The organism is Dactylosporangium sp. NPDC006015, assembly GCF_040614215.1.
GTDB classification, from domain to species: Bacteria; Actinomycetota; Actinomycetes; order Mycobacteriales; family Micromonosporaceae; genus Dactylosporangium; species Dactylosporangium maewongense.
In genome coordinates, this window is sequence record NZ_JBEXUD010000023.1 from 57672 (window position 1) to 165513 (window position 107842).

The window sequence follows — 107842 nt, forward strand, 5'->3', positions numbered from 1 at the left end:
TGCAGCTCAACAAGGCGCAGGTGTACCTCTTCGACGACAACCAGGGCATCGACCTGCCGTCGAGCTGGAAGCTGCAGTACTGGACCGGCAGCGCCTACACCGACGTGCCGGGCGCGTCCGCCTACACCGTGACCGCGAACGCGTACAACACGGTCACGTTCACCGCGGTGAGCACCACCCGGCTGCGCGTGGTGCTGCAGTCCAACGGCACCAGCTCGGTCGGGCTGCTGGAGGTGAAGGCCTTCACCGCCTGATGCTTTAGTCGAGGCCGGTGCGGCCGGCTGCCCAGTACGCTTTGCCGGTCACTTTGGCGGGCGGCGCGGACCACGTGCGGATCTCCCGCCGGACGGCGTGGACCGTGGCCGCGTTGCCCGTCGCGACCAGCCGGTACGGGCCTGCCATGCCTGCCCCGGCGGCCCGCAGCCGGTCGAGCAGCGCGGTCGGCTCGCAGACCTCGGCGCCCGGCCGCAGGCCCTCCAGCGCCTGCGGCCGCTCCGCCTCGAACAGGCACGTGAGCGCCGCACCCGTGGTCTCGAACGCCTGGGCCAGCGCCACGCTGGTGGCGTCACCGACGAACAGCACCCGCTCACCGGCGGCCGGCGGCTCGATCGACCGGCGCGGCCCCATCAGTTTGACCCGGTCGCCGGCCTGGACCCGCCGGAACCAGGCGCTCGCCGGCCCGTCGCCGTGCAGGTACGCGAGCAGGCTGGTCCGCCCCTCGGCCATGTCCCAGCTCGTGGGCGTGAACGTGCGCAGCCCCCGGCCGGCCCCCGGCGGGCGGATCTGCACCTTGGCCCCGGCCGCCCACTTGGCGGCCCGGAACGCCGGCGCCACGAGGTCGACCCGGACGAAGTCGTCGCCGACCCCGTCGACGGCCGCGACCTCGGCCTCCGTCAGCAGGGCGGCCTCGGCCATGTCGATCAGACGACCCGCGATCCCCACAGGGGCTCCTCCCACTCCGGTGCTTGCCCGTATCTTGCAGCACCCGCCCGACGGAGTGTTCAGCGACGGCCTTGACTTTTGTGTCGTGCCGATTAACGTTATATATCAAGTCAGATCTGAATAGATATTCATGTCGCGCGCGTGGCACTGAAGACCGATGACCGTCCCAGGCGGGCATTCCCCCTGGGGTTCGAGGAGGATCTGTTGCGAAAACTTCCTGGTCCGACCGCAGGGCGCCGCATGCGCCGGCCCGCGCTGCGCACCATGACGGCAGCCGTGCTCGCGGGAGTCATGATCGCGGCCAGCGGCGCATCCGCGTTCGCCGGCGACGCTGACAGCCAGTCCGGCGGTGAGAACGCCAAGCCCCGCGTCATCCTCATGCACGACCCGGAGCTCGACGACCAGAACACGCTCGTGCGCTATCTGATGTACAGCAACGAGTTCGACACCGAGGGCCTCGTCTACTCCAGCAGCGGTGTGCACTGGGCCGGCGACGGCAAGGGCACGTCGTGGTACGTGGCGGGGCGTGAGTACACCCGGTTCGGGCTGAACCTCTGCCCGTGCACATCGTGGCGCTGGAAGCCGGGCGAGCGGTTCATCGACGACGCGGTCGACATCTACGCGCAGGTCTACCCCAACCTGCGCAAGCACGCCGGCGGCTACCCCTCACCCAAGGAACTGCAGTCGAAGATCTACACCGGGAACATCGAGTTCGACGGTGACATCTCCAAGGACTCGCCGGGCTCGGACCTGATCAGGAAGAGCCTGCTCGACAACCGTCCCGGCCCCGTCTACCTGCTCACCGGCGCCGGCCAGAGCACGATCGCCAGGGCACTGAAGTCCATCAAGGACGAGTACGAGAACACGCCGCAGTGGGCGCAGATCGCCAAGAAGGTGTCGCAGAAGGCGATCATCCAGTCGTTCGGCGACCAGGACGGCACCTACGCCAGCTACATCGGTAAGAACTGGCCCGGCATCGAGTTCCGTCAGATGTCGACCAGCATCTGGGGCTACGGTGCCCGCAACGCCGTGCTTCCCCAGGACGCGAAGTACCTGTCCGCCGAATGGACCAAGGCGAACGTGTCCGACGTAGGCCCGTTCGGCGCCTACTACCGGGTCTGGGGCGACGCCAAGCAGATGGTCCCCGGCGACATCTTCGACCACTTCGGCTTCTCCGGGCTCACCACCGCACAGCTCAAGGCGATGGGGTACGTCGTCTGGACACCCCCGCAGGCGAAGGGCTCCTGGATCTCCGAAGGCGACACGTCGATCTTCATGAACCTCATCGACAACGGTCTGCGCGGAAACGTCGATGCCGGCTACGGCGGCTGGGGCGGGCGCAAGGGAAGCGACACCGATCCGAACGGCGTCCCGTCGAGCAACTACGCCGCCAGCCGCTGGTTCGGCACGGCTCAGCAGGACTTCGCCGCCAGGCTGCAGTGGACCGTGGCCTCGCGCTACTCGGAGGCCAACCACGAGCCGACGGCCAAGGTCGCCGGCCAGGTGGACCGCACCGTCTCGCCCGGTCAGACGGTCACGCTCACCGGCCTCACCGGCGACCCGGACCGAGACCAGGTCACCAGCAGCTGGTGGCAGTACACGGACGCCGACACCTACCCGGGAACCGTCACGATCAACCAGGTCCCCGGCGGACAGCAACAGCACGTCGTGAAGGTCCGTGTCCCGGACGATGCCGCACCCGGCCAGACGATCCACCTCATCCTCCAGGTGACGGACAACGGATCGCCGGCGCTGACCTCGTACCAGCGCGTCGTGCTCACCGTCAGCGGCTGAACCACAAGCCGTCCCACTGCCTGTAAGGCCTGAACCGACGGCCGGTCGCGCATCAGCCGCGACCGGCCGTCGCGGTTCCGGCTGTGGTTCCGGTGGTATTGGATACGGGGCATGGGACTTGCCAAGGCCCGGCGGATCGCGGCGCGGGCGCACCGGGGACAGCTGTTCGCCGGTGGTGGGCTGCTGACCGGCCATCTCGAACGCGTGGACCGGATCCTTGCCGGGTCCGGTACAGCGGCGGACGCGACCGTGCGCCAGGCAGCGTGGCTGCACCTCGTGTCCGGACGCGGCGTGTCCGCCGTGGACCTAGCCCGGGCGGGGGTGCCGCCGCACGTCGTCCACCTCGTCGAGGCGATGTCGTGGCGCCCGTGGGACGACCGGGCGCGCTTCACGGAGCGGCTCGTGCGGACGCCCGGGGCGGCGGCGATCCGGTACGCGGTGCTCACGGACCTGCACGACCACCTCGCCGGGCAGCACGCCTACGAGTGGTGGCGGGAGCAGCACGTCCGGCTCGCCGATGCGCTCGGCCTTGCCCACCCGCCGGATCCCGCGGGCAAGACGGTGCTGCCGGAGCCGCCGGGCAAGGACGGGCACCTCGGCGGCTACGCGCGGCGGCTCGGCGCGCTCGGCACCGACGAGGCACTGACGACGCTGCTCGCGGCGTACGAGGCGGAGAAGGCCGGACCGGCGCGGTCATGCTGCCTCAGTGCGTTGCGCCCCGGCGTGTACGCCATCGCCACCCGGCCGGAGACGGCGTCGCGCCGGCTCGCCGTCGCGTGGTGGGACTCCGCCGACTCGTGGGAGCGCATGGTCGCCGTGATGACCCAGGTGGCGAGCGGCGAACCGGTGGACAGTGACCGGCTGCTGGACATCGTCGAGCGGGAGACGGGATGGCTGGCCGTGGCCGCGATCCGGGGGCTGACCGGGCCGGCCGGCGACCGGGAGCTCCGCCTGCTCTCCGCGGCAGCCGCCACCGCCAGGCCGGAGAACCGGTGGGTCCGCCGCGCGGCGGTGGCCCGGCTGCGGGCGGTCGGCGGGCCGGCGGCCGGGGCCGCGCTGCACGGCCGGTTCCTCGATCCGTACGAACCACCGTGGCGGGACGATCCGGGCTGGCTCACCGAGTACGGGGCCGGACATGTCGCGTTCTTCATCGAGAAGACCACGGATCCGGCGTGGGCGGAGTCGGCGCCCCACGCGCTCGGCGAGCTCCGCGCAGTCGAGGCGGTGCCCGCGCTGTGCCGGATGGCGCGGGAGGCGCGGTGGGTGCCGACCGCCCTCATTACGGCGCTCGGGAAGATCGGTGCACCCGATGCCGTGCCGGCGCTGACCGACCTGGCCGGGCACGCGCGCGCTGACGTCCGCGATCACAGCCTCCGGGCGCTGGCACACATCGACGACCCCCGGGTGCCCGACGTCGCCCTCGCGGCCTGCGACGATCCGGACCCCGCGGTCCGTGACCGGGCGGCCCGGTTGCTCACCCGCACCGGCGACCGGCGGCACGTCGGCGGGCTGATCAGGCTGTGCGACACCGCGCACGCCGGCCGGGCGGCGGCGGTACTGGGCCGCATCGGTGATCCCGCGGCGGTGCCGACGCTGCGGCACGTGTTCCTGACGTCGCCGGACGCCGCGGTCTGGCGCGCCGCCGGCCGCGCGCTCGCCACCATCCCCGACGCCGCGAGGCACTGGTACGGGGTGCCCGGCGGCGACATCTTCCGGCAACGTGCGTACATCTGGATCCTGGGTCACCAGCAGGGCTCGGAGGTGCGTCACCAGCTCGCCGGCGCGCTCACCCACGAGGACCCGGGCATGCGGGCGAACGCAGCAGCCGCGGTGGCCCGCCGAGCCGACCGGGACCACCTGCCCGCCGTCCGCGCCCTGCTCGACGACCCGGCACCGCAGGTGCGGGCCAAGGCGGCCGCGGCGCTGCGGGCGCTGGCCGACCCCGCCGCCCGCGACCGCCTTGAAGCGCTCCGGTCCTCGGATCCGGACCCGCGGGTCCGCTCCGCCGCGTCCGCCGCGGGACGAGCGGACCCGGACCGCTGACCTGCTGCTCGGCGGCGGCGCCGTGGACAAGACCCGGCTGCGGACCAGGGCCGTGGTGCTACTGCAGCGCGCTGAGGATCGCCGCGGAGGCACCCATCGCCTGCGCCGCCTGCAGGGCGCTGTGTCCGTGGCCGTCCGGCACGGCGGGGTCGACGCCGGCCGCCCGCAGCCGCCGGATCAGGGCGACGTCGTCGATGAGGTGGGCCATGTGCAGCAGTGATCGGCGCTGCACGCCGCGGACACCGCGAGGGTCGACCCCGGCGTCCAGCAGCCGGTGCACCTCGGCGACGTCGCCGTGGCCGGCCGCGAGCAGCATGTGGCGGGCGACCGTCCGGATCTGCCGCGGCAACGGTCCGGTCCGGGCCGACCAGTTGTCCAGCACGGCGAAGCAGCCGGTCGACCTGCCGCCCAGGGCCTGCAGGGCGCGTTCGCGGCGCACGTCGTCCGGGGTGTGGCTCAACGCCTCCAACCTGCCGTCGTGCCACCCCACGTAGTGCCGCCGGTGGCCGCACTGGACGTGGATGCGTTCGGGCACCCGTACACCGGCCGCCGGGGCGTACGCAGTGTCCGGGGCGTCCGGGAACATCGCGGCGCGTACCAGCGGATGCACGGCGCTGATGGGCAGCCACCCGCGGCGCAGCGCCTCGACGAACCACGGCAGGTTCAAGGCGGTCTCCGGCACCGCCGGCAGGCGCTGCGCCCGGCGCCACCTGTCCACCCGCAGCACCGCCCCCGCGCCTCGGCGCAGCGTGAGCGTCAGCGCCTGGTCCGGCAGCTGCGGCAGCCAGGTCACCAGGACCGTGCCCGACCTCGCGCCGGCGCCGAGCAGGTCCCAGGCGGCCGGCACGACCAGGCTCATCCGGAAGAACGGCAGCAGCGCCCCGGCGGCGTTGAACGCCGCCGTGACCGTCGGGTCGATCTCGACCCCGGCCGCCCGCCATCCGGCGAGGCGGTCGTCGAGGAGCAGCCGTTGCTCCCACTCCGCGCTCGCCGCACGGTCGTGCCTCGGCGGCGGCGTCTGCGGCAGGTCCGCGTGGTCCAGGCGGCGGCCGTCGCGGTGGAAGCCCGGTGTACGGTCACCGCCGCCCAGCCGGTGCGGCAGCCGCGTGGCATGGCGCGCGTCCCAGAGATGCCGGCTGCTGTCCCACCGGCTGCGCACCCAGGCGGTGTTCGTCGACAGCCGCAGCCGGTGCGGGCCGTACGTTTCGAAGTGGGAATGCACGACGAGCGCCAGTCCCCTGGGGTACTGCGCCAGCAGCAGTGGCAACTGGACGCCGCGCGCGAACTTCAGGCCACCGTCGAGCAGATGCCAGCGGAGTAGGTCCGGCGCCAGGTGCCGCAGGTCGTCCAGCATCCGGGGCTCCGCCGCGAGCACCGACGCGTCGACCTCGACGCCGGCCGCCGCGCACGCGCCCTGCCAGTCGCCCGCGAGCCGGCGTCGGGTGGCGGCCCGCACGGCGGCGGCCGGAAGGTCGTACCTGCGCAGCACCGGCTCGGTCAGCGCCATCGGCGTCCCCCGAACACGCGACGACAGGACGATGACGGGCGGCCGGATTCGAACCGGCGTCCTCAGGAATTGCAGTCCCGCCGCGACGACCTCTGCGCTACACCCGTCGCGGCGCATGCTACCGGCCGGCGAGCACCGGTCGGGACACCGTGCTCAACGGAGCCGATGCGCTACGGACGGTGCACCCTTGGCCGCGCACCCAGTAGCATCGGCGCACCGATCGATGCGCGGCGACAGGGAGACGACATGTCCACTGCCAACCAGCTCGCTGAAGACCTGCTCGACGTGATGCTCGACGTGTTCCCCATCGGCGCCTCCCTGCTCGGCATCCCCGGCCGCGACGACCAGATGCGCGACTACAGCGAGGCCGGCGACGCCGCGATCAGGGACCGCGCGCTCGCGATCGCCGCCCGTGCCCGGGCGCTGGACCCCGCCGGTCTCAGCGACGACGACCAGCTCACCCTCGGCGTCGTCCTGCAGCAGGCGCAGTCCATCGTGGACACCGTGGACCTGCGCTCCACCGAGTATGCGATCACCGACACCTGGACCGCACCGGCCGCGGCGCTGCTGGTCCAGCTGCCGATGGTCGGGCTGACCGACGCCACCCGCGCCGACGGCTATCTCGCCCGGCTCAGGAAGCTGCCGGAGGCGTTCGCGCAGATCGCCCAGCGCCACCGCGACGGCATCGCCGCGGGCCGACGGCCGGTCCGGCACCTTGTCGAAGGTGCCGTCGCGCACCTCGACCGCTACCTGGCCAACGCCGACGGTGACCCGCTGCGCAAGCCCGCGCCGGCCGACGACAACGGGTTCGCCGCCGAACGTGACCGGCTGATCGACGAGGTCGTCCGGCCCGCCGTCGCCGCCTACCGCGACACGCTCGCCACCGAGATCGCCCCCGCCTCCCGCGGCCTGGAGGAGGCCGGCCTGTGTTTCCTGCCCGGCGGCGACGAGCTGTACCTGCGCCAGGTGCGCCTGCACACCACCACCGACCGCACACCCGACGAGCTGCACCGCATCGGCCTCGACCTGATCGCCGGGCTCGCCAGGGAGTTCGCGGAGATCGGCGCGGAGGCCTTCGGCACCTCCGACACCGCAGACGTGCTGCACCGTCTGCGCACCGACCCGGCGCTGCGCTGGCGCGACGGTGACGAGATCCTCGACGCGGCACGCGACGCGATCGAGCGCGCTGAGAAGGCCGCACCCGAGTGGTTCGGCACGCTGCCGGCGCAGCGGTGCACGGTCGCGCCGGTCCCCGCCGACGAGGCTCCCGGCGCTCCCGCCGCCTACTACCTGGCGCCGGCGATCGACGGCAGCCGCCCCGGCATCTACTTCGCCAACACCTTCCAGCCCGGCGGCCGCGACCGCACGGTCGCCGAGGCGACCGCCTTCCACGAGGCCGTCCCCGGCCACCACCTGCAGATCAGCCTCGCGCAGGAGCTGACCGGTCTGCCGCTGCTGCGGCGTATCGCGCAGTTCACCGCGTATGGCGAGGGCTGGGGGCTGTACGCGGAGCGCCTCGCCGACGAGATGGGCCTCTACTCCAGCCCGCTCACCCGGCTCGGCATGCTCGCCACCGACTCGATGCGCGCCGCCCGTCTCGTCGTGGACACCGGTATCCACGCGAAGGGCTGGAGCCGCCAGCAGGTCGTGGACTACCTGCGGGCCAACACCGCGATGGCGGAGGTCGAGATCCAGTCCGAGACCGACCGGTACATCGCCGACCCCGGCCAGGCCCTCGCATACATGGTGGGCCGCCTGGAGATCCAGCGGCTCCGTGAGCAGGCCCGCGCCGCGATGGGGGACCGGTTCGACATCCGCGCCTTCCACGACACCGTCCTCACCTCCGGCCCGCTGCCCCTCGGCACTCTCGCCGAGCGCGTCCGACGCTGGGCGGCGTGAGCGGCCGCGGCGTGAGCGGGCGCGCGGCTATTCGCGGGTGGCTCCGATCGGCACGGGCAGTGCCGCGGCGACGCGTCGCGCCAGCTTGACCGGGTCGGCCCAGCCGGGGACCAGGGCCTGCAGGAGCTCGACGGTGGTCTGGCCGTTGGAGGCCGCGGCCGGGGAGTACTTGAGCAGTTGCCAGCCGGCGCGGCGGGGCGGGTCGTCGCGGGGTTCGGTGGGGTACTGCCAGCCCTGGTTGGTGCCGAAGAACAGGTGCTCGTCGCCGACCGGGAGGACGCCGCGGATGCCCCAGTTGCAGGCGTTGTTGAACCCGGTGGTGGTGAGCGGCCAGGCGGGGCTGTCGGCGTCGTCGAACACCCAGACCTGCCCGGCGGTGCGGTTGTCCCGCAACACCAGCCGGGCCGCCAGCTGCCGCCACATCGTAGTCTCCACCGCGGTGACGGGCCGGCCGAGGAGCTGCGCGAGTATCCCGGTGGCGGGGTTGAGGGTGATGTCGCGGAACACCCGTTCGGCGTTGAAGGTGCTCGGCATCGAGGTCGACGAACAAGCGGTACTTCGCGCCGACGAGGTCGGCCACCGCTGGCGCAACCCGATCTGGCGCCACGCCGACGGCTCCCTCGCCGAGTGGTGACAACGTGAGCGTCCTCCTTTGGCACCGATCCGCGCGGTTCGGTGTCGTAGGTCGGGTCGGTGCACAGATCCATCGTCTGAGGCCAGACGAGTGGACAGGCCGGCGGGTGACCACCGCCTGGCTGATCGTCGGTGGTTTGTGCGAGTGGGTGTGGTTGGCCGGTCATGGTGGCGAGTGCGGTGGCGACGGCTTGGAGGTCGGCGTGGATGCAGGTGGTGGTTGCTGGTCCGGTGTTGTCGGTGCGGCAGGCGTAGGGCCGGGGCTGGGAACAAACGCGCGATCGGCACGCGGGAACCCGGGCTGCGTCTCGCGCAAGGTCGGTGCGTGTGAGCGGTTGAGCTAAGGGGTTGGTGTGACGGTGGTCCGGCGGGGGGCCAGGGTCGGGGTGAGCTTCATGTGGGTGGCGGGGCGGGTGCGGTCGGCGATGCGCTCCAGGATGAGCCGGGCCGAGTTGCGGCCCATCTGGCGTCCGCCCTGATCGACGCTGGTGAGCGAGATCGGTGCGAACGCGGCGAACATCGTGTTGTCGTAGCCGGCGACGGCGACGTCGTCGGGCACGGCGAGGCCGGCCTCCGCGATGGCCTGCAGTGCCCCCATGGCGACGATGTCGGCGCCCGCGAAGATGGCGGTCGGGCGGTGCAGCCGCGACAGCAGCTGTTGGGCGCCGAGGTATCCGCCCTCCTGGGTGTAGCTGGTGGACGCGATGTCGATGTACTCGTCCAGCCGGTGGGCCCGCATCGCCTGCCGGTAGCCGTCGGCGCGCACGGCGTTGGGCATCTCGGCGAGGCGGTCCGGGTCGTTCTCGAGGTGATCAATGTGGGCGATGCGGCGGTGGCCGAGCTCGACGAGGTGGTCGACGACGAGTCTTGCTCCGGTGATGTCGTCGTCGGCCACGGAGTCGTAGCTTGCCGAGCGTCCGTGCCGTCCGACGGTGACGGTCGGGACCAGGCCGGCGACGCGGTCGAGGTGCTGGCGCGAGGAGACCGGGGCGACGAGGATGAGGCCGTCCATGCTGTGATCGATCATTGTCTCGGTCACCCGCGCCTCTTCGGCCTGGCCGTTGCAACCGGGGCCGATGAGCACCTGATAGCCGGCGTCCCGGAGGAGCTCGGTGATGCCGTCGAGGACGTCGGCGAAGAACGGGTTGCGGATCGTCGGCAGCATCACGCCGATGCTGTAAGTCTGGCCGCGCATGCCTCGGGCGGCGGCGTGCGGCCGATAGCCGAGGTCGGCCATCGCTTGGCGGACCTTCGCCTGCATCTCCGGACTGGCGCCGTAGGCGTTGCGGAGCACCTTCGACACCGCGGTCGTGGACACGTTGGCGTGGCGTGCGACGTCGACGATGGTGACGCGCCGGGCGGGTGCCGCCGTCTTGCGCATCCAGGCTCCTCCGGCTGGTCCAGTGTGGGCAACGTTACCCGCGAGTATACGGCCGGCCAGGTGGGCCCGGCCAGTATGTGCTGCGCCCGCAGCGGTGCTGCCGAGGGCAGCCGGTCACGGCAAGCAGCTTGCTGTGCGTGCTGGGCACGTCCACGATCGTGACCCTTCGAGCTGGGGCGTCAGGACTCATCCGGTGGACCTCCCATAGGTTGGGCAACGTTACCCTCGCAGAGGTAGGGATGATCTCCCTCGGAGGCGCAGTCCCTTGAGGACGCGGTGCTGGGTAATGCTGGTGAAGCACTGCCGACCCCTTGACGTAACAGCGCGAATGATCCTATGGTCGGCGTCACACATTCGGAAAACGTTGCCCATTCCCTGCGAAACTTCCCACCGCTTTGGTCGGGTGGTCTCGGATCTGCGACAGCCCCGGCACCAATCCCGTGGCGGCCGGCCGTACGACGCTGGCCAGCACCTGTTCGGCCCTAGGATGAAACGTTTCATAAGGTGGTCATTGCCCATGACACTTGCCGTGAAGCCGCAGGCCCCCTCACGCTATGCGGGAACACCGCGAGGGCGCCGAACCGGCCCCCCATGGTGGTTCGTCCTGCCGGCGATGCTGCTGTTCGCATTCGTTGTGCTGCTGCCGAGTTCCCGCGGCGTGTACTACGCCTTCACCGACTGGGACGGGCTGTCGCCGGACTGGTCGTTCGTCGGCCTCGACAACTTCACCGCGATGGTCGACGACCCGGACGCGATGCAGGCGGTCTGGCACACGCTGGTCATCGCCGTCGCGATCACGGTCATTCAGAACGGTGTCGGGTTGCTGCTCGCACTCGGCGTCAACGCGATGATCAAGTCGCGGAACGTACTGCGGGTCTTCCTGTTCGCGCCGGCCGTGGTGACGCCGATCGTGACCGCCTACCTGTGGCGCAACCTGCTCGGCCCGGACGGGGCGGTCAACAGCCTGCTCGCCGCGCTGGGGCTCGGGTCCTGGCGGCAGGACTGGCTCGGCGACCCGCAGCTGGCGCTCTGGTCGGTGGTCGCCGTCATCGTGTGGCAGTTCGCCGGCTACTCCATGGTGATCTTCCTGGCCGGGCTCCAGTCGATCCCGAAGGAGATCTTCGAGGCCGCCGCGGTGGACGGCACCGGCCCGGTACGCCGGTTCTGGTCGATCATCCGGCCGCTGCTCGCACCGGCGATCACCATCAACCTGATGCTGTCGATCATCGGCGGGATCAAGCTCTTCGACCAGGTGTACGCGCTCACCGGCGGCGGCCCCGGGCACGCCACCGACACCATCTCCACGCTGATCTACAAGGACGCGTTCACCCTCGGCGAGTTCGGCTACAGCATCGCCCTCGCCGTCGTCCTCACGATCATCGTCGCGGTCGCCTCCACCGGCCAGTACCTGGTGCTCGCCCGCAACGAGCGGGCGGCGTCATGAACCGCTACCGCTGGCGGACGTTCGCCCTCGAACTGGTCATGGTCGCGGTCGCCGCTGTCATCGGCTTCCCGGTGTACGTGCTCGTCAACCTGGCGTTGCGGGCCCCGTCGGACACCCGCTCGCCGATCGAGCCGACCACGTCACCGACGCTGTCGAACTTCACCGAGGCATGGCAGCAGGCTGGCCTGGGCGGTGCGCTCGTCAACAGCGCCCTCGTCACCGCCGTCAGCGTTGTGGTCGTGCTCGCGGTCTCCTCACTCGCCGCGTACCCCCTCGCACGGATCACGGCGCCCTGGTCCCGCGGCACGTTCCTGCTCGTCATGCTCGGCCTCGTCCTGCCATTCCAGCTCGCCGCGCTGCCGCTCTACCAGACGATGCGCGACCTCGGCCTGCTCGGATCGGTGTGGGCGCTGGTGCTGTTCTACTCCGGCCTGCAGGTGCCGTTCACGACGTTCCTCTACGTCGGGTTCCTGCGCTCGCTGCCCCGGGAGTTCGAGGACGCCGCCGCCATCGACGGCTGCGCTCCCGTCCAGGTGTTTCGCTACGTGGTGTTCCCCATGCTCAAACCCGTCACCCTGACCGCGCTCGTGCTCAACGCCGTCGCGGTCTGGAACGACTTCTTCACCCCGCTGCTGTACCTGTCCGGCGGCACCCAGCAGACCGTGCCCGTCGCGCTCGCCGGGTTCTTCGGCCAGTACGTCTCGGACTGGAACCTCGTCTTCGCTGCGCTGCTCATCAGCATCATCCCGGTGCTGGCCGTCTACTTCGCGCTGCAGCGCAGCATCATCAACGGCTTCGCCGGAGGGCTCAAAGGATGACCATCCGCGTCTACGGCCTGCAGACCGAGCAGCGGGCGGAGCCGCTCGGCATCGACCACCCCCGGCCGCGGCTGTCCTGGAAGCTCGACAGCGACCGGCGCGGCGCCGCGCAGACGGCCTACCGCATCACGGCGGCGCTGCAACCGGCGGACCGTCCGTTGTGGGACACCGGTCGCCGTGAGTCCAGCGAAGGACTGCTGGTTTCGTGGGACGGCCCGGTCCTGCAGTCGGCCACCCGCTACCACTGGCGGGTCGAGATCTGGGACGAGACCGGCACGCCGGCCGGGTCTGCGGCGAGCTGGTTCGAGACCGGGCTGCTGCACCGGACGGACTGGACAGCGGTCTGGGTCGGCCGTGACCTGCTGGCCCTGCCACCGGTCGACCCGCCGGGCGCGCACGACGTTGCCGGCGGCGAGCTGTTCCAGCCGCCGCTGCACCTGCGGCGGACGTTCGATCTCGACCGGCGGCCGGTCCGCGCCCGGTTGTACGCCACCGCGCGGGGCGTCTACGAGCCCTGGCTCAACGGCGTGCGGATCGGCGACCACGAGCTGGCGCCGGGTTGGACGGAGTACCACCGGCGCCTGCAGTACCAGACATATGACGTGACCGGCCTCGTCGACGACGGGCCGAACGTGCTCGGCGCGGTGGTGGCCGACGGCTGGTGGAGCGGCTACATCGGGTTCGACCCGCGCCGCGCGGCGCAGCACTACGGCGACTGCCCGGCCTACCTCGCGCAGCTCGTGCTCGACTTCGCCGACGGCTCCCGCCGGATGATCGCCACCGACGCCGGGTGGACCGAGCAGCCGGGCGCCGTTCTGTCCGCGGACCTGCTCATGGGCCAGGTCGTCGACGCCCGCCGGGGCACCGGGACTGGCGGGTTCGCGCCGGTCGCGATTCTCGACGCCGAGCCTGGCCCGTTGGTCGCGCAGCCCGACGAGCCGGTCCGCGTCACCGCCGAACTGCCAGCCGTGACGGTCGAGCTGCGGGCGCCCGGCCAGTACGTCGTCGACTTCGGGCAGAATCTCGTCGGACGCGTCCGGCTCACGCTGCGCTCGGCACCACGCGGCCACCTCGTCTCCATCCGGCACGCCGAGACGCTCGCCGGAGGCGAGCTGTACGTGGCGAACCTGCGCCGCGCCGCCGCCGCCGACCGCTACATCGCCGCCGGCGAACCGCAGGAAGTGTTCGAGCCGCAGTTCACCATCCACGGCTTCCGCTACATCGAGATCGACGGCCACCCCGGCGAGCTGGCCGCCGCCGACGTCGTCGCCCGCGTGCTGCACAGCGACACCGCCTGGACCGGCCGGTTCGAGTGCTCCGACCCGGTCACGAACCAGCTGTACGCCAACATCGGCTGGGGCCAGCGCGGCAACTTCGTCGCCGTGCCGACCGACTGCCCACAACGCGACGAACGCCTCGGCTGGCTCGCCGACGCGCAGATCTTCGCCCCGACGGCGAGCCGCAACGCCGACGTCGCCGCGTTCTTCGCCCGCTGGATGCGTGACGTCGTCGACGGCCAGGACACCGGCGGGGCATTCCGGGACGTCGCCCCAGTCATCACCATGCACCGCGAGGCCGCCCCGGCCTGGGGCGACGCCGGCGTGATCATCCCCTGGCACCTGTGGCGCACCTACGGCGACCGGCAGGCGCTGGCGGACTCCTTCGACGCGATGACCGCATGGATCGCCCACGTCCGCCGGCACAACCCGGACCTGCGGTGGCGACACCGCACCGGCAACCACTACGGCGACTGGCTGCAGATCGACGCGACCACACCCCGCGAGGTCCTGGCGACGGCGTACTTCGCCCGCAGCACCGCGATCGTCGCCGACGCCGCCGACGTCCTCGGCCGGCAGCGCGCCGCGGCCGAGCACCGCGCGCTGCATACGGCGATCCGGGATGCGTTCATCACCTCGTACGTGCGCGCCGACGGCACCGTCGAAGGGGAGACCCAGACCGCCTACCTCCTCGCCCTCGCCTTCGGGCTACTGCCCGACGAGCTGATCCCGGTCGCGGTCAAGCACCTGGCCGCGGACATCGAGCGGCGCGGCAACCGACTCACCACCGGGTTTGTCGGCGTGCCGCTGCTGTGCCCGGTGCTGGCCCAGCACGGCCGGGCCGACCTCGCCTACGCGCTGCTGCACCAGGACGAGTTCCCGTCCTGGGGGTACTCGATCCGCCACGGCGCGACCACGATCTGGGAGCGCTGGGACGGCTGGACCGAGCACGGCGGGTTCCAGGCCGATGCGATGAACTCCTTCAACCACTACAGCCTCGGCAGCGTCGGCGAATGGCTGTTCAGCCGGGTCGCCGGCATCGACCAGACGCCCGGCTCGGTGGCCTACCGGGAGCTGCTGCTGCGCCCGCTGCCGGGCGGGCGGCTCACCTGGGCCCGCGCCGAGCAGGACACCGCCCGCGGCCTGGTCGCCTGCGGCTGGGCCGTCACCGGCGACCGGATCACCGTGACCGCCACGGTGCCGCCGGGATGCACCGCCCTGCTGGAAGTCCCCACCGCCGAGCCGGCCAGCGTGCGCGAGCACGACGAGCCGGCACGTGCGCGGCCCGGGGTCCTCGGGGCCGAACCGTCTGCCACCGGGCTCACCGTGCGGCTGACGTCCGGCCGTTACACCTTCACCGCATCCCACACCCCCGATCACACCCCCGTCCAGGAGATGTCATGAGACCGTCCCGAATACCAGCGCTCGCCGCCGCGCTGACCGTCGCGCTCGTGCTCGGCGCGTGCAGCAGCGGCACGAACGCCGGCTCCGGCAGTGACAGCAACACCCTGACCCTCGCGTCCGTCGACCAAGGCTCCATCGAGGAGGTCGTGAAGGCGTTCGAGGCCGCCAACCCCGGCGTCAAGGTCCGCTACACCACCAGCGGTGCCGACCAGTACCAGCAGCAGATCCGCACCCAGCTGGCCTCCGGCACCGCGCCCGACGTGATGACGGTCTGGCCCGGCAACGGCAACCCCGGCGCCACGTTCGTGCTGGCCAAGCCCGGCTACCTCATGGACCTGTCCGACCAGCCGTGGGCGTCGAAGCTGCCGGCCGGGCTCAAGAGCGTGGCGCAGTACCAGGGCAAGACCTACAACGCCGTGTTCGGCCTCAACGGCATCGGTGCCGTCTACAACGAGCAGGCGCTCGCCCAGGCCGGCCTCAAGGCACCGGGCACCTGGACGGAGCTGCTGGCCTTCTGCAAGGCCGCGGCAGGCAAGGGCAGCCCGGCGTTCGCCCTCGGGATCCAGGACAACTGGGTCAACCAGCTCGCCCTCTACGCCCTCGCGGCCACCGTGGTCTTCGGCGCCGAGCGGGACTTCGACACCAAGCTGCAGAGCGGTGCCACCTCGTTCGCCCAGTCGCCGTGGACGACCGCGATGGCCAAGTACCAGGAGATGGACAAGACCGGCTGCTTCCAGAAGAACCCGCTCGGTACCAGCTACGAGGCCAGCCAGGACCTCGCCGCGACCGGCAAAACCCTCGGCATCATCCAGGGCAACTGGGTCGTCGCGCTCCTCAAGGGCAAGAACCCCAGCGGCACGTTCACCCTCAAGGCGTTGCCCGCGACCGACACCCCAGCCGAGTTCATGATGCCCGCCGCCGCGGGCGCCGGCTACGGCGTCAACGCCAAGGCCAAGAACAAGGACTTGGCGCTGAAGTTCGTCAACTTCGTCATGTCGCCGGAGGGCATGAAGGTGTTCAACGCCAAGCAGGGCAGTCTGCCGTCGCTGGCAGACAGCGGCTCCGCGGTCGACCCGGCGTTCACCGAGCTGACCACATACCTCAAGGACAACCGGACCGTGCCGTTCATGGACCAGCTCTGGCCCAACGCGAAGGTCCAGCAGGCCATGCTGTCCGGCCTGCAGGAAATCTTCAGCGGACAGTCCACCCCGGACAAGGTGCTCGCCGCCATGGACGCCGACTACAAGGCCGGCGCCTGACTACCCCACACTGCGCCGGTCGGCAACGGCCGGCGGGGCCACATGTGAAGGAGTACCAGTGTCAACCACCAGACATCGGGTGCGCGCACTCGTGGGACTTTGGGCGACCCTCGCCCTGGTCATGTCCCAGGCATTGAACGCCACGCCGGCCGCAGCAGCCGGCGAGCGGGCCAACGTCGAAGTCATCAACCTCAACGTCGACGGCCGGTCCGGCCAGTCCCTGGGCATCGACAACGCCGCCCCGGTCCTCGGCTGGCAGATTGCCGAAACCCGCCGCGCGGCCACACACCCCTGCTACCGCCCGAACTCCCGTGCCGCGTGCCCCGCCGACCGGCAGACCGCGTATCAGATCCGGGCCGCCACCAGCGAGGCGAACCTCGAACACGGCAGGCTCATCTGGGACACCGGCAAGGTGCAGTCCGCGACCCAGACCGGCATCTCGTACGCGGGGCGCAAGCTCGGTTCCCGCGACCGGGTCGTGTGGCAGGTCCGGGCCTGGGACGCCGACCGGCGCCCGTCCGAGTGGAGCACGCCGTCGTCGTGGGAGATGGGCCTGCTGCAGCCGTCCGACTGGGGCACGGCCCGCTGGATCGAGTACCCCGGCCGGGTCGAGAACCAGCCGATGCCGATGTTCGCTCGGCAGTTCACCGTCGACCATCGCAGACGCGTGAGCTCCGCCCGGCTGTACCTGTCGGGCGTCGGCCTGCACCTGCCGACCCTCAACGGGCGCACGCTCACCGACGAGGTCCTCGCCCCCGGCAACAGCAACTACCAGCTCTCCAGCGAGTACCGCACCTACGACATCACCCGCGACCTGCGCGACGGCGGCAACACCCTCGGCGTCCAGCTTGGCAACGGCCCGGCGTACGTCCGCCGCAGTGTCACCAACCCGGCGGTCGGCCGGATCTCGCCGTACTCCTGGTGGCAGAGCCAGCTCAAGGGCGCCGGAACCCTGGTCGCTGACTCCGCGTCCGGCGCGACGACCGTCAAACTCGACAGCGTCGCCAACTATCACGTCGGCGGCACGATCAACATCGACACCGGCAACGGCGGTGACGGCCTCGAATCCCGCACGATCACCGCGATCGGCACCGCCGGCGTGGATGGCACCGGCATCACGTTCACGCCGGGCCTGGCGAAGCCGCACATCACCGGCACGGCGGTCACCGGCTCCGGCAACAATGTCGCCGCCAGCGACGCCTCGGCCGGCGCCGCAGTAACGCCCCGGCTGATCGCGCGACTGGAGATCGCCTACACCAACGGCTCGACCGACGTGGTCGTATCCGACCGGTCCTGGCACACCGCGCTCGGTCCGCTCGTCACCGACGCCTGGTACTCCGGCGCCGACTACGACGCCCGCCGCGAGCAGGCCGGCTGGGACCGGCCCGGCGCCGATCTGTCGACCACCGCGAAGCGCCGCGACGGAACATCCACCGGCTGGATCGACGCGGGCATCGCGCCGCCGCCGAACCTGGCCACGAAGCTCGTCGCCCGCACCGCCGAACCCGTCGGCGTGGTTGAAACGTTTACACCGGTGTCGGTGACGAACCCCGTCCCCGGCACGTGGGTGTTCGACTTCGGTCAGAACATCGTCGGCTGGCCCGAACTGCACCTGCCCGGCGGCCTCCCGGCCGGCACGGTCGTCAAAATGGCCCCGGCCGAGTCGCTCGCCGCGGACGGCACCGTCGACCAGGCGTCTCTCATGGGCGGCGGCGGTAGCCGCGGCCGCGACCTGTTCAACACCTACACCACCGCCGGCCTGAGCGGCGGGGAGACCTGGCATCCGAACTTCAACTATTTCGGCATGCAGTGGGTGCAGGTCACCGGCCTGCCGGCCGGCTATGTCCCGACCAGGCAGCTCGTCAAGGGCCTGCGGCTACAGGCGGCCGTCCCGGTCGCCGGTGAGGTGACCACGTCCAACGCGCGGATCAACCGCATCCACACGATGTCGCGGTACTCGTTCGCATCCAACGTCATGTCGGTGTTCACCGACTGCCCCGGCCGGGAGAAGCTGTCCTACCCGGCCGACTACACCATGCCGATGGCGTCCATCCACCGCAACTTCGAGCTCGACGCCTACCTGCGCACCACCATGCACCACCTCGTCGAAGGCCAGTCGATGGCCGACACGCCGATGTACGGCAACGTCGCGCTGAAGACACCTGTCTACGACTGGGGCTACACCGGCCGGTTCGGCGACGAGATCAACTGGGGCAACGCGATCATCCTGGTCCCGTCGATGCTCTACGAGCTGTACGGCGACACCCAGACGATGGCCCGCTACTACGAGCCGATGGTCCGCTTCGCCGACTACATCCAGCGGCAGAAGGTCGGCACCGGCGACAGTGCGCACATCGTCGACGCCGCGCTCGCCGACTGGGTCGCCGCCGACCAGACCTCGGGCCGGATCACCGGCACCTGGGGCTACTACACCATGATCAGCAAGCTCGCTGTGATGGCGGAGCTGACCGGGCACCAGGCCGACGCGGCGAAATACCGGACGCTCGCCGCCGACATCAAGGCCGCGTTCAACGCCCACTTCTACAACACGACCCTGCGCCGGTACACCACCGCCGGCAACGCCGGCACCACCGGCGCGACCCAGACCGCGCAGGCGCTCGCCCTCGACGCCGGGCTCGTCCCGGACAGCGAGCGCGGCGCCGTCCTCGACGCGCTTGTCGAGCTCGTCTCCGCGTTCCACCCCAACGGCGAGGGACCGCACTTCAGCGGCGGCACCATCGGCATGGCCCCGACCGTGCGAGCCCTCGCCGACGGCGGCCGCGACGACGTGCTGTGGGACCTGCTGCAGCGCGACGAACAGCCCAGTTACGGCTACTTCATGGCGTCGACCACCGCCAACCCGGGCGGCATGACGACGATGGGGGAGCGGTGGACCCGCGGTGACTCGAAGAACCACATGATTCTCGCCCAGATCGAGGAGTGGTTCCACTCGGACCTGGCCGGCATCCGCTCGACCGGCGGCGCCTACCGGTCGCTGGTCATCCGGCCGAAGCTCGTCGGGGACCTTACCTTCGTCGAGGGCAGCTACCAGACGCCGCAGGGCCCCGCGCGCTCGGCGTGGAAGCTCGACGGCCAGCGGTTCCGGCTCGACGTGACGATCCCGGCGAACACCACCGCCGAGATCTGGGTGCCACTGCGCGGCGGTCACGTGGTGGGCCAGCCCGGCCGGACCCAGTTCCTGCGCCTCGACGGCGGCTACGCCGTCTACCGCGCCGGATCCGGCTCCTACACCTTCACCTCCGTTCAGCGATAGCCCAGCCCGGAGCGGCCCGGCCCGATGGTCGGGCCGCTCCGGCAGATTGGAACTGCGTGCACCGCGACTTCCCGGCCGGATTCCTGTGGGGAGCCGCCACCTCCGCGCACCAGGTAGAGGGTGGCAATGTCAACAACGACTGGTGGGACTTCGAACACGCCCCTGCCTCGGCCGCCCGGGCGTCGTCCGGTGACGGCATCGACCACTTCCACCACTACGCCGAGGACTTCGCACTGCTGCGGCAGCTCGGGCACAACGCCCACCGGCTGTCGCTGGAGTGGTCTCGGATCGAACCGGCACCCGGCGAGTTCAGCCGGGCCGCCGTCGCGCACTACCGCCGGGTTCTCACCGCCCTCGCCGCTACCGGCATGACGGCCTTCGTCACCCTGCACCACTTCACGCTGCCCCGCTGGTTCGCGGCCCGCGGCGGCTGGCTCAGCCCGGACGCCGTGCACCTGTTCGCCCGGTACTGCCGGCATGTCGCGACCGAACTCGGCGAACTTATGCCACTCGTGTGCACCATCAACGAACCGCAGATGGTCGCGCTGCACGGCTACCTCGAGGGCTACCACCCGCCCGGCATCACCAATCCGGTGCTGTGGAAACGGGTGGGCAGGATCCTGCTCGACGCCCACCACGCCGCGGTCGCCGCTGTCCGGGCCGCATCGCCCACGTCGCAGGCGGGCCTGGCCGTGCAGCTGCCGCTGCTCGCGCCGATCCGCGACGACCCGGCCTGCGATGCGTTCCACCGCAGCATGCGCCACGAGATCGTCGACCTGTACCTCGACGGGCTCACCGGACCCGACCGCGGCGACTGGCTCGGCGTCCAGTACTACCGCAAGCAGTGGGTCGACCCGGCGTCCCCGACGTTGTTCGCCGAGCCACCAGCCGGCAGTCGCCTGACCCAGATGGGCTGGGCGGTCTACCCGGACGGCCTGCGGCAGATGCTGCACCGCGCCGAGGCCACCGGCATGCCGCTCTACGTCACCGAGAACGGCATCGCCACCGAAGATGACGACGAACGCCTCGACTACCTGCACACCCACCTCGAAGCCACCGCACAGGCCATCAAGGAAGGCGTCGACGTATGCGGCTACCTGCACTGGTCGGCGTTCGACAACTTCGAGTGGAGCGAAGGCTACCGGCCGAAGTTCGGGCTGATCGGCGTCGACGAGCACTTCAACCGCGTCGCGAAGCCGAGTGCCCACGCGTTCGCCCGCATCGCCCGCACCGGCCGGCTCGACGCTCTCCGTTGATGACGCGGAACGACCCACGAATTGGGCGTGACATCCCCAACGACGCCGACCGCGCTGCTCGCCGCGCTCACCCTTGAGAAGGCGTCACTGTGCTTCGGTGCCGGATTCGGGTGGGAGCTTCGTTGCGCGGCACCGACGGCAGCGTCGTGTCTGTGCAGGCGTTTGGCCGCGGCCTCGGACGTACGCCCGGGGCCGCGGCCGCCCGCCGCTATCGGAGTGCGTTCGCGACCGTGATGAGGACCTTCGCCTCGTCCGGAGTGAGGGCCTTACCCGTCTGAGCGTTCACCTGGTTGGTGAACGCGTCGAGCGCGTTGCCGCGGGTCGTCGCGGACTTTGCCGCCGACGCCCGATCGAGCTTGTCGGCCAGGCCCTGAGCGACGTCCGCATTGACGCTGAAGTGCGCAACGAGCGCCTTGAGGAGTTCGAACGACACTGGGGCCGATCCGAACTCGAAGGTCCCGGCACCGACGCTGTACACGTCGTAGCTGCCGCTGCGCCGCAGGAACGTCGCGCCCGGCGTCAGCGGCCCGCTGATGCTCTGTGTAGCGGAGGACAGGGGGACCCAGACCTCACCGCTCGTTCCCTGCGGGGCGACGACCTCCATGTGGAACGTGCCCTTCCCGGCGTCCTGCGCCCACTTCACCGAGAGCGCACCCCGGGGAGTCGGAACCTGGCCCTGAGCCCACGCGAGGTCGGTCGGCTGCGGTTTCAGGGCCCACTTCGCATATCCCGGGTCGACGGGTGTCGCGCCGAGCACCGATTCGGTGAGGATCTGCGTCGGCCCGGCGCCCCAGGCGTGTGCGAGGCTGTCGAAGCCACGGTCGGGGAAGCCGTCGCTCATGACGAACTCCCAGAACGTCCCCGTGTAGAAGGGGCTGTTGGGATCGACCTGCAGGCCCCACAGGCGACGCAGCAGCTCGATCGCGCCGGCTGCGTCGTTGCTCTGGATCCTGGCCATCATCTCCCAGGTGTTGTTCAGCGGCTCGATCGTGTGGCCGTACGGATCCTTCATGCTCGGCGCAGGTTGCGAGATCTCGCTGCCGTGCGGCTGCCACCGATCTTTGAAGTAGGTCAGGATGTGCTGCACCTTGTCTGCCGGCGCCACCCCCAGCCGGATCGCGTTCATGTTCGCGTCCAGGGGGAAGACGCTGGGCCGGGTGTCGGTGTGCTGGTAGAGCCCGGCGTCCTGGTTGAAGAGTCGTCCGTTGATCGCGGCCTTGAGATTGGCCGCCTTCTGCGTGTACTCCGCGACCTTGTCCGCGCTGCCGATGTGGCTCTCGAGCCAGATCATGTCTTGAAGCAGCTCGTAGTAGGCGAGACTGTACTCGGTGACCTCGCCGTTCTGCCGTGTCTGCCAGTAGTCGTTGTCATTGGTCACGACCAGGCCGTTCCCGTTGACCCGGGTCGCGTGGTAGGCGGTCGCGGCCTCCAGCTTGGGCAGGAGTCCCTTGACGTATTCAGTGTCGCCGGAATACCGGAGGTACTGCACCGCGATGATCGCCGAGTAGGCGGAGTAGGTGACTGCATAGTCGAACGCGCCGCAGCCTCGGAAGCCGACTGCGCTCGTCAGCCGGCCGCTCGCGGCTTGAAGGTTAAGGATGCTGTCGATAGATCCTCTGACGTACGGGTGGCTGTTGGACCCGATCGAGAGCATGGCCACCGGGTCGGTGATCATCAAGTCGCCGGACCAGATCGCCCGGTCGCGCTTGGCGCCGTCGAAGATGACAGGCACGTTGAAGCAGGACGCGACCCCAACGGGGACCATGTCCATCTGCGCCGTGTACGCGCCGGCGTACCACATCCGGTTCAGCTGGTCGTCGCTGGAGTAGAACCAGCCCTCGTACTTGTCCGGAGCGGCCCGGTAGGCCTTGAAGTTCAGGCCGGCGCGAGTCAGCGTGACGGTTCCTGGCGTTCTGAGCTCGATCGCCTCGAACCGGAAGCCACCACGAAGACCACCCGTGTAGGTCTGTGGATTGGTGATCGTCAGATTGATCTGGGCGCCATTGTCGTTCACGTACGTGCCGATGCCTGTTGCCGTCGTGCCCGTGGGATGGGCTGCCGTCAGCGCCGGGCTGAACGTGATTCCGGAGCCGGCGGCGCCAGCGGTGCCGACCGCGGTGATGGTCCTCGTTTCAGCGCCGTCTCCGATGCCGACGGTGATCTGCGTCCCGGCATAGAACGGGGCAACCGAAGCCACCTTGACGTTCGTGTCGCCGGCGTTCGCAGCGCCGGACAACGTGGTCGTCGTGCTCGCGTTGAGGAACTTCAGCGCCTCGCTTGTCGACACCCGCAGCGTGTTCGATGTCGCCGGAGCGGTCACGGTCGACCGTGAGACATTGACGTAGGGGGTACCACCAACCTCATGCCCATAGTCGAGCACGACGACCGCCGGCGGGCCGCCGGGCTCGACCGTCAGGACGGTTTCGCCACCCTTGCCGAGCAGGGCGTCTGCGTTGGTCACCGAGCCAAGCGTCCGAGTAATGCCGACGGGAAGGACGTCGTCACTGGATGGCCCCGGGACGAGCGCCTGCCAGTTCACGTTCTCGGGCCAGGTCGGCACCTCGCTCGGGAGGTCGGGCTTGCACGCTGCCGTCGCGATGGTCACGGCGACAGCCAATCCTGTGCTGATCACGAGCCTTGTCACTCTTCGCTGGCGCAGTCTCCGCGCCGAATGGATTCCTAGGACACCGCGAACCTGCATGCGGACTCCTCCTTGTTGGAGCCGGACTCACCTGGGGCTGTGGCTGGGCGTGCGAGGTCAAGCCCCGGTCGCGTCCGACTGGAGTCAGACTTCTCGGTGCTTGCTCGTGTGGGTGTCCACAGCAACGGTGGTCATTGCGAGTGGGGTGTGGTGCGGTTGGGCCCGGCCGATCCTCGAGGATTTGAAACGTTTTAATTGCAACCGGTATCAAGAGTCTGTGGGAAGGAGCTGTGTCGGTCAAGAGTTACGGTCCAACTACTGGCGCGTTTCTGCGTGGCGACGCGCCACTGCTGATGTTTGGTGGGTGACGCGCGCCGAGCGGTGAGATCGTCTGCTGGATCAACAAGGTGAGCCGCCGCACCGACCGGGCTGAGGGGGTGACTATCTCACTCCTGACCTGCAGTTTCCGCCACGTGCAACCGAGTTGCCTGGTCGAACGGGCACGTGTCCAGATCCGGATCCAGAGTCCTCGAGTTGGACAACGTTGCCCGCGCGTCGTCGGCGAGCGCGACCCATGTGGCGAGTCCGGCTGCGAGCGCGACATCATGCACGGCACTCAGCGAGCTCCGGCTGGAAGAGCCGCTTCCTGATCCGCTGCGGCGTGCCGCCCAAGTCACGCCAACACGATCCCGAGGTGGCCGCCGCGGACTATGGCGAACGAGTCGGCGTGATGGAAGTAGGTAGGGGCCGCGAGGGGAGTTGCTTCCTCGCGGCCCCTACCTACCTGTTGCCCGGCTCAGCGATCCGCCGGGATTCCTCCGGCTTCTCTCAGCACGCCTTGCGCCGTGGTGGCGAGGGCGACCAGGTCGGCCTTTGCCTCGGCCGAGGCGCGCTTGGAGCTGGCGTTGCCGATGTGGTTGAGGAACGCCCGCAGCGCGCTGTCTGCCGGCTGGATGTTGCGCGCGGCGGTCTGCTCGCGCGCCTTGTCCACGAAGGCGAGCAGGTTCTCAGCGAACTCCGTCGACAGCTGACCGTCGTGCGTCCACTTCTGCACGGCGGCGGATAGTTCGTCGTATGAGACAACCGTCAGCACCACGCGCTTGTAGGTCTTCAGGCTCGTGTACGTCGGGTTGCTCGGAGAATCCGAGACCTCGAAGATCAGGTGGATGGTGTCACCGGTCCTGGCGTCTGCCGGAACTGTGAATGTGGCGTTCTTCGTGTTGGCCACGTCGATCGTGCCGGTGCCGGTGAGGGTGTCCACATCGGCGTACCGCCACCACTTGTACGCGAGGTTGTCCCCGTCCGGGTCATAGGCGACGCCGCTCAGGTTGACCGTCCGGCCGGCCACGACCGGAACATCGAGCCCGCTCGTGACACCCGACTTCGGGTAGTGGTTCGCGTCCGCGTACTTGTCCGTCACGGACCACTGTGCATGGACGGAGTATTCGGCCTGGATGTCCGGCACCCACCGGGAGAACGTCCAGTTCTTCGGAAGCACTGTCGATCCGGCAGGAGGAACGTCTCCCACCACCGGGGTGTAGCCGCTGCCGCCCGCGTTCGGGCTGCCTGTCCGCTCCTTGACGTCCCGGTACTCGTTCGGCCGGTTCGGGTCGCTCGGTCCGAACCTGCCGGCGAAGCTGCCCCAGGACGGGTGGTCATAGCTCCGCAGACCGTTGTCGATCAGGTACAGATACGACCCGGTGTCACCCTCTGCGTCGAACCTCCCGTCGGTCGCCCGCTGGCAGCTTCCCGAGTCGCCCCACGTGGCGAACGGGAAATTGTCCGCTGACGTGAAGGGAGGGGTATAGGCAGGCGGGGTGTAGAACTTGTGGGCGGGGTTCTGCAGAGCTGCCTTGTCGTAGCAGTACGGAGTCCTGATGCTGGACTCGCTGGTCAGCGGGCTTCCGATCTGTGTGATCGTGTCAGTCCACGCCTTGCTGAACCACGTGGCTTGTGTCTGCGCGTCATGACGCTGGGGCTGCGTCCACGTCTTGTAGAGGCCGAAGAACAGGTCCTGGCTCATGATGGTCCGGATGCCCGGCCAGTTCGGCGCGATGTAGTAGTCGTACGTGGGAGCCTGGTCGCCCCAGATCAGGTAGAGCGTGACCTCATTGTTGATCTTTTTGAGAATCCTCGGCCACTCCGGCGTGCTGCCGTACTCCTCCTTGATGCTCCGAAGGGCTCGGGCGGTGGTGTTCGTCCCGCCCCAGTGCTGGATGTACAGCGGCTCGCCGTCCGGGTTCTCAAGAATGGCCTTCTTGATCCACTCTGAGCCTTCAGTGACCTCGTCCATCTCGCCGACAACCTTGATGTTGCCGTACTTATAGATGCTGCGAAGGTACTCGGGCGTTGGGTAACCAGCGTCGTGCTTGACCAGGTTGGGATAGACCTCCGCGTACTTGTCGATGTAGTACGGGATCCACGTGAACCCAGTCCACCTGTTCTGGCTGTAGGTCCTCGATTTCACCGCACCGTCGTCGTAGTGCGTCTCGTCGATCTGAAAGTTCTTGGTCCATTTGCTCGGGTTCGAGCCCTGCTGCTGAGGCGTCATGATCTGTGCGCCGCGCGGGTAGTAGACGGTTCCACCGGAGTGGTGGCCCGCCGCGGAGGCTCCCAGGATGATGCCTTTGGTGTTGAACTCATCGGCCATGGCGAGATAACGGACCATCGAGGCCATGTCGTCGTGCTCGCCGTCAGTCGTGAGGATCGTGTTGATCTTCTTCTTCTGCGACTGCGCTTCAATGGTTCGCAGGTCCGACTCAGTCAGGCCCGACTTGTTCGGACCCGCGCCGGCCGCGGCGTGCGCTACGGCTCCGCCCCCGCCGATGAGGAGCCCGCTGACGAGTGCGAGTCCGGCAAGGCGCCGGTATAGCCTTCGTCGGCTACTGAACGTAGTCATGTGGCGTTCAACCTCCTGAATATCCATTCAGTGACCGATATTCATGCACGAGGTATCTTGAGGCGACGAGTTCCGTGTTGTCAACAGGTTGGAAATGTTCTCGTTGCAGGACAGCAACATGCCTTTGAGTCCTCCCGCCGCCGCACGGCGCGTCCGAGTTGATCCACTCGACCTCGGCGCCGCAACGGCTGCTGGCGGCGCGCCGAAGCTCATGCCCTGGATGGTGGGTGCTTCCGCGGCAGGTCCGGGCAGCCCCGTGCGGAGTCGCTTGCCGCAGCCAGTGCATGGTGATGCCGTGGGCGGCGACCCAGGGCGGTGTTGGCCGATGCGGTGCCAGGGCTGGTCGTAGCGGCGGCTGGTCAGGACGGAGCCGTTGCGGTACCGCAGCAAAGGATCGATGAGCAGGACTGAACGGCGGTATCGCCTCGACCGGACGGTTGTTACGCATGGTGGCGTCGACGAACGGCATCCGCAACGTTCCCACGCTCACCGACCCCTTCGCCGCAGACCTCAACCGGGCGAGGTCGGTGCGCACGATCGGCGGCAGAACCCGGAACCAAGATCGCCAGATCGGGTGCTGTCTGCGAAACGGATGAAGAAATAAGACACAAGGTGTCAGGTTTTGGGTTAAGTATCGGTTGGCTGCTCGGCGTCGATGGCGGGGCGTAAGCCGGGAATTCCGACAAAATACCAACAGATAAGGACGTTCGTGCGCGAAACTTCAGAAGAACTCAAAGAGCTTCAGGCGCTGCTTGATGCCTCCCTCTCCCGTTCCACCGCGCATCTCCGCTCGATCATCAGTACTGAGCGCACCCTGACCGCGCAGCAGCTCACCCACGTCCTCGCCGGCATGTGCACCCTCGCCCTGTCCACCGTGACGGCGAAGGGCGAGCCGCGGATCAGTGGTGTGGATGGGCATTTCCTGCACGGCAAGTGGCTTTTTGGCACGGCGCGCGGCTCGGCCAAGGCGCGTCATCTCTCGGCGCGGTCCGCCGTGAGCGTCGCGCACATGCGCGGTGAGGACCTGGGCGTGTTCACGCACGGGAGGGTGGAGATCCTCAACCCCCAGGACGGCGAGCCGGCCGAGGACTGGCCGGACCTGCTCGCATACCTCAAGGACTTCTACGGCGAGGACCTCTTCGACTGGGACAACGCGGTTGTCTACTACCGGCTGCGTCCGCACTGGATGGCCGCCTACGCGCCCGACATCGCCAAGCTCACTGCGCTGTCCCAGTCCTGATCCCGCAGCAGTGGCCGGATCGGGACCCGCCACGTCATGAGAGATCTGTGAAGGGTCCGCTCAGATCCCCTGGACGGCGCCCTGCGGTGAAGCGCGTGTTCGGTTTGTTCGGCAGGGCAGGGGCTGTACGCCCATGCCCTGCCTCGTTTGCGAGAGGGCGGACGAAGGTTGACTGAATTCGGATCGGGCGTCGCGAAGGGACGCGACACGATCGACGTGGTGGGGGCTCGTACCAACAATCTGCGGGACGTGTCCGTGAGCATTCCCAAAGGACGGCTCGTCGCCTTCACCGGAGTCAGCGGCAGCGGCAAGACCTCGCTGGCCATCGACACCCTGCACAGCGAAGCCCAGCTGCGGTATCTGGAGGGGCTTTCGCCGTTCGTACGGCAGTACATAACGCAGCGCAATCGGCCGAAGGTCGACCGTATCCTGGGACTCGGCGCGACGCTCGCGGTCGACCAGCGCCGTCTGAACCGTAACCCCCGTTCCACCGTCGCAACGATCACCGGCATTGATGGGCACCTGGGGCTGCTTTACTCGCGTCTCCCTGGGATCGGCGCAGACCCGGCGGCGGAGAGTGGTAACGAGTATCTGACGACCGCTCACTTCGACCGCAATACGCCGGAAGGGAGCTGCGCGGACTGCCACGGGGTGGGCGGGCGCTGGCAGGCGCAGGAAGACCTGGTCATCACCCATCCGGAGCTTCCGCTCTTCGAGGGGGCCTCGCCCTGGTACGCCAAGTGGCGATCGGGGGAACACGCGTTCATACCGGCGCTTGCCGAGAAGCGGGGCGTGGACCTCGGCCGGTCGTGGCAGTCGCTGCCTGAGGAGTTCCGTCACTGCGTGCTCCACGGCACGGGTGACGAGAAGATCGAGGCGACCATCGACATGACGAACAGGAATGAGAGGGCCATGGTGACCTACACCTCGAGTGAGCCGCTGCGGGGCGCGCTCGCCGAGGTGGAGCGGGTGTTTGTGAACGCCCAGACGTCCAGCGCCAAGCAGCGCTACCTGCCGTACATGCGCAAGCAGCCCTGCGGCACCTGCGGCGGCAGCGGATACGACCAGGTGGCCCGGTCCGTGCGGCTCGGTGGACTGACCTACCCCAACCTGCTCGAGGCGGAGGTGCGGGAGGTACGAGGCTGGGCGAAACGCGTGGCGGACGAGCTGGACGCCCGGCAGCGTGAGGTGGGCGACCCGCTGCTGCAGGACCTCGGCCGCAGGCTCGGAATCCTTGACCGGCTCGGCCTGGCCCACCTCCAACTGTCCCGGAGCGCAGCGACACTGTCCGGGGGTGAGTTGCAGCGGACCCGACTCGCCGCGCAGCTCAGCACCGAGCTGAGCGGCATAATCTTCGTCCTGGACGAGCCCGGCACCGGGCTGCATCCGGCGGACAAGGCACACCTGCTCGACATCGCCCTGGAGCTGCGCGAGGCCGGCAACACCGTACTCCTCGTCGAGCACGACCCTGAGCTGATCGCCCGAGTCGACTGGGTGATCGACATGGGGCCCGGCTCGGGCCGATTTGGCGGTGAGATCCTCGTGTCCGGGCCTCCCGCCGACGTGGCCGCTCATTCCAAGTCGCTGACCGGGCGCTATCTGGCCGGCGAGGGGCCGCGGCTGCACCGGGCCCGCCGCCCGGCCGGGGATGAGACCGGCTGGGTGGAGCTGCACGGGCTGCGTACGCACAACGTCACCGCGAGCCTGGTGAGGTTCCCCGCCGGTCGGCTCACCTGCCTGACCGGCGTGAGCGGCAGCGGCAAGAGCAGCCTCCTCGCCGCGCTCGGGGCGAGCGTGGAGGCCGCCCTGGACGGGACGGCGACCGACACGGTGCGGGAGGTGACCGGCATCGAGGGGTTCAGCTGGGTCGCCGTCGTCGATCAAGAACCGCTCGGGCGGACGCCGCGATCCAACCCGGCTACGTACAGCAAGGCGTTCGACATCGTCCGCAAGCTGTTCGCCGAGACCGAGGTGGCGCGCGGGCGAGGGGTCAACGCCTCCTGGTTCAGCTTCAACACCGCGGATGGCGGCCGCTGCGAGACCTGCACCGGTTATGGCCGCAAACTGGTCGACATGCACTTCCTACCGGACGTGTGGGTGGTTTGCGACGTGTGCGAGGGCCGGCGCTACAAGCCGGAGGCGTTGGAGACCACGTACCGGGGACTGGCCATCGATCAGGTGCTGGAGCTCACCGTCGCCGAGGCCGTGGAGCACTTCTCCGAGCCCCGCCAGCTCGTAGAGACCCTGGAAGCTCTGAACCAGGTCGGGCTCGGCTATCTCCAACTCGGCCAGAGCGCCACAGAGTTGTCCGGCGGCGAGGCGCAGCGGCTGAAGCTGGCCTCCGCCATCCAACGCGGTGCTGCGAGCCGCAAAGCCGGGCTCGTCGTTCTCGACGAGCCCGTCTCGGGCCTGCACCCGTCTGACATCCAGCGCGTGGTGGACGCGCTCGATGTGTTGCTGGACTCGGGCAACACCGTCGTCGTGGCCGAACACGACATCCCCGTCGCCGCGTCCGCGGACTGGGTGATCGACCTGGGGCCGGGAGCCGGTCCGGATGGGGGCGCGGTGGTCGCGGAGGGCACCCCGGAGGCCGTCGCGACAGCCGACACCCCGACCGCCAGCTTCTTCCGGCGGTACGCGGCGGGCCTACCGCTCCTGGAGATACGAGAAGGCCTGCGCTGACCAGGGGTCGGGGCGGGTCCTGCGTCACGTCCTGCACCCCGTCCGTGCCCCAGCCGAGGAGGAGCGCCCCCGGCTTGACATCGGCGGAAGCGTGCGCGCCTCGGCCACCGCCGAACAGCAGGTCCAGGTGTTCGCCGTCATGCGTTCGCCACTGGCCGTGCCGCCGCCGGCCAAAGTCGGCCGCGTGGTCGACGGGCCATGGTGCGACGGTATGCGGCGGCCGGCCGGCTGCCGTCGGCGTTCGTCGCCGCCGCGGAGGCGCTGCTCGTCGCATACGGCGGAAGCCGCGGCTTTCCCGCCAACACCGGCGCCGTCCTGATGGGCGCGCCGGCCGTCGGCATGCTGCTGGGCAACTTCGCCGCCGGCCGGTTCCTGCGGCCGTCGCTGCCGGGAACGGTCCTCGCCGGCTTCCTCGTCGTGCTCGGCACAGTCCCGCCGTTCCCGCACCGGGTGCCCGGGACGGCCGTGCGGCTCACCTGCCGGTGGCCAGCCGGGCGGCGGCGACAGCGCTGTGGAACGACACCTCGCTGAGCAGCCCGGGCGCGGCGACCATGTCACCGGCGAGGTACACGCCGTCGCCGCGGTCGATCGCCGGCCGGTCGCGCCACGTCTGCCCCGGCAGGTCCAGCGCGCCGGACCGGCCGTTGGCGACGCCGTGCCGACGCCACGTGGTCCGCTCGCGCCAGCCGGGCAGGGCCAGGTCGACCAGTGCCTCCAGGCGGGCCAGGCCGTCGGCGCGGCCCTCGGCGGTGCGCAGCGGCAGCTGCGCCTGGATCAGCGACTCGCCGGGCGGCGCGAGGGTCGGGTCGGGCAGCGTGTACCGCTCCACCCAGCCGGCCGCGTCGAGGTCGGACACGACGAAGGCGTCCCGGCGGTCGTCGCGCACGGCGAGGTCCAGCAGCACCGTCCGGCCGCTCGCCACGCTCGGTAGCGTCGTGCCGAGCAGGCGGCCCGCCGCGTCGAGGGTCGTGGCCACGATCACCGGCGGCTCGGGCAGGTCGGTGACGCGGGCCCCGGTCTCCACGGCGACGCCGAGGGTACGGGCGTGGGCGGTGAGCCGGGCCAAGAGCCCGTTCCAGCCGCCGGTGAGGTACCGGGCCGGCGAGCGGGGCGCGAAGACCCGCAGCAGCCGCGGCCAGACGAACGCCGCCGACAGCCGTCCCGGGTCGGCGTCGAAGGTCGCCACGCCCATGAGGTTCGATGCGGCGACCGCCGCCACCTCCCCGTGCCGGTCGCGGATCCAGGTGTGGAAGTCGGCGTCGACCGGCGCGACCCGGCGCCGCCGGGCGAGGACCGGCAGCAACTCGGCCGGTGGGGTACGGCGCAGCCGGTCCCCGTGACGGAACCGGAATCCGGTCAGGCCGGATAGCGGTACCCCGGACGACGCGCCGATCAGGGCCCGGTCGGCGAGCCAGCGCCACCACGGACCGTCCCGGTAGAGCACGTGCGGGCCGTCGTGGGCGACGTACGGGGGTGCGGTGGCGCGGGCCCGGCCGCCGAGCGTGCGATGCGCCTCCAGCAACTGGACGCGGGCGCCGGCCTCGGCGCAGGTGATGGCGGCGACAAGGCCGGCGAACCCGCCGCCGACCACGGTGATCCTCTGCATGGCCGACTGACGACGTAGACCACAATCGTGTGACATGGACGATGGCGAGCAGCACCGCCGGTACCTGTTCGCGGTCGCCTACCGGCTGCTGGGCAGCGCCGCGGACGCCGAGGACGCGGTGCAGGAGGCGTTGCTGCGCTGGCACACCGCCGCGCCCGCCGGCGTGCAGCACCCGCGGGCGTGGCTCACCACCGTGACGTCGCGGATCTGCCTGGACCTGCTCGGCTCGGCCCGCGCCCGCCGTGAGACGTACCCCGGGACCTGGCTGCCCGAGCCGCTGCTCGGATACGACGACTCGGACCTCGGCGAGGCCACCGTCCTGCGGGAGTCGGTGCGCACCGCCGTCCTGCTGGTCCTGGAGAGCCTCTCGCCCGCCGAACGGGTCGCGTTCGTGCTGCACGATGTGTTCGGCATGGACTTCGACCGGCTCGCGACCGTGGTCGGCCGCACCCCGGCGGCGTGCCGGCAGCTCGCGTCGCGGGCGCGCCGCCGGGTCCGCGCCGAGGCCCCAGCTCGCGCGCCAGTCTCCGCAGAGGAGCACCGGCGGGTCACCGCGGCGTTCCTCAAGGCCACCGCCGACGGCGACCTCGCCGACCTGGTGAGCCTCCTCGATCCGCGGGTCGTGCTGCGCTCCGACGGCGGCGGCGAGGTGCTCGCTGCGCGGGTGCCGGTCCATGGCCCCGAGCGGGTGCTGACGCTGTTGTCCGGGCTCGGCCGCCGGTACGCCGGGGTGCGGGCCCGCCCGGTGCCCCTGGCCGGCGGCGCGGGCCTCACCCTGGAGCTGGGCGCGACGCTGATCGGCGTGATCGGCATCGAGGTTGCCGGCGGCCGGGTCACCGAGCTGAACCTCGTGGTCAACCCGGCCAAGCTGCGCCGATCGACGTAGCCTCAGCTGCCGCGCGTCGCGATCCAGCGGAACCGGTCCTGCGTGTTCGGCCCGGCGTGGAGACCGGGTTCGAGCAGCTCGCGCTGAGCGGCGCTGTTGCGTTTGCCGATCGGAGGGCACGGTTCGAGCATGGCCTGGCTCAGTCTTCAGATGACGGTGGCGAGCTCGTTCAACGCGGCGGCGCCGGGGAGTCCGCGTGGGGCGTCGAGCCCGAGTTCGTAGTGGCCTCGGCGGAGGTTCTGTATGAACGCGTGTCCGGCGATGATTGTCTGTGCGGTCCGGTCGGTGCGTAGCCCGCGCATCGGTCTGAGCCGGTGCTTGAGCTGGCTGTGGTCGGCCTCGATCCGGTTGTTGGCGTGCCGTTCGACGTGGTGCCACGTTGAGGGAACCAGTTCATCGAGGAACGCTGGATACATTGGCGCCGCGTCAGTGACCACCTCTGTGGGTCGCACCGTCAACGTGGTCATCGCCCGCCGGAAGAACCGACGTGCCGCAGCAGCGTCGCGGCGGGCGGAGACGAGCACGTCGATGACCTGGCCGTCCTGGTCGACGGCCCGATACACGTATCGCCAGACACCGCTGACCTTGACGTAGGTCTCGTCAATGAACCACCTGTCACCACCCGGACACGACCCAGGACACGACCCCGGACACGGCGATGGTCGACCTGCTGTGGCAGGCGTTCCTACGCCGGTTCGACATCGAGCACACGTTCCGGCTGTTCAAGCAGACGCTCGGCTGGACCGTGCCGAAACTGCGCGACCCAGCCGCCGCCGACCGGTGGACCTGGCTGATCATCGCCGCCCACACCCAGCTGCGACTGGCCCGCCCGATCGCCGCGGACCTGCGCCGCCCATGGGACAGCCGGCGCCACCGGAACGGCTCACCCCGGCCCGCGTCCGGCGCGGATTTCGGCACCTCCGCGCGACAAGCACCTGTCCCGCGAACGCACCAAACCCACCCGGGCAGGACCCGGACGCCACCCGGCCAACCAAACCGCCACCCCGCCCACCGCTACGACGTCCACACCGTCACCAGCAACGAACCCGGCAAACCGAAACCTGGAAAGAAGAAGTCGACCAGCCCTCGGCCACGCCGCACAGGTTAAAGATCAAGTTAGGTCTGCGTCCCGCCGCCGTGTTGGTCGCGTTGCTGTTGAGTGGCGTGGCGGACGTCGTTCGTGGCGGTCGTGACCTGGTCGATCTGGCTGGCCAGGTGGAGATGGTGGTCGGTGAGGTGCTGCCGTACGGCAGCAAGTCGGTCGGGCAGCATGGCGGCGTCAGGGGCACCGAGAGCGGCGTGCAGGTCGTCGAGGTCGCCAGCGGCTTCGACGGGCAGGTCGGTGAGCGCGGTGACCTGGCCCGCGATGCGCCGGAGATCGGCGGTGCGGTCGTTGGCCCATCGGGTCACGGCCCGGGTGCCGGCGCGTTGATCGCGTTCGGCGCGGACGCGGTCCTCCCGGGTGCCGCCGGTGCCATCGCCGGTGCCGGTGGTGGCGATGCGGAGGTAGCGCCGCTCGGCGGCTTGGCGGCTCGTCACGCCCATCGCGGGAGCCAGACGCTGCCAGCTGACGCCAGCCCGGCGGGCGGCGGCAACCAGTTCGGGTTCAAACCGCGCGAGCCGCTGCTGCAACGCGTGGAGCAGGGACAGGGCGCTGAGGAGCTCGTCCGGGTCAGCTCGCTTGCCGGCTGTTGTGCCAGCGACGGCGGCGAGGATCCTGGCGAGCGTGTCGGCGGCATCGGTTTCGTCCTGGCCCGAGACGGTCGGCTGCGCCATGAGAAACCCTCCAGCAGAAGTCGTCATTCCGGTGACAACAGGGTTGTCGTCGTAGTGACGACGTGATAGAAACACGGTATCGCGCATTGACTGTTCCGTCGAGTGCAGGAGGTGTCGTCATGTTGATGCGCAGCGAACCGTTCACCGAGGTCCACCGCCTCGCCCAGCAGTTGCTGGGAGGGTCGTCCGCAGGAACCTGGTCGCATCCGGCAGCGATGCCGGTCGACGCGTACCGCAGTGGCGATGAGTTCGTGATCGCCTTCGACCTGCCGGGCGTGGATCAGGACGCGATCGACGTGGACGTCGAGCGCAACATGCTGACCGTGCGATGCGAGCGCCGTCCGGTCGACCTCGGCGACGAGGCCCAAGCGGTCCTGTCGGAACGACCGCTCGGAGTGTTCTCCCGCCAGCTGTTCCTCGGCGATGCCTTGGACACCGAAAAGATCCAGGCCACCTACCGCAACGGCGTCCTGGTGCTGCGGATCCCGGTCCGGGAGAAGGCGAAGCCCCGCAAGATCACCGTCTCGGCGCACACCGGATCGGACCAGAAGGTCCTCGGCAGCTGACTTCCACCCGTGACGCTCCCGGACGATCGAGAGCAACGGCACGCTGGACGAGAGGAGGTGATCGGTGATGCCAGGTGCGCACACTGGACTGTCGCCAGAGTGGGACCGCGGATTCGACGTCGCATTCGCTGAGCTCATCGGCCACGACCACGACTTCGTCGACACCGAGTTCACGGCGCTTACCATCGCGAACTGGCCGGCACCGCCCGACAGCCCGCCACCGGCATCGACGCGGCGAAACCAGACGCTCAGCGACAACACCTGACCGAAACCACCCGCTGGCCGGTGGCGTCCGATGACGCCACCGGCCAGCGACCATCTGCGTCCCCGGCGGCATCGCACCATGGTCGATGCCGCTGGCGGGATGAGAGACATCTGGTGGCCGAGTCGTGCCGGGTGCGACGAACAACAGCCTGACAGGCCGCCGCACGCGGTGCCGCCACGGTCCGCGAAGCGCAGCAAGCGTCGACACCATTCCTCTTGTCTAGGGAAGAAGATCCGATCAAAGGCTGCGGAGGATCAGTGTGCCTGACGATGGCCGTGGTGGTTTGGGTGGGGATCTCGGCCGGTTCCGCAGGGAGTTGTACCGCTGTTTGACGGCTCGTGCTGATGCGTTGTTTGAGTTGACGGACGCGGTGTTGTGTGCGGACGGGCCGGCGTTGTCACTGGTCGCGGAGCACCGGCGTGGTCACGGCGCGTTGTATGACGCGCTTGCGGCCGGGCGGGTGGACGTGCAGCGGCTGCGGACCGCGGTGGCGTCGGTGTCGTTGCCGCGCGCGGCTGACGGCCGGATCGTGCTCGCGGTGGACGTCACCTGCTGGTTGCGTCCGGAGGCGAACACCGTGCCGGAACGGATCCTGTGTCACATGTACGGGCGGGCCAAGGACAGCACATCGGAGTTCCGGGTTGGCCGTACTCGTTCGTGGTGGCGTTGGAGACCGGCCGCGTCACCAGCAACGAACCCGGCAAACCGAAACCTGAAAGAAGAAGTCGACCAGCCCTCGGCCACGCCGCACAGGTTAAAGATCAAGTTAGCCGTGCGCACGCGTGCAGCGCTGTCCGGAGAAGCCAACGGCGTGCCGAAGTCGCGCAGCGGACCAGTGGAGGCGATCCGGGCGCTACGAGTCGCGCGCCGCGGAGCGATCAAAGCCCGCACCGCGGCGTTCAGCCAGATGCACGGCTTGGTCGCAGCACTGTTCGGATTGCCTTGCTCCTGTCGCGGCCCCGGCCGTCGGCCAGTCAGATCCCATCCGACTTTGTGGCTGATGGTGCTGATGTGGTTGCACCACTCACTATGGGTGCCATGGCGGAGGGTCGGCAGCAGTGGCGGTGGCGCGGCCGTGCGGTGGGTGCGCTCGTCGGGGTGGCCGTTGCAGGGGGTGCGGGAGCGGGCGCGGGCCTGCGCAACCCCTGGGTGGGAGTGCCCCTTGCCGCGGTTGGAGCGCTCAGCGACGGGGCCGTCGACCCAGCCGGCACCATCGCCGCCTACGCGGACGGATCCGTCGACCCGCGGCCCCCGGTCGCCGCCACCGTCGGCCTCGACGAGGTCACCGAGGTGTTCGCCGGGCACCGGCCGGCCGACACCGGACCGGGCCCGAAAATCCACGTCGACCCACGGCGGTAACCCATGAGCGACTCCTCCCTGCTTGCACCGCTGGAACAGCTGGCGCCAGGGTCCGTGCGGACCCGGGCGTCCGACCGGCTCGGCATGGCTCACGACGCCTCCCACTACCTGCTCACCCCACAGGCCGTCGTCGTCGCGAACGATGCCGCCCACGTCGGCGCGCTGATGCGTGCCAGCGCCCAACTCGGTCTCGGAGTCACGTTCCGGTCCGGCGGCACCAGCCTCAGCGGGCAGGCGGGCACCGACCACCTGCTGGTCGACGTGCGCCGCAACTTCCGCAACATCGAGATTCTCGACAACGGCGACCGTGTCCGGGTCCAGCCCGGTGCGGTGCTGCGGCAGGTCAACGCGCGGCTCAGCCGCTACGGCCGCAAACTCGGCCCGGACCCGGCCAGCGAGGCCGCGTGCACCGTCGGTGGAGTCGTGGCCAACAACTCCAGCGGCATGACCTGCGGCACCCATGCCAACGCTTACCGCACGTGCGAATCGATGACCCTGGTACTGCCCTCCGGCACGGTCATCGACACCGCGGCCGGCGACGCCGACGCACGGCTGCGGCATCTCGAGCCGGGCCTCACCACCACCCTGGAACAGCTGCGTGATCGCATCCGCGGCAACCCCGACTCCGTCCGGCGGATCGCCGAACAGTACGCCATGAAGAACACCATGGGGTACGGCCTCAACAGCTTCCTGGACCACGACACCCCGGTCCAGATCCTCGCTCACCTGATCATCGGCAGTGAAGGCACGCTCGGGTTCGTCGCCGAAGCCGTGTTCCGCACCGTGCCGGTGCACCATGCGGCCAGCACCGGCCTGATCGTCTTCAACACCCTGCACACCGCCATGGCCGCCATGCCGGAACTCGTCGACGCCGGCCCGGCCGCGATCGAACTGCTCGACGCCGAGTCGTTGCGCGTCGCCCAACTCGACACACAAGCCGACGCCGCACTCCGCGGGTTCACCGTCGACCAGCACGCCGCGCTGCTGGTGGAATGGCAGGAAGCCGACGACGAGCAGCTCACCGCCCGCGAAGAACAGGCCCGGCGACTGAGCACACCGCCGAAACTCAGCCGGGACCCGGCCGGGCGGGCGGCGCTGTGGCACATCCGCAAAGGCCTCTACGCCACCGTCGCCGGCAACCGCCCCACCGGAAGCGTCGCCCTGCTCGAGGACGTCGCCGTTCCGGTGCCGGCCCTCGCCGGGCTGTGCGACGACCTCAACCAGCTGTTCGACCGGCACCGCTACGAGCGCAGCGTCATCTTCGGCCACGCCAAGGACGGCAATCTGCACTTCATGCTCAACGAGCAGTTCGGCGCCGGTGACCAGACCAGCCGGTACGCCGCCTTCACCGAGGAGATGGTCGACGCGGTCCTGGCTCGCGGCGGCACCCTCAAGGCCGAACACGGCACCGGCCGGGTCATGGCCCCGTTCGTGCGGCGCCAGTTCGGCGACGAGCTGTTCGAGGTCATGCAGCAGGTCAAACGCGCCTGCGACCCGGCCGGCCTGCTCAACCCCGGAGTGCTGCTCACCGACGACCCGCAGGCTCATCTGCGCCATCTCAAACCCGTGGTCACCGTCGAGGCCGAGGTCGACCGGTGCGTCGAATGCGGCTACTGCGAACCGGTGTGCCCCAGCCGGGACCTCACCACCACACCGCGGCAGCGCATCGTGCTGCGCCGTGAACTCGCCATGGCACGCAGCGCAGGTGATGCCACGTTGGCCGGTCAGCTCGAACGGGAATATCAGTACGAGGCCGTCGATACCTGCGCCGTCGACGGAATGTGCGCCACCGCGTGTCCCGTCGGCATCAATACCGGCGACCTGACCAGACGGCTCCGCGCGGACGCCAACGGCCGCATCGCCGAACGGGTATGGACAGGCGCCGCGCGGCACTGGGACGCGGCCACCCGAGCCATGAACATCGCGCTCGACGCCGCCGCGGTCGCACCGCCGGGTCTGGTGGAAGCAGTCACCCGCGTGCCGGGCCTGCCGAGCTGGAGCCGGGATCTACCGGTCGGCGGCGGCCGCCGTCGTGCCGCACCGCAGCACGACGCGGACGCCGTCTACCTACCGTCCTGTCTCAACACGATGTTTGCACCAGCCGCCGGCGGCGCTGGCGTCATGACCGCGATCCGACGTCTCGCGCAGCGCGCCGGCCTGCGGCTGCACATTCCTGAGGGCATCGGCGACCTGTGCTGCGGCACCCCGTGGTCGTCCAAAGGCCTGCCCGCCGGCTACGCCGTCATGCGCGACCGGGTCCGGGCCGCCGTGGCCGGCACGACGCTGCCGGTGATCATCGACGCGGCGTCGTGCACGGAGGGTTTCCACAAGCTCCTCGACGACTCGGCGGTGATCGACGCGGTCGCATTCACCGCCGAGCACATCCTGCCTCGCCTCACCATCACCCACCGGCTGCCATCGCTGGCGTTGCATCCCACCTGCTCCTCTACCCGGCTTGGTCTCGATGCCGCGATCACCCGCATCGCCGAAGCAATCGCCGAACGCGTCGAGGTGCCCCACGACTGGCAATGCTGCGCGTTCGCCGGCGACCGCGGTCTGCTGCACCCGGAACTGACGGCCTCCGCAACCCGCGCCGAGGCCGACGCCGTCAACCGCGGCGACTACGCCACGCATGCCTCGGTCAACCGAACCTGCGAGATCGGGTTGACCCGCGCGACCGGGCACCCCTACCACCACCTGCTCGAACTGCTCGACACCGCCACGGGGAGCCCGACGTGAGCGGCTGCACCCAGTCGCGCTACGGATCAGAAGGTGCGACTGGCGTCGGGCAACGCTCAACGCATCAGGCCCCGCCCGTGTCCAGTGGCACCTGCGTGCCGGCATCCACCAGCACCGACTCAGCTGGCAGCTGTGATGAGCTCCGGGCCGAGCAGCGCGGCACCGGCACCGTTGGGCACAAACGCCCACGAAGTGATGTTCCCCCTCGCGCCCTCGGCGGGAAGTCGCCGACGCGTGGATACGCCATGCACGCAGTCTCACGGTTCGACGTCAGCGACCGCATTGCCAAACCCTTCGCGCCACTCCGCACTGCTGCGACGCGGCGGTGCCAGAGCTGGTCGTAGCGGCGGCCAGTCCGGCCGGCGGTGACCGCGGCGTGCGGTGACGCCTTGGCCGGGTTGCGGCAGCGGCACGGCACGCCGATCCTGATCCGCTCGGACTCCGCCGGCTGCACCCACGGCCTCCTCGCCCACATCCGCGGCCTGCGCGAGCACGGCCTGGACACCCGGTTCTCCGTCGGCGTCGCGATCACCGAACCGATCCGTCAGGCGATCCTGGCCGCCAAGCAGCACCTGCTATGGGTGCCGGCACTCGACAGCGACGGCGAACCCCGCGACGGCGCGGAGGTCTGAGAACTGACCGGTCTCGTCCCCGACGACGGCTACCCACCCGGGACCCGGTTCATCGTCCGCCGCGAACGACCGCACCCCGGCGCCCAACTGAGCTTGCTCGACACCATCGAGGGCATGCGCCACCAGGGTCGATGCCCCGGTCGTACCCGCCGGCGGCGGTCGTCGCACCTGTCGGAGGCGATCGGAGTCGAGTCGGGGTCACAAGGCGATGACCCGGCCCCGCAGGCTCGCCGGTTACCGAAAACGTGTCCTTGACGTTGGAGGTTCGGCGTGGGACTTTGTATCGCAACTTAATGAAGTGGGTGGACGAAGTGCCGTTGGCGAAGCATGGGGCAGGCAGGGATCTCTCCCGGTCGGCAGTGCTCGCGCTCCTGGGGAGCCGCGGGCCGACGTCGCGCGCGGACATCGCGCGTGAGCTCGGGCTCAGCCCCACGGCCGTGTCGCAGATCATGCGGCGGCTGCTGGAGCAGCGGATGGTCGAGGAGGTCGCGCAGGCGCCGTCCAGCGGCGGGCGGCCCGGATCGCTCATCGGCCTCGTCGGCGGGGCCGGCCGGGCGCTCGGGGTCAAGGTCGCGGCCGACCACCTCGCGATCGTCAACGTCCGCCTCGACGGGCAGATGCTCAGCAGCACCACGCTGGCGTTCGACGCGATGGCCCCCGACGCGCTGCCCAGGCTGGCCGCCGAGCTGGCAACCCACACGCACAGTGACCCCGGCCTGCCGAAGCTGCTGGGCGTCGGGGTGGCGGTGCCCGGCGTCGTGGCCCGCCCGGACAAGGGCACCGTCGACGCTGACGTCCTGCAGTGGCGCCGGCTGCCGGTCGGCCGGCACCTGCGCGGCGTGCTCGGGTTGCCCGTCGTGGTCGAGAACGACGTCAACGCCCTCGCCGTCGCCGAGGTGCTCTACGGTCACGGCCGCGAGGCCGACGACTTCCTCGTGCTGACCATCGGTCGCGGCATCGGCATGGGCATCGTCGCCGACCGCTCGGTGTACCGGGGCGGCAGAGGCGGCGCGGGCGAGTTCGGGCACGTGCCGATGGACGAGCAGGGCCCGCCGTGTCAGTGCGGGCGGCACGGCTGCCTGGAGGCGTGGCTCGGCGAGCCGGCACTGGAGCGCATCGCCCGCGAGCGCGGCGTGATCGGTCCGCGGCAAGGGTTCGCCGCGCTCGTCACGGCCGCCGATCGCGGCGACCGGCTCGCGGCCGAGATCTTCGCCGACGCCGGGCGGCTGCTCGGCCGGGCGGTCGCCGGCGCCGCGAACATGTTCGACCCGGACCGGATCGTCATCTCCGGCGAGGGCGTGGCGCACTGGATCCACTGGGACGTCGCGTTCCGCGCCGAGTTCGCCCGCCGCCAGGTCCGCGGCGGTGACGGCATCGCCGTGGTCCTGCACACCTGGGACGACAGCAGCTGGGCGCAGGGCGCGGCGGCGCTGGTGCTCGCCGCGCCGTTCGACCTCGACGGGTTCGGTGGCGACCAGGCGAACCTCGTTGTCGCCCGCCTGCATGGCAGCGTCGAGGGCGCCGACGGGACGGTGGACTGATGGTCGGCCCGCGCGGTGTGCGCAAGTTCGGCATCGTTGCGCTCTTCCTGCTGCCGAGTGCCGTGCCGCTGCTGCTGTTCACGATCGCGCCGATGCTCGGCGCGGCGTGGATCAGCCTGCACAGCTGGAACCTGCAGTCGCCGATGCGGTGGACGGGCCTGGACAACTTCACCCGCCTGCTCGGCGACGCGGAGACCCGCGACGCGCTGCTGCACACGCTGTACTTCCTGGCGCTGTACCTGCCGCTGGTCTACCTGCTGGGACTGGCGCTCGCCGTCGGACTCAACCGGCGGTTCCCCGGGCGGAGCCTGCTGCGCTCGATGTACTTCCTGCCGGTCGTCACCAGCTGGGTGGTCGTCGCCCTGACCTGGAAGTGGCTGCTCAACCCCGCCAACGGTCTGGTCAACCACGCCCTGGAGTCGGTCGGCATCGCGGGCCCGGGGTGGTGGGCGTCGTCAGGATGGGCCATCCCGTCCGCGGTCGTCGCGTCGGTCTGGAAGGACGCCGGGTTCGTCATGGTGATCCTGCTGGCCGGTCTGCAGAGCATCCCAGAGGAGTACCTCGAGGCCGCCCGCCTCGACGGCGCGTCGGCATGGCAGAGCTTCTGGCGGGTCACGTTCCCGCTGCTGACCCCGTCCAGCTACTTCGTGGTGGTGATCTCGCTGATCAGCGGATTCCAGGTCTTCGACCAGATCTACGTCATGACCGGCGGCGGGCCCGCCGGCGCGTCCCGGCCGCTGGTCCAGGAGATCTACGACCTGACGTTCCGCTACGGCGACGCCGGTGGCGCGTCGGCCCTGAGCCTGCTGCTGTTCGCGCTGATCCTGCTGGTCACCGTGGTCCAGCAGCGCCTGCAGCGCAGGTGGGTGACCTATGTCTAGGCGGCTGCTCATCGCGGTGCTCGCCGTCGGCGCGCTGCTCATGATCTTCCCGTTCGTCTGGACCTTCGTCACCTCGATCACCGCCGGCGGTGACGTGCTCACCACGCCCCGCCTGATCCCCGAGAAGGCCGGTCTCGACGGGTACCGCACCCTCTTCGAGGTCCTGCCGTTCTGGCGGATCACGGTGAACAGCCTCGTGCTGGCCCTGGTCTCCACCGCGCTGCTGCTCATCACCAGCTCCACGGCGGCCTACGCCTTCGCACGGCTCGACTTCCCCGGCAAGAACGCCGTCTTCGTCGCGTACCTCGCGACGCTGATGATCCCCATGCAGGTGCTCGTCGTGCCGCTGTTCATCGAGATGCGCGCGTTCGACCTGATCGACACCTACGCCTCGCTCATCGTGCCGACGATCGCCTCCGCGTTCGGCGTCTTCCTGCTGCGCCAGTCCGTCGCCGTGCTGCCGAAGGAACTCGACGAGGCCGCGTTCGTCGACGGCGCCGGGCACATCCGCATCTTCCTGCGGATCACGCTCCCGCTGATCCGCCCCGCCCTGGTGACCTACGGCCTGTTCGCGTTCATGTCCAGCTGGAACGCGTTCCTGTGGCCGCTCGTGGTCATCCGCTCCCGCGAGTTCATGACCCTGCCGCTGGGCCTGGCCAGCCTCAGCGGCGAATACACCGTCCAGTGGAACGCCATCATGGCCGGTTCGGTGGTCAGCATCGTTCCCATCCTCGCCCTGTACGCCGTGGCGCAGAAGCACATCGTGCAAAGCGTCGCCCAGGCCGGTCTCAAGTAACCAGACACCCCCGATTGTGAGGCCCACCATGTCCGCTCGTCCCCGGCTCCGGTTACACCGGGCCGCCGCCGCTCTGATCACCGTCGCCGCTCTCGTCCTGGCCGGATGCTCCAAGGGCTCCGCCACCAAGGACACCTCCGAGGGGGGCGTCACCACAGTGCGCTACCTGACGTTCTCCGCCGCGCCCGACCACCTGGACGACCTCAACGGCATCGTCGCCGCGTTCGAGAAGGCCAACCCGGACGTCAAGATCTCCGTGCAGACCGCGCCGTACAAGGACTACTTCACCCAGTTGCAGACCTCGATCGCCGGCGGCACCGTCGCCGACGCCTTCGAGCTGGACTACCAGAACTTCGTCACCTACGCCCAGGCCGGCTCCCTCGCCGATCTTGCCGGCCCGGCGGCCAACGACAAGGCGTGGCAGCCGTCGGTGCTCTCGCCGGCCGCGCTCGACGCCTTCAAGCACGGCGGCAAGCAGTACGCACTCCCCGAGTCCTTCTCGACCGTCGTGCTCATCTACAACAAGGCGCTGTTCGACGCCGCCGGCGTGGCCTACCCCACGTCCGACTGGAAGTGGTCGGACGAGGCAGCCGCCGCGCAGAAGCTCACCAACAAGGCCAAGGGCGTCTACGGCGACTTCCAGCCGGTCAGCTTCTACGAGTTCTACAAGGCGGTGAACCAGGCCGGCGGCACGTTCCTCAGCCCCGACGGCAAGTCCGCCACGTTCAACAGCCCGCAGGGTGTCGCCGCGGCGAAATGGCTTATCGGCAAGCCCGGCACCACGATGCCGACGCTGACCGAGATCGGCAACACCCCCGACTTCGACACCAACCTGTTCAAGTCCGGCAAGCTCGCGATGTGGCACAACGGCAACTGGCAGTTCGACACACTCAAGGACGTACCGTTCGGCTGGGACGTCGTCGTCGAGCCCGGCGATGCGCAGAAGGCCAGCGCCGTGTTCCAGAACGCCGTGGCGGTGTCGGCGGCCAGCAGCCACAAGGACGCGGCGTTCCGCTGGCTGAACTACCTCACCACCTCCGAGCAGACGGTGACCGCGCGGATCAACTCGTCGTGGGAGCTGCCGCCGCTCGCGGACGCTTCGAAGCTGTCCGGCTACCTGAGCAAGACACCGCCGGCGAACCGCAAGGCCGTCATGGACGCGCTGGGCAAGCAGTCCCTGCTGCCGGTCATCGCCAAGGAACAGCAGATGCAGGACATCGTCAACAACGCCCTGACCAAGGCGGCCGGCGGCGAGGACCCGCAGAAGATCCTCGACGACGCGGCCAAGCAGGTCACCGCACTGCTGTAGCCCGGCGTCACGACGAACCCAGCAACGTAAGGAACAGCAGATGCGCGACCTGATCGAGCACAGCATCAAGGTGATCACCCGCGAGCAGGCGCCGAGCGGCGCCTACCCGGCCTGTTCGAGCTTCGCGGTGTACGGCTACGCGTGGCTGCGCGACGGCGCGTTCGTCGCCGAGAGCATGCGGGCACACGGCATCGCCGACGGGGCACGGGCCTTCCACGAGTGGACGGCCCGGGTGCTGACCGACCGCGCGGAGCGGATCGAGGCCGTCGTCGCGGCCCTCACCGCCGGCGAGGAGATCGACCAGGCGCGTTTCCTGCCCACCCGCTACACGCTCGACGGCGCCGACGGGTCCGAGTCCTGGTGGGACTTCCAGCTCGACGGCTACGGCACCTGGCTGTGGGCGTTGCAGCGACACCTCGACGGCAGCACCGACCACGCGTTCGCAGGGGCGGTCACGCTCACCGTGCGCTACCTCTGCGCCGCGTGGCGGCTGCCCTGCTACGACTGGTGGGAGGAGCACGCCGAGCAGGTCCACGTCGCTACGCTCGCATCGGTCGAGGCAGGGCTGCGCGCGGCGCTGCGCACCGGCCTGCTCGCCGACGGTGACGCCGGTACCGCATCGTCCACCGCCGACGCGATCGCCGCGGTCATCGCCGCGGACGGCAGCGTGGACGGGCGGCTGCGCAAGTGGCTCGGCTCCGACGCCGTCGACGGCAGCCTCCTCGCCGCCGTCGCCCCATTCCGCCTCGCGGACGATGCCACGGCGCGGCGCACGGTCGCCGCCGTGGAACGCGACCTCCTCGACGATGGCGGCGTGCACCGGTTCCGGGCCGACGTGTTCTACGGCGGCGGGCGGTGGCCGGTCCTCGCGGGCCTGCTCGGGCAGTCGTACCTCCGGCTCGGCCGCCCCGGCGACGCCCGCCGTCAGCTCGCCTGGATCGCCGGCACCGCCGCGGACAACGGCGACCTGCCGGAACAGGTCAGCGACCGGCTGCTGCACCCGCAGCAGCGCCAGGAGTGGCTGGAACGGTGGGGTCCGGTCGCGACCCCGCTGCTGTGGTCGCACGCCGCCTACCTGTCCCTCGCCGCAGAACTGGGGGTGACGCTGTGATCCGGCACCGGCCCTTCGGCTCCGGCCACGCGTACCAGCCGTCCATCGACCAGCGCCTGCCGGTGCGTCCCCTCGCGGGCGAGCCGGTGAACCTCGGCGTCGCGGCCGCCGCGTCCGTCACCGCCGTGCGCTGCGAGTGGGACGGCGGCGCCTTCGACCTGCGCCGCGAGGGCGCCGCGACCGGGCCGACGGCTGGGGCAGAGGGGCACCTCGCCACGGCAGCGGCCGGGCAGCGGGGCCGCAGCGTCCGCTGGGCCGCCGACAGCCCGCCGCTGCCCGCCGGCCGCCCGGTCCGGTACCGGTTCGTCGCCACCGACGGCACCCGCACCCGCCGCACCCGCTGGTTCGACGTCCAGGCGGTGGCCTGGTCGCCGACCGGCGGCACCCTCACCACCCACGGAACGAGCCGCCTGGAGCCCGGCACCACGTCCTGGCTCGTGGACCCCGACCAGGTCCACCGGGTACGGTTCGCGCTGCGCCTCGCCGCCGACGAGCACGTCGTGGGGTTCGGGGAACGCTTCGACCGGCTCGACCAGCGCGGGCACACCCTCGACGCGACCGTGTTCGAGCAGTACAAGGGCCAGGGCTCGGCCGGGCGCACGTACCTGCCGATGCCGTTCGCGCACGTTCTCGGCGGCGACGGCTGGGCGTTTTACGTCGACACGGCCGAGCGGACCTGGTACGACGTCGACGACCTGCTGTGGATTGAGGCGGACGTCACCGGGGGACACCTCGACGTGCGCTTCTACGACGGCTCTCCCGGCGACGTCCTTGCCGTGTGGCTCGGCGAGGTCGGCCGGCCGGAACCCATGCCGGACTGGGTGTTCCGGCTGTGGGCCAGCGGCAACGAGTGGAACACCCAGGAGCGGGTCACCACCGAGATGGCGCTGCACCGCAAGCACGACATCCCGGTCGGGGTCGTGGTCGTCGAGGCTTGGAGCGACGAGTCGACGTTCGTGGCGTTCCGTGACGCGCAGTACCAGGTCCACGACGACGGCCGCCCGCATCGCCTGGCCGACTTCACCTTCCCGCCGGACGGCGCCTGGCCCGACCCGAAGAGCATGGTCGACGACCTGCACGCCGACGGCGTCAAGGTCGTGCTGTGGCAGATCCCCCTGCAGAAGATGCGCCCCCACCCGACCGGCCAGAGCGCCGCCGACGCCGCCACGATGGTCGCCCGCGGCTACGGGGTGCGCGAGGGCGACGGCAGGCCGTACCGCAACCGCGGCTGGTGGTTCCCCACGGCCCTCATGCCGGATCTCACGAACCCCGAGGCGCGCGACTGGTGGCTGGCGAAGCGGCGCTACCTCGTGGAAGACGTCGGGGTCGACGGGTTCAAGACCGACGGCGGCGAACACGCATGGGGCCACGACCTGCGCTACGCCGACGGCTCGGTCGGCGCCACCGGCAACAACCGCTTCCCCGTGCACTACGCCGCGGCGTACGGTTCCGTGCTGCGCTCGTGCGGCAAGGCACCGGTCACGTTCAGCCGGGCCGGCTTCACCGGCTCACAGGCGCACGGCTTGTTCTGGGCGGGCGACGAGGACTCCACGTGGGAGGCGATGCGGTCCTCGCTGCGGGCCGGCCTCACCGCGGCGGCGTGCGGGATCGTCTACTGGGGCTGGGATCTGGCCGGATTCTCCGGACCGGCCCCCTCCGCCGAGCTGTACCTGCGGGCCACGGCGATGTCGGCGCTCCTGCCGATCATGCAGTACCACTCGGAGTACAACCACCACCGCACCCCGTCCCGCGACCGCACCCCGTGGAACATCGCCGCACAGACCGGCGACCCCCGGGTGCTGTCGGTGTTCCGCCGGTACGCGCACCTGCGTGAGCGGCTGGTGCCCTACCTCGCGTCCTCGGCGGCCCGGACGATCGAGACCGGCTGGCCGCTGCTGCGGTCGGTGTGCCTGGTCGCGCCGGACGACCCCCGCGCGTGGCAGCACCCGTACGACTACCTGCTCGGCGACGACCTACTGGTAGCCCCGGTGGTCGCGGAGGGCGCGACGACCCGGCCGGCCTACCTGCCGCCGGGACGCTGGCTGGACCTGCGGACCCATCAGGTGCTCGACGGCGCCAGCGAGGTGGAGGTCCCGGCCCCGGTCGACGAGATCCCGGTCTGGTGCCGCCTGGAAACAGCGGAACGCCATCGCGGCCTGTTCACCTCCGGTTGACCCGGCCCCGCCGGCGCTGTTCCTCGGCGACGTACGGACGAACGGGCGACTGGTCAAACCACCTGGCCACTGGTTAGGGTGCGGCGATGCGACTGTCGGAACATGTGCACCTGGTGGGGAGCGGCTGGCTCGGCTATTCGCTCTCTGACCGGCACGACGGCCATGTCTACCTGGTCGAGGGCGGCACGGCGTCCTTCCTCATCGACGCGGGGTCCGGGCTCGACACGGCGAGGATCGCGGCCCGGATCGAGGCCGCGCAGGTGCCACCCGTGACGCACATCCTCGTGACCCACGGCCACGCTGACCATGCCGCCGGCGCGGATGCTCTCGCGCGGCTGCTGGGCGCCGAGATCTGGACTTCGCCCGAGGTGGCCCGGATGCTCATCGATGCCGATGAGGTCGCTACCGGCCTGGCGCTCGCGCGCTCCGCCGGCGTCTACCCGGCCGCGCTGTCGCTGACGCCGACCGAGGTGCACCGGCGACTCGGGGATGAGACGTTCACCATCGGGGCCGCAACCGTACGCTGCATGCCCACACCCGGTCACGCGGTGGGGCATGCCTGCTATCTCGTCGATGTGGACGGTGCCCGCGCTGTCTTCACCGGCGATCTCGTCTTCGCCCGTGGGAGGGTCGCCGTGCTAGGCACCACCGAAACCGACGTCGGCGCGCTGCGCGACAGCATCGCTGCGGTGGCGGCGACCGGACCCGGCGCTCTCTTCCCGGGTCACGGCAGCGTCGCACTGAGCGACGCGGACCGCCACCTGGCGGCGGCCCTCGACGCCTTCGACCGCGGCCAACTGCCGCCGGGGCTGCTGCCATGAACGCCATCCCTGATAAGAGTGGTGCTCCGGAGCGGCTTCGGGTCGGCGTTTGCGGGTTGGGCTCCATCGGGCTGCGCCATGCCCGGCTGCTGGCGGAGTCGCCCGGGGTCCGCGTCGCGGCCTTCGACGCGGCGCCGCACGGTTTGCAGCTGCCACCGGCGGTCGAGGCGACCTTGACGATTGTCTCCTCGTTCGAGGAGCTGCTCGACGCGGCGCCGGACGCACTGGTGGTGGCCACCCCCGACGCCCTGCACGCGCCGCAGGCGATCGAGGCCTGCCGGCGGGGGATCACGGTGCTGGTGGAGAAACCGGTCGCCGATAGCGTCGCCGCAGCCGAGGAACTGGCCCGGGTGGCGGCGCAGAGCGGCGCGCGGGTGCTGGTGGGTTACGTGCTGCGCCACTACGCGGTGCTGCGACGGGTGCGGGAGCTGCTCGCCGACGGAGCCGTGGGCACGCCGGTCTCGGTGCACGTCAACCTCGGCGCGTACGAGACGCTTAGGGTGGCCCGCAACCGGTTCTCCGAAACGGACCGTTACCGGCTGCCGTACGACTACAGCCATGAGTGGGACTACCTGCAGTGGCTGCTGGGCCCAGTGGCCGAGGTCGCTGCGGTCGCCCGCCTCGCCGGTGACCTCCCGCTGCGTCAGGATCCCAACGTCATCAACGGGGTCGTCGCCTTCGACTCCGGTGTGACCGGAACGTTCCATCTGGACTACGTGCAGGAGGGGCAGGGCCGCCGGCTCGACGTGGTCGGAGACCGGGGCACACTGCGGGCCGACCTCGCCCGGGGTCGCGTCACGGTGCGGGCCCACGCTGACGCCCTCACCCGTTCCTACGACTGTTCCGAGGAGCGCGATGTCGCGTTCGGTCGCCAACTCAGCCACTTTCTGGACGTGGCCCGTGGTGTCGCGGTCCCGTTGGTGAGTGTCGAGGACGGGCTCCGGGCGCTGCGGGTCGCCGACGCGGTCGTGGCCGCATGCGACGGAGGGGGTTGGCGGAGCGTGGACGTTCGCATCTAGTGAAACAGAACTTTCGCGGAATGAAATACCGCCGTACCGTGGGGCGATGACGAACGAGTCAGTTGAGCGTGAACGGCGAGTACTCGCGCGGATCCCTGGCGGCGCGCAGCTGCTCTCCAAGCGGCCGGAACAGTTTGCGCCGGGTCAGTGGCCGCGGCACTATTCGCGCGCCAAGGGCGTGTATACCTGGGATCTCGACGGTCACCGGTACGTCGACATGAGTACCAGCGGTATCGGCACTTGTGTGCTCGGCTTCGCCGACGACGAGGTGGACTCCGCCGTCCGCGATGTCATCGCCAACGGATCCATGAGCACACTGAACTGCATCGAGGAGCTGGAGCTCGCCGAACTGCTCTGTGAGCTGCATCCGTGGGCCGACATGGTCCGCTACGCGCGCAGCGGGGGTGAGGCGCTCGCCATCGCGGTCCGGTTGGCCCGGGCCGCCACCGGACGGTCGACGGTGGCGTTCTGCGGCTACCACGGCTGGCACGATTGGTATCTGGCCGCGAACCTCGCCGGCCCGTCGAGCCTCGACGGGCATCTGCTGCCGGGCCTGGATCCCAGCGGCGTCCCGGCCCAGCTCGCCGGCACCGCATTCGGGTTCCGGTACAACAGGTTGGACGAGCTCGAGGCGATCATCGCCGAGCATCAGCTCGCCGCGGTCGTGATGGAGCCCATCCGCGAGCATGATCCCGAGCCGGGGTTTTTGCCGGGCGTGGTGGAGCTGGCCCGCCGTGCGGGTGCCGTCCTCATCTTCGACGAGGTGACCTCTGGCCTGCGCGTCAACACCGGCGGCATTCATCTCGAACTGGGTGTCGAACCCGATGTGGCGGTCTTCGCCAAGGCCATCGGCAACGGCTATCCGATGGCGGCCGTGCTGGGGCGCGCGGCTGTGCTGGAACACGCACAGCGCTCCTTCGTCAGCAGCACCTACTGGACCGAGCGGATCGGGCCGGCGGCGGCGCTCGCCACCCTACGCCGGCACCGGGACAACTCGGTGGGAACGCGCCTGACGGCGGTCGGCGCGGCCGTGCAGGCCGGCTGGCGGGCTGCGGCCGAGGAGGTGGGGCTGGCGGTGCGGATCCACGGCATCGCGCCGCTGAGCCACCTGCGTTTCGTGGAACAGCCGCAGCCCAGCGTTACCCTCTTCACCCAGCTGATGCTCGACCAGGGGTTCCTCGCCGGTGGTTCGTTCTATCCGTCCTTCGCGCACCAGGACGAGCATGTTGAGGAGTATCTGGCCGCGGTGCGCACCGTCTTCGCCGAGATCCGCGCGGCCCAGGACGCCGGATCGGTGCAGGCCGCCTTGCGCGGACCGGTGGCGCACACCGGCTTCACCCGCCTGACCTGACCGTTGGCTCGACCGTGGTCACCGTGGTGCAGGGCTGCTACGCCGATCTTCGCAACACGGTGACCACTGATCGTCAGGGTGCGCTGGACACGGCGTACGCATCGGGCAGGGCGGCGGGCTGGCGGTCCGGGTCGACCGTCTCGGTCCGGCCGGTGAGCATGCTGAGCTCCGCCGCTGCCAAGGTGCCGCACACGACCGCGGCGCTGTCGTAAGAGTACGGCCAGGCGGCCTCGCCACGGACCGCCGCGAGGAAGGCGGAGATCTCCTTGGCGTACATCGGCTCGTACTCCTGCTGCCAGTCACACAGGACCCGGGAGTACCCGTCGCCGAGGTCCGGCAGCGCGCGCTCCAGGGTGCCGGTCAGCAGGTCGAACCGGATGAAGCCGCGGTCGCCGATCGCCCAGCCCTGGCGAGCTGTCTGCGGGCTCGCCATGACCACCGTCAGCTGCCCGGTGGCGCCGGACGCCAACTCCATCTGCAGCGACCAGCTGTCGGCACCTGGTAGGTCGAGGCCGCCGCGCCGGACCACGCGCCCCGAGGCCGCCACCGGCGTGCCGAAGATGTGGTCGAGCGCGATGAGCTCGAACGGCACCATCTCCCGGGCCGGCGCGGTGGCACGGTGACGGGCGTAATATTCGGCGCCCTCGCCCGGATGCCAGCTCGGCGCGTTGACCGAGAGCACGTAGCCGTAGGCGTGCAGGGTGCCCAGTTCCTCCCGGACCACGCGGCGCAGTTCCTGGACGAAGGGGTGGAAGTACAGGGTGCAGGAGGGGGCCGCGACCAGTCCGCCCGCCGGCCGTCGAGCGTTCGCCGCTGCCACCGCCCGGGGATCGAAGGCCCAGATGTCGGCTTCGCAGAAGAAGTGCCGGCCGGTGTCCAGCGCCAGTCGCACATAGTCGGTGTGCTGGTCGGGCGGGGTCGAGATGACCAGTACGTCCGGCTCGGTCGCCATCGCCTCGTCGAGCGAGGCCGTGGAGGCGACGCCGAACCGGCTCGCCGCGGCAGCCCGCCGGTCGGCCCGCTGGTCGAACAGGGTCACCTCGACGCCCTCACACGCGCGTAGGTCACGAAGGCGCCGGGTGCCCATGGAGCCGGCGCCGATCTGCAGGATCCTCATCCCTGTCTCCCTTGTCGTGGACTTGAACTCAACAGTGTCATCAGCCGAAACGATCGCCGGGCCGACGTTACCGACCTGACATCGCGCCGTCTGCCAAACGTTACGGCAGTTGAAATGCACGTTCCATCTGTTGACATGGTGGCGTTCTGCATCGCAGACTTCCCGCACAACGCCGTGACGACAGGCCTGCGGGAGGATCGATGACGACAGAAGCGGTACCGGCACGCGGGAGCGTGTCGCGCCGGATCTCCCGCCGGGTGGACCGGCTCAGCGACCGCCGCTTCGCCCTATTGCTGTTCGTACCGGCAGCCGTGTTCATCGGCGTGATCGTGCTTCCACCGATCGCGGCAGTCTTCGTGATGAGCCTCTACCGGATCGAACTGCTTCAGGACGGACCGACGAGGTTCCTGGGCCTGGACAACATCACCCGGATGTTCAACGACTCATTCTTCGTCGACTCCATTCCGCGCACCCTCTGGTTCGCGGTCGGCACCACCGTGCTCACCATCCCGTTGGCACTCGCCACCGCACTGCTGATGAACAGGCGGTCGCGGTTCGAGACGCCGCTCGCCGTCGCGTTGTTGCTGCCATGGGCGATCGCCCCGATCGTGACAGGGTTCTTCTGGCGCTTCATCTTCCAGCCCAGCTTCGGGCTGGCGACCCAGGTCAGCAACGGACTCGGCCTCACCGAGGGTGCGGTGCCCTGGCTGCAGGAACCGACCACCGCGCTGGTGCTCGCGATGATCGCCACGGCGTGGCGATCGGTGCCCCTGCTGGCCCTCATCATCCTGTCCGCGCTCAAGGCGATTCCCAACCAGCTCTACCGCGCGGCCCGGATGGACGGTGCGACGCCGTGGCAGGCCTTCCGATCGATCACGCTACCCAGCATCGGGCCCACCCTGCTGATCGCCACGATCCTGCAGATCATCGTCTCGCTGCAGGTCTTCGACCTGCTCTTCCAGCTCACCCGTGGTGGCCCCGGCTTCGAGACGACGACCATCACCTACTACATCTTCACCGCCGCCTTCGACAACCTCAGTCTCGGCTACTCGGCGATGCTGGCCCTGTTCCTCATGGCGATCATCGTCGCCGCGAGCGGTGCGACACTCTACCTGCGTTCGGGCGGACTCCTCCGCCGCCGCCGCCAGGCGAAGAACCCCGCCGACGAGCCGGCCGGACGGTTGCGGCTCGACAGCGCGGCGCGGGCAGATCAGTCGCCGCAGGAGTGGCCCGAGGACTCGCGCAAGCGGCGTAGGTGGACCCTGCCACCCGCCGTACGCCGCGTCGGTTCGACGGTGGCGATCGGCGCGCTCCTCGTCTGGTCGATCGGCCCGACCCTGTGGATCGTGCTGGCCAGCTTGCAGCCGGAGTCCGCTGTCACCTCGGTGCCGCTGGACCTGACCGCGCGGCTGGACTTCTCCCAGTACGTCGACATCCTCACCAACGACAAGTGGCTCTCCTCGATCTGGGTGAGCCTGCAGATCACGGTCGGGTCGACGCTGCTGACGCTCCTGGTCGCCGCACTCGCCGCGTACCCGCTGGCCCGGCTCGACCTGCCCGGTAAGGGCGCCGCGATCGCGGTGCTCATGTTCGCCTACACCGTGCCGGCCATCGTCCTGCTCATTCCGCTGCTGTTCATCTTCAACGCGCTCAACCTCAACGACTCGGTGATCGGGTTGATTGTGGCCCACGTCGCCTTCTCGTTGCCACTGACGATCTGGTTGCTGCGCAACATCTTCGCAAGTGTCCCACCGGCGCTGGAGGCCTCGGCGCGGATGGATGGATGCACCAGGTTGGGCACCCTGTTCCGGGTGACCATCCCGTCGGCTTCGGCCGGCCTGGCCGCCACGGCAATTCTGCTGCTCATCAGCGTCTGGAACGAGTTCCTGTTCGCGGTTGTGCTGGGCAACCAGGGCGCGGTGACGGTCACGCGCAGGATCGGCTACATCAACTCGCCGTCGGGGATCAGTGGCGAACCTCCCTACACCTACCAGGCGGCGGCGGGCATCGTCGCCGTGCTACCCGTGATCGTTCTGGTGATCCTCTTCCACCGCCGGATCAGATCCGGCTTGAGTGAGGGCTACCTCAAGGGCTGAAGGGGCACAACTCATGAATCACTTTGCATCCCGCAGTACCTCCCGGCGTACGCTGCTGCGAAGCGCCTTCGCCGTCGCGGCGGCCACACCGATCCTCTCCGCCTGCACCGACGACCCGGCACCCACTCCGACGAGCAAGGGCGACGGAAAGTTCCCCGGGGTCACGATCAACGTCGCCTGCAACCCATCCAGCGTGCAGGCGTGCACGGAGGCCGGCAAGCAATGGGGCCAGGTCACCGGCGCCACGGTCAACGCCCAGGTGATTCCCTTTGCGGAACGGGCCACCAGCTACGCCTCGTGGATCGTCTCCAAGGACGCGAGCTACGACGTGCTCTACGGCGGCGTCGACTTCATCTCCAACTTCGGCGACAAGCTCTACCTTCCGCTCAAGGACATGCTCGGCGACACCAGCGACTACGTTCCGGCCGCGCTCGGTCAGCTCACCAAGGGCGGCGCGCTGCTCGCCGCACCGCTCTTCGCCGACATGCTGCTCTTCTTCTACAACAAGTCCGACTGGTCCGCGGCGGCACTGCCGGAGAAGATCCCGGGAACGTGGGACGACCTGTACGGGTACGCGCCCAAGCTGACGGTCGGCAACCGCGAGCCCTGCGTGATCCCGTGGAACAACAACGGCGTCCCGTTCTGGATCGCGTTCTTCAACTCCACCAAGGGCCAACTGTTCAGCGACGACAAGAGCCAGCTGCTCTTCGACAACGACAAGGGCCTCGCCGCCTGGCAGGCGATCAGCCGCGGCTTCCAGTCGAAGTTCTTCGGGCTGGCCGGCGCCAACGCAGTGGGCGACCAGGACACCTCGTTGCTGTTCAACCAGAACCTGGCCGCCAGCCAGGCCGCCACCACCGGCTTCGGCAGCACAGCCGGCAGCACCGACCCGGCCAAGAAGTCGGTAATCACCAAGGCTGAGGTCGGCGTCAGCGTGATGCCGGGCATCACGGCCGGCACGAGCGGCAGCGTCATCGTGGCCGAGGGCCTGGGCATCAACAAGTTCACCCGAAACCGCGACGCCGCACTGAGCTTCGTCAAATACACCACCGGGACGGAGTTTCAGAAGCAGATGGTGCTCGGTAAGGCCGGTCAGGTGCTGCCGTCGAGCCGCCTGTCGGTCAGCAAGGACCCGGAGGTGGCCGCGGGCTTCCCGCTCGCGGCGACGCTGGCCGAGCAGGCATCGGCGCAGCTGGCCTGGCCAGGCAACGCCCCGTTCAAATGGAACGCGCCGTTCCTGCTGGGCCTGACCAACCTGTCGAAGGGCACGTGGACGCCCGAGCAGGCCCACGAAGAGACGATCAAGGCGGTCAAGAAGCTGATGATCGCCCAACTCGGCTCGTAGGTCGCCTGGCTCATAGCTTCCTGCGTTCGTTGTTTCTCGGAGGAGTTGGACATGGCGGGTATGTCACTACGGCTGGAATCGATCTATCGTCGCTACGGCAAGGTGATGGCGGTGAACGACCTGTCGCTGGAATTGCCGGCGGGCAAGTTCATCACGCTGCTCGGGCCGTCCGGGTGTGGCAAGACCACGACCCTGAACCTGATCGCCGGCCTGGACCAAGCTGACGGCGGCTCGATCCACATGGGCGAGCGTGACATCACCAGGGTGCCCCCGAACGAGCGTGGCATGGCGATCGTGTTCCAGAATTACGCGCTGTACCCGCACATGTCTGTCTTCGACAACATCGCCTTCGGGCTGCGGCTCCAGCGCCGTCCGAAGCCGGAGATCCAGTCCCGGGTCCGGCACACGGCAGAACTGCTCGCCATCGAGCACCTGCTGGACCGCCGGCCCGGGCAGCTCTCCGGTGGCCAGCAGCAGCGGGTGGCGCTGGGGCGGGCGATGGTGAAGAAGCCCGCGGTCTTCCTGCTTGACGAGCCGTTCAGCAATCTCGATGCGGCCCTGCGCGCACGCATGCGGACCGAGGTGAAGCATCTCCACCAGACGCTCGGCACCACCAGCGTCTTCGTCACCCACGACCAGGAGGAGGCGATGACCCTCTCCGACCTGATCGCGGTGATGCGCGATGGCAAGCTGGTCCAGTACGGCACCCAGCACGAGGTTTACGGCAAACCGCGGGACATGTACGTGGCGACCTTCCTCGGCAAGCCGAGGATGAGCCTCATCGAGGGAAGCCTGGAGCGGCACGCCGCCGGGGTCGTGTTCACGGCGCCGGACGTCCGCCTCGAACTCGGCACCGCCGAGTCCATCGGGCTGCGCGACGGCGAGTGGCCGCGGGTCGCGGCCGGCCTGCGGGCCGAGGACGTGTCGCTGGGCGCGCCGGGCGGGTTGTCCTTCGACGCGCAGGTCGCCCTGCTGGAGCCAATCGGGTCGGACACGTTCGTGGAACTCGAGGTCGGCGGAGCGACGGTCGTCGCCCGGGTGCCACCCGAGGATCCGGTCGCAGTGGGCGACCGCGTCACCGCGGTGATCAAGCCCGGCCGCGTCCACCTCTTCGACCTCGACTCCACCGAGCGCATCATCCGTTAGCGCAAGCTACTCGGGCAGGTCAACTTCGGCTCGACCCCTTGTGGACACCACAAGGGGTCCGCGCCACGCTTCCAGACGCGCGGCACACGGGCCTGGTCCCATACCCCGGTCAGTGAGCGGTCCAGCCGCCGTCGACCATGAGGTTCACACCGGTCACATAGCCGGAGGCGTCCGAGGCCAGGAAGACCACCGGGCCCTTGATGTCGTCGGGTCCGGCCAATCGACCCAGCGGCGTGCGTTCGGCGTAGGCGGTGACGAATGCCGCCGGCTGGTCTGGGGTCGCCAACCCGCCCGGCGACAGGCAGTTCACCCGCACGCCGTAGGGCGCGTAGAAGCACGCGAGGTACCGGGTGAGGTTCACCATGCCACCCTTGTCGAACGCGTAGAAGGCAGGCGAGGTCATCTCGGTGCCCGCATAGACGTCGAAGGTGGGCCCGACCACACCGTAGATCGAGCCGATGTTGACGATGCTGCCCGAACGTTGGGCCATCATCTGCTCGCCGATGTGTTTCGTGATCAGGAAGAGCCCGGAGGAGTTCACCTCGCTGGTGGCGGTCCAGTCCGCGGCGGTGGTGCGGTTGGGGTCGCTGCCCTGGCGGTGCACCGAACCGTTCACCAGCACGTCGATGCGGCCCAGCGATGCCACGACAGCATCGCGAAGCTCCACGATGGACGCCTCGTCGGCCTGGTCGAGCCGGTGCGCGCTGGCCTCGTAACCGTCCCGGCGGAGGGCGGTGGCGGCCGCCTCGCACGCGGTCAGGTCGCGGGAGGTGACCACCACGTGCGCACCGGCCTCGGCCAGTGCGTAGCACATGTGGCGACCGTAGAGGCCGGCTCCGCCGGTCACGATCGCGACGCGACCGGTGAGGTCGTAGAGGCTGTTGATCGAGCGCGGTGCAGACAAGGCGATCCGGCCTTCCATTAGCGGAGGATGTCCATCGCGGTGGTGATCTGGTCGGCGGTGATCCGGGGCACCGGGTCGTCGCCGGCGAGCCGGGCGAGGGCACCGGCGTCCTTGTAGCCGGCCCCGGTCGCGACGATCACCGCCCGGTCGGAGGGGTCGAGCCGGCCCGCCGCCGCGTCGGCGAGCAGGCCCGCGAATGCGGTCGCGCCGGCCGGTTCGACCAGGATGCCGTGCCGGCGGGCGAGGATACGCTGCGCATCGAGGATCTCCTCGTCGGTGACTTCGGTCAGGTGCCCGCCGGATTCGCGCACCGCGTCGACCGCGCCGACGCCGTCGAAGAGGACGGCGACCTGCAGCCCGGAGACGGTGGTGGTGCATGGGCCCCGAAGCCCGGTGAGGTCACCGGCCAACGCCGGGCGCAGTGTCGGGCAACCGGCCGGCTGCACACCGACGACCCGGGGGCGCGCACCGTTGGCGATCAACCCGCCTGCGGTGAAGCCACGGCCGATCGCGGAGAGCAGCCCGCCACCGCCGACCGGCGCGTACACCACGGTCGTGGCCGGGGCGTCCTCGGCGATCTCGTACGCGATCGTGGTCGCACCCTCCATCGCCTCGGGGGAGAACCGGCCGCCGGTCAGGAGCGGCATCAGGCCCCGATCGGCGGCGATCGCGGCAATGGTGACGGCCGCCGAGTCGGTGGCTGCGGCGTCGTGACCGAGGCCGTCGACGAGATGGACACGCGCGCCGAGCGCTCGGATCTGGCGCAGCTTGGGTGCGGCGGTGTCGGCGAGGGCGAACAGCGCCGCCGGCACGCCGGCCCGGCTCGCGTAGGCGGCGGCGGCCGCGCCGCCGTTACCGGAGGAGGTGCCGACGCAGCCGGCGAGCCGGCGTTCACGCACGATGGAGAGGGCGACTGAAGCGATGCGGTCCTTGAAGGAGCCGGTCGGGTTCAGATGCTCGCACTTGACCTGCACGGAGGCGACGCCGGGCACGGCACCGGTCAGCTCCACCAGCGGCGTGGCACCCTCGCCCAGACTCACGATGTTCGCCGGGTCGTGCAGCGGTAGCCGGCCCTGGTAGCGCCAGACCCCGCGCCGCGCCGGGTCCTGCCAACCGTCGGAGGCAGCGGCGTAGCGCACGACCAGTTCTCCGCCGCAGCTGGCGCAGCGGTAACGCAGGGAGCCGGCTTCCCGGGACCTGCCACAGGCGCGGCATTCCAGCCAGAAAGCGGCCCCTCCGCTTCGCTCCGGGCCGCTCATGGCTTCACGCCGGGCCGGGCTACGAAGGTCGTCGGTGGGAGGGTCATCGGCGTTGTGTTGCGGGGAAGTGAGGCGACGTCGATCGGGCAGGCGCCGGGCGTGGCAACCTCGATGACCTCGGCGGCGATGTCACCGAACGCGGCCCGCCAGGCGATGGCGCCCTTCGCGACGATGATCTTGGCGGAGCGGGCGTCCACCCCGACGGAGGAGAGCTGCTCGGCGTGGAACGGCGGCGTCGGCCTCTCGGTCACCACGAGGGTGATGCCCTCGACGCGCAGCACCGCGGTGGTGCCCATGCTGAACTCGCGTCCGGTCATCCAGCTGCCCTGGGTGCGGTAGCGGCCGTCGGTGACCGTGACGACCCGTCCGCGCACGCGCACCGGGTCGCCGTGCCGGCGGTCGGTCTTCCCGCCGACCAGCGCCTCGATCTCCGCGCCGGTGCCGAGGTCCGCTGCCAGGCGGGCGACCCGCGCGTCGGCCACGGTCACCACGGCGTCCTGTGCTTGCTGGGCCAGCAGTTCGGCGAGCAGCGCGGTCCCGTCGCCCGGGCTGCCGCCGCCGATGTTGTCGGCGACGTCGGCGAGGACGACCGGGCGGGCCGCGCCGGCGATCGCCCGGCGCACGGCCGTGGCGGCGTCGTCGCGAGCCACCATGAAGGCGTCGGTCTGTTCGGTGATGTCGGCGAGGGTCTCGGCGATGACGTCGCGCGCGGCCGCCTCGTCGCCCTCGTCGTGGATGGCGAGCACGCTCATGCCGACCCGGTCGACGTCGCTGTAGGCGAAGCCGGCCGGGATGCAGATCCGCACCAGTCCCGCGGCGCGGGCCCGGGCCGCGGCCCGTCGCTGCAGCGAGCGCATCGGCTCGGCGTCGGTCGCCTGAGCCAACGGGCAGACCAACAGTGGGAGCTTGCCGACGGCCGTGCGCAACCGCCGCCCGGCGAACACGTCGCCGAGCAGCCGGGCCGCCTCGCGGCCCCGTTCGCGCATGTCCACGTGCGGGTAGGTGTCGTAGCTGACGAGTACCTCGCATGATTCGACCAGCTCGGGTGACGGGTTGGCGTGCAGGTCGAGCACCGCCGCCAGCGGTACGGACCCGATGGTCTCCCGGACCACCGACAGCAGCGCCGTCTCGGTGTCGGGATAGCCGTCGGCGACCATCGCTCCGTGCAGGTTGACGAGCAGCCCGTCGAGCGGGCCGGCCGCGCGCAAGGCCCGGCCGGCGCGCTCGAGCAGGGCCTCGATGGTGACCCGATCGGCCGGGCCGCACGGCCAGGCGCCGGCCGAGAAGATCGGCACCAGTTCGTGGTCGGGAGAGTCGGCGAAGCCGCCGATGACCGATCCGGTGTCCACGTTCTGCTCGAGGACCTCGTGACCCTGCGCGAGTTCGAAGTCAGCGAAGTCCGCGAGGGTGGCCTGGTGCGTGGCGTAGGTGTTGGTTTCGTGCCAGAGACCGAGAATGCCGACCCGCATGTGCCCCGAACTCCCTACGCGCCTGATTCGTTCAGCGCATCGTCCACGCGCTCAAGCGTGGTGGCGAGTTCACGCGGACCGTGCGCCGCTGAGACATACCAGATCCCTCGCCCGGCGACCCAGACCCCGTGCCCAGCCAGCACCTCGGCGAAGCGGGCGTACCGGGCAAGGTCGAGGTTGCGCAGTTCGCGGTGGTCGGTGACCGGTTCCCGAGGGCCGAACGAGGCGTGGAACGCCATCGGGACACCTTGCACCCGCAGCGGCACCTGGTGCTTGTCGGCCAGTTCGAGGAGCCCGGCCATCAACGCCGTGCCGTGCTCGGCGATGCGCTCGTACGGCGGGTCCGAGGTCAGCAGGTCGATGGTGGCGACCACCGCCGCGGCGGCCATCACGGAGCCGTTGAAGGTGCCCGAGTGGTTGACCTCGCCGGTGCCGAATCGTTCCATCAGGTGAGCGTGTCCGGCCAAGGCCGCGACCGGCCAGCCACCCGCCATGGCCTTGCCGTAGGTGGCAAGGTCGGGTGTGACGCCGTACCGGGCCGCCGCACCGCCGAGGGCGACCCGGAAGCCGCTGATCACCTCGTCGAAGATGAGCACCACGCCGTGCTCGGTGCACAGTTCGCGGACGCGCTGCAGATAGCCGGGTCGCGGTTCGATCGTGCCGGCGTTGACCATGATGGGTTCCATGATGAGCGCGGCGATCTGGCCATGGTGCTCGGCCAGCGCGGCCGCGACGGCCTCCGCGTCGTTCCACGGCAGCACCACCGAGTCGGCGAGTTGTGCGCCGACCTGGCCGGCGCTGGCGGGTCCGGTGCCAGCGGCGTCGACGAGCACGTTGTCGAGCCAGCCGTGGTAGTGGCCCTCGAACCGGATGAACCGCCGGCGTCCGGTCGCCGCACGCGCCAGCCGCAGGGCCGCCTGGACCGACTCGGTGCCGGTCAGGCCGAGCCGGACCATCTCGGCCCAGCCGAGCGCCGAACAGATCCGCTCCGCGGCCTCGACCTCCAGCACGTGTGAGTTGCCGTAGAGCATGCCGTCCCCGCAGGCGTCGTGGACCGCCTGATTCACTGTGGCGTTGGCGTGGCCCAGGAAGCTCGGCCCTTGCCCTAGCAGGTAGTCGACGTAGTCGTTGCCGTCCACGTCCCACATCCACGCGCCTTGGGCGCGGCTGAAGAAGACCGGCGGCGCGGACAGCCGCACATTGGAGTTGACCCCACCCGGAAGATGGCGGCTCGCTCGCGGCCAGTACTCCGCTGACTTGATCCTCGAGGCTTTTGACACCACTCGGCTCCCCTTCCGGTGCCCGTCGCGCCGTCCGCGTTCTGCCTAGTGGATTTCGCAGACCGACAGTTGAAACTGGCACGACGGTAGCCGCCGCCGCGGCCGGTGGTCAACACCGCGCGTGGGGCTGGGCTGTGCGGATGGTGGATTGCTTGTGGAGAGCGCGCTTCAGGCGCTGGCGTGGTAGTCGCGCACCAGCTGCATCGCAGTGCGGCGCAGCGCGCGGGCGACCGTCTCGACCTTGTCGGAGGTCAGCCGACGGGCCGGCGCGCTCACGCTGATGCCGCACAGGAACGGGATGCTCTCCAGCACGACCGCCACGCAGCGGCCGTCGGGCTGGTTCTCGCAGTCGTCGAGCCCATATCCCTCGCGCCGGACGCGCTTGAGCTCGGCCAGGTATCCCTCGACGGAGACGATCGTGCTGTCGGTGTACTGGAGCATCTGCTCGGCCGAGAGGATGGCGCGCACCCGGTCATCAGGCAGTTCGGCCGCGATCGCCTTGCCCAGCGCGGTGGCGTGGATGCTGCCCCGCTCGCCGATGCGCGCCGCGAGCCGCATCATCTCGTTGCTCTCCACCACGAGGGCGTGCACGATGTGCGCTCCGTCCAGCACGCCCAGGTTTGTGGTCTCGCCGAGCCGGTCGCGCAGCTTCTCCAGGTGTGGCCTGGCCTGGTTGACGAGCACGTCCACCTGCCGGGTGTGCTGCGGCCGGAAGGCCAGGCCGAGCCGATACAGGCTGTTGGCCGGATCACGCTCGACGTAGCGGCGGGCCTCGAGGGCCGACAGGTAGCGAAAGGCCGAGCTCTTCGGCAGCGCCGTCACCTCGGCGACATCCGAGAGCGACGCACCGTCGCGGGATCGCTGCAGCACGTCAAGAATGTCGCAGACGCGCTCGACGGCCCGGATCGGGTAGCTGGCGGCGGACTCAGCCGTCTGCTTCATCGGTCTGTCCTGTCTCGTGACACTGGGGACGGTGGCGCGGAGCGAGTATGAGGTCGCACGGGCGATGATACCCCTGGTAGGGCCCATACCGGCGCCTCATCGTAGTCGATTTGTTTCACCTGTCAAAACGCTTCGACCCGCCGGATACGCTGCCGCAGCAGCTCGTACCGACCATTATCGGAACGATCGTTTCAGCCGTTGACATGACTTTGTGGCCGCGCTAATACTCAGTCACGCGTCAGAGGATCGCGTCCCGCCTGGTGGCGGGCGGCTTCGTCGAAGTGGAGACAGTCCAAATGTCTACGCGCCGCAGGGGAATGTACTCCCGGCTGGTCGCCGGTGGTGCCGTGCTCCTCATGATCGCCGCCGCCGCAGCGTGCGGCTCGGCAGATACCGACAACTCGGCCGGCGGCGGGACGCTGCACATCGCCGAGGGCGCCGAGCAGCCGACCCTGGACCCGGCCAAGAACATTCAATACCTCAGTGACGAGATGGCCGCCATCTACGACACGCTCGTGGTGGCCAACGCCGACGGCACGATCGGTCCCAGCCTGGCCGAGTCCTGGACCGTCGAGGGCCCGTCCATCACGTTCAAGCTCCGCGCCGGAGTCAAGTTCCACGACGGCACCCCGTTCAACGCCGCAGCGGTCAAGGCCGCGCTGGACCGGGTCGTCGACCCGGCCACCAAGGCGACCAACTCCAAGAGCGTTCTCGGTCCGTACGACAACAGTCAGGTCATCGACGACAGCACCGTGAAGGTGACCTGGAAGACGCCCGTGGGCGCGGCACTGATCAACCTCACCAACGCGGATCTCAGCATCCCGTCGCCGGCCGCGGCGAGTGCCGGCACGCTCGACGCCAAGCCCGTGGGAACCGGCCCCTACAAGTTCGTCAGTTACGTCAAGGGCGACCGCCTCGAGGTCGAGCGGAACAACGACTACACGACGATCCGTCCCGACCTGACGAACAAAGGCGCTCCGAAGTACGCGCGGATCATCTTCCAGTACGTGACCAACGCCAGCACCCGGGCGAACCTGCTGACCACCGGGGCGGTGCAGGTGGCCCAGCTGACCGGGCCCGACGCCAAGCGTCTCGCCTCCGCATCGAACCTCAACAACACTTCCTTCCCCGGGGTCAGCGAGACCGCCCTGTGGATCAATGCGAAGAATGTGCCGGACCTCAACGTCCGCAAGGCGATCTCGGCGGCGATCGACCGTGACGCGCTCATCCAGGCCGTGGCCAGTGGCTACGCCGAGACCAACTGGAGCACGGTGCCGACCATCGTCCCCGGCTACGACAAGACCGTCGAGAGCGCGGTGACCAAGTACAGCCAGGCCCAGGCCAAGTCGCTGCTTGCGGCGGCCGGTTACACCGCCGGTGCCGACGGCGTCATGCAGAAGGACGGCAAGCCGCTGACGCTGTCCATCCTGTCCGCGAGCGACGACCCGTGGCCCGCGATCGACCAGCTCGTCCAGGACCAGCTGGCCCAGGTGGGCATCAAGGCACAGATCAAGACCGAGGAGTTCGCCACGGTCACCCAGACCCGCCGCAAGGGTGACCAGTCCATCTACATCGGCCGCTACGGCATCCTGGACCCGGCCGGGTCGATGCGGATCCTCTTCGCTTGCGCCAACATCCCATCGGCGCAGGTGCCGCAGGGCACCAACCTGACGTTCAACTGCAACCCGGATGTGGACGCCGCGCTGGACCAGGCGATCAGCGAGGTCGACGCGGCCAAGCGCAACGCGCTCGTGTCCCGGGCGCAGCATCTCATGGCGGCCGACCATACGGCCCTGGTGCTCTACCAGCCGAAGAGCGTCGTGTTCTCGGCGAAGGCGGTCGGCGGGATCGGCATGCAGCCGGACGGCATCCTGAAGATCAACGACTTGGTGCCGGCCGAGTGAGCTTCGTACGGTTCGTCGCGCGGCGGGTACTGGTGACAGTTCCCGCCGCGCTGGCGGTGCTCGTGATCACGTTCGCGATGATCCGTCTCGTGCCTGGCGACCCCGTGCAGGTCATCGCGGGCACCAATCTGGATCCGCAGGTCGCCGAGGAACTGCGGGAACAGCTTGGACTCAACGATCCGCTGCTGGTGCAGTTCTTCACCTATCTGGAGAACGTCCTGCACGGCGATCTGGGCACCTCGTTCCTCACCCGGCAGCCGGTGGCCGACGTCGTCGCCGAGCGCCTGCCCAACACGCTGATGCTGACGGCAGCCGGCGTTCTCGCCGGCCTGCTGCTCTCGCTGCCGATCGGCATCGCCAGCGCGTTGCGCGACGCGAAGCGGCGCCGCGCGGGGCTGAGCTTCACCACCGTGACCACGATGCTGGTGGCCACACCCGACTTCCTGCTCGCCACGGTGCTTGCCACGGTGTTCGCGGTATATCTGCAGATCTTCCCGGTGGCCGGCGCGGAATCCTGGACCTCGATCGTGCTGCCCGCGCTGGCCCTGGGCATTCCGCTCGCCGGCATCCAGGCGCGGGTCGTGCGGGCGAGCGTGCTGGACGCGGTGGGCCGGCCCTTCGTGCGGACGCTGCGTGCCGTCGGTGTGCCCCAGCGGCGGCTGCTCACCCGCAACGTGCTGCCCAACGCGTCCATCCCGGTGGTCACGCTGCTCTCGGTGGAGTTCGGACGGCTACTGGCGGGCGCCCTCATCGTGGAGAACATCTTCTCCTGGCCGGGACTCGGCACCACGATCTTCGACTCGATCGGCCGACGGGACCTGCCGGCCGTGCAGGGGGAGATCCTCGTCGTGGCGTTGTTGATCCTCGGCATCAACCTGTTCATCGATGTGGTCTATCGCATCATCGACCCCCGGATCGGCCTGTCATGACGACCAGATCCAGCGCGGCTCGCCGGTTCCTGTCGCAGCGACTGACCCGGGTGGGTCTGGTGCTGCTCCTGATCGTGGCGGTCGTCACCGTAGTGGGGCCATTGGTCTACGGTGCGTCACCGACCCGCACGCATCCAATGGACGCCTACGCCGGTCCGTCCGCGACCTACCCGCTCGGCACCGACAACCTCGGGCGCGACATCCTTGCCCGGCTCCTGCACGCCGGCGTGCTGTCCATCCCGGCCGGCCTGCTCGCGGTCGGCCTGGGCGCGGTCGCCGGCAGCCTGCTCGGCATCGCGTCCGGCTTCATCGGCCGGGCGTTCGACACCGTCGTGATGCGTGTGGTGGACGTGCTGCTGTCGTTCCCGACGCTGCTTACAGCGATCGTCGTGGTGGCGATCCTGGGCCCGAGCGTGACGAGCGCGGTGCTCGCGGTGTCGATCGCGGCGTTGCCGTCCTACGCCAGGGTCATGCGCGGGTCGGTCCTGCCACTGCGCAGCGCGGCGTTCATCCAGGCGGCTCGCGTCAGCAACACCTCACTGCCGCGGATGCTGCGCGTGCATGTGCTGCCCAACGTCGCTGACGTGCTGGTCGTCCTGCTGGTAATCGGAATGGGGAACGGGATCGTGGTGCTCTCGGCCTTGAGTTTCCTCGGCATCGGTGTTCAGCCGCCGGAAGCGGACTGGGGGGTGATGCTCACCGAAGGGGTCCGGGCGATCTACACCGCCCCGGTGGCCGCGCTCGCGCCCGCGATGATGCTGATGCTGACCGTGCTCGGAATCAACTTCGTCGGCGAAGGGCTCGGCGCCGCGCTCCGGGTCGACGTGGCCGGCAGGCGGCCGCGATGAGCCTGCTCTCAGTTCGCGACCTGACCATCGCCTACGACGACGTGCAGGCCGTCGCGGGCGCCTCCTTCGACGTGGTGTCCGGCGAGCGCGTCGGCATCGTCGGTGAGTCCGGCTCGGGCAAGACGACGCTGGCGCTGGCACTGATGCGGCTCCTGCCGCCGTGGTCGAAGCAGGAGTCCGGTTCCATCACGATTGACGGCATCGAGCTGTCGGACCTGCCGGAGGAGCGGATGCGCAGGCTGCGCGGCAGCAAGGCCGGCATGGTGTTCCAGGACCCGCTCACCTCGTTCGACCCGCTACGGACCCTGGGCGACCACCTTTCCGAAGGGCTGCGCGCGCATGGCGAGACCGACCGCGGGCGCCGCCGGGATCGGGCCGTCCAGGCGCTGCGGTCGGTGGGCATGCCGGCGCCGCTCAGCCAACTCGCGCGGCGTCCGCACGAGCTCTCCGGTGGCATGCGGCAGCGCGGCCTGATCGCGCTGGGGCTGTCGAACAACCCGCTGCTGGTGATCGCGGACGAGCCGACCACGGCGCTGGACGTCACCATCCAGGCACAGATCATGGAACTCTTCGCCACCATCGGGGCGCCGGGCCCGCAGGCCGACATGGGGCTGGTCATCGTCTCGCACAACCTCGGCCTGATCCGCCAGCTCTGCACCCGGGTCATCGTCATGTACGGCGGCCGGATCGTCGAGGACAGCCCAGCGCCGGACTTCTTCGCCCGGCCGCGCCATCCGTATGCGGCCGCGCTGCGCGATGCGACCCCGCGTATCACACTGCGGCGGGGAGAGGTTGCAAGCATCGCGGGCAGCGCGGTGGACCTCGCCGATCCACCGCCCGGCTGCCCGTTCGAGCCGCGCTGCACCTACCGGCTCGACGCCTGCGCGCAGAACATGCCCGAGCTGCTGTCGATCGGCGGCGGGCACTGGGTCGCCTGCTTCAACCACGACGCGGTCGGGCAGGCGCCCCGCAACGCAGGCGCTGACGGCCCGGCACCGTCTCCCGCGCCGGTGCCGCCGGAGCAGCCCGTGAAGCAGCTGGTGGTCGGCGAGCCGCTCGTGGTTGTTCGTGCGGCGACCAAGGTCTACCGGGTGCGTCGCAGGAAGCTGCATGCGTTGGCCGGTGTCGACCTCGACGTACGGGCCGGCGAAACGGTGGCGCTCGTGGGCGAGTCCGGCTCCGGCAAGTCCACCCTGGCGCATCTTGTGCTGGGCCTGCAGCCGCCCACATCGGGCACCGTCAGGGTCGCCGGCGACAATCCGGCCGACCCGCGCGGCGGCGTGCGGCGCCAGCAGCGCATGCAGGCTGTCTTCCAGGACCCGCACGGCTCACTCAACCCACGTCAACGAGTCGGCGACGCGATCGCGGAGCCGCTGGTCAATCTCGGCATGCCCGGGGATCAGCGCCGCCGGCGGGTGGCCGAACTGCTCGACGAGGTGCGACTGGGTCAGGCCCTGGCCGAGCGGTATCCACATGAGCTCTCCGGTGGCCAGGCGCAGCGGGTCGCGATCGCCCGTGCGCTCGCCGCCCGTCCCGAGCTGATCGTGCTCGACGAGCCGACCGCCTCGCTCGACGTGTCGATCCAGACGCACGTCATCGCGTTGCTGCGGGACCTGCAGCGCGAGCACGGCCTCGCCTACCTGTTCGTCTCGCACGACCTGGTCGCGGTCCGGGAGATCGCCACCCGGATCGCCGTGATGTACCTGGGGCGTCTGGTGGAGCTGGCGCCGTGGGAGCAATTCTTCGAGCAGCCCCTGCATCCGTACTCGGTGGCGCTGCTCTCCGCGCTTCCCCGGGTGGATCTGGCCCCGGGTGCGGCGGACCGGATCGTGCTGGCCGGCGAACCGCCCTCGCCCCTGGACGCGCCACCCGGCTGCCCGTTCCAGCCTCGCTGTCCCGTGGCGCAGGACATCTGCGCTACGAGCCCCCCACCGTTGTCGCCGGTTCCATCCGACCGTCAGGTCGCCTGTCACTTCCCCGGATCGCTCATCAGTCCCGGATCGTCGCCTACCGCTCGCTAGGAAGGTCTCCATGACATCGCTTCGTGTCCCGGTCCCCCCGCCGATCGCCGGTGTGATCGTGCCGATGGTCACCCCGATGCTGCCGTCGGGTGCCCCGGATCTCGAGTCGCTCGACGCACTCGTCGACCACCTCATCGGGCGGGGCGTGACCGGGCTGCTCGTGCTCGGCTCGTGCGGCGAGAACGGCGCGCTCTCCCGTGACGAGCGGCTCGAGGTCGCTGCCCGTGCGGTGGCCCGGGTCGACGAGCGGACCCATCTCATGATCGGCGTGCCGGCGCTCGGCACCCGCGAGGCGGTCGCCGACGCGAAGGTGTACGCGCAGATGGGCGCCGACTCGTTGCTCGTGCCGCCGACGTTCGTCTTCCCGCACTCCGCCGCCGAGCTCGGCGGGCACTTCCGCGCTGTGGCCGGGGCCGCGGGCTCGGTGCCGGTCCTCGCCTACAACATTCCCAGCCGGGTCACCGTGGTGCTGGAGCCGGACCTGATGCGTGAGCTCGCCGGCGAGGGAGTTGTGGCGGGGGTGAAAGACTCCTCGGGCAACGTGGAGGCCCAGCGGATGCTGGCCGAGGCGACGGCGGACATCGAGGGGTTCCGTCGCTACACGGGCAGCGAGTTCGCGATCGACGGGCTGTTGCTGGGCGGGTTCCACGGCGCCGTGCCGGGCCTGGCCAACGTCTTCGCGCCGTGGCACGTCGAACTCGCCGCGCGCGCGACGGCCGGGGACTGGAAGGGCGCGGCCGAGATGCAGGGCCGCATCGTGGCGTTTTTCAAGCTCTACCAGCACCCGATGCCGGGCGGCAGTTTCAGCGCCTCGGTCATCGCGTCGTTGAAGGAGGCCCTGGTACAGCAGGGGGTCATCGCACATTCGACGACCGCGTTGCCGTTCGTGCAGGTCGACGACGGCATGCGGACCCACGTGCGGGAAACGTTGGCGGCGGCCGAGATCGGGCGGCCGTGACGACACACCGGATCGACGTCGGCGAGGCTACGGTCGTGATCCGGGAACTGGCGGGCTCCGCCGCCGGCCCGACCGTGGCCCTGCTCGGCGGGGTGCATGGCGACGAACTGGAGGGCATCGCCGCCGTACGGGCGATCGTGGCGCACCTCAGCGCCGACCCGCCGCAATGGTCCGGGCGGATCCTCGCGGTGGCGGTCGCGAACCCGCCGGCCCACGAGGCGGGCACCCGGACCAGCCCTGTCGATGACGGCAACCTGGCCCGCGCCTTCCCCGGCCGCGCCGACGGCACGGTCACCGAACGGATCGCGGACGCCCTGGCACAGCGCGTCATCCGTAACTCGGACCTGCTGATCGATCTGCACTCGGCGGGAGTCAACTACGCGATGCCGTTCTTCGCCGGTTTCAGCGATCCGACCGGCCGACCGGCGGCGCACGCGTTCGGTGCGCCGCTGCTCTGGGCGCACGACCGGCTCAATCCGGGGCGCAGCCTTACCACGGCCTCGTCCTACGGCGTGCCGTCCATCTACGTCGAGGGCGGCGGAGGCGGATCGTTGCGCCGCTCGGAGCTGCTCGGCTACCGCGACGGCGTACTGCGGGTGCTCGGCCGGCTCGGCATGCTCGCCGACGCGGACGTGCCGGCGGGATCGGGGCCGCAACGGATCCTGCGCGGTGGTGACGGCGACGTCGACTCGTCGGTCTCCGCATCGGTGTCAGGCTGGTGTGTCACCGCGGTCCGGGCCGGCGACCAGGTCAGGTGCGGCGACCTGGTGGCGGAGATTCTCGACGGGGACGGGTTGCCGGCCGAGGAGATCTCGGCCCCGCACGACGGAACGGTGATGATGCTGCGGCGGCGGGCCGAGGTCGAGCCCGGCATCGGCATCGTCATGCTCGGGCCCGTCGCGGAGGAGGTGTCGTGGCAGTGACCGGGACCGCCGGGTTGGCCGGGCGGGTGGCCCTGGTGACCGGCGGCGGAAGCGGGATCGGCGCGGCGATCTCGGCCCGCCTCGCCGATGAGGGCGCGCACGTCCTCGTCGGTCAGCGAACCCCGCAGACCGCGGCCGCGGCGGCGAGCCGGCTCGCCGCGCCCCACCGCAGTCTCGACGTAGCTGTGGCCGACCTCGCCGACGCGGCGTCCTGCAGGGCGCTCGTCGCGCGTTGTGTGGAGCGCTTCGGCGGCATCGACATCCTGGTGAACAACGCGGCGGTGACCGGGCCGGGCGCGTCGCGCCCGCTGCTGGACTGCGATGACGAGTGGCTGGATCGCGTCGTCGGCGTGAATCTCACCGCTGCGTTCCGGTGTTCCCGCGAGGCCGCCCGGTGGATGGTGGCGAGGGGCACGCCGGGCGTGATCGTCAACATCGGCTCGGTCGCCGCGTATGCGGCCCAGCACCACGCGACCGCCTACACGACGACCAAGGCGGGGATGCTGGGGCTGACCCGGGGGCTGGCGTTCGAATTGGCGCCGCACAACATCCGAGCGGTCCACGTCGCGCCGGGTGACATCGCGCTCGACGAGCGCGCCGGCACCCCGGCGCCCCCGCCGGAGCTGTCCGAGCCGCAGCGGTGGTGGGAGCGGCACACGCCGTTGGGCCGCCGCGGCCATCCCGACGACGTGGCCTCGATGGTGGCCTACCTCTGCTCCGCCGAGGCCGGCTTCGTCACCGGCGCGAGCATCCTCGTCGACGGTGGCTGGCTGTCCTACTGAGCGTCCAGGCGCTCCACGGTGAGCTCACCGTGGAGCGCCGGTTCAGGTCGTCAGGCGGGGTCGGGGAGCAGCACGACCGCGTCGATCTCGATCAGGAATCCGGGCAGTGGTACCGGGATCGTCGTACGCGCTGGATGCGGGGTGGGTAGTACGTCGCGCATGATGTCGTTGAACTCCGCGAAGTTGTCCAGGGTGTGCAGGTAGGCGCCGATGCGCAGGATGCCGGAGAGATTCCCGCCGGCGGCCGTGATGATGCGTTCGATGTTGGCGAAGGTGGCGCGTGCCTGGATCTGGAAGGTGTCGCCGATGAGCTTGCCGTCGGCATCGAAGGGGCCTTGGCCCGAGACGAAGAGCAGGTTGCCGGCCCGGATTCCGGGTGAGTAGGGCCCGGCCGGCGGTGCGCCGCCGGCGGGGACGATCGGTTCCTTCTGCATGGTTGCCTCCTGGGGCGCGGTTATGCGATGCGGTATTGGGACAGCGTGGTCTCGTCGATCTCGATGCCGAGGCCCGGCGAGTCGGGCACCGCGAAACATCCGTCCACCAAGGAGGGTGGGACGCGCAGGATGTCGCGGATGAACGGGTTTTCGCTCGTGTCGTATTCGAGCATCGGACCACTCACGTCGCCGCCGGGCCAGGTGCCGTCGCCGGTGCGTGCGGCCGGTGGCAGGACGGCGGCCAGATGCAGGGTGGCGGCGGCCATCACGGCCCCGTTCCAGGTGTGCGGCACGCACGCGATCTCATGCAGCGCCGCGAGCTCCCCGACGAACCGGGCCGCGGCGAGTCCCCCGCAGATCGCCGCGTCGGGCTGGATCACGTCGAACGTGCGGTGGTCGAGCAGCCGTGCGAACTCGGACGGCGTCCGCCCCATCTCGCCACCGGCGACCGGCACCGCCAGCTGCGCGGTGAGCTCGGGCCGGGTCAGGGGGGTCGGCTCCTCGAACCACGCGACGCCCAGGTCGGCCAGGCGCCGGCCCACCCGCACCGCGGTGGGAGCCGAATAGGCGCCCCAGGCGTCGACCATGAGCATCACGTCGCCGGGGAGCGTGGCCCGCAGCTGCTCCAGCAGCGCCAGCTCCTCGACCGGCGGGTAGCCGCCCATTCGTACCTTCATGGCGCGGAAGCCTCGCTCGTGCAGTCTGGCCGCCTCGTCCGGCCAGGCGTCGGCGGGGTGGCGGCCCTCCTGGTAGAGGAAGCCGGAGGCGTACGCCGGCACCCGCTCGCGTCGGGCGCCGCCGAGCAGGGTGTGCACCGGCACGCCGAGCGTTCGGCCGAGCAGGTCGTGCCAGGCGATGTCGACGGCGCTCAGCGCCAGCGCGGCGCCCACCTCGTCGAGGCCGGGGCGGCGTGGCCACGCGTGCGTGACCGGCGCGCCGACAAGGTCCGCGGCGAGCATGGCCAGGAGGTCGCGGGTGCCGGGCAGGGCGTAGGTCTCGCCCCAGCCGACCGTTCCGTCGGATGTGGACAGCTTCAGCAGCAACGTTTCGCGGTGCCGGTTGAACACGCCGGCCGGACCGGCCGCGACGGTGAGCGGTGCCCGCACGTGCAGCACTTCGGCGGCGGTGACGCGCATGGGGCCTCCTTGACATCGGTGTAGCTGGCTGATTCTATCGAGTAAAATGCTGAGTTCAACTGCTGAAACAGCCGCATTGTGCGAGGAGAGATATGGGCGCTCCCACCGTTGTTGTCTACGACCCCATCACCACCCTGCGGTGGAACTACGACGTCGAACGGGACACGCTGGCGGCCCGTGGCGTCGACCTGGTGCTACCGGCCGATCTGGACGCCGCCCGCAAGGCGCTGCCAAAGGCCGACGTCGTCGTCGCGTCGGGCCGGCTGCCCCGCGAAGAGCTCGACCTGATGACACGATGCTGCGGCATTCTCTGTTACAGCGTCGGCATGGACGGCGTGGACACGGCACGCGCGGCAGAGCTCGGCATCGAGGTCACGAACGTGCCCGACTACTGCACCGAGGAGGTCTCCGACCAGGCCATCGCACTGCTGATGGCGGTGCAGCGGGCACTGGTGCCGATGGCGAGTGCAGCCGCGGCCGGTCAATGGGAGGTCCGTGAACTGCCGGAGTTCTACATGATTCGACGGGTGCGCGGTCAGCGCATCGGGGTGGTCGGCCTTGGTCGCATCGGCACCCGCGTCGCCGAGAAGGCACACGGACTCGGCATGACGGTCGTGGCCTACGATCCGTACCGCACCGAGGCGCCCTTCCCGCTCGTACCGTTGAACGACCTCCTCGACGAAAGCGACGCGGTCGTGCTGTGCGCCGCGTTGACCGCGGACTCGCGCCACGTGCTTGACGCCGCGGCGATCGAACGCCTGCGGCCGGACGCGGTGGTGGTGAACGTGGCCCGGGGCGGGCTCATCGACGAGGAGGCCCTGGCGGCCGCCTTGAAGGCCGGCCGTCTGCGCGGCGCGGGCCTCGACGTCCGGGAGGTGGAACCGCCGCCGGTGCCGGACCCGCTGTCCGGGCTCACGAATGTGGTACTGACCCAGCACGTCGGCGCGACGTCGGTGGAGGCGTTCGCCGACATGCACACCCTCTCGGCGGCCCGCATCATCGACCTGCTCGACCGGCACGGTCGGCTCAGGGAGGCATCATGACCGGCTCGGAGCGAAGCGGAGAGGGCATGACCGGCGTCGGTGTGCTCGGCTCCGGCTTCATGGGACGCACCTGGTCGGAGGTGGCGGCCAACCACGTGGCGCAGGCGAACCTGGTCGGCGTCGCCGGCGGCCGGCGCGCGCCGGCTCTGGCTGCCGACTACGGTTGCCCACTGCACGACTCGTACGAAAGCCTCCTCGCCGATCCTGCGGTCGAGGTCGTCGTGCTGACGACGCCACCGGCCGGCCACGAGCTTCAAGCCGTCGCCGCGGCCCGGGCGGGCAAGCACATCCTGATCGAGAAGCCGATGGCGCAGAACGCGGCCGAATGCACCCGGATGAACGACGCCGCCGAGGCGGCCGGAGTGCAGCTCGCCGTCGTGTCGCAGCACCGGTTCCGCGACGCACCCGTGTTCGCCAAGCGACTCCTCGACGACGGTGTGATCGGGCGGGTCACGATGGTGCGGGCGATCGGGCCCGAAATGGGCTTCTGGGACACCAGCAAGACCCAGGACCAGTGGAAGCTCGATCCCGCCCAGCAGACCACCTACGCCTCGTGGGGTGCGCACGCCTGCGACCTGGTGCGCTGGTTCATCGGCGACGAACCCGACCTCGCGTTCGCCCTCTTCGAACAGTACGGAGCCGCGGACCCGCCACTGCGCAGCGCGATGGCCACGTATCACTTCAAGGGCGGCGCGATGGCACAGCTGTGGATGAGCTACGACATCCCCGCGCCCGGCCTGGGCTCCGGGCTTCAATTCCAGCTGGTCGGTACCGATGGCATGATCGACTGCGACGCGTACGGAGCGGTGCGCCTCGGCAAGGGGGAGGGCTTCTCGGTCGTCTTCGAGCAGGCGGCGTTCGACCCGCTCGACCCGGTCAGCGGGCCGCGCCTGGCGGCCTACGCGGCCGAACTGACGGACCTGATCGGGGCGGCCCGAGACGGCCGCCCGCCGTTGGTGAGCGGCGCCGAGGGACTGGCCACGACAGCGATGCTCGAGGCGGCGGAGCTCTCCGCCCGCACTCGCCAGGCGGTGCCGCTGCCCTGAGCCGGGGGTGCACCATTGCGTTGAGCGTCGGCAAGATCGATGCAGACTTGAGCAGTGAAGTCATCGACCCGGTTCTGCCGGCGCTCGCCAGGCGACAGGTGGCACGTCGATGAGACGTATGTAAAGGTCAACGGAATCTGGCGGTACGTGTATCGCGCCGTCGACCAGTACGGGCAGGTCATCGACGTGCTGGTCTCGGCCCGCCGCGACGCCGAAGCCGCTCGGCGGTTCTTCCGACGGGCGCTGTCGATGTTGAAGGTGACACCCAGGGAGGTCATCACCGACGCCGCCGCGGTCTACCCCGGCGTGCTCGACGAGCTGATCCCGTCGGCGTGGCATCACGTCGAGCGGTACGCCAATAATCCGATCGAGGCTGATCACAGCCAGCTCAAACACCGGTTGAGACCGATGCGCGGCCTGCGCACTGACCGGACCGCACAGACCATCATCGCCGGGCACGCCTTCATGCAGAACCTTCGACGCGGCCACTACGAACTCGCCGTCGACGCCCCGCCGGCTACGCAGGTCGCCGCAGCGTTCGCCGAACTCGCCCGGGCGATCTGACCGCGGACCGGACACGGGTTCAACGCGTCCGCCGATCCCACAACGCAACGGCGCCTCCATCAGGCCACCGCAGCCACCAGCATCCACCAAGCCCGATACGTTGGCCTCAGCAAAGTCGACCTTGAACACGCCTTCGCCGCGACCGCAGTCAACCTCATCCGCCTCAACGCATGGTGGACCGGCACACCCATACAACGCACCCGAACAACCCGCCTGAGCAGGCTCGATCTCACTCTCGCCGCATAGCCAGAATTAGGCAACAGAGTCGTACAGGGCCTGCACGCAGGCGACGACCTCGGCCTGCTCGTCGCTGAGCGTGGCGTTCAGGTGAGGTCAAAGCAGGAGTGTCCCGGATGGTTGGGACCGGGCGGAAACCATGGTCAGGCAGTCGCTCCACTGCCACCCAACCACCGTATGAGCTGCGGGGATGAAGTTTGCGAACGTACCACCGAACACCTCGGAACACCGACGAAAGGGCTGGGTCAGCAGTTAGCGTCGCCCCAGGATGCACGAGGTTCGGATATCAGGGGGATCACCGTGGCTGCCGCCGTCAAGTTTTGGATCAACGCCTTCATCCCGACTGCCGTCTGCCAGGACATCGGGGGCACGGAGGCGGCCGTTGTGCAGGGCACCTTCCCGGGCACGCCATTCCCCAGCACCTGGTTTCTCGCGGGTGACCAGCGAAGTTTCTCAGACGACATCGACGCCAGCGCACGGCTGCATTCGGAGGTCGAGATCGGCGGCCTCGACACCGGGACGCCGGACGTCACCTTCGAGATGCACCGGTGCGGCGAGTCCTGTGCCCTCGATGCCGACGGCAACGTCATCGAGGTCGGCGTCGCGCCTACCACCGACATGGCCTTCTTCAACCTGCGCCGCAACCAGACCGTGGACCCCGAGGGCGGCGTCATCGACGACGACGACAACCCGAACCTCGTCCAGATCGACGTCTCCGGCAGCGGGCGGGTCCCCTTCTCCGTCGCCCCTTTCGTGCCGTCCATCGACTACGTGGGCACGTTGTCCTTCGACCCCGACAGTAAACAGGCGCGCTTCCGCGGCGGGATCGACGGATTTCCCGCGTACGAGATATATGTGACGGTCGACGGCGGAACGCCGGTGCCTGTCGGCGCCTTCTCTGCCAACAATCCATTCGAACTGTTCGGCGACGCGACCAAGCATGTCGATGTCAGCGTCACCGTCCCATGAAGTCTGCAGGCCGCTGACCCTGGGGTGGTGATCCGTGGCGACGAGCCCTGGTCAGGAGCTGCTGGCGTTTTCCACGGCCATCAGACCATGATCAAGAAGCTCCATGAAAGCGGGGGTGGCTCACCCCACAGGAATAACCCGACCGCGCGGGCCCGCTCGATGCGCTTGCTGTCTTCCTCATCGGCCGCCATTTGCGGACATCTCCTCCTCACCACTGACCACACAGGACAGTTCGTGAGGATCACCGACTCGACCGAAGGCACGTCAGGGTCAACTCGTGTTGATCAACTCAGGCAGGCCAGCCCGGCGCCAACAACCGGCCACCCGACATGGCCGACACCCACACCCACGACGGCACCCCGAACACCCCCAACCGGGTGACCGCCGCCGTCACCGCCGCGTCGATCACCGCCAGCGCGTCCGCCCACGCCCCGCCCGCCGGCGCCGGTATCACCGGATGCACGGCCATCGCCCGCAGCAGCACGGTGAACAGCTGCCGCACCGCCTCAGCCCGAGCGGCGAACCGCCGCAACCAGCCCCGCACCGTCTCGGGTGGGCGCCCCAGCCACCCAGCGATCCGCCGGAACCCCGCACCAGCAGCCCTGGCGGTCAACGCAGCCCCGATCACGACCACCGCGTCCGCCCGTCGCAGCAGCCACTGCACCGGCAGCAGCACATGCGTCACCCCACACCTGGTGCACCGCGCTCGCCAGGGACGTGCCGGCACGGCAACCTCCTGCCCCCGAAGCCGCCGGGACCGGGCATACCCCCACCTGTCAGCACGCCCGAGCAGCCAGGGCAGACCAGTAGCCATGCAACCAATCGCCGCTCGACCGCAGCGGCGCCACCGCCTACCGTGACCACGACGCCTCCACGCGTCACCGCACGGCCCTTCCGCGGCACTCCGGCCAAAGAGACAGCGGGAGGGCCGTCGCCTATCAGGACCTGATCACGGTGCCGCCGAACACCAACAAGGGCAACCACACAGTGGCAGCCCCAAACCCGTCCTCATCCCCAACGCCGCGGACCTACCCAAACCTGCTCATCCTGAGCGCCGTCCAACAATCACGCGACACTAGCCGGGACCGCTCGTTCAGACCCCGCGCTCCGGCATGACGTCGAGAATGAGGCGTATTGGCTGCTGGGCGGCATCACAGCGGAATGACGTCCGCGTGGACGATTCGCCGGGTGGCGACGAGGCTTGGCGAAGGCTGGGCGCTGCGGTCGTCCGCGGGGTGGAACTCGTACTCCCGTACCGCGATCCGCAGCCTCCGGCCTTGCGTCTCCGGCAGCTGCAGGTTGCCACTCCATGTTGCGGTCCCATCCTCGGTTACCACCACGGAGGCGAGCTTGTTCTCGGGCCCCGCGGCGGCCCAGCCGAGGAGCGGATCGGTTACGGCGGGCTCCTGCGCCTCGACGACGGCGGACACCAGGTGCGAGCCGTCTACGACAGTTCCATGTTCCCCCACGGACGCCGACCACGCCGGGCCGCTGAGTGCGAGGGTGGCGCTTCCGTGCGGGGAGACGGTGCAGGTGAGCGTCCGGTCCGGCAATGTCTGAACGAAGGCGGTCGGTACGATCGGGGACAGTTCACAGCCGGGGATGGACATGGGCTGGTACCGCGCCAGCCCCAGCCGGACGAACGGGAAGTACGCCGCACCGGTACGGAACTCCACGTCGCAATACCATGCCTGCCGGTCGGCATCCCAGGTCGGTCGAAAGGCTGCGATGTCCCGGCGGAGCCCGAGCCCGTTCAACGTGACGCTCTCGCGGGTCAGAACGGCGTTGCGGAAAGACGAGGCGAGCAGCGGCTGGGGCGTGACCGAGGTGTGGGCCGGGTCCAGGGCGATGACGGTGATCTCGCGGGAGAGTTCGCTCTCTGGGGTGAGCGGTCCGCCGTCGTGGCAGACCACAGCCAACAGTTCGCCCGTACCGGAGGAGAGCCACCGTCTTCCCAGCCATACGCGCAGGCCGCGGCCGTCGCGCTTGCTGATGATTTCGCCACCGTCCGCCCGGCTCTGGGTGTAGGCCATGAGCGGCAAGACGTGCTGCATCACCGGCTTGGCGGGTGGGGCACTGCTGAGGACCTCGACGGTGAGCGGTTGGCCGACGAAGGTGCCATCCGCCGCAGACATGGCAGGGTCGAAGTACTCGCGGAACCGGGTGGCGGCGGTGGTCTGGTAGGTGACCTGGCGATATCTGGTGTCGCCGAACTCCTGGGCGCGCAGCTTCTCCAGTTGCGCCGCGCCGGCTTCGAGCCGCCGCCGTTCAGGGGCGTTGAGGCCCGGGGCGGCTGCGGCGGCCAGCAGGGCGAGCCGCTTCTGTTCGGGCGTCTGACTCTCCCAGCCGCGGGTACTGAAACCCACCGTGACCTCGTCGACCGGCTCGATGAACGGGGTGAGCTCGGGAATCCAGGGGGTGCCGAGCGGTTCCGGTACCGGGAGAGAGAGGACCTCGCGGTGGACCGGACGCACCATGGCCTCTGCGGATGGGTAGCGCTGCGTGGGGCTGTCCTCCACCTCGTCCCAGCTGGCGGATAGGTCCAGCTGGGCTGTCGACGGCGCGTCGAAAATCAGGCGGCCCGCCAATTGGGCCGCAGTGGCACCGCGCGGCCGTGCCAGGGTACGCATGCCGGCGAAGCCGGGGGTCTCATCCAGGTTCAGCTCCAGGGTTGGCTCCCACAGGGGCCGTTGCACGGCGTGGATCAGGAGCAGATCTCGCCACGGCGCTGTCATCCAGTGCGTCCCGGATCTGATCGCCTCATAGACCTGCTCCACGTTCGCGGGGGCCGACTCCTGCTGGCACCAGTCCAGGATCCCGAAGACCTCGGGATCGGAGCGGAACAGCGAGGAGAGGCGCAGCCTGGCCGTCCGGCCTGCGGGGAGCCCGATGGTGAGCAGCCGCTCCGCCTCGCTGTACTGGGCAGTAAAGCTGCCCTCCTCAAGCCGGAGCCGGATGGGTAGCGGGCGGTGCCAGCCGTCGCCGTCGTCGGAAGGGATCTCCAGCACCTCCTCCGGACGGCCAGGCTCCAGTGCGATGCGCGCCTTCGTCCCGGCGGCCAAGGGGTCCGGCAGGTAGGGAAGTTCCACCGAGTCCGCGTCGAGGCAGACGTAGCCCTGCGGCACCCCCTCGTGCACGCCAGTGGGGACGAAGAGCGCGCCGGGGGCATCGCGGAAGCTACGGCACTCGCGGGAGAAAAGTTCGTAAAAGGGTTGAGCTGCTGCGGCCGCAGCAGCCGGTTCCATGCCGCGGACGGCGTCGATCGCCTCGTCCAACAACCCATGCGCCTCCACCATCTGCAGCGAGGCCTTGGCGGTGGCGATGTGGCGGTCGCAGAACGGCTGGAACCGTAGGAAAGGGCTGGCTGCTGCCTGGCTGGCATCGGCGTAGTCCGCTGCGGACTGGTCAGGGGCACTGCGGACTACTAGCCGCTCCAGGTTCTCGCCGGGGCCGAAGGGCAGGCGAGGCACCAGTTCAGGCGGCGGCACCGGCTCGAATCGGAGGTAGCGCAGCGGGTCCGCCGGGGCGGCGCTGACGTACTGGGGTTGGCCAGTGCCCTCGAGGGTCTGCAGTGAGAGATCGGCGGTGGGGAGGCTGTGGGAGTTTCCGGCCAGGTCCACTGTGCGTAGGCGGGTACGGTACCTGGACTGGAAGCGTAGCCGTGGCAGGGTTCCGGGCAGTGGGTCGGCAGCAATAGACAGGCGCATGCTGCCGAGTTCGGCGCCGGCCGGCGGGGCCGCTGGCTCCTGCGGTATGGCCTGCCCTGGCCTGGGGAGCGAGAGGCTCCAGCCGTCCCACGTGGCCAGCGCCTCGTGGGTGTAGAGCGGCCGGTCCGGGTCCGCGGGCGCGCTCGGCCGGTCCGCCTCCGCGGTGAGAGAGAGCTGGAGACTGCCCTCGTCGTCGGCCTCCAGACTCTCCTCGGGGGCGCGGTCAGGTGTGTAGGTGACGTGTCGGCGGTGCAGGGAGCGCCAGATTCCCTCGTAGTCGGACCAGATGTCCATGCGATAGCCGCGCACCAGGTCCTGCGCGGCGAGCGTCGGCGGGTTGTCCGGGTCCTGCTCGAGGGCGTCGTTGTTGGCTCGCGCCTGGTAAAAGTCCTCGTGAAGTTCCTCAGCATGGCGGGTGTGGACCAGCGCTATGCCGCCCGTCCGGGCGGAGGGGACCCCGTCGCGCTCCGGCTCCTCCACGGGCCGCCGCTCCTCCTGGTCTTGGTGCTCCAGGGTCGCGGCCATGTTCAGCGCCTTCAACGCCAGGCCGTCGACGTCCACAGCCACCGGGGCGTACCGGTCCGGGTCCAGGTGCACGAAGCCGTGGGCGAAGTCCTGCCGGGCGGCCCGGTCGGCGGCGCTGAAGAAGGCCTGGCCGTCGATGTTGGTCAGCCGGCAGCCAGTCCAGGGCGTGACATCCACATTCCAGGTGTCCGCGCTGGGATCATCGTTGCGGGGCGGGAAGTCGGAGGGGCGCTCGACGCGCAGCCGGAGCAGCGTGGGCGGGTCCGTGTCGTTGGTCTCCGGGACGAAGTCGGGGCGGATCGTCAGGTCCAGTACCAGGCCCAGGCCACGCAGCAGGACGGGGTGGTCACCTAGGGCGGAGAGATGGTGGTGGAAGTCCAGGGCCTCCTCGAGTTCTGCCTGGGCCTGCTTCCGATCCGCGGGGAACTCCTTGGGCAACTCCCGTGAAGGGCGGGCGTGAAATCCCGCCAGAGCATAGAAAGCCTCTGAGGGGCTGCCCCCCGAACCGAAGGGGCGGACGAGGGCTTGGGGCTGCAGGCTGTGCTGCTGTCGAAGGCCCCCCGCCTGCTCTGCGGCGTTGTCCAGGCGGCTCCGCAGCCGCCTCGAGAGGTCTTCGCCGTCGCGGACATCGTCGAAGATCTCATGTCGAACGGCGATACGCAGGTCGGTGAAATGGTCGGCGAGTGTGACGCGGCGCTCGCTCGGGCCGCTCGGCGGCGGCCCGATGGGGGCGGCGTTGCGGTTGGTGACAGGCAATTCCTCCAGTGCATGGAGGGCCAACGCGGCCCATTGCTCGCGGAGATGGCTCAGCACCTCGCCGACGGGGTAGCTGATGAGTGGCCGGTCCGCAAAGTCGTCGAACTCGAAAGCGCGGACTGTCGTGGTCGCAGGGAACAACGCCTGCCACAGCGCACCCGACGCGGACACCGCCACGCTCATCGGTACCTCCGTGGCACCGTCACTCCTCTCCAGGACCAGATGCAGCCCGTCCAGCACCGAGCGCCAGTCCGCGAAGTCCGGGAAGTCCGCCAGGGTGGCCGGCTCGCTAGGGCGCAGACGCGGCGCGACGAACACGGACGCAGAAAGCTGACCGTCGGCGGTAAGGCCGTTGGGCAGCAGGATCCACTGGACGAGCTGGTGACGGATCATTCGGGCCTCCCCGAGATTGCGCGGCGGATTCAGGCAAAGGACTGTAGGTAGCCAGCCCACGCGGACGGTGACACCGACTGTGCGAAGCTCGGATCGCCGCCGGACCCGGCGAAGCGGCGTTCGACGGAGAGGGTGACGGACTTGCTGATGAAGGCGATCTTCACGCACACCGTGAGACTCGCCTGCCCCCACACCTCGCTGCCGTTGCCGGCCTTCTGGTGGTAGGTGAAGGCGAGATAGAACTCAAGGGAGATGGAGATGAGCCCGAGCACCTCGAGGTAGCCGCCGCAGCGCAGATAGCCGGTGAGTTCGACGCTGCTGCCCTTCATGCCAAAATAGATTCCGGCCATCACGGTTACGCCTCCGGAGGCGATGCCGAGGTTGAGGCTGATGTTGCCACCGAACTCGAGGGCGGCCTCTACCTGCTCCAGGCCCAAGGCGCTCACGCCGACGGCGAAGAAGCCGCCTCCGCCGAACAGACTCACGGAGATCAGCAACGGCTTGTGTCGTTCGCAGATTGCGAAGCGCACACCCGCCGGGCGGTCGGTGAACGGAATGGACAGCGCGGCAGACAACGCGATGTTCTGCAGGCTGAACACACCTACCCCGATGCTAGGCACGCCGAGGGTGTAGCCAGCCACGACGCCTTGGGCGTCCACGGTCACCGACGGTGGATCGTCGAAGCCGTCCGCGGGCAGGATGCTCTGCAGGGAGTTCACAAAGGCCAGCGGACCTTCAAAGACGATCCGCACGTCCGCGGCTCTGACATCCATCTTCTTGCCGCTCTCGGCATGGAAACAGAGGCTTCCGATCGTCACAGCTAGGGCATCGACGAACTGCATCGTTGCGTTACGGAGCCGGCCGGTGACGGCAGAGCTGGTCTCGCCGCCGCGGGCCGAGCGGGTGGTGGCGTCGAGCAGCAGATCCGCACCGCGCAGGTCGATGGTGAGGAACGGCGGGGTGAGGGAGGGCGGAAGGCCAACCGGCTGTTTCCGGAGTGGCGGCTTCCAGAGGAAGCGGGTCTCGACCAGGTCCGCTTGGCGGCGGGTGGTGAGGCGTGGCGGATTGAGGGTGAAGTCCGGATCGTCCAACTGTTGCTGGGAGACCGGTGTGTCGGCGGCCGCGGCGTCGTCGAAAGGGAGATCGCCGGGGAGCAGGTCAAGCAGCGGGATGGTACCCAGGAGTCTCGTCTTCGCGAAGGCCGAGAGGTCCACCTTGCGATCCTGCAGCTCCTTCGGCGCGGAAACCGGGCCTAGGCTCCGAGACAGCGCCTTCGCCACCGACGTGGGGCTGACCAGCCCGCCGCCGCGCTGGCTGGAAAGCGCTAGCGGTAGATCCTGAACAAAACTTACGAAGGTCTGCGCGCGGTTGTCGTCGCCATCGATATCGTGCTCCAGGTATACCGAGGCTAGGACGAGCTCCTGCTGCTGGCAGGTGCCAAGAAGGTCGTCCACCGCGGGGACAGAGGCCATTAGGGAGGCGACGCGAGGAAGAAAACGTGGTACATACGACGGTGGCGCCCCAGCGACCTTCATAGCATGCGCCGGCTGCGGATCCGCTTCATGCGGCGGCTGCTCGATGTCATAGCGGACGCTGCCCGTTTTCAAAACCGTGGAGCCAGCCTTGTCCCCGGGTGGGGCATAGGTCACGGCCTGGCCAGCGAGATCGATGGTGCTTGCATCGGTAAAGGTCAGGTTGTCAAAAACCTCACGGATACGTCGATGCTCGCCGATCTGGCCGTACGGGACGAACATCAGTGGGAGTGAGAAGTCCACGAAACTCTTCGCGATGTCCGTGCCGACGGCGTGGAACATGAGTTTCTGCCCATCCGGATCCCGCAGCCAGAACGGTTCTTCTTCCACGTGTTCCCGTGGTGCGATCCGTGCGGACGTCGTGGTGATCCGGATGCTCCTTAGCGGCATCTCGCGGCCGCCGTGGGCGAAGGAAGCGGCCAGGGGGCCGTAGTCGACCACGGGCTGTAGTAGCACCACCTCAAGAGTTGTCCCGAGCAGGTAGCCCGTCGCGCCGAAGAGCCCACCACCGGATGGGCTGTGGCCCACCACTCTGGGATTGGTGGGCAGCCTTTCGATGGTCTCGATGATCACGGCACGGTGTCCGGTGCCACAGAGGTACCCCACGGCCACGGTCCGCACGAGATGGTCCCGTCCCAGGGCGGTGGTGTGCTGGTAGCTGCGCAGGTCCCACGGCATGAATTCGGGCTGGTCCGGTGGAATCAGCGGGAAGTCCCAGCCGGCCTCGAGCTCGGCGTTGGCGCCTAACGTGGTTAGTTCGAGGCGCTTGGCGCGGAGCGGGACGGGCGTGAAGAACGGCGCACCGGCGCTTGACGGGAGCGGTAGCTGGAAATTGGAGCTGAGCTGGACGATCTGCCGCCGTCGGCTGGCATCAAGTGAGGTGTCGAAAGGCTCCGGACCGGCCAGAGCGGCGAGCGCGCGCACATCGGCGGACTCGACCACGCCATCACCGTCCACTGTGTACAGAACCGCGCACCACAACTGGTGAAGCTGCGCCGCATTGGCGCCATTGTCCGTCCGCCATCGCCCCATGACGTCCGGCGAAAGCACCAGCCGCCAGGGAAACTCGATGGCTGTCTCCATCGCGACCGGGAGGGCAGGCGGCGGAATAGCGGCATCCGGCGCCGTGCCGCGCGGCAGCGCTATCGGGGCCAACACCGGCTTCCAGTGCTCCCACGCGAGCAGATGATCCGTCGTCAGCGGAACGGTGGCGCCGTCGGGGATCCGGAACACCAGGCGGGTGGGGCCCGTCATGGCAGTGCGGATAGGTGGATTGACCCCCACCGCGTTTGCCCAGACAGTCTCCGCCAACGCCTGTGGGGGGAAATGCACGACGACGAAGGCGCCCGCCGCCGCGTCCTGGGGCACCAGCGCTGCCCCATCGGCTGAGATCTCCAGATTGACCAGCTCGAAGTCGAGGATCAGCAGATCGTGTGGACGGAGGATGCTGAGTCTCGTGTTGCCACTCACAGAAGGTCCTTAGCTCGAGGTGCTGAATACGCAAATAGAGCCATGTGTCATCGGCGAACGAGGAGCGTTGTAGTCTCCGGGGGCCACAACTTTCTCCGTGGCGAGCTCCGCGTCAAAGCACCGGCAACGAGTAGCCGCCTGGAAGCTTGGATCGTAGGGAACGGACGCAGCTACACCGTCGCACTGCGAACAGCGTTCTCTACGCCAAACTGTCGGACCAGTTGGCGAAATCACCCGCTTCGGTTCCGCCGTGCGACACAATGCCACCGCTCGAGCCCGCAACTCGGGCGGGCACGTCCGCTGAGCTGTCGTCACAACAGTAATCGTGTTCGAAGTGGCGTCCCTGATAGTGGTGTAACGCGGTTGGCGTGATCGGTGGACGGCCTCATCGGGGGCTGGACACGGGCGCGGTCGTCGCGTGATCTTTCGAGTGAACCTCTCACAGCACTCTCGAAAGGGACCGTCACGATGACCGCACCTCACATCATCGACCCTGCCGGCCTGCTCGGCCAAGCACTGGGCGACGCGTCGCCGGATCTGATGCGGCACCTGCTGTCCACGGTGATCAACGCGCTGTTGTCGAGTGGCGGCATCCCGGAACCTGTCCGGCAGGTGCAACCACCGGCACAAGCTACCCATCCGAAGCGGGCGATGGCCTGTGCGACAAGTTTTGGCACGGGTGTGAGCTGCTGTTTGTGATGCTGGCACAGGATGGCGGACGTGTTCGTTCGACGGCTGTACCTGAGCGCAGTGCGAGTTCTCGGATGGCTGCCGCAGGACGCCCGCGGTGAGTCCGCGACGCTCGCTGAGCTGCTGGTGCTGCGGCGCCAGGTCGATCGGGAAGGGCGGGTCGGGCCTCGTCGGGCGCCTGCGCAATGTCCGGCTCGGGCAGTGCTGCCATGTCGCCGAACCCGACGCTTGGTGAGGACCCGGATGACCGCACGGACTTCTTGCTGATCGTCCATTGTGGACGTCGTTTGGTCCGATCGGGCTGAATCGCAGACTCCTTTACCCGGGTTCCGCAGTTCGTAGTGTCGCGGCTTCCTGAAGACTGACCCCCAGTGGGATTCGCTGAGGGCATCATCGTGGCCCGCGGGCGAACGCCTACGCCGAACGGTGGGTGCGCATGGTGCGCCGTGAGTGCCTGGACGGATCCTGATCTGCAACCCGCGGCTTCTGCTCACCACCCTGGCGGCATACGTCGCGCATGACAACAACACCGACCAGCCCGGGGACGCGACCAGCGTCCTCCAGCGCTCGAGACATTACCCGCACCGGTCACCGATCTCGCCACGGTCCGGGTCCGACGACGGAAAGTCCTCAATGGACTGGTCAACGACTATTCTCAGGCAGCGTAGCCAAACCGGGTTTCCGAACGGTATTTGGCTGCTCAATCCCGAGAGATATTCATTGATGGACGGCAATTGAAAAACTCGCAGACATCTTGTCCCGGAGTTGTGGCTCAGGTATCGTGGGCGGTCAACGGAGACGGGAAGGTCCTGCTGAATCGTGTATTCGCACCTGCATCCGGCCACGGAGCGCCCAAGTTACGCCGGCTATCTCCGAATTCCGGAGCTCATGTCGCTGCAGCATCCGCTCGCTCCGCCGGACGACCCCAGGACGTTCCGTGCGGAGCACTTCTTCATTGTCGTACATCAATGCAGCGAGTTACTGTTGCGACAGGTAATCCTTGAGCTCGACGCCGCGGTCGACTGCCTGGCCATGACGGACGGCGACGTCGAGGACTGGCTCGAGAGCGTGGGCCGGGCTAGCGACTGCATGGTGACACTGCGTCAGCAGGCCGAGCTCCTCGGGCGACTGCCGGTCGAGTGCTTCGCCGCGTTCCGGCAGCGGCTCGGCACGGCGAGCGGCGCCCAGTCCGCGCACTTCCACCGGCTGCGGACGATCCTCGGCCTGAACGGCGACGGGCCGGGCCCGCTCTTCGATGGCTACCTGCGGCTGCTCGACCGTTCCGGTCGCGACCTGGCCGAGCTGGTCGCCGGGGGGCTGCGCGGCGACCCAATGTTTCGGATGTCCCAGGCCCTCGCCGAGCTAGCACAGGGAGTCTGGAACTGGCAGACGACCCACCTCCACGTCGTCACCCGGATGACCGGTAGCCGCTCGGGCACGGGCGGCACCACCGGCCTCGAATACCTGACGAGCCGGCTGCGCACGCCGTTCCCGCAGCTGTGGGCGGCCCGCGCCGAAGCGCACGCCGGCCAGGCAGCCCAGACCCGCAGCCACGGCCAGATCCGCGGCAATGCCGAGACCCGCAGCAGCCACGCCGAGACCCACGGGGTGTCAGTTGCTTAGCCGGACCGACTTCACCGGTACGACCGCCGTCCTGTCCCTGCTGTCCGGCGCCATCACGACTCAGGTCGTCTCGGTCGGCGTCGGCCTCGGGCTGCCCGACCTCGTGGCCGAGCGCCCCCGAAGCGCTGAGGACCTCGCGCGGGACACCGGCGTCGACCTGCCCAACCTGCTGCGTATCGTGCGGGCCTGGGCGGCGTTCGGCCTGCTCGCCATCGACGACGCTGGCGAGCTGCGGCAGACGCCATTGACCCCGCTGCTGCGCCGGGACACGCCGGGCTCGCTCCACCACCGGTCGCTGCAGCTCGGCCACCCCGACCTGTTCCGGGTCTTCGAAGGGCTCGGCACCGCGCTGCTCGACGGCGGTTGCGCGTTCGAGGCGGCGCACAAGCGCACGATGTACGAGTTCTTCGGCGACCGTCCGCCGCTCGGGGAGCTGTTCGTGCGCGACCTGTCCGCAAACTCCGTCGGCATCGGCGACGAGCTCGCCCGCGCGTACGCCTTCTCGGGCGTGTCCTCCGTCGTCGACATCGGCGGCGGCGACGGCCGGATGCTGACCCGGCTGCTGCGCGCCTGGCCGCACCTGCGCGGCGCCGTCTTCGAGCGGGCCGAGGTGCGGCCGGCGGTGGAGCGGCTCCTCGACGCGGAAGGTGTGGCGGACCGGTGCGCGGTCGTCACCGGCGACTTCTTCGCGGGCGTCCCGGCCGGGCACGACATGTACCTGCTGAAGTACGTTCTGCAGGACTGGGGCGACGCGGAGGCGACCGCGCTGCTGAGGTCGTGCCGGGCGGCGATGGGCGACGGGAGCCGCCTGCTGATCCTCGAGCAGATCGTCCCCGACCGGCCCACAGCAACGCCACGCGCACAGTCGGCGGTCCTCGACGACCTGCTGGTGTTCTCGTTCACCGGCGGCGGCAACCGCACCATGAGCGAGTTGGCAGCACTCGTCCACGGCTCGGGCCTGGCGATCCGCGAGCCCGCGACCCGGCTGCCGCAGGTCGACGTCGTCGAGTGCGTTCCCACGTGAACGTTCAGTAGTAGCGGATCTCGGCGTCTTCGAGCCGCCGGATCGCCTCCACGACGACGTCCTCGCCTCCGCCCAGGTACGCCCGCAGGAACGGCACGCCGGCGTCGGTGCCGTCGATCGTGATCGACGCGTGCGAGAACAGCAGCCCGGCGCGGTCCAGCAGGTCGCGGCGCCAGGCGTCGACGCCGTCCGGCCGGGTGCGGAACGCGGGCGGTACTGCGACCAGGAAGTACGGCGTCGCGGTCCCGGTGGCGGTGAGCTCCCGCGGCCAACCCAGCCCGACCAGCGATTTGGCCCACAGGGACCGGTGGTGGCCGAAAGCGGCGCGCTGCCCGGCGAGGTAGCGGGCGCACGCGGGGTCGCCCAGCCAGCGCGCGATCGCCCACTGCCGCCGCGCCCCGCGTGGGAAGGCCCACTGGATGGTGTGCCGTGCGATGGCGCGCAACGTCTCGGGGTGGGCCATGACGCTGCCGATGCCCCAGTCGTTGCAGGCGAACACCTTGCCGAACGACTCCACGCGGCACCACCGGCGCCGTGCCCGCTCCGGCGCGTCGGCGCGTACGAAGTACCCGAGCAGGGTCGCCGGCGCGGAGACCTCGTCGGCGTCGTTGGTCACGACCCGGCGGTAGGCGTCGTCGAGCAGGATTCCCGCGCCGCGGGCGGTGGCGGCCTCGAACAGCGTCGCCAGCACGCTCTCCGGCCAGGTCGCGCCGGTCGGGTTGTGCTGGGTGTTCACCACGACCAGCGCGAGCCGTCGGCCGGGGTCGGCGTCGATCCCGGCCAGCGCATGCTCGATGTCGGCGGGGTCGGGGATCCAGGCGTGTTCGGCGCGCAAGGGCCAGTACGCCATCTCGTAGCCGAGCGGCTCGAAGACGCCGGCGTAGTCCCACGTCGGGTAGGCGCACAACACCGCCGGGGTCCGGCCGTCGCCGTCGGCGTCGAGCAGGTGCCGGGCGAAGTCGCCCATGATGCCGCGGGTGCCGGTGCCGGAGGTGAGATGCAGGTCGAAGTCCGCACCGGGGCTCGCGTGCCGGTCCAGTCGCTCGGACCGCACGGTGTCCGCCGCGATCGACTGGCGCGCCTCGGGCAGGCCGGCCGGCGTCCGGCTGTATCCTGCGAGGTGCTGCGGCGCCTGCTGTTCGTACGCCGCCAGCCCGGCCGGCAGCGCCCCACCGAGCAGGTAGGGGTCGCCGATCGACATTGGCAGCGGTGGCAGGGCGTGCCCGGACCGCAGGTAGCGGTCGAGCATCCGCGCGTCATCGGTGGTGTCGACGTCGGGATCGGCCATCAGGCCGGCGAGAGGCGGCAACCGCAGCATCCGCACCATGATAGCAGACATATATAAATGTCGATGCATGACCCGCGCTGACCCGACTTCCCGGATGTCGGAGACGGCGAGCCTGCCGAAGGGCTGCACGTGGAAGACGGTGAACGCCACAATGCTCGCCACCGCTGTGGCCAGCCCGAGCCTGTGGGGCTCGTAAATCAGACTCGGCTACGCTGCCTGCGAGTATTCGTTGATCAGGCCGCCGGGGATCGGACGCCGTTGGACCCGGGCGGCGGTGAGGTCGACGACCTGCGATGGTGGGTTCGGTGGTCGCTGGCCGAGCGATCGGTGTGGCCGGTGGCCGTTGTAGTGCTCGGTATATATTCGGTCAGGACCCTGGTCAGGTGTCGTTCGCCAGCGATGAACATCCGGTCGGTGCACTCGCGTCTGGTCGGTGGGTGGCGGCGCCGCGTATCAGGGCGTGCCGCGGAACGCGTCGACTCCGTTGCGCCATGTGGTGTCGACATCGGCGTGGGGTGGGAATCGATGGTTCAGCTCGAGGATGACCATCCCGTGCGCGAAGGCCCAGATGGCCCGCGCTCGTTCGAGATCGCCGCCTGTTGCGTTGACCAGCGGCATCGCGGCTGCCTCCTCGACGCCGGGAGTGATCAGGTCGCGACGTAGGGGCCTTTCGGTCATCAGCCGGTACAGGTTCGGCTGGCGGCAGGCGAAGTCGCGGTACGCGGCGGTGAGGGAGGCGATCGGATCGTCGGACCGGTCGACGGCCCGGGTGAACAGTTCGGCTTGTTCCTCGAAGCCCACTGAGATCAGCGCGGCCTCCAGCGCCTGCTTGTCGCGGACGTGTTCGTAGATCGACGAGGCGCGGATTCCGAGGTGGGCGCCGAGGCGACGCATCGACAGCGCGTCAGGGCCTTCCCGCTCGAGAAGCTCTCGCGGGCTGCACAATCTCTCGGGCCCGCGGAGTGAGCTGACTCAGCGCTTGGGACGTCATCGGCCGTCCATGGTCCAAGGCCCAAACACTTCGGAGCCAACCAATTCGAGGCCAACACGTGGAGCGCCGCCGGGATCTGTGAGCTTCCATCCTCAACAAGCTCGGACTGAGCCTCGCCGCGCTGTCCTTCGGAAGCGAGACTGCCGGCGCTCGCGCGGCCCTGATCGCCGACGGCGCGGTCACGCCCTTGACCACGGCGGCGAAGTACGGGTTGAGCAGGTCGGCACGAGCAGCCCGACGTTGCCGGTGCGCCCGGTGCTCAGCGCGCGCAACCCGGTTGGGGTGGTAGCCGCGATCGTCACCCGCCTGCTCGATCCGCCGGCGGGTGCCGGTCGGCAGCAGGTCGGAGCCGGCCAGTGCCCGGCTCACCGTCGACGTCGAGACAACCGACCGCCCGGGCGATGTCCTTGATCGTTACCGCCATCACGTACCCCTGGAAGGGGTCCGGGCGGGCGGCCGCGGGGCGCCGGACCCGCGGCCGCCCGGCCCGGACGATCAGGCGACGGTGACCCTGAGGATCCGGTCGGAACCGTTGCTGGCGCCGCCGTTGTTGTCGCAGTTGGTGGTGCTGAGCCAGAAGGCGTCGGCGCCGGGGATTTTGGTGACGGTGCGGAGGCGGCCGTAGGTGCCGACGTAGTAGGCGCTGGGGGTGCCGGTGGATTCGCCGGTGAGGATGGGGATGCGCCAGAGACGTTCGCCGCGCAGGGCGCCCATGTAGACGACGTCGCGGACGATGGCGATGCCGCTGGGTGAGGCCTGGTCGACGGACCACTGCCGTTTGGGGTTTTCCATGCCGGCGGTGCTGCAGGTGCCTTCGCAGGTGGGCCAGCCGTAGTTGAGGCCGGGTTTGATCAGGTTGAGTTCGTCGAACATGGAGTTGCCGAACTCGGCTTCCCAGAGCCGGCCTTGGGAATCCCAGGCGATGCCTTGTGGGTTGCGGTGGCCGTAGCTGTAGATGAGGGTGCCGAACGGGTTGCCGGGGGCTGGGGTGCCGTCGGTCTTCATCCGCAGGATCTTGCCGTTGAGGGAGTTCTTGTTTTGGGCGTTGCTGCCTGTTTGGGCGTCGCCGGTGGTGGCGTAGAGGTATCCGTCGGGGCCGAAGGCGAGCCGGCCGCCGTTGTGGTAGCGGTTTTTGGCGATTCCGGTGACCAGGGTGGTGTATCCGGTGAGGGTGCTGCCGTTGTAGGTCATGCGGGCGATGCGGTTGCCTTCGGAGGCGGTGTGCATGAAGTAGACGAAGTGGTTGGTGGCCCAGTTGGGGTCGAAGGCGACGCCGAGCAGTCCGCCTTCGCCGTTGGTGGTGACGACGTTGGGGACGGTGCCGACCAGGGTCTTGCTGCCGCCGGTGGTGTTGAGTTTGTACACCCGGAACTGTCCGGCGGCGACTTTGTCGTCGCGTTCGGTGATCAGCGCGGACTGGCCGTCGGGGGCGAAGTAGGTGCCCCAGGGGATGGTCCAGCCGGTCGAGTAGGTGGAGATGGCTGAGGGCACGCCGCCGCTGCAGGAGGCGGTGGTGAAGGTGACGGTGTTGCTCTGGGTCGAGACGTTGCCGGCGAGGTCGCGGGCGACGACGTTGAGTGTGTAGGGCGTGTTGCAGGCCAGGCTGGTGACGGTGGTGGTGGTTGCGGGTGGGGTGCCGTTGACCGAGGTGACTGTGGTGGTGCCGGCTCGGATGTCGTAGGCGACGACGCCGACGTTGTCGCTGGAGGCGCCCCACGCCAGTGAGACGCTGCCGGTGGTCACCTTGGAGAAGGTGAGGTTGGTGGGCGCGGTCGGGGCCTGGGTGTCGCTGCTGGGCAGTGTGGTGCAGATGGCCTGGGCGCTGGACAGTGACACGTTGCCGGCGGCGTCGCGGGCGAAGACGGACAGCCGGTATTCGGTGTTGGGGGTGAGCCCGGTCAGGGTCTTGCCGGTGCCGGTGGACTGGGCCAGGAGGTTGCCGTCGTGGTAGATGTCGTAGCCGGTGACGGCGACGTTGTCGGTGGAGGCGCCCCAGGTCAGGTCGAGGCTGTTCTCGGTGATGTTCGCGCAGCTGGGCTGGCCGGGTGTGCTCGGGGCGGTGGAGTCGGTCTGGCCGGTGACGCGTAGCCGGTCGAGGTTCGGTCCGCCGTTGGTGGTGGTGGCGGTGGCCCGGACGGTGTTGGTGCCGGCGTTGAGTGCGACCGAGATGCTCTGATCGGCCCAGGTGTCCCAGTTGGTGGTGGCGCCGAAGGTCAGGTCCAAGGCGGCGGAGTTGCCGTTGACGGTGATGTCCATCGGTCGGTTGATGGTGGTGCCGTTGGCGTAGCGGAAGCTCAGTTGCGCGGTTCCGGCTGCTGCCGCGCTGACCTGGAACTCGACGTAACTGCCGGCGATGTTGGTGTAGTCGACGAAGCCGGTGCCGGTGTAGCCGGTGTGGTTGGTGGCGACCGTGCCTTGGGAGATGGTGGCTGTTTCGGCTTGGTAGTCGGTGAATGCTGCGGCGACGCTGAAGTCGACGTAGTCGAGGTTGGGGTTGCCCAGCGCGGTGGTCGCGGTGATCCGGATTTTGTTGGTTCCGGCGTTGACGTTGGTGGTGACGGTTTTGTCGGCCCAGGTGTCCCAGTTGGTGGTTGGGTCGAACGCGGCGGCTGCGGCGACGGTGGTGCCGTTGACGCTGATGTCGGCGGGGCGGTTGCCGGTGCTGCCGTTGGAGTAGCGGATGACGAAGGTGCCGGGGCCGGCGTTGGCTGCGGCGACGGTGCATTCGAGGTAGTTGCCGACGGCGTTGTCACCGTTGGCGAATCCGGTGCCGCTGTAGTTGGCGTGGTTCGTGTCCACGGTGCCGGCCGACATCGTGCAGGCCTCCGCCTCATACCGGGTCGACGCGGCGCCGGCGGCCGTCGCGATCACCATCGGTAGCAAGAGCAGGAGTCCGGCGGCGGCCGCCAGTCTGGTTCTTCTCATCGATCCTCCATCGAGGAAGAGCTCAGCGGATGCTGAGGTAGTCGACATTCGGTCCACCGTTGGCGGTGGTGGCTGTTGCGCGGACGGTGTTGGTGCCGGCGGTCACCGGTACCGTCACGGTCACGTCCTGCCAGGTGTCCCAGCTCGCGGTGGGGTTGAAGGCGACGCCGGCGGCGACGACGGTGCCGTTGACGGCGATGTCCATCGGCCGGTTGGCGGTCGTGCCGTTGGCGACGCGGAAGGTGAGCGTCGCGGTGCCTGCCGCGGGTGCGGTCACCGACCACTGGACGTAGCTGCCGGCGACGTTGGTGTAGTCGACGAAGCCGGTGCCCGAGTAGCCGGTGTGGTTGGTCGCGACCGTGCCCTGCGAGATCGTGGCCTTCTCCGCCTCGTACCGCACGAGCCCGGCCGGCGTCGTCACGCTGGCCGCGTTACTCATCCCGGAGTTGTTGCCCGCACCGTCGTGCGCCCGGACGGTGTAGGTGTAGGTGGTCCCCGGGGCCACGGTCGTGTCGGTGGCCGTCGTGCCGCTCACCGTGGTGAGCGGGCTTGCGTCGCGAAAGACGTCGTAGCCGGTGACCCCGGTGTTGTCCGTCGACGCGTCCCAGACCAGGCCGACCGCGCCCGCGGCGACCGAGGTGCTGCGCAGGTTGCCCGGCACGCTCGGCGGCTCGGTGTCGGGGCCGCCGCTACCGCCGGCCGGCACCGTCTGGGTCGCCACGTTCCAACCCGAGACCCGCACCGACGGGGCCGCGCCGGCCAGGTCGCTCGTGCGGTACTTCGCCGTCAGCGTCTTCGACTCGCCCGGCCACAGGCTGATCTCGTTGTCGTTCCACTGGATCGGCAGCACCGGCTTCCCGGCCGCGCCGACCACGTGCGCGTCGACGTAGAACGCCGGCGTCTTGCCCGTCGAGGTGTTGCGCAGCGTGACGGTGGTCGTCGTGACGCCGCCCGCCTCTGTCGACGACGCGGTCGCCGACACCGGCACCTGCGCCATGCCCGACAGGCCCTTGAGGTTGGCGTAGCTGGTCGTCGGCGCGTAATACCAGTCGTTGTTCGCCCAGTCGACCGTGTCCGCCGCGGTCGACAGCCAGTAGACGTTGCGGCTGACCTCGGCGCCCGACGAGTCGAGCAGCACCAGCCTGGCGAGGTAGGTGCTGGCGATGCCGCTGATCGAGGACGGCACGGTCAGCGCCGTGGCCCGCCCGCCGTCGCCCGGCACCGTCAGCGACGCCGACGTCTGGGCGAACACCTCGGTGCCGTCGGGGTTGTACAGGTTCACCTTGGCGGTCAGGCCGCTCGCCGAGCCGTGCCGCTGGTTGACCACGACGACCGAGCGGTTGTCGTAGGACCACTGCACGTGCAGCGGCTCGTTGGCCTTCTTGGCGCCGTAGTACGCGCCGTTCTGGTCCAGGTAGTAGTCGAACAGCTGCCAGTGCAGCGAGGTCCAACCGCTGTTGAGCATCCAGTAGATGACGCCGTCGGCCGGGTTCGACGAGTCGGTGAAGTTGCGCCGGTAGGACTCGAACTGCGCCCGGACGTTCTCGTACTGCGCCAGCTGCGCCTTGCGTACGTAGTCGTCCAGGCCGGCCGGCGTCCCGTAGCGGCCAGTGATGGCGTTGTCGAAGATCTTCAAGTTGTTGAAGGTGCTCGACGGCGAGCGGTGGTACTGCGTCGCGTTCGGGCTCTGCCACAGCGTGTTCAGCTCGCTCGTGGACATCATCCGCTTGAGCGTGTCCATGGTCGGCACGTCCGGCCCGGCGCTGGTCTCGCCGTTGAAGCCCCAGGCACCGCCGCTGTCCGAGTGCGCCTTGTCGTACCAGTAGTTCGGCGGGATCCAGTCGTACGGCCCGGTCATCTTCATCCCCGACGGGCCGGTCAGCGGCGCCGAGCGGTCCGCCGCCGCGGCGATGACCGGGGTCGACCAGTCGGCCGCACTCAGCGCGTCCATGTAGTTCTTCTCGATGGTCGCGTCGGGCGCGAAGTCGCTGCCGATGAGGAACGAGATGACGCTCGGGTGGTCGCGCAGCCGGGCGGCCTCGGCGGCCATCGACGCCTTCGCGATCGGGTAGTCGGCCGACGTCCAGGCGTCGCCCGGCTCGCCGCCGTTGACCTGGCCCTCCCACTTGTCGCAGCACTCCCAGCCGGGCAGCGTGAGGATGCCGTACTGGTCGGTCAGGTCGAAGAACTCGCTCGCCTCGATGTGTCCCTCGAGGCGGATCGTGTTGAGCCCGAGGTCGAGCGCGTAGCGCAGCTTGTCCTCGACGTAGCCGGGATTCCACCGCAGGAACAGGTCCGGCGACCAGCCGCCGCCGCGGATCTGCAGCGGGCGTCCGTTGATGGTGTACCGCCGGTGCCCGCTGGCGTCCAGCGGCGCCTTCACGTCACGCACTCCGAACCGCTCGTACGCGGCGTCGCCGGCCGTTCCGCCGACCGATGCGGTCAGGTGCAGGTCGTACAGCGGCTGCCCACCCATGCCGGCCGGCCACCAGACCTGCGGATTGGCCAGCGTCACCTGGCCGAAGGTGACCGTCTTCGTCTCGTGCGCGGCCAGGCTCACCGACTGCGACAGGGCGTTGCCGGCGACGGTGCCGGAGACCGTCGCGGTGACCGCGACGGCGGAGTCGTTGCGCACGTCAGCCTTCGCGGTCAGCGTCGCGCTGTCCAGCGCCGGCGTGCTGAGCCTCGTCACCACGTGCGCGTTGCGCAGCGCCACCGTGCCGGACCGGCGCAGCGTCACATCGCGGACGATGCCCATGTTCTTGTCCGGCGGTGTCTGCACCCAGTCGATCCACCCCATGGTGAGGTCGCGGTTGGGATCGTTCGGGTACACCTTGATGGCGACGCTGTTGACGCCGCTGTGGACGATCGCGGTCAGGTCCAGCTCATGGTCGGTGTAGGCGCCGGCGATCGTGGCGCTCGTGGCGACCTGGGTGCCGTTGACCCAGACGTCGGCCTTGGACAGCACGCCGGTCACGTCGACGAACGTGTGCAGCCCGGCCTCGGAGCCGAGCGTGAAGTCCGCGCGGTACCACCACGGCACGGTGAAGTCCGCGGTGGGGATCGACTTCATGTTGGTGGAGTAGAACGGGTCGGGGTACACGTTGTTCTGCAGCAGGCCGGCGAGCACGGTCGAGCGGGCCGACACCGCGTACCAGCCCGAGGCCGCATACCCGGGCTGCGAGATGGTGCCGCCGGTGTCGCTGGTCCGGCCGGACGACTGGACGGCGAAGCCGGGGATCGCGGTCGACTCGCCGGGCGCGGCGGAGACCTGGACGGCGGCCCTCGGTGCGGCCGCCGCCGGGTGGGCCACGGCCGGTGCCGCGCCGTTGCCGGCCAGCGCGACCGCCGTGGCCGCCGCGACGAGCAGGCGCAACGGGGAACGGGTTCGGGTTTTGAGCAGCATGACGCCTCCCGGGTGATGGACGGGCGGGCCGGGGTAGGTGAACTGTTAAATAGTCTTACTATTTAATGGCTCTCGATGCTAGGCGCGTGGCTCAGGCGCGGTCAAGACGCGCAACGTTGTTGAAGGCTGTGGGTTGACCTCGGTTCGTGTGCGGTCCTAACATCGATTCCTATCTGTCAGTAAGGTTGCCTGACAGTTGCATCTCAGTCAGGGAGGGAGCCAATGGGCAAACGCAGACAGCGGGCCATGCTCGCGATGCTCGGCATCGCGGGGCTCGGGCTCGGTGTCCTGATCCCCGCCGCACCGGCGAGCGCCGCCGCGACCCGCTACGAGGCGGAGAGCGCGACGATCTCGCAGGGCGTGGTGGAGTCGAACCACCTGAACTTCTCCGGTACCGGCTTCGTGAACAACGACAACGCCGTCGGCAGCTACACGCAGTGGACGGTCAACGCCGGCAGTGCAGGCTCGGCCACGATCACGATCCGCTACTCCAACGGCACCACCGCCGGCCGGCCCGCCGACATCGCGGTGAACGGCACCGTGGTCGCCGCCGCGACGGCGTTCAACAGCACCACCAACTGGGACACCTGGGCCAACAAGACGATCACGGCGCCGGTGAACGCGGGCGCCAACACCATCCGCGTCACGGCCACCACGGCCAACGGCCCGGCGAACCTGGACTACCTGGACTTCGAGGTCGCCGCGTCGACGTTCACGGACTACCAGGCCGAGAACGCGACGCTGAACCAGGCCGCGGTCGCGACCAACCACACCGGCTACACCGGCACGGGGTTCGTCGACTACACCAACGTGGCCGGCGCGTACGTCGAGTGGACAGTCAGCGCGTCGGCGGCCGGCAGCGTGGACTTCACCATCCGCTACGCCAACGGCACGACGGTCAACCGGCCGATGACCATCGCCGTCAACGGCACGACCGTCGCCTCCAACCAGGCGTTCAACGGCACCGGCACCTGGGACACCTGGGCGGACCAGAGCTTCACGGCGACGTTCAACGCCGGCACCAACACGATCCGTGCTACGGCGACGACGAGCAACGGCGGCCCGAACGTGGACCGGCTGCGCTTCGGCGCCTCCGGCGGTGGTGGCGGCGCGCCGACCGCGGCCGACCTGCTGGCCAAGGTGAACACGTGCAACCAGATCTCCAACGGCAAGTACAAGACGGACGAGGACGTGTCGAGCGCGACCATCGCCGTGTGCCAGAAGACGGGCGCGGTGTTCTGGAAGGCCGACATGGACATCGACTGCGACGGCGTGCGCACCACACAGTGCAACGAGAACACGGACTGCTGCTTCCAGGCGGACACCTTCTGCCACACGTCGGGCGACAGCCCGCTGAACGCGGCGCAGCTGCCGTACGTCGTGGTCCCCAGCCCCAGCTCGACCTGGAACTACACCAACTACCAGATCGGCTGCGGCACGGTCGTCGCCGTCATCTACAACAACCAGGTGCTCTACGCCGTGGTCGGTGACACCGGGCCCACGGCAATCATCGGGGAATCGTCCTATGCGACCGCCAATTCGCTGGGTATCAACCCCGACCCGAGCAACGGCGGCACCGACTCCGGCGTGACCTACATCGTGTTTCAGGGCTCGCAGCGGGTTTCCCCGATCGAGAACCACAACAACGCGGTGACGCTCGGCCAGAACCTCGCTCGTACCTTCGTCGACAACAACTGATTCTGGGTGGATGGGGAAACCCTGCCGGCGGGTGCGCCCGCCGGCAGGGTCTGTTCACGTGTGCAGCCGGGCGATCGCCGACCGCGCGACCGCGGCGGCCGTGTCCCGCAGGCGATCCGTGCCCGGCGATCCGGCCGCGGCCGAGGTCACCTTGAGCCGCACGCCAAGCTGCGTGCGGCCGTCGAGCGCCCACAGCTGGTAGGTACGCGCCGTGCCGTCGCCGATCTGGTAGCCGAACGCGCTCGAGCCGACGCCGGTGATGTCCGCCGCGCCCGCGGGCGCGTTCGCCCGCGCGTCGGCGAAGCGCCGGGACGTGCCCGTGACATCGACACCCACGAGGGCCGTGACGTCCGCGGCGATCTGCAGGCCGTCGCCGGTGAAGGGCCGATCGCAGGTGTACGCCGTGTAGTCCGACTTGTCGGTGTGGTCCCCGGCGGCCGGCTGTGTCGCGGCCGTGCCCAGGCCGGCGACCGGCCCGAAGTCGACGGCGGCGCACAGGTCGAGCGTCCCGTTCGGCGCGCCTTGTGAGCCGGCCGTGCCTGTGCCGGTGGGGCCGGTCGTGACCGTCGCCCCGGGCCCGCCCGCCGTGGACGGGCCGGATGCCCCCGCCGTCGCCGTGGCGGTCGCCGTCCGCGTGGCGGCGGCCGAGCCGGGCGCGGAGGTGTTCGCGGCCTCGTTGCGCCCGGCCGGCGTGCCGCCGCCGAGTGCCGCGACGGCCAGCACCACCAGGGCTACGACCACCGCCGCGATCCCGGCGATGGTCCACCATGCCGTCTTGCCGAGCCGCCGTTGCGGGACAGTCGCGCCATCCATCGGCGCAGTATCGCAGAACCGCACCGTTCTGTTGAGTATCATCGATATTGCGGCGATGACCGGCGGCCCTGATGATTCAGCCGCCGTTGACCGGGCGGAACTGTGGTACGACCGTCTTGACGCGTGCGGCGGCCACGGTGGTGGCCTTGACGGTGTCGAACACGGTGCGGCCGAGCACGGCGTGTGCCTCGCCGGCCTGGTGCGTCGCGCCGTAGTCACCGAGTTCCTGTCCGGCGTCAGCCGGCGCGGTTGAGGCGCATCACGGCGCTGGCCCAGGACCCGATGCGCAGGGCCGGGTGCCGGGCGCGCAACCGGTCGATGACCTGGTAGACGCCGCGGGTGTGGTCGATCCACAGCCAGTCCTGGGCGTCGCCGCGTCCGGGCCAGCCGGCCTGGCTGAAGCCGCGGTTCATGTCCCACTTGAGGTGGTCCACGTGGTTGTCGGTGACGAGCCGGTCGAGCCAGTCGAGGGCCCAGTCGCGCACGTCGGCGCGGGCATAGTTGAGCACGAGCTGGCGGCGCAGCTCGTCGCGGCGACGGTGCGGGAAGTGCAGGACCCAGTCCGGGTGGGCGCGGTACAGCTCGCTGTCGGGGTTGACCATCTCCGGCTCGACCCAGACGCCGAACCGCATGCCGAGCCGGTGGACCTGCCCGGCGACGGCGGCCAGCCCGCCGGGGAAGCGGCCGGGGTTGGGCCACCAGTCGCCGAGGCCGGAGTGGTCGCCGGTGCGGGTGCTGAACCAGCCGTCGTCGATGACGAACAGCTCCACGCCGAGGTCCGCGGCGCGGCGGGCGAGGTCGTGCTGTGCGGCCTCGTCGACGTCGAACTCGACGGCTTCCCACGAGTTGTACAGCACGGGCCGGTCCTCGCCGGGGTGGCGCAGCACGTGGGTGCGGGCGTGCCGGTGCCAGCCGCGGCTGGCCGCGCCGAAACCGCCGCCGGTGTAGAGGCCGAGGATCGGTGGCGTGGTCAGCTCGGCGCCGGGGTCGAGGGGCCAACCGAGGCCATCGTGGCCGAACCCGGCGCTGACGGCGGCGCGGCCCTGGAACTGGCGGTGGTCGGTGAGGCGCCAGGAGCCGCTCCACGCGAGCGCCACGCTCCACACCGGCCCGTGCGCCTCGGTGGCGGTGCCGTCGTCGATCATCATCCAGGGGGTTGGCGTGGTGCGCGGTGATGCTGGTGCGGCTGGTGAGGCGGGTACTCCCCGTCGGCCAGCCGCCCGCGCCGCAGCTGGCCCTCGGCGTAGTAGCCGCCGCTGACGACGCTGTAGCGGTAGTCGTCGAGCTGGGGGACGAGCCAGTTGCCGGAGTCGGCGCGGATGATCCGCAGCGGCTCGCCGCTGCCGGCGGTGTGCCGGAGCGTGACCCAGCGCTCGATGACCTCGGAGTCCTCGCGGACGCGGTGGTGCAGGACGACCTGGAGCGGGAAGTGCGTGTCGGCGAGCACCAGGTCGAGCCGGTGTGCGCCGGGCTCGGCGGCGACCACGTCGTCGACGAGCTTCAGCTCGAGGGAGCGGACGCCGCCGGGAAAGGCGATCTGCAGCGACGGCGGCCCCCCAGCGCAGGCCACCCTCGACCAGCAGTGGCTCCTGGCTCTCCAGCGGCAGCTCGTACGGCGGCACGGCGGCGGCCTCGCCGAGGCGGGATCCGTCGCCGGGGGAGAGCCGGGCCCCCAGTGCAGCTGCACGAGGCGTCCGTCGGCGGCGGCGGCGAGCACGTGGCTGCCGCCGGTGATGGGCGAGGGCGAGCTCGGCGCCGGGCGGGCCGGGGCGGTCATGCGCGCGGTGCGGCGGTCGAGCGGCGGACGACGACCTCGGTTTGCAGCAGGATCGGTGGTGGTGTCCCGCCGTCGATGATGTCGAGCAGCGTGGTGACCGCGGCGGCGCCGATGGCGTCGGTGTCCTGCCGGACCGTGGTCAGCCGCGGCAGGGTGAACGCGGCCAGGTCGATGTCGTCGAACCCGGTGACCGACACGTCGTCGGGCACCCGCGGCGTGGCGCTGGCAACGGTGCGCCCGCCGCGCCGAGGTGGCGGGCGGCGGCGGGTGGCGTCAGTGCCAGCGTGGGCGCCGCGCCGTACGCGGCCACGTTCACCGCAGCGAGCCCGTCAACCGTCATGCCAACGCAGCGGCGCAGCGCGCGACGCGGCGCGTGGTTGCGCTTCGCTCGTGCTGGACGGGACGGCAGGAACGCGCCAACTCCGAACCCCTGATCTGCCGGTCCGTCCGTCATGGTGCGGGCCGCTGTCAGCAGTTCCACCAACGGGGCGTGACCCGTAACGGGTCCGTCAACCATTCCCTCACACCGTCGGTCCCGGAAGGAGCACCGCAATGGTCACAACCTCCCCGAATCCCTTGAACGTCCACAATGGAGGAACATGGCTGCCAGCCACCCCGACACCTCCGGTCGCATCCCTGACCGGCGACTGAACCTCCGCGCCACTCAGCGCGACACCACGCCGGCTGAGCCAACCCCGCCGACCGACAGCAGCGACACGGACACGGACAACCCGCACCGCGACACCCCCGGCCACCCACAAGCGCGCGGCACCCCTGCCAATGGCACGGCGTTGCTGCTAGACCTCGCCACCGAAGACGAGATCCAAGCCCCTCGCCGCCGAGGCCGGACCCATGAGCGAAGACTGACGCGCTACCCTCGCCCGGCTTGCTGCGCCTCAATCGGAGCGGCCAACGCGCCGCGTGACCGGTAGCCCGCACCGATGACCGGACTTGCCCATGCTGGCAGGCGCTTCAAGCACGGGCAACCCGGACGTCAGTTCGCCACCCCCACCTGATCGACGACGGCAGAACACCGAAATCCCCGCTGGTGGCGGGTGGCGGATCACCCGCACACCACGTGAACGCTCGCGGGCGCGCGAGACGCGTCCGCACGGATGGCCCACTACATCCGCCACCCGTTGAAAACCTTCACCAGCGTGCCCCCACGCACCTGATCGCCGCGGGCTGGGGATCGCCGGTGGGTGCGTGTCCACGTCAATGTGGGCACGCACTTGTGGGCGGCTGTCAGGGTCCGGTTTGGACGGGCACCGGCCCGCTGAGTGCCGCGTCGAGCAGAACCCGGTTACCCAGCGGCACGTCCAGGTGCACGGTGATTGTTGCCGGGCGCCCGATGGCCAGGCACACACCGTTGTCGCCTGGCGGCTTCGGCGTGGCGATTACCGCGACCACGACCTCGGTGCCCGTCTCGTGGATAGCGCCGGTTTCGGTGACGTTGCATCCGGCGAGATAGTGCAGGGTCAGATCCTGGCCGGTGACGGTCACTGAGTCCACTGCGGTCATGCCTTCCGCGGGTGGCAGGCTGGGGGCGGGCAATATCGTGATGGCAGACGGCGCCACCGCGATCCGGATCACGGGCACGGTCAGCTCAGTGACGGTGAATTGCCATGCCGGTACGTCGATTTGACCACGCGAGGTGCGCAGCACCGCCGTGCCCAGGACCGCGTCGGTGATGGTGAGCGTGCAGCCGCGGTTGGCGCAGGGGCCATCGCCGCGGTCTACCGCCGCGTAGGCCTGCGCCGCTGACACGACAGGCACGGTGAGCCTGCCGCCGTCAGGAAAGTCGATCTCGTATTGCCCCGGCTGGATGCTGGGCAGTGTCCCAGCTAGACGGTAGTGCCCATCGCTGAGCGCGGCTTTCGCTTTCTGGGCCAGATCTGACTGATCACCGTCCACATAGATCGATGCGCTGGCCGCTGGAACCCGGGTCAGTTCCTGCGACGGCAGCGCCACCAGCCCCGTGCGCCACGCGGCGTCGGCGCCCGAGGCCTGCCAGGCGGCGATCACCTGCTGGCTGCGCTCCTGGAAGGTCGGCGTGAGCTGCTGGGCTGGCGGCATGGACTGCGGCGCGGACCGCACCAGCTGCGCGGTCATGGCGGTCACCGCCAGCGTCACCACAGCTGCGGTGCAGACCGCCACGGCGCGCCGCCGGCGTGCGCGATGGCGGATGGCTTTCATCGGCGGGTCCACCGCAGCGCGCGGCGGCATCGGCATGCCCTCGCGCAGCAGCTCTGCCAGGTGAGTTTCGTTCACGGCGATGCCTCCTCGGATGCCGGGGTGACGAGCGAAACGAGTTCGGGCCTCGCCCTTAGCCTGTCCAGGGCACGTGCCGTGTAGGACTTCACCGTCCCCACGCTGATGCCCATCGCCTGCGCCGTCTGAGCCTCGGTCAGATCGGCGTGAAAACGCAGCATCAGCACGGCCCGCTGCCGCCGGGGCAGGCTGGCCAGCATCTCTGCCAGCGAGATGCGCAGGTCCGAGCCGCTATACGGGTCGCCTGACGGGTGCTCAGGCAGAACATCGAAGGCCACCTCGCCCCGCCACCTACGGCGCCACCAGTTCAGATATGTGGTGACCATCATCCGGCGCAGGTAAGCCTGCGGAGCATCGTCGCGGACCCGCTTCCACCGGCCGTAAACGCGGGCCAGCACGGTCTGCACCAGATCCTCGGCCCGGTGCCAGTCGCCAGTGAGCAGCCACGCTGAGCGCAGCAGCCCCGGCCACGCGGCGCGGACAAACTCCTCAAAATCGTCCACTCGCCACCTCCTTCAGCCCGTCAACAGGCCGGTGCGCGCAAATGGTTGCCAGTACCCCTACAGACTCAAAGGCATCGACCTGACCCTGCGGTTCCTGGCCGACAAGCGGCAACAAGCCACTTGCCTGAGTCAGGTCCCGGCGCCATCGAGCTCGGCATGCCCAGCATCTGCCCGCTCGCGCGATAGCGGACACCAACGGCCGGCCGGGTCTTCAGTTTGGGATTGGTCGCAGACTTCCGTCAGCCGGTAAGCACCGTACTGGCCAGGACAACGTGGACGCGGTGCCGCCGAGGATGTTCAGCAGGGTGTTGCGGCGCCACAAATGCAGGCCGATGGTGGCGGCCAAAGCCAGCAGCACGGCGAGCAACCGGTGGGGCGGAGCTTGGGGCAGGTCGCGCAGGCAGTAGGCGGCGAGGATGACCATGACCCCGGCCGGCATGACGGTGCTGAGGTAGGTAATCGTGCGGCTGGCGCGCAGCCGGGCCAGCGCGGCGAACGGCAGAGCCCGGAGGGCCCAGGTGACGGCCGCGGATATGCCGACCTCGGCATGGCCCGGCGCTGCGGTTCGTGGTGTAGGGACCACATGTCTGGCGGCCGCGTGCTGTACCTGTCGGACAAGGAGGCACAGGTCTGCCCCCATCACTACCGTCGGTGCGGCAGATGGAGCTCGACACCGCCGCGTGGATTGTCCACATGCAGGATGCGCGCGTCCCCACCAGGTGCAGCCGTTCCGCAGGCCACGCCAGAAGATCCGGGCGCGTTTGGTGTGGATGCTCTAGCGGCGGGTGGTGCAAGCGGCAGCGTGCTCGGTCAGCCACTGCAGTGCGGTCGCGATCGAGCCCGCGTCCTCGTCCACACCACATCCGGTGCACCGCTTGGTGAGGTACCCGGAGAGGTTCATCTCGATCCACGCCTGCGCTCCACCGGTGGTCGTAACGATGTCCGACACGATCTCCCGATACTCGTACCTGCCGTCATCGTGCCGCCGGCCGCGGGCCATTTCTGTGCCAAAGTCGGTGTCGAACAGTAGAACCACTCGATCAATAGCCCACCACCCCGTCATGCCGTCTGGCGCGTGCCGGTGCTGGTCGTCAGCCGCCACGACGTCCACCTCGCGGTTTGCCTGGTGCTGCTGCAGTTGACGACGCGGTCCCACGCAACGGGCCCCGACCGGTCCGGCCGGGGCCCGTTCGATCCTGTCCGATGTCTGCGTACGTCTCCGTCTACGGCTGGCCGACGAAGGTGACCTGCACCGTGGCGGAGCGGGCGGTGGCGCTGGTCGGGTAGGGCGCGAACGTCACGGTGCCGGTGCCGGTGCCGGTGCCGTAGCAGGGCAGCACCAGCGTGGTCGGGATCTTCGCGCTGACCGCCCACGTCCGCAGGACGATCGGGCTGGTGGTGCTGGACGCGGGGCCGAAGTTCACCAGCACCGAATTGGCGGCGCTGCCCGTGTAGCCGGCCTGGCTGGTGGTCGGGCCGGTCACCGGGAGCACCTTGACGGTCTGGCCGTCCATCGGATGGCCGGTCTGTCCGATGTGCACCGGGCCGAAGCAGGCCATCCTGATGGTGGCGTTGGGGGTCTGGTCGTTGACCAGACCGACGAAGGGGTTGTTGGGCGCGATCGGGGCCGGGTCGACGACACCGCCGGCGAACGCTGGCACCGGTGCGGCAAGGAGGGCGCCGGCCGCGGCCAGTGACACACACCAGGAGCGCAGCTTGCGAGACACGATTCCTCCGGAGGGGGAGCGGAAGCCTGGCGGGGCATCCGTTGGAAGGGTAGTCAAGAAGGTAGAACGCTAATCGTCAATGGTCAATGTTCGATTGCATCTTCCGACATGAGCCTCGCTCACCTCCAGGATGGAGGCCAACGTCATACGTGGTGAGGCTGCCGTTCAGCCATGCGGTGGTCGTGGCCTCGGCTGGCGGGTGGGTGCGCTACGTTCCGGCGGAGGGCCTACGTCTCCACGCAGCAGGACGGTGGGAAGGCGTGAGGTGTTCGGCCATCCCAGGTATCACGGGTCCTGGGCATGCGCCTACCGTGGTCGGCTATGCATGGCGCGAACGAGGTGACGGATGCCGTTCAGGCTGCCGGCGACGAAACGGTCCGCTCGACTCGGGCGGAGGCGCTGGCCAATGTGCTGGCCGTGCTGCAGCTGTGCGGTGCGGGCAAGCTGCGCTGCAGTGAGAGGACCCAGCGGCCGGCCGCCGCTACCGTTGCGGGGGTTGCCGAGGTGTTGGCCGGTGGGGACTTCTATCCCACGGAGCCGATCGCGGCGTTCGCCTGGCCGCTGCTGATCCAGGCCGGTGGGCTCGCCGAACTGGCCGGTGGCCGGTTGCAGTTGACCGCGAAGGGTCGCGTCGCGTTGGGCCGGCCGCCGGCAGAGACGATCCGGGCGCTGTGGCGCTCCTGGGTCGGTAAGGCGGTCATCGACGAGCTGAGCCGGGTCGAGCACATCAAGGGCCAGCGCACCGCCAACACGCTGACGTCGGCGAAGACCCGCCGGCGGGCGGTTGCTGCGGCGCTGTCCGGCTGTCCGGTCGACGAGTGGGTGGCGATCGACGGCCTGTTCGACAGGATGCGCCGCGGCGGGTTGTCGCCGACGGTGGCGCGCAGCGAACGGGCGTTGTGGCGGTTGTACCTCACCGATCGGGAGTACGGCAGTCTGGGCTACGCCGGGTTCGCGGACTGGCCGGTCCTAGAGGGCCGCTACACCCTGGTGGTGCTGTTCGAGTACGCCGGCACGCTTGGCCTGTTCGACCTGGACTACACCGACCCGGCCGGCGCCCGGGACGACTTCCGCGGCAACTGGGGCACCGACGAGCTGGAGTATCTCAGCCGCTACGACGGGCTGCGGGCGGTGCGCCTCAACGCCCTGGGCGCCTACACCTTGGGCCTGACCGGCCGCTACCAGGCGCCTACGGCGGATGCGGCGGTGGCCGGGGCGCTGAAGGTGCTGCCCAACCTCGACATCGTTGTCACCGGCGAGCTGCCGCCGGCCGACCGGCTGATGCTCGACGCGTATGCGCAACGCACCGCGGACCGAGTCTGGGCACTGCGCCGTGCGACCCTGCTGGCCATGCTGGACGCCGGCCACCACCTCGATCAGCTACGCGAGTTCCTGACCGCCCGTGCCACCCATGAGCTACCCAATCCGGTGACCACCCTGCTGGCTGACGTCGAGGCCCGCGCCGGGCGACTCCGCAACCTTGGTGTGGTCCGCCTGGTGGAGTGCGCCGATCCGGCGCTGGCGACCCTGATCGCGGGTGACCGGCGGCTGCGCGGCCTGTGCGAGCGGGTCGGTGACCGGCACCTGGCCGTGGCCGTCGACCGGGAGCCGGAGTTCCGCAAGGCGCTGCGGGCGCTGGGCCACATCCTGCCGGGCGACACCCCGGCCTGACCGTCGCCCGAGCGCACCGAACCCGCCACCACGGCGCAACCGCCGGTTAGGGATGGCGATGGCCGCCGGGAATTCGGGCGGTAGGAAGCCACCGCCGCAGGTTCCTGGAACTGGTCAAGCCCAAGGCGTCGCGAAATCAGCGATCGGGATCTCGAGCCGCCCCGCGAGGCACCCGCGGCGATACCCCGGACAATTTATTGTCATCGATGGACACCTGCATCAGTCTATCCAGGAGCGTCGATCACGAGTCGGCGTCCGGAGATGGAGGAGTCTGCGTGAACCCATCCACGTTCCGCCGCGGCAGGGTCCCGATGCTGATTGCCGCGACGACCGTGCTCGCCGCGTTCGGCGTGCCGCCGTCATCCGCCGTTGCCGCGCCCGCCGCGCCTGCCGCACCTGCTGAGCCGGCGGGGACCGTCCAGGCCGTCACCGCTCGGCTCGCCGGGCAGCTCGCGGTGTCGCTGCGCGACTCGGG

79 protein-coding genes, 1 tRNA gene and 5 pseudogenes (1 of these 85 running past the window's edge) are annotated in these 107842 nt (G+C 69.7%); 50 read left to right on the forward strand and 35 right to left on the reverse strand.

Annotated elements, in window-relative coordinates; all coding sequences use genetic code 11:
- A protein-coding gene (locus ABZ321_RS33650; RefSeq protein ID WP_354898883.1) for a DUF6055 domain-containing protein crosses the window boundary here: on the forward strand, positions 1 to 254 show its end. The gene continues 1960 nt to the left of window position 1, outside the view; only the last 254 of its 2214 coding nucleotides appear in the window; its start codon lies beyond the left edge, outside the window; it ends in the stop codon at positions 252 to 254.
- Between the two features lie 4 nt (positions 255 to 258).
- Here ABZ321_RS33650 and ABZ321_RS33655 read toward each other — a convergent pair whose 3' ends face one another.
- On the reverse strand, positions 259 to 942 hold the full coding sequence (locus ABZ321_RS33655) for a siderophore-interacting protein (protein ID WP_354898886.1): 684 nt from the start codon (positions 940 to 942) through the stop codon (positions 259 to 261).
- A 264-nt stretch (positions 943 to 1206) separates the two neighbouring features.
- Here ABZ321_RS33655 and ABZ321_RS33660 point away from each other — a divergent pair, with 264 nt between their 5' ends.
- Together ABZ321_RS33660 and ABZ321_RS33665 are read left to right on the forward strand one after the other, a co-directional pair.
- Entirely contained in the window at positions 1207 to 2736 is a 1530-nt protein-coding gene (locus ABZ321_RS33660) for a nucleoside hydrolase-like domain-containing protein (protein ID WP_354898889.1), read from the forward strand.
- A gap of 111 nt (positions 2737 to 2847) precedes the next feature.
- Positions 2848 to 4779 (forward strand): HEAT repeat domain-containing protein, encoded by a 1932-nt coding sequence (locus ABZ321_RS33665; RefSeq protein ID WP_354898892.1) that lies wholly within the window; start codon positions 2848 to 2850, stop codon positions 4777 to 4779.
- Between the two features lie 58 nt (positions 4780 to 4837).
- On the opposite strand, the gene ABZ321_RS33670 is transcribed toward ABZ321_RS33665, so the two are convergent.
- Together ABZ321_RS33670 and ABZ321_RS33675 are read right to left on the reverse strand one after the other, a co-directional pair.
- Positions 4838 to 6286: a hypothetical protein gene (locus ABZ321_RS33670; RefSeq protein WP_354898895.1), complete on the reverse strand. Its 1449-nt coding sequence runs from the start codon at positions 6284 to 6286 to the stop codon at positions 4838 to 4840.
- Positions 6287 to 6319: 33 nt separating this feature from the next.
- Positions 6320 to 6393 (reverse strand) — tRNA-Cys (locus ABZ321_RS33675).
- A gap of 139 nt (positions 6394 to 6532) precedes the next feature.
- On the opposite strand from ABZ321_RS33675, the gene ABZ321_RS33680 reads away from it, so the two are divergent.
- The gene (locus tag ABZ321_RS33680) at positions 6533 to 8185 is read left to right on the forward strand and encodes a DUF885 domain-containing protein (RefSeq protein ID WP_354898898.1); all 1653 of its coding nucleotides are present in this window, start codon (positions 6533 to 6535) and stop codon (positions 8183 to 8185) included.
- Positions 8186 to 8212: 27 nt separating this feature from the next.
- On the opposite strand, the gene ABZ321_RS33685 is transcribed toward ABZ321_RS33680, so the two are convergent.
- Positions 8213 to 8719, reverse strand: a complete 507-nt coding sequence (locus ABZ321_RS33685) for a hypothetical protein (protein ID WP_354898901.1) — start codon at positions 8717 to 8719, stop codon at positions 8213 to 8215.
- 439 nt (positions 8720 to 9158) lie between these two features.
- On the reverse strand, positions 9159 to 10199 hold the full coding sequence (locus ABZ321_RS33690; RefSeq protein WP_344505364.1) for a LacI family DNA-binding transcriptional regulator: 1041 nt from the start codon (positions 10197 to 10199) through the stop codon (positions 9159 to 9161).
- 613 nt (positions 10200 to 10812) lie between these two features.
- On the opposite strand from ABZ321_RS33690, the gene ABZ321_RS33695 reads away from it, so the two are divergent.
- From ABZ321_RS33695 to ABZ321_RS33720, 6 genes are all read left to right on the forward strand, one after another.
- The gene (locus tag ABZ321_RS33695) at positions 10813 to 11643 is read left to right on the forward strand and encodes a sugar ABC transporter permease (protein ID WP_344505363.1); all 831 of its coding nucleotides are present in this window, start codon (positions 10813 to 10815) and stop codon (positions 11641 to 11643) included.
- Entirely contained in the window at positions 11640 to 12461 is an 822-nt protein-coding gene (locus ABZ321_RS33700) for a carbohydrate ABC transporter permease (RefSeq protein WP_354898905.1), read from the forward strand. The genes ABZ321_RS33695 and ABZ321_RS33700 overlap by 4 nt, the downstream gene beginning before the upstream one ends.
- Positions 12458 to 15142, forward strand: a complete 2685-nt coding sequence (locus tag ABZ321_RS33705) for a family 78 glycoside hydrolase catalytic domain (protein WP_354898907.1) — start codon at positions 12458 to 12460, stop codon at positions 15140 to 15142. Before ABZ321_RS33700 ends, ABZ321_RS33705 begins: the two co-directional genes overlap by 4 nt.
- A complete protein-coding gene (locus ABZ321_RS33710; protein WP_354898910.1) occupies positions 15139 to 16401 on the forward strand; it encodes an extracellular solute-binding protein in 1263 nt (420 codons plus the stop codon). The genes ABZ321_RS33705 and ABZ321_RS33710 overlap by 4 nt, the downstream gene beginning before the upstream one ends.
- 79 nt (positions 16402 to 16480) lie before the next feature.
- Entirely contained in the window at positions 16481 to 19675 is a 3195-nt protein-coding gene (locus ABZ321_RS33715; protein WP_354898913.1) for a family 78 glycoside hydrolase catalytic domain, read from the forward strand.
- A gap of 56 nt (positions 19676 to 19731) precedes the next feature.
- Positions 19732 to 20931: a family 1 glycosylhydrolase gene (locus ABZ321_RS33720; RefSeq protein ID WP_354898916.1), complete on the forward strand. Its 1200-nt coding sequence runs from the start codon at positions 19732 to 19734 to the stop codon at positions 20929 to 20931.
- A gap of 208 nt (positions 20932 to 21139) precedes the next feature.
- On the opposite strand, the gene ABZ321_RS33725 is transcribed toward ABZ321_RS33720, so the two are convergent.
- The gene (locus tag ABZ321_RS33725; RefSeq protein ID WP_354898919.1) at positions 21140 to 23536 is read right to left on the reverse strand and encodes an alpha-L-rhamnosidase C-terminal domain-containing protein; all 2397 of its coding nucleotides are present in this window, start codon (positions 23534 to 23536) and stop codon (positions 21140 to 21142) included.
- An 832-nt stretch (positions 23537 to 24368) separates the two neighbouring features.
- Positions 24369 to 26471, reverse strand: coding sequence for a nucleoside hydrolase-like domain-containing protein (locus tag ABZ321_RS33730; protein ID WP_354898922.1), 2103 nt, complete (start codon positions 26469 to 26471; stop codon positions 24369 to 24371).
- A gap of 709 nt (positions 26472 to 27180) precedes the next feature.
- Between ABZ321_RS33730 and ABZ321_RS33735 the strand changes: the two genes are divergently transcribed.
- The 3 genes from ABZ321_RS33735 (at position 27181) to ABZ321_RS33745 (ending at position 30924) form a co-directional block, all read left to right on the forward strand.
- A complete protein-coding gene (locus ABZ321_RS33735; protein WP_344505354.1) occupies positions 27181 to 27711 on the forward strand; it encodes a pyridoxamine 5'-phosphate oxidase family protein in 531 nt (176 codons plus the stop codon).
- Between the two features lie 168 nt (positions 27712 to 27879).
- Positions 27880 to 30393: an excinuclease ABC subunit UvrA gene (locus ABZ321_RS33740; RefSeq protein WP_354898925.1), complete on the forward strand. Its 2514-nt coding sequence runs from the start codon at positions 27880 to 27882 to the stop codon at positions 30391 to 30393.
- Positions 30394 to 30591: 198 nt separating this feature from the next.
- The gene (locus tag ABZ321_RS33745) at positions 30592 to 30924 is read left to right on the forward strand and encodes a hypothetical protein (protein ID WP_354898928.1); all 333 of its coding nucleotides are present in this window, start codon (positions 30592 to 30594) and stop codon (positions 30922 to 30924) included.
- On the opposite strand, the gene ABZ321_RS33750 is transcribed toward ABZ321_RS33745, so the two are convergent.
- Entirely contained in the window at positions 30866 to 31999 is a 1134-nt protein-coding gene (locus ABZ321_RS33750) for an FAD-dependent oxidoreductase (RefSeq protein WP_354898931.1), read from the reverse strand. The genes ABZ321_RS33745 and ABZ321_RS33750 overlap by 59 nt on opposite strands.
- Positions 32000 to 32033: 34 nt before the next feature.
- Between ABZ321_RS33750 and sigJ the strand changes: the two genes are divergently transcribed.
- Positions 32034 to 32885 (forward strand): RNA polymerase sigma factor SigJ, encoded by an 852-nt coding sequence (gene sigJ / locus ABZ321_RS33755; protein WP_344505350.1) that lies wholly within the window; start codon positions 32034 to 32036, stop codon positions 32883 to 32885.
- 146 nt (positions 32886 to 33031) lie between these two features.
- Here the strand turns inward: sigJ and ABZ321_RS33760 are convergent.
- A pseudogene (locus ABZ321_RS33760) lies at positions 33032 to 33502 on the reverse strand (IS6 family transposase); the annotation flags it as partial.
- 44 nt (positions 33503 to 33546) lie between these two features.
- Here ABZ321_RS33760 and ABZ321_RS33765 point away from each other — a divergent pair.
- Positions 33547 to 33993: pseudogene (locus tag ABZ321_RS33765) on the forward strand (transposase); the annotation flags it as partial.
- Positions 33994 to 34001: 8 nt separating this feature from the next.
- Here the strand turns inward: ABZ321_RS33765 and ABZ321_RS33770 are convergent.
- Positions 34002 to 34748 (reverse strand): hypothetical protein, encoded by a 747-nt coding sequence (locus ABZ321_RS33770; protein WP_344505349.1) that lies wholly within the window; start codon positions 34746 to 34748, stop codon positions 34002 to 34004.
- A 32-nt stretch (positions 34749 to 34780) separates the two neighbouring features.
- Between ABZ321_RS33770 and ABZ321_RS33775 the strand changes: the two genes are divergently transcribed.
- From ABZ321_RS33775 to ABZ321_RS33840, 14 genes and pseudogenes are all read left to right on the forward strand, one after another.
- Positions 34781 to 35227: an Hsp20/alpha crystallin family protein gene (locus ABZ321_RS33775; protein WP_344505348.1), complete on the forward strand. Its 447-nt coding sequence runs from the start codon at positions 34781 to 34783 to the stop codon at positions 35225 to 35227.
- A 635-nt stretch (positions 35228 to 35862) separates the two neighbouring features.
- A pseudogene (locus tag ABZ321_RS33780) lies at positions 35863 to 36132 on the forward strand (transposase); the annotation flags it as partial.
- Between the two features lie 398 nt (positions 36133 to 36530).
- Positions 36531 to 36851 carry a hypothetical protein gene (locus tag ABZ321_RS33785; protein WP_344505709.1) on the forward strand — a complete coding sequence of 107 codons (321 nt, stop codon included), beginning with the start codon at positions 36531 to 36533 and terminating at the stop codon, positions 36849 to 36851.
- Positions 36852 to 36854: 3 nt separating this feature from the next.
- On the forward strand, positions 36855 to 39590 hold the full coding sequence (locus ABZ321_RS33790; protein ID WP_354898935.1) for an FAD-binding and (Fe-S)-binding domain-containing protein: 2736 nt from the start codon (positions 36855 to 36857) through the stop codon (positions 39588 to 39590).
- Positions 39591 to 40177: 587 nt separating this feature from the next.
- Positions 40178 to 40342, forward strand: a pseudogene (locus tag ABZ321_RS33795) (IS1380 family transposase); the annotation flags it as partial.
- 173 nt (positions 40343 to 40515) lie between these two features.
- Complete coding sequence (locus ABZ321_RS33800) at positions 40516 to 41763, forward strand: ROK family transcriptional regulator (protein ID WP_344505345.1); 1248 nt, start codon at positions 40516 to 40518, stop codon at positions 41761 to 41763.
- Positions 41763 to 42644, forward strand: a complete 882-nt coding sequence (locus ABZ321_RS33805; protein WP_344505344.1) for a sugar ABC transporter permease — start codon at positions 41763 to 41765, stop codon at positions 42642 to 42644. The genes ABZ321_RS33800 and ABZ321_RS33805 overlap by 1 nt, the downstream gene beginning before the upstream one ends.
- Positions 42637 to 43440: a carbohydrate ABC transporter permease gene (locus tag ABZ321_RS33810; RefSeq protein ID WP_327002122.1), complete on the forward strand. Its 804-nt coding sequence runs from the start codon at positions 42637 to 42639 to the stop codon at positions 43438 to 43440. Before ABZ321_RS33805 ends, ABZ321_RS33810 begins: the two co-directional genes overlap by 8 nt.
- 28 nt (positions 43441 to 43468) lie before the next feature.
- A complete protein-coding gene (locus ABZ321_RS33815) occupies positions 43469 to 44749 on the forward strand; it encodes a sugar ABC transporter substrate-binding protein (protein ID WP_354898940.1) in 1281 nt (426 codons plus the stop codon).
- Positions 44750 to 44789: 40 nt separating this feature from the next.
- Positions 44790 to 45860, forward strand: a complete 1071-nt coding sequence (locus tag ABZ321_RS33820) for a glycoside hydrolase family 15 protein (RefSeq protein WP_344505340.1) — start codon at positions 44790 to 44792, stop codon at positions 45858 to 45860.
- Entirely contained in the window at positions 45857 to 48034 is a 2178-nt protein-coding gene (locus ABZ321_RS33825; protein WP_354898943.1) for a TIM-barrel domain-containing protein, read from the forward strand. The genes ABZ321_RS33820 and ABZ321_RS33825 overlap by 4 nt, the downstream gene beginning before the upstream one ends.
- A gap of 86 nt (positions 48035 to 48120) precedes the next feature.
- Entirely contained in the window at positions 48121 to 48855 is a 735-nt protein-coding gene (locus ABZ321_RS33830) for an MBL fold metallo-hydrolase (RefSeq protein WP_354898946.1), read from the forward strand.
- Positions 48852 to 49874, forward strand: a complete 1023-nt coding sequence (locus ABZ321_RS33835) for a Gfo/Idh/MocA family oxidoreductase (protein ID WP_344505334.1) — start codon at positions 48852 to 48854, stop codon at positions 49872 to 49874. Before ABZ321_RS33830 ends, ABZ321_RS33835 begins: the two co-directional genes overlap by 4 nt.
- Before the next feature lie 46 nt (positions 49875 to 49920).
- Complete coding sequence (locus ABZ321_RS33840; protein WP_344505332.1) at positions 49921 to 51225, forward strand: aminotransferase class III-fold pyridoxal phosphate-dependent enzyme; 1305 nt, start codon at positions 49921 to 49923, stop codon at positions 51223 to 51225.
- A 73-nt stretch (positions 51226 to 51298) separates the two neighbouring features.
- On the opposite strand, the gene ABZ321_RS33845 is transcribed toward ABZ321_RS33840, so the two are convergent.
- Positions 51299 to 52342, reverse strand: coding sequence for a Gfo/Idh/MocA family oxidoreductase (locus ABZ321_RS33845; protein ID WP_354898950.1), 1044 nt, complete (start codon positions 52340 to 52342; stop codon positions 51299 to 51301).
- Between the two features lie 200 nt (positions 52343 to 52542).
- On the opposite strand from ABZ321_RS33845, the gene ABZ321_RS33850 reads away from it, so the two are divergent.
- The 3 genes from ABZ321_RS33850 to ABZ321_RS33860 all read left to right on the forward strand — a co-directional run bounded on the left by ABZ321_RS33850 (position 52543) and on the right by ABZ321_RS33860 (position 56929).
- Complete coding sequence (locus ABZ321_RS33850; protein ID WP_354898953.1) at positions 52543 to 54438, forward strand: ABC transporter permease subunit; 1896 nt, start codon at positions 52543 to 52545, stop codon at positions 54436 to 54438.
- Positions 54439 to 54451: 13 nt separating this feature from the next.
- On the forward strand, positions 54452 to 55783 hold the full coding sequence (locus tag ABZ321_RS33855; RefSeq protein WP_354898956.1) for an extracellular solute-binding protein: 1332 nt from the start codon (positions 54452 to 54454) through the stop codon (positions 55781 to 55783).
- Positions 55784 to 55894: 111 nt separating this feature from the next.
- The gene (locus tag ABZ321_RS33860; protein ID WP_354898959.1) at positions 55895 to 56929 is read left to right on the forward strand and encodes an ABC transporter ATP-binding protein; all 1035 of its coding nucleotides are present in this window, start codon (positions 55895 to 55897) and stop codon (positions 56927 to 56929) included.
- 109 nt (positions 56930 to 57038) lie between these two features.
- Here ABZ321_RS33860 and ABZ321_RS33865 read toward each other — a convergent pair whose 3' ends face one another.
- From ABZ321_RS33865 to ABZ321_RS33885, 5 genes are all read right to left on the reverse strand, one after another.
- Positions 57039 to 57851 carry an SDR family oxidoreductase gene (locus tag ABZ321_RS33865; RefSeq protein WP_344505325.1) on the reverse strand — a complete coding sequence of 271 codons (813 nt, stop codon included), beginning with the start codon at positions 57849 to 57851 and terminating at the stop codon, positions 57039 to 57041.
- Positions 57851 to 58972, reverse strand: a complete 1122-nt coding sequence (locus ABZ321_RS33870) for a pyridoxal-phosphate dependent enzyme (RefSeq protein WP_344505323.1) — start codon at positions 58970 to 58972, stop codon at positions 57851 to 57853. The genes ABZ321_RS33865 and ABZ321_RS33870 overlap by 1 nt, the downstream gene beginning before the upstream one ends.
- A 116-nt stretch (positions 58973 to 59088) precedes the next feature.
- Positions 59089 to 60561: a M81 family metallopeptidase gene (locus ABZ321_RS33875; protein WP_354898962.1), complete on the reverse strand. Its 1473-nt coding sequence runs from the start codon at positions 60559 to 60561 to the stop codon at positions 59089 to 59091.
- A 14-nt stretch (positions 60562 to 60575) separates the two neighbouring features.
- Positions 60576 to 61844: an aminotransferase class III-fold pyridoxal phosphate-dependent enzyme gene (locus tag ABZ321_RS33880; RefSeq protein ID WP_354898965.1), complete on the reverse strand. Its 1269-nt coding sequence runs from the start codon at positions 61842 to 61844 to the stop codon at positions 60576 to 60578.
- A gap of 165 nt (positions 61845 to 62009) precedes the next feature.
- Positions 62010 to 62783: an IclR family transcriptional regulator gene (locus ABZ321_RS33885; protein ID WP_344505320.1), complete on the reverse strand. Its 774-nt coding sequence runs from the start codon at positions 62781 to 62783 to the stop codon at positions 62010 to 62012.
- 296 nt (positions 62784 to 63079) lie between these two features.
- On the opposite strand from ABZ321_RS33885, the gene ABZ321_RS33890 reads away from it, so the two are divergent.
- Genes ABZ321_RS33890 through ABZ321_RS33920 form a run of 7 tightly spaced genes read left to right on the forward strand, consistent with a single transcriptional unit; the run spans position 63080 to position 71148 of the window.
- The gene (locus ABZ321_RS33890; RefSeq protein ID WP_354898969.1) at positions 63080 to 64687 is read left to right on the forward strand and encodes an ABC transporter substrate-binding protein; all 1608 of its coding nucleotides are present in this window, start codon (positions 63080 to 63082) and stop codon (positions 64685 to 64687) included.
- Positions 64684 to 65616, forward strand: a complete 933-nt coding sequence (locus tag ABZ321_RS33895) for an ABC transporter permease (protein WP_344505318.1) — start codon at positions 64684 to 64686, stop codon at positions 65614 to 65616. Before ABZ321_RS33890 ends, ABZ321_RS33895 begins: the two co-directional genes overlap by 4 nt.
- Positions 65613 to 66464: an ABC transporter permease gene (locus ABZ321_RS33900; protein WP_354898972.1), complete on the forward strand. Its 852-nt coding sequence runs from the start codon at positions 65613 to 65615 to the stop codon at positions 66462 to 66464. The genes ABZ321_RS33895 and ABZ321_RS33900 overlap by 4 nt, the downstream gene beginning before the upstream one ends.
- Positions 66465 to 66505: 41 nt before the next feature.
- On the forward strand, positions 66506 to 68485 hold the full coding sequence (locus ABZ321_RS33905; protein ID WP_354898975.1) for an ABC transporter ATP-binding protein: 1980 nt from the start codon (positions 66506 to 66508) through the stop codon (positions 68483 to 68485).
- Positions 68486 to 68495: 10 nt separating this feature from the next.
- Entirely contained in the window at positions 68496 to 69443 is a 948-nt protein-coding gene (locus tag ABZ321_RS33910; RefSeq protein WP_354898978.1) for a dihydrodipicolinate synthase family protein, read from the forward strand.
- Between the two features lie 35 nt (positions 69444 to 69478).
- Positions 69479 to 70366 carry a M14 family metallopeptidase gene (locus tag ABZ321_RS33915; RefSeq protein WP_354898980.1) on the forward strand — a complete coding sequence of 296 codons (888 nt, stop codon included), beginning with the start codon at positions 69479 to 69481 and terminating at the stop codon, positions 70364 to 70366.
- The gene (locus ABZ321_RS33920; protein WP_354898983.1) at positions 70357 to 71148 is read left to right on the forward strand and encodes an SDR family oxidoreductase; all 792 of its coding nucleotides are present in this window, start codon (positions 70357 to 70359) and stop codon (positions 71146 to 71148) included. Before ABZ321_RS33915 ends, ABZ321_RS33920 begins: the two co-directional genes overlap by 10 nt.
- A gap of 50 nt (positions 71149 to 71198) precedes the next feature.
- Here ABZ321_RS33920 and ABZ321_RS33925 read toward each other — a convergent pair whose 3' ends face one another.
- Positions 71199 to 71582: a RidA family protein gene (locus ABZ321_RS33925; RefSeq protein WP_354898986.1), complete on the reverse strand. Its 384-nt coding sequence runs from the start codon at positions 71580 to 71582 to the stop codon at positions 71199 to 71201.
- 20 nt (positions 71583 to 71602) lie between these two features.
- Entirely contained in the window at positions 71603 to 72718 is a 1116-nt protein-coding gene (locus ABZ321_RS33930; RefSeq protein WP_344505306.1) for a mandelate racemase/muconate lactonizing enzyme family protein, read from the reverse strand.
- 92 nt (positions 72719 to 72810) lie between these two features.
- Between ABZ321_RS33930 and ABZ321_RS33935 the strand changes: the two genes are divergently transcribed.
- From ABZ321_RS33935 to ABZ321_RS33950, 4 genes and pseudogenes are all read left to right on the forward strand, one after another.
- Positions 72811 to 73761 carry an NAD(P)-dependent oxidoreductase gene (locus ABZ321_RS33935; protein ID WP_344505304.1) on the forward strand — a complete coding sequence of 317 codons (951 nt, stop codon included), beginning with the start codon at positions 72811 to 72813 and terminating at the stop codon, positions 73759 to 73761.
- 26 nt (positions 73762 to 73787) lie between these two features.
- Positions 73788 to 74807, forward strand: coding sequence for a Gfo/Idh/MocA family oxidoreductase (locus ABZ321_RS33940; RefSeq protein ID WP_344505303.1), 1020 nt, complete (start codon positions 73788 to 73790; stop codon positions 74805 to 74807).
- Between the two features lie 63 nt (positions 74808 to 74870).
- Positions 74871 to 75371: pseudogene (locus tag ABZ321_RS33945) on the forward strand (IS6 family transposase); the annotation flags it as partial.
- 537 nt (positions 75372 to 75908) lie between these two features.
- Positions 75909 to 76577, forward strand: coding sequence for a hypothetical protein (locus ABZ321_RS33950; RefSeq protein ID WP_354898990.1), 669 nt, complete (start codon positions 75909 to 75911; stop codon positions 76575 to 76577).
- Positions 76578 to 76866: 289 nt separating this feature from the next.
- Here ABZ321_RS33950 and ABZ321_RS33955 read toward each other — a convergent pair whose 3' ends face one another.
- The 3 genes from ABZ321_RS33955 to ABZ321_RS33965 all read right to left on the reverse strand — a co-directional run bounded on the left by ABZ321_RS33955 (position 76867) and on the right by ABZ321_RS33965 (position 84960).
- Positions 76867 to 77262 carry a hypothetical protein gene (locus tag ABZ321_RS33955; RefSeq protein WP_354898993.1) on the reverse strand — a complete coding sequence of 132 codons (396 nt, stop codon included), beginning with the start codon at positions 77260 to 77262 and terminating at the stop codon, positions 76867 to 76869.
- Positions 77263 to 77728: 466 nt separating this feature from the next.
- Positions 77729 to 81958: a hypothetical protein gene (locus tag ABZ321_RS33960; RefSeq protein ID WP_354898995.1), complete on the reverse strand. Its 4230-nt coding sequence runs from the start codon at positions 81956 to 81958 to the stop codon at positions 77729 to 77731.
- A 29-nt stretch (positions 81959 to 81987) separates the two neighbouring features.
- Positions 81988 to 84960, reverse strand: a complete 2973-nt coding sequence (locus ABZ321_RS33965) for a hypothetical protein (RefSeq protein WP_354898998.1) — start codon at positions 84958 to 84960, stop codon at positions 81988 to 81990.
- A gap of 468 nt (positions 84961 to 85428) precedes the next feature.
- Between ABZ321_RS33965 and ABZ321_RS33970 the strand changes: the two genes are divergently transcribed.
- The 3 genes from ABZ321_RS33970 to ABZ321_RS33980 all read left to right on the forward strand — a co-directional run bounded on the left by ABZ321_RS33970 (position 85429) and on the right by ABZ321_RS33980 (position 88297).
- A complete protein-coding gene (locus ABZ321_RS33970; RefSeq protein WP_344505708.1) occupies positions 85429 to 85659 on the forward strand; it encodes a hypothetical protein in 231 nt (76 codons plus the stop codon).
- An 810-nt stretch (positions 85660 to 86469) separates the two neighbouring features.
- A complete protein-coding gene (locus ABZ321_RS33975; RefSeq protein ID WP_344505293.1) occupies positions 86470 to 87273 on the forward strand; it encodes a tryptophan 2,3-dioxygenase family protein in 804 nt (267 codons plus the stop codon).
- Entirely contained in the window at positions 87266 to 88297 is a 1032-nt protein-coding gene (locus tag ABZ321_RS33980; RefSeq protein ID WP_354899001.1) for a methyltransferase, read from the forward strand. The genes ABZ321_RS33975 and ABZ321_RS33980 overlap by 8 nt, the downstream gene beginning before the upstream one ends.
- 4 nt (positions 88298 to 88301) lie before the next feature.
- Here the strand turns inward: ABZ321_RS33980 and ABZ321_RS33985 are convergent, their stop codons facing one another.
- The 5 genes from ABZ321_RS33985 to ABZ321_RS34005 form a co-directional block, all read right to left on the reverse strand.
- On the reverse strand, positions 88302 to 89615 hold the full coding sequence (locus ABZ321_RS33985; protein ID WP_344505289.1) for a pyridoxal phosphate-dependent aminotransferase: 1314 nt from the start codon (positions 89613 to 89615) through the stop codon (positions 88302 to 88304).
- Positions 89616 to 90038: 423 nt separating this feature from the next.
- A complete protein-coding gene (locus ABZ321_RS33990) occupies positions 90039 to 90530 on the reverse strand; it encodes a TetR/AcrR family transcriptional regulator (RefSeq protein WP_354899004.1) in 492 nt (163 codons plus the stop codon).
- Positions 90490 to 90945 (reverse strand): hypothetical protein, encoded by a 456-nt coding sequence (locus ABZ321_RS33995; RefSeq protein WP_354899007.1) that lies wholly within the window; start codon positions 90943 to 90945, stop codon positions 90490 to 90492. Before ABZ321_RS33995 ends, ABZ321_RS33990 begins: the two co-directional genes overlap by 41 nt.
- A gap of 126 nt (positions 90946 to 91071) precedes the next feature.
- Entirely contained in the window at positions 91072 to 93501 is a 2430-nt protein-coding gene (locus tag ABZ321_RS34000; protein ID WP_344505282.1) for a PQQ-dependent sugar dehydrogenase, read from the reverse strand.
- Between the two features lie 22 nt (positions 93502 to 93523).
- Complete coding sequence (locus ABZ321_RS34005; RefSeq protein ID WP_354899010.1) at positions 93524 to 96907, reverse strand: carbohydrate-binding protein; 3384 nt, start codon at positions 96905 to 96907, stop codon at positions 93524 to 93526.
- A 222-nt stretch (positions 96908 to 97129) separates the two neighbouring features.
- Between ABZ321_RS34005 and ABZ321_RS34010 the strand changes: the two genes are divergently transcribed.
- Entirely contained in the window at positions 97130 to 98605 is a 1476-nt protein-coding gene (locus ABZ321_RS34010; protein ID WP_354899013.1) for a glycoside hydrolase family 75 protein, read from the forward strand.
- A 54-nt stretch (positions 98606 to 98659) separates the two neighbouring features.
- On the opposite strand, the gene ABZ321_RS34015 is transcribed toward ABZ321_RS34010, so the two are convergent.
- Positions 98660 to 99418 (reverse strand): hypothetical protein, encoded by a 759-nt coding sequence (locus tag ABZ321_RS34015; protein WP_354899016.1) that lies wholly within the window; start codon positions 99416 to 99418, stop codon positions 98660 to 98662.
- 31 nt (positions 99419 to 99449) lie between these two features.
- On the opposite strand from ABZ321_RS34015, the gene ABZ321_RS34020 reads away from it, so the two are divergent.
- Positions 99450 to 99671, forward strand: a complete 222-nt coding sequence (locus ABZ321_RS34020; RefSeq protein ID WP_354899019.1) for a hypothetical protein — start codon at positions 99450 to 99452, stop codon at positions 99669 to 99671.
- Here the strand turns inward: ABZ321_RS34020 and ABZ321_RS34025 are convergent.
- From ABZ321_RS34025 to ABZ321_RS34060, 8 genes are all read right to left on the reverse strand, one after another.
- The gene (locus tag ABZ321_RS34025) at positions 99655 to 100566 is read right to left on the reverse strand and encodes an alpha-galactosidase (protein WP_354899022.1); all 912 of its coding nucleotides are present in this window, start codon (positions 100564 to 100566) and stop codon (positions 99655 to 99657) included. The genes ABZ321_RS34020 and ABZ321_RS34025 overlap by 17 nt on opposite strands.
- Positions 100563 to 101195: a glycoside hydrolase family 36 N-terminal domain-containing protein gene (locus ABZ321_RS34030; protein WP_354899025.1), complete on the reverse strand. Its 633-nt coding sequence runs from the start codon at positions 101193 to 101195 to the stop codon at positions 100563 to 100565. Before ABZ321_RS34030 ends, ABZ321_RS34025 begins: the two co-directional genes overlap by 4 nt.
- Complete coding sequence (locus tag ABZ321_RS34035; RefSeq protein WP_354899028.1) at positions 101192 to 101404, reverse strand: substrate-binding domain-containing protein; 213 nt, start codon at positions 101402 to 101404, stop codon at positions 101192 to 101194. Before ABZ321_RS34035 ends, ABZ321_RS34030 begins: the two co-directional genes overlap by 4 nt.
- Before the next feature lie 1036 nt (positions 101405 to 102440).
- Positions 102441 to 103466 carry a hypothetical protein gene (locus tag ABZ321_RS34040; RefSeq protein ID WP_344505272.1) on the reverse strand — a complete coding sequence of 342 codons (1026 nt, stop codon included), beginning with the start codon at positions 103464 to 103466 and terminating at the stop codon, positions 102441 to 102443.
- On the reverse strand, positions 103463 to 103969 hold the full coding sequence (locus tag ABZ321_RS34045; protein ID WP_344505270.1) for a SigE family RNA polymerase sigma factor: 507 nt from the start codon (positions 103967 to 103969) through the stop codon (positions 103463 to 103465). Before ABZ321_RS34045 ends, ABZ321_RS34040 begins: the two co-directional genes overlap by 4 nt.
- Positions 103970 to 104180: 211 nt before the next feature.
- Positions 104181 to 104609: an AzlD domain-containing protein gene (locus ABZ321_RS34050; RefSeq protein ID WP_354899031.1), complete on the reverse strand. Its 429-nt coding sequence runs from the start codon at positions 104607 to 104609 to the stop codon at positions 104181 to 104183.
- 135 nt (positions 104610 to 104744) lie between these two features.
- Positions 104745 to 105071: a hypothetical protein gene (locus tag ABZ321_RS34055; RefSeq protein WP_344505266.1), complete on the reverse strand. Its 327-nt coding sequence runs from the start codon at positions 105069 to 105071 to the stop codon at positions 104745 to 104747.
- A 121-nt stretch (positions 105072 to 105192) separates the two neighbouring features.
- Entirely contained in the window at positions 105193 to 105696 is a 504-nt protein-coding gene (locus ABZ321_RS34060) for a hypothetical protein (RefSeq protein WP_354899034.1), read from the reverse strand.
- Positions 105697 to 106017: 321 nt separating this feature from the next.
- Between ABZ321_RS34060 and ABZ321_RS34065 the strand changes: the two genes are divergently transcribed.
- Both ABZ321_RS34065 and ABZ321_RS34070 read left to right on the forward strand, forming a co-directional pair.
- Positions 106018 to 107367, forward strand: a complete 1350-nt coding sequence (locus ABZ321_RS34065) for a helicase-associated domain-containing protein (protein WP_354899037.1) — start codon at positions 106018 to 106020, stop codon at positions 107365 to 107367.
- Between the two features lie 275 nt (positions 107368 to 107642).
- Positions 107643 to 107842, forward strand: a 200-nt coding sequence (locus tag ABZ321_RS34070) for a hypothetical protein (protein ID WP_354899040.1), incomplete at its 3' end; no start/stop codon positions are given.

Coding starts and splice junctions, on each gene's coding strand:
- ABZ321_RS33660 (WP_354898889.1), top strand. CDS start 1,207: ATGACGGCAGCCGTGCTCGCGGGAGTCATGATCGCGGCCAGCGGCGCA.
- ABZ321_RS33665 (WP_354898892.1), top strand. CDS start 2,848: ATGGGACTTGCCAAGGCCCGGCGGATCGCGGCGCGGGCGCACCGGGGA.
- ABZ321_RS33670 (WP_354898895.1), bottom strand. CDS start 6,286: ATGGCGCTGACCGAGCCGGTGCTGCGCAGGTACGACCTTCCGGCCGCC.
- ABZ321_RS33680 (WP_354898898.1), top strand. CDS start 6,533: ATGTCCACTGCCAACCAGCTCGCTGAAGACCTGCTCGACGTGATGCTC.
- ABZ321_RS33685 (WP_354898901.1), bottom strand. CDS start 8,719: ATGCCGAGCACCTTCAACGCCGAACGGGTGTTCCGCGACATCACCCTC.
- ABZ321_RS33690 (WP_344505364.1), bottom strand. CDS start 10,199: ATGCGCAAGACGGCGGCACCCGCCCGGCGCGTCACCATCGTCGACGTC.
- ABZ321_RS33695 (WP_344505363.1), top strand. CDS start 10,813: ATGCTGCTGTTCGCATTCGTTGTGCTGCTGCCGAGTTCCCGCGGCGTG.
- ABZ321_RS33700 (WP_354898905.1), top strand. CDS start 11,640: ATGAACCGCTACCGCTGGCGGACGTTCGCCCTCGAACTGGTCATGGTC.
- ABZ321_RS33705 (WP_354898907.1), top strand. CDS start 12,458: ATGACCATCCGCGTCTACGGCCTGCAGACCGAGCAGCGGGCGGAGCCG.
- ABZ321_RS33710 (WP_354898910.1), top strand. CDS start 15,139: ATGAGACCGTCCCGAATACCAGCGCTCGCCGCCGCGCTGACCGTCGCG.
- ABZ321_RS33730 (WP_354898922.1), bottom strand. CDS start 26,471: ATGACTACGTTCAGTAGCCGACGAAGGCTATACCGGCGCCTTGCCGGA.
- ABZ321_RS33745 (WP_354898928.1), top strand. CDS start 30,592: ATGGTGCGACGGTATGCGGCGGCCGGCCGGCTGCCGTCGGCGTTCGTC.
- ABZ321_RS33750 (WP_354898931.1), bottom strand. CDS start 31,999: ATGCAGAGGATCACCGTGGTCGGCGGCGGGTTCGCCGGCCTTGTCGCC.
- sigJ (WP_344505350.1), top strand. CDS start 32,034: ATGGACGATGGCGAGCAGCACCGCCGGTACCTGTTCGCGGTCGCCTAC.
- ABZ321_RS33770 (WP_344505349.1), bottom strand. CDS start 34,748: ATGCGCGATACCGTGTTTCTATCACGTCGTCACTACGACGACAACCCT.
- ABZ321_RS33775 (WP_344505348.1), top strand. CDS start 34,781: ATGTTGATGCGCAGCGAACCGTTCACCGAGGTCCACCGCCTCGCCCAG.
- ABZ321_RS33785 (WP_344505709.1), top strand. CDS start 36,531: ATGGCGGAGGGTCGGCAGCAGTGGCGGTGGCGCGGCCGTGCGGTGGGT.
- ABZ321_RS33790 (WP_354898935.1), top strand. CDS start 36,855: ATGAGCGACTCCTCCCTGCTTGCACCGCTGGAACAGCTGGCGCCAGGG.
- ABZ321_RS33800 (WP_344505345.1), top strand. CDS start 40,516: ATGAAGTGGGTGGACGAAGTGCCGTTGGCGAAGCATGGGGCAGGCAGG.
- ABZ321_RS33805 (WP_344505344.1), top strand. CDS start 41,763: ATGGTCGGCCCGCGCGGTGTGCGCAAGTTCGGCATCGTTGCGCTCTTC.
- ABZ321_RS33810 (WP_327002122.1), top strand. CDS start 42,637: ATGTCTAGGCGGCTGCTCATCGCGGTGCTCGCCGTCGGCGCGCTGCTC.
- ABZ321_RS33815 (WP_354898940.1), top strand. CDS start 43,469: ATGTCCGCTCGTCCCCGGCTCCGGTTACACCGGGCCGCCGCCGCTCTG.
- ABZ321_RS33820 (WP_344505340.1), top strand. CDS start 44,790: ATGCGCGACCTGATCGAGCACAGCATCAAGGTGATCACCCGCGAGCAG.
- ABZ321_RS33830 (WP_354898946.1), top strand. CDS start 48,121: ATGCGACTGTCGGAACATGTGCACCTGGTGGGGAGCGGCTGGCTCGGC.
- ABZ321_RS33835 (WP_344505334.1), top strand. CDS start 48,852: ATGAACGCCATCCCTGATAAGAGTGGTGCTCCGGAGCGGCTTCGGGTC.
- ABZ321_RS33840 (WP_344505332.1), top strand. CDS start 49,921: ATGACGAACGAGTCAGTTGAGCGTGAACGGCGAGTACTCGCGCGGATC.
- ABZ321_RS33845 (WP_354898950.1), bottom strand. CDS start 52,342: ATGAGGATCCTGCAGATCGGCGCCGGCTCCATGGGCACCCGGCGCCTT.
- ABZ321_RS33850 (WP_354898953.1), top strand. CDS start 52,543: ATGACGACAGAAGCGGTACCGGCACGCGGGAGCGTGTCGCGCCGGATC.
- ABZ321_RS33855 (WP_354898956.1), top strand. CDS start 54,452: ATGAATCACTTTGCATCCCGCAGTACCTCCCGGCGTACGCTGCTGCGA.
- ABZ321_RS33865 (WP_344505325.1), bottom strand. CDS start 57,851: ATGGAAGGCCGGATCGCCTTGTCTGCACCGCGCTCGATCAACAGCCTC.
- ABZ321_RS33875 (WP_354898962.1), bottom strand. CDS start 60,561: ATGCGGGTCGGCATTCTCGGTCTCTGGCACGAAACCAACACCTACGCC.
- ABZ321_RS33885 (WP_344505320.1), bottom strand. CDS start 62,783: ATGAAGCAGACGGCTGAGTCCGCCGCCAGCTACCCGATCCGGGCCGTC.
- ABZ321_RS33890 (WP_354898969.1), top strand. CDS start 63,080: ATGTCTACGCGCCGCAGGGGAATGTACTCCCGGCTGGTCGCCGGTGGT.
- ABZ321_RS33900 (WP_354898972.1), top strand. CDS start 65,613: ATGACGACCAGATCCAGCGCGGCTCGCCGGTTCCTGTCGCAGCGACTG.
- ABZ321_RS33910 (WP_354898978.1), top strand. CDS start 68,496: ATGACATCGCTTCGTGTCCCGGTCCCCCCGCCGATCGCCGGTGTGATC.
- ABZ321_RS33925 (WP_354898986.1), bottom strand. CDS start 71,582: ATGCAGAAGGAACCGATCGTCCCCGCCGGCGGCGCACCGCCGGCCGGG.
- ABZ321_RS33930 (WP_344505306.1), bottom strand. CDS start 72,718: ATGCGCGTCACCGCCGCCGAAGTGCTGCACGTGCGGGCACCGCTCACC.
- ABZ321_RS33935 (WP_344505304.1), top strand. CDS start 72,811: ATGGGCGCTCCCACCGTTGTTGTCTACGACCCCATCACCACCCTGCGG.
- ABZ321_RS33940 (WP_344505303.1), top strand. CDS start 73,788: ATGACCGGCGTCGGTGTGCTCGGCTCCGGCTTCATGGGACGCACCTGG.
- ABZ321_RS33960 (WP_354898995.1), bottom strand. CDS start 81,958: ATGATCCGTCACCAGCTCGTCCAGTGGATCCTGCTGCCCAACGGCCTT.
- ABZ321_RS33970 (WP_344505708.1), top strand. CDS start 85,429: ATGACCGCACCTCACATCATCGACCCTGCCGGCCTGCTCGGCCAAGCA.
- ABZ321_RS33985 (WP_344505289.1), bottom strand. CDS start 89,615: ATGCTGCGGTTGCCGCCTCTCGCCGGCCTGATGGCCGATCCCGACGTC.
- ABZ321_RS34000 (WP_344505282.1), bottom strand. CDS start 93,501: ATGAGAAGAACCAGACTGGCGGCCGCCGCCGGACTCCTGCTCTTGCTA.
- ABZ321_RS34005 (WP_354899010.1), bottom strand. CDS start 96,907: ATGCTGCTCAAAACCCGAACCCGTTCCCCGTTGCGCCTGCTCGTCGCG.
- ABZ321_RS34010 (WP_354899013.1), top strand. CDS start 97,130: ATGGGCAAACGCAGACAGCGGGCCATGCTCGCGATGCTCGGCATCGCG.
- ABZ321_RS34015 (WP_354899016.1), bottom strand. CDS start 99,418: ATGGATGGCGCGACTGTCCCGCAACGGCGGCTCGGCAAGACGGCATGG.
- ABZ321_RS34025 (WP_354899022.1), bottom strand. CDS start 100,566: ATGATGATCGACGACGGCACCGCCACCGAGGCGCACGGGCCGGTGTGG.
- ABZ321_RS34030 (WP_354899025.1), bottom strand. CDS start 101,195: ATGACCGCCCCGGCCCGCCCGGCGCCGAGCTCGCCCTCGCCCATCACC.
- ABZ321_RS34050 (WP_354899031.1), bottom strand. CDS start 104,609: ATGGGGGCAGACCTGTGCCTCCTTGTCCGACAGGTACAGCACGCGGCC.
- ABZ321_RS34065 (WP_354899037.1), top strand. CDS start 106,018: ATGCATGGCGCGAACGAGGTGACGGATGCCGTTCAGGCTGCCGGCGAC.